Genomic DNA, 82,718 nt, shown 5'->3' with positions numbered 1-82,718 from the left:
GTCTCTCGACCGGTCAAACCCTTTTTAAAAAAATTAGCCGAATTTTAGAGGTTTTTCTAAAAAAAGGATCCGGACAATGACCGCGTGGCTGAGATTTTTAAAAAGCCCCGTTTTATGGGGAATTGAGCGGTTTTTGCGGTTTGAGATGGGCCTTCTATATATAAGAAAAGTATGATTCTCTAATGGATGAATTGTCAGATAGTTGGATGGGATGTAAAGAGGATGTTTGAAAAAGAGCCGACGGCGGATTTTTTATTTTGCTTCCGCCGAAGAATTTGAATTTGATTGGAGGAATTATTCTTATGCGTTAATTCTAAAATAAATCACATCTCCATCCTGAACGATGTATTCTTTTCCTTCGATTCGAAGTTTGCCCTCTTCTTTTACCTTTGCCTGGTTTCCGGCTCGATCCAAGTCCTCGTAACTCATCACTTCCGCTCGAATAAAACCTTTTTCAAAATCGGAATGAATCACTGCGGCTGCCTTGGGCCCTGTACTGTTTACAGCTGTGGTCCAAGCCCTGACTTCCACTTCTCCGGCGGTGAAAAACGTGATTAAACCCAGAAGTTTGTATGCGGTTTTGATCATACGATCGAGGCCGCTTTCCGTCTCCCCGATTTCTTGGAGGAAATCCAATTGTTCATTCCTATCAAGACCGGAGATCTCCTCTTCAAAGCGACCACAGAGAATCACAAGTGCCGCGTTTTCTTCCTTTGCCATTTGTCGAATTTGCTGCAGGAGCGGAGTATCTTTTTTCGCGGCGTCTTTGTCGGCTATGTTTGCGACGTACATCACGGGTTTTAACGTAATCAGTTGAAACGTTTTTGCGAGTTTTTTTTCTTCTTCTTTCATTTCCGGAAGTGCGAGCCGAGCCGGTTTTCCCGCTTTTAAAAGGTCTAAGATTTTTTCCAGAACCGATGCTATTTCTTGGGCTTCTTTGTTTCCGTTCTTCGCATTTTTTGCCGCTCTTTGGTATTGTTTGTCGGCGCTGTCCAAATCCGCGAAGATCAACTCGAGATTTACAACGGCCGCGTCGTCGACTGGATTTACTCTTCCGTGAACGTGAGTTACGTTATCGTCCTCGAAAGCGCGCACAACGTGACAGATCGCGTCCACTTCTCGGATATGCGAAAGAAATTTATTTCCAAGACCTTCTCCCTGGCTTGCGCCCTTGACAAGACCAGCAATGTCTACGAATTCTATGATGGCGGGAACGATCTTCTGAGGTTTGACGATTTCGGCGAGACGATCCAGTCTGGAATCCGGAACTTCCACGATTCCTTTGTTCGGTTCGATGGTGCAGAATGGATAGTTTTCCATCTGCGCGCCCGCTTTTGTGAGGGCGTTAAAAATAGTGGATTTACCTACGTTGGGAAGGCCTACGATGCCGCAATTCAGACTCATGGAGTCCAGATTTTCCGGACAGGGCTCAACCGAAAAGTAAAATCGCGGTTATTCCAGATCCCAGGATTTTCCAGAGCCGTCGCTGTTGAGGGAAAAACTTTCCTGTTTGAAACGAATCAATCGATTTCCTCGAAAGAAAAAGTTCAATACTGAGATTCCGTTTGGAATCGAAGGAGAAGCACAACCGATGGAATAGATTCCTTCCTTGAATTTTAGGTCTTGCGATCGAGGCAATAAACGAATCCAGGTAGAATTTTCAGTCTTTCCTTCCAAAAGAGAAGCCCATTCTTCTTCGCTTTTTTCTCCCACTAAAAAAGAAACTCGATTCGATTCGAAAGAAATTCCCTGTGGGTCGGTGTTCGTAGAAAACCAAAATTTTAAAGAATCCAAACTCAGTTCCCAAGAAGCGTTTCCAAAAGAAATCGTCGTTGTTTCCTCTTTTGGTGGCTGGTCTTGCGTTTTTGATTCTGGAATCTTAGAATTCTTTACTTCCTTGGAGGTTTTGTCTTTCGGGGAGTTTGAGTTTGAAGTTTTTCCGATTCCCTTTTTTTTCTTTTGAGAATGGGAAGATTTGGAATTGTTTTTTAAAGAATTCTTCGGAGACGATTTTTTTTGTTTTTTAGGGGCCGCTACTTTTTTTTCTACGACAAAAGAAATCCAAGGCACATTTCCATTTTCCGCGCCAGGGGTGGCAGGAAGATTTTCTTTTGCTTCTTTGGAAAAAATATATAGATCATATCCGCTTTGAGTCGCGTGTGCGATTTGATCGCTCGGAGCTTCGGAGGCAAATGCGCCGTAACCGATAAAGAATGCGGTCCCATTCTCCTGAGATCGTTTTGTTTTGAGTCTTTTGAAAAATAAGGAAGTTGATTTGTAATACCGGATTTTGTCTGTTTTGAAAGAAGGTTCGCAGACGAGCGCGATACTCACGGGACGATCCTGAAGCCCTCCCGTTTCCGAAAGAATGCGGGAAACGTCAAAGACAAAAAGAAGCAGAACGGCGAGAACGACCCGTTTGAAAACCGAAATTCTCATAGATTAAGGAGTAATCCCAACGGATTTTAAAAGTGAACTTTGAAATTTCAGAAAATTCTTCTTTTCCTTTTCCTGAAAAAGCGCATAACGTGTTTCATAGTTCGGATCTTCGGAAGTTAATGCGGCTTTCATCTCCGAGAGATGCGATTCTTCTTCTTTAATGATCGCTTTGAGGCTGACCTGAATTCCGTTTTCTTCTAAGATTTGATCGTATTCTTGATAGAGAAAATCGGCTCTTTCTTCTATGAGATGGGTCACGTAGAGATAAGAAAGAAAGGATTGTTTTTTTCCTCGAATTCCCGCGGCGTTTAAGTCTTTCAGGACAAAAGCGTCCAGCCTTTGAAAATACGAAAACGCGGGAAAACCACAATGAAGATTTTCGGGTTTGTAATCCGGGCAAGAACCCGGAGAAACTCGTTCGCTCATTCGTTTGAAAAAATGTGCGTGTCTTGCTTCTTCGGAAGCGTGCCTCAGGATCATTTCTCCCATCCCGAAGTCGCTCTGGGTCGCGAGAATTTTACGAGATCCCATATGTTCCAAAAACGAAATCGTATTCAACCAACGAGAATGATTCTTCGGATTTTCTATGATTTTTTTTAAAAAAATACGAATCGACTCCGTGGAAACCGGAGCTGCGGTGATAGCTTGGGTCATAAGCGTATCCTTTTGGGAGCGGAGAAAAAATCATCGATTTTTAAACTTTCTCTTTGATTTTGTGTAGGAAAAGAATTTTGAGAATCGTTTCGATTTAAACCAAGGCAGATCCGACCCAAAGTATGAATTTTAATCTAACATCCCTGAAGCTGTATGGAAGTCTTATCAAGTTTTCTCACACCCTCTTTGCCCTACCCTTTGCCGGAATTGCATTCGTTCTTGCGTTTTTTAAAACCCGCGATAAGTCTACGATGGAATGGATTGTTCTTTCCGTTCTCATTTTGATTTCCATGGTTTTGGCGAGATCGGCGGCGATGGGGTTCAATCGGATCGTGGACGCCGACATCGACGGTAAAAATCAAAGAACGGTCGATCGGGAAATTCCTGCGGGAAAAATTTCGACTCGGTCGGCGATTCTTTTTGTCTTCTTGTCTTCGATCGGATTTTGTTTTGTGAGTTGGTGGATCAATTCGATGGCGTTTGCGCTCTCGTTTCCGACACTTTTGATTCTTCTGGGTTACTCTCTCGCAAAACGTTTTACTTGGTTCTGCCATTGGATTCTGGGTTTTTCGATTGGTTTGGCTCCACTTGCGACTTGGGTTGCGATCCGTCAGGAAATCGTCTTAGAGCCCTTGCTCTGGACCTTCGGACTTGCGTTCAACTTAGCCGGTTTTGACATTTTATACGCTCTTCAAGACCAAGAATTTGATAAAAAGGCAGGATTGTTTTCGGTTCCGGCAAAGTTCGGAAAGAAGAGTTCTCTCCGGATCGCCGCGATGAATCACATTCTTTGTATTGTTTTATTATTTGCGGCGGGAATCGTTTCCGGTCTGGGGCCGATCTTTTTGCTCTTTCTTTTGTTGACTGCGTATTTCCTTTTCCAAGAGCACAAGATTGCGAGAGGTGCGGGTGAGAATTTTTTTCCTCCGAAGTTTTATCAGATTCATTCTTACATTTCTCTGATCCTTTTCGGGGGATTGCTCGTGGACCGTTTTTTTTATCGCGTGATTTTGGGAAGTTAGGGTAAGAATCGGATTCCGATTGGACCTAAAGTCGAGTCGAAGTAAAAAAAGGGAATTCTAAGAATTCTTGATACGAATCGAGAGATTATTTTTGAAACTTGGAAGCGCTCTTTGCATTCGTCGTTCGTTCAACGACGGAATTTGTAGGAGCTCTAACGTTTTTTGCTAAAGATGACTTCTATTTTGAAAATTTGCAAAGAGCAAAATAGATTCGATTTGTATTTTTTTTTCGATAAAAATCGTAACGAAGATTTCTCAATTTTATTTAGGAGCTCCGATGAAACTTGTTTTAGGAATGGCCGGTGCGAGCGGATCCATCTACGCGGAACGTTTTATCCGCGCGCTTTCCACGATCGAAGGTTCTACCTTTTTGATTTGTAGCCCGGCTTCTCTACGAGTCTTTCGGGAAGAAATGAATTGTAAGGTTTCTTCCGCGAAAGAACTTCTGGAATTTATTTTTACCAAATACAAAATTGGAAATTCTCCCCATCAATTTTTGATTCGCAATTTTTTGGATATCGGAGCCGATATCGCGTCCGGATCCAATCCTTGGAAAGCGATGGTTGTTCTTCCTTGTTCCATGAAAACAATCGCTTCGATTAACGCAGGTTTGACGGAAAATCTGATCGAAAGGGCCGCTGACGTAACTTTGAAAGAAAGAAGAACTCTCGTCCTTGTTCCCAGAGAAGCGCCTTACAACCGGATTCATCTCAGGAATATGTTGGAACTCCACGACGCCGGAGGAACGATTCTTCCCGCTTCTCCCGGTTTTTATCAAATGCCGAAGACACTGGATGATCTAGGGGATTTTATCAGCGAAAGAATTTTCAGACTCTTGGGAATAGAATTGGATCTTTACCCAAGATGGAGCCCAAAAAACCAAGAAGAATAGTTTTTGTTAAGCGTAGTATTCTATGTCGTGAATTTTTTTCTTCAAAGTCGAAGCGTCTTCGTAGTTTTCCTTTGAGATCGCGTTGAATTTTTGAAGATAAAGACCGATCAGTTCTTCCCCAGTCTGTCCAGGTAAAGAAAGTGCTTTTTTGAAATTTTCCAAATCGAATTCTGGATGTTTGGTGGAAAAGTTTTCGACCAACTGATCCATCTTGATCAGAGATGCCTCCCTGGCGATTCCGGTTGATCTTCTGATTTTAAGAGAAAGATTGGCAAGTGCGTCCAGATATTCTCTGACTCCGCTTTCCTCTTCCGGAAAGTGAACCTGTCCACTTCCGACTTCGCGATTCTTACAGATTTCCACGTATTTGATTACGACACTATTGAACTGATCCATTCTTTCTTGGATATAATCGTTCGATGCTTCTTTGGAGGCGGGCATTTCGAAATCTCTAATCTTAATGACGTCGTATTTCTCTATGTTTTCGGATATGACTCTCTTCAACTCGTCATAACTGTCCAAAGAAACAGGGGGGAAAGTTACTACGGGGAAGTTTTCTCCGATTTTCAGAAAGCTCACCACAACGTTAGACGCGATGATCTTACCTCCGGGGCTGAGAGGGTTTTCACCAAATACGTTGCAATAAACGATTAAATTGCCCGTTGGGTTTTTATCGGATCCCTTTTCAAACTTCAAGGTTCACCTCCCTTCTCATAATGTACAACAGACTCAAATCCTTGTATTATTCCCACTTTTTTATTTCTTCATTGAGATGATCGAATATACTTTTGTAGGCTTGATAGATTGGACCGTTTTTGTCTTTTAAAATTGCAGGTTTTCCGTCTTCTCCGGCGTTCATAATCTCCATTGTCAAAGGAATGCCACCTAAGAAACGTGCGTCCGAAGATTCTGCCAATGTCTGGCCTCCACCTTTGCTAAATATGGCAGAAGCGTGTCCGCATTTTGGGCAAATGAATTCACTCATATTTTCAACAATTCCCAAGATCGGAACCTTCACTTGAGTGAACATCGCCGATGCACGGTTGGCGTCTAACAAAGCAACGGACTGCGGAGTTGTTACGATCACCGCTCCGTTCAAATCAATGAGTTGAGCCAAGGAAAGTTGGACATCTCCTGTTCCCGGAGGAAGATCGATAAAAAGATAATCCAAATCATCCCAGACGATATCGTATAAGAATTGTTCGATGGCCTTTCCGAGCATCGGTCCTCTCCAGACGACGGGTTGTTTTTCATCGATCAAAAAGGAAAAAGAGATGATCTTAAGTCCGTCTTTTTCGAGGGGATAAATCTTATCTTCTTCGGCTTTTAAGGCAACGCGGCCGTTAACTCCAAACATCTTTCCGACCGAAGGACCGTAGATATCCGCATCCAATACTCCCACTTTGTATCCTAGAGAAGCTGCCATTGCGGCCAGGTTCACTGTGACCGTTGATTTTCCGACCCCGCCTTTTCCGGATCCGACCGCGATCACATTTTTAACACCGGGAATCTTATTAGAATCATCTAATACGAGCTTCGGATCGACTTCGAACTTTATCTTTACCTTCCCTACACCTTCCAATTTCGTGAGTGATTGTCGGATTTGGGCTTCCAGTCCGATCTGAATCCTTCTATCCTGACTCGGGGTTTTGAGAAGAATATTGGTCTCTCCTTCTTGAATCTCGAGCGCCCCTACCATTCCAAGGGAAACGATGTCTTTCTTAAGTTCCGGATGTTTGATTTTAGCGAGTTCTCTTTGGATTTTTACTGCTTCTATGGCGGCCATTTTATTCCTTTTCTGAATACGAAACTAAGGGAGCTTCCGTAAATTTAGACTGTTCCTGGTTGTAAGTATATCTTTGAATTTTAAGGTTTCGATTTTGAATTTCCAAAAGATGAAATCCGCACTGATGTCTCGTATCATCCAAACGAGTGCTGGAAGCCGAGTTGATTACATAATAGGGCATAAGAGGACCGGGAAATTTTACCCAATTCGTATGAACGTGACCGTGCAAAAAAGCGAGAGGGGGTTGTTTTTTGAGAAGAACCGCTATTTCTTCCCGGTTACGCAGACGGTGATGAATCGTTTCCTGTCTTTCTTCGGGATTCCAGATCGGATGATGACAGACCAAAACATAATCTTCGATTTTTTTTTCCCGAAGAATTTTTTGAGTCGTCTCGACAACTTGCGGTTGTATCGTTCCATACGCGTTTAGGATGGAAAGAGGAAGACTGGAATCCCAGCCTACGAAGTGGAGATCCCCGATTTTTTTAATACGAATGTATTCTGCGTTATGAGAAATAGAATCGCCGGAAAGTTTCGAAAAATACTTTTCGAAAAACGGGTTCCCGCCTACTGCATGTTTTGTATAGCGATCGTGATTTCCAGGGATGTAAAAAATCTTATCCTGCGGAAGTTCGCTTAATATTTTCCCTGCAGCCTGAAATTCCAGTTCGTGAGAAACGTTCGTGATGTCTCCGGATACAACGATCGCTTCCGGGTTTAAGGTTTCGACACTCTTTAGGATGGAACTCCACACATAAGAGGGATATTTTTTTCTTCTTCGAAGCGTATAGTTGAGATAACCTACGATCATCTTTCCTCTTAGCTGAAGAAAGGGAATTCTTGTAGGAAAGTGAAGATCAGATAGGTGAAGAATTTTCATTCGGATTCAAAAAGTTCCAGAATTCCCAAAACGTCGCCCTTACGAACGATGGATCCCTGCTCTTTTATAATTTGCGTTAGCTTACCTTTCACCGGCGACTCCATCGGGAAGCAAGCCTTGTCGGTAACGAGCTCTAAAATTTCTTGACCGGGAGTTATGGAGTCACCAAGCTTCGAATTCCAGTGAACGAGTTCGATCTTGTCCGTATCGCCGAGGTCCGGAGTGATCAGTTCAAAAATGCCGGATTTTGGTTTCATGATTTAAAACAAACTTGCGTAAAAGACTTTGCGCGTCAATGATACCTAAAAAACTCGGTGGGGATATATGGCAAACCAGAAAACAGCGCTCAGAGGTAGCGAGATCCTGAAAAATATCGAGGATCTCAAAAAAAGAAAATTCTTTCACCTTGAGCTCAAAGGTCTGACAAAACCTACACGAGACATTCTTTCCGAGCTTGTAAACGGAATTTTAGAGGAAATCGGAGCAAACCCGTTAGCCGGTTTTCATCTTTTTAGCGGTTTGATGGAAGCGTTGTTAAACGCAATCAAAGCGAACATACGGCATATTATTTTCAGAGACGAACTCTTAAAAAAATTAGAACAAGGAGAAACGAGTCGTCAAGACGCGGAAGAGCTTCTTGAGATCATTATGGAGACCTCGCTTCTGCGGGATGCGATGCATCGTTATATCGTTCCTGATAAAGTAAAAAAACAAGTGCAGACGGTCCTTTCTTTGGAAGATAAGATCAGAACAAAAAAGAAGGTATTGACCGAAAGCGAGAAAGTCTTCTTATCCGATGTTCGCAGCAAAATCGAAAAATACAATATGAACATTTCCTTGAAGATTCGTATTACCAAGGAAGAATTGAGTTTTAGAATCCGGAACGATTCGCCGATCCATCATCTGGATTTTGAAAGAATCCAAGAATCCAGACAAAAACACAAAGAACTATTCGATCAAGGAAATTCTGCTGACTTCTTCCGTCCCGAATTCTTAAATGAAAAAGAAAGCGCCGGTTTCGGAATCGCTATGATCGACGAAGGCTTTTATAGCATCGGTCTCAATCCTCTCGATCTTCTTACGATCACATCCGGAGCGAGAACGACGACGGTATACATGAAATATCCGATTTCCGGATTGAAGATGGATTTCTAATTTATTTCGAGTGCATTCAAAATTTTTTTGAACACAAGAAATTCTTCTGATTTCGAAAACAAAATTTCGAAACAAATTGAAAACGCGAAAGTTTGGATCGTTTTTGATTTTTTCCGATCCAGAAAACCTTTCAAAGATCGAATTTTGATTTTTTGAATATACTCTTTAAAATTCCTCCAAAGCACAAACGAAGGATCCGTAAGAAAAAATCTTTTCACGGTTCCTTTTTCCTCCGTGTTCTTTGAAAAGTTCGGGCTTCTCAATTAAAAACTTGCATCAAACTTTTGTGAGAGTCGAAATGCGCAGACTTGTATCTTGCATTTTATGGAAATGGAATCCACAGGAAGGATTTGTTCGAACGGAATTTGAAGGCTCGTGTCCTATTCTTTTCGAGTCGTATGCCAGTAAACAATCCGTTTGAATGAAGAATGGAAAGGTTTCTCTAAGAATGAAAGTAATTCCGTTTGGAAGTTGTCTTCGAAACAAAACCTGAGGCTTGAGGAAAAAACGATCTTCCGAGGAACTACATTCAAGAAAGCAATGAATATAAAATAACTTCTCACACAAGAGTTGTACGAGAAGTTCTTTGTTCTAAAAAAATTCGTATCGATTTCTCATTTCGGATCGAGTCGATAGACTTTCCCGCTCCCAAAATCGGTAAGATATACTTTTCCGGAAGTGTCTCTTCCGAAAGATGAAATCAAAACGGGCCATTTTCCCAAGGTATAAACTTTTGTCGCGGGTTGTCCGGAGGTTTCCGGAAGATCCAAGGCCCAAATTCGTCCGGAAACAAAGTCTGCAAAAATATATTTACCGTTTAGCTGCGAGATTGCTTGATTCGAATAAACGTAACCGCCCGTAATCGATTGTCCTTCTTCCCTTCCATATTCGTAGATTGGATCGGTAAGACCTTTTCCATCGCAGTTTTGTTTTGGATCAAAGCAGTGGGTCGCCTCCTTTGTATTCCAGCCGTAGTTTTTTCCCTTTTCGATGAGATCCACTTCTTCCCAGAGATCCTGACCTACGTCCGCGAGAATCAATCTTCCTTGCGGATCAAAACTGTATCTCCATGGATTTCGAAATCCGTACGCGAATGTTTCCGGCGCACAACACGCGTCGTTTACAAAAGGATTGTCAGCGGGAATTTTATAGTTTTTTCCGTTTTCCGTTGCGTTTACGTCGACACGCAACATACTTCCTAAGAGCGTTTTCGGATTTTGTCCGTTCTCTTTTGGATCGTCTTTCCATCCCCCATCTCCCCAACCAATGTATAAGAATCCATCGGGACCGAAGGCAAGTTGACCCGCGTTGTGATTCGGATACGGTTGAACAACTTCCAAAATAATTCTTTCGGAAGTAATTTTAGAATTTGGTAAATCTTTCGGAGAAGAAGCGATCCACTCCGAGACTCGACTCGTATCCTTGCCGCCTACTTTCGAAACATAGTTAAGATAAAGTTTACCATTCTTCGAGAAATCCGGATGAAACGCCAGACCAAGAAGCCCTTGTTCCGCTTCGGACAATACATTCAAAGTCAATAATATTCCAGTTTCATTCTTTCGGACCTTGCCCCAACGAAGTGTGCCCTTTTGTTCCGTGACCAGAAACGTTTCCGATTCTCCGGGAGGAAATTGAAGATCGGTTGGTTGGGAGAATCCGGCCGAAACTTCTTTGAGCGAAATCAGGATCCTTTCTTTTTGTTCGTCCTTTCCGGAAAAGTTCGGTTGAATCAGGTTCGGATTTCCTTCGGCCTTATAGGAATCCGGCGCGCCTAATACTTCAACTAAGGTTTTTTGAATCCATTCGCAGCCGTTTGAAAAAACGAGTACGATCGCAAGGAGGGAATGGATTAGAATTTTTTGAACGGAGGTTGGAATACGAAGCATGACGCAAAGCATCCCTTTTTTTGAGAGTTCGTCAAATAGAATCTCCGATTTTACGTTCAAAAATCATTTCTTAAAAGCGGAGGATTAAAAAATTCTAATCTTGCTTAAAGGATATACTGACTGAGATCCTTATCCTGAATCACACCCTGGAGTCGATCCAGAACATACTTTCCGTCGATTTTTACGTTTCGTTTCTCTTCGGGCAGGTCCGGGCCTTCGAAACTCAATTCTTCCAATAGACGCTCTAGGATCGTATTCAATCTTCGAGCTCCGATGTTTTCGTGTTTCTCGTTCATGTCGTAGGCGATTCTTGCGATCTCTTGAATCCCTTCCGTAGTAAACTCGACTCGAATGGAATCGGTTGCCAGAAGAGCTTCGTATTGTCTCGTTAACGAAGACCGAGGCGCGGTGAGAATTTTTTCAAAGTCGTCTCTGGATAATTTTTCGAGTTCTACACGGATCGGAAATCTTCCCTGCAACTCCGGAATCAAATCCGAAGGTTTGGTCATGTGAAACGCGCCTGCCGCGATAAAAAGAATATGATCCGTCTTTACCGGGCCGATTTTTGTATTCACGGTTGCGCCTTCCACGATCGGAAGAAGGTCTCTTTGAACACCTTCTCTGGATACGTCGGCTCCGGTCTTTCCTTCCCTTCCCGCGATCTTGTCGATCTCGTCCAAAAAGATGATTCCCATTTCTTCCACTCTTCGAAGGGCTTCTCTTTGCACCTTGTCCGGATCGAGTAACTTCTCCGCCTCGAATTCTTCCAAAGCCTTGAGCGCCTCGGGAATTTTAAGTTTTCTTTTTTTATTTTTTTTGGGAAGCATGTCTCCCAAAACGTTCTGCAATTGATTGTCCAAGTCGTCTAAGTTTCCCGCCCCGAAAACCTGCAACATCGGAATCTGAGAAGCGCTCGGGTTCGGCAGATCGAGTTCCACTTCTTGTTCGTCTAACTTTCCGGTTTTTAGTTTTTTTCTCATAAACTCTCTGGTTTCGAGAAAATGCGTTTTTCTTTCCTCTTCATCGGCGATCGGAGTATTCGAAAAACCTGATATTTGCGTGGAGGTCGGTTTGGGTTCTCCCGGGAAAGGAAGTAAAATATCGAGTAAGGCCTCTTCCGCTTTTTGTTTCGCAGTTTCTTCCACTCGTGTTCTGTATTCCTGTTTTACGAGATTCATCGAAATGACGGCGAGATCTCGAATCATAGATTCCACGTCTCTTCCGACGTAACCGACTTCCGTGTATTTGGTTGCTTCCACTTTGAGAAAAGGAGCTCCGCAGAGTTTGGAAAGTCTTCTTGCGATTTCCGTTTTTCCAACTCCGGTCGGACCGATCATGATGATGTTCTTAGGATAGATTTCTTCCTGCATTTCAGGATCGAGTTTTTTACGACGGGTTCGATTTCGGAGAGCGACCGCAACCGCCTTCTTGGCGTTTTTTTGTCCGATGATATGTTCATCGAGTTTGGTTACGATCTGCCGAGGTGTGAGTTCTTCTTCGGTGGAGAATGTAAGTTCCTGATTTTTATGAGAATCTGTCATAGATTTGTTTATAGAATTTCTTCGATGGTAATATGATCGTTTGTGTAGATACAAATGTCTGCGGCGATTTTCATGGAAGATTCTACGATCTCCCTCGCGGAAAGTTCGGTGTGATCGTAAAGCGCTCGCGCGGCGGCTAACGCGTAATTTCCTCCGGATCCGATCGCGATCACACCTTCATCGGGAGAGATCACGTCGCCTGTTCCCGAAATCAAAAACGATTCGTCTTTGTCCGCGACGATCAAAAGGGCTTCGAGTCTTCGAAGCATACGGTCCATTCTCCATTCTCTCGCGAGTTCCACCGCGCTTCTCGAAAGACTGCCTCCGAATTCCTGCACTTTCTTTTCAAAAAGTTCAAAAAGCGTGAATGCGTCCGCGGCGGATCCGGCAAAACCGGAAAGGATTTTTCCGTCATAGAGTCTTCTCACTTTTTTTGCGGATTGTTTCATGACGGTGTTTCCCATAGAAACCTGACCGTCGCCTCCGATGGCGACTTTTCCGTTTTTACGAACACAAAGAATGGTGGTGGAACGAATTTTATTTTCTGGCATGGGGATGAGCTTTTCTATAAACCTCTTTGATTTTTTCCTTACTTACACTCAGATAAATCTGAGTCGTGGAAAGCGAAGAATGCCCGAGTAATTCCTGCACCGCTCGAATGTCCGCGCCCGCGTCTAAAAGATCGGTCGCAAACGTGTGTCTGAATTTGTGGGGAGTGATGGTCTTTTCCCATCCCATTTTTTTTCTTCTTTCATTCAAAATATAACGTACGCCTCGGGTCGTCAGTTTCTTTCCTTTTTGATTTAGAAAAATTTCCTCGGTCTCGGGAAAAAAATGAGTCCGGTATTCTAAATACTTTTCAAGGGAATGAATCGCTTCTTTTCCGAAGTATACAAATCTTTCTTTTTGACCTTTCCCGAGGACCTTGAGAATGGTTAGATCTTTGGAAAGAGCGGAAAGTTTCGCGTTTACCAACTCGAATACGCGAAGTCCGGAAGAATACAAAACTTCGATCATCGCCCGGTCCCGAATATCCAAGATTTCCGACGTTCGCTCCGCGGCGAAGCTTAAGATTTCTTCCGTTTCTCCGATTCGGAAGTTTTTTGGAATGTCTCTTCGAACTCTTGGAAAACTGATTTGAACTGCAGGATTGGAAGAAACGAGATCGTCCCTCAAAAGAACCTTGTAGAAAGTACGAAGGGAAGATAACTTTCTACTCTGGGATCTCCGATCCAAACCGTGATTCTTTGCAAGATAGGCAAAATAAGAACGAATGTCCACGGGTTCGATTTGTAAGATGTCCAACTGTTCCTTTTCGCAAAAATCAAAAAAGAATTTCAGATCAATGCTGTAAGCGTTGAGCGTGTTTTGAGAATAATTTTTTTCGATTCTAAGATACGTGATGAATTTTTCCGCCGCTAAGTTTTGAGAAGCGGATGAAAATTGCGGAAGTCGGAATGGATAATCGCCCAATGGAATGCTCCGTTTTAAATTGAGTTCGTTCGATTTGAATCGGATCCTCGGGGTTCTTCTTTTCCGAGAGTTCCAACTTTAAACGAACGAAAAGACGAATGATCCACTCTTTCACTTTCGATGGAAATAATTTGGACTTCGCCCGTCCTACTTAGTATCGGAGACTTTCTGAAATCCGTTTTTCCTTTCTCGGATCCAATCGGAGATTTTTTGCAAAGAAGCCTTTACGAGCTCTGGAATTTTTTCCCTTTCTTCCGGTTTAAAGTTGGAAAGAACGTAGTTGGGAACCTCCGAACTTTCCGAGGGCTTTCCCACTCCAAACCGAAGCCGGAAGAATGCATTGGAACCCAGCTTTTCCACGATATCCCGGAGTCCGTTGTGACCGGCGTGACCGCCCCCGCCTTTGAGTTTCAGTTTTCCGAACTCGAAATCGATTTCGTCGTGAATTACGAGAATATTTTCAGGAGGAATTCCATTCTTCTTTGCGATCTCCGCAACCGCCTTTCCGGAAAGATTCATAAATTCCAGGGGTTTGAGGTAGAAAAGCGTGATTCCGTCTTCGTCGGTTCGAGCGAGGGAATATTTGGAGTTTTCTTGATAACTTCCGGAAGAAGAATTCAAAAAAGAATCCAGAATCACAAAACCGATGTTATGCCTGTGGTTGGCGTATTTTTGACCGGGATTTCCGATTCCAACGAGTAACAGTTTCAGGTTTGCCATGGTTGTAGGATCTGGTTGAGCATTTTTTCCGTCGCGTGAACGGCGGCAATCGTTTGATCCGGATGAACTCCCATCGTTTTGAACGTAAGGTCTTCTTCTAAATCCTGGGATTTATTCCAGGTGATCATCGTTTCGACTAACGCATCTGTTTTTCCGCCGGGAGGAATTCTTACTTCGTAGTCGATGAGTTTTGGAATGGTGATTCCGAGTCGATTTGTGATTTTAGTAAGCGCGTTCATAAAAGCGTCGTAACCTCCGTCGCCTTCGGAAATTTCCTTGTGCACCTTCCCTTGGTATTCGATCTCGATCTGTGCGTGAGGACGAATCCCGATTCCGGAATGTATATTACAAGATTTGATAGCGATTACTTTTTCTCCGGTTCTTCCGGAAACGTCCGCAATGATAAACGGAAGGTCTTCGGGAGTTACGAGTTTGTTTTGATCTCCGAGTTCGATCACCCGTTCCAAAACTTTTTGGAGGATCACGTCGCTTAATACCATACCCAATTGTTTTACGTTTTCGGAGATACTCGCTTTTCCTGCAAGTTTGCCTAACGCGTAACTTCTCTTTCTTCCGAATCGTTCAGGTAGAATCGGATTTGCGTAGAGGTTTCCTTTTTTGTCCCCGTCGGCGTGAACTCCAGCGGTTTGTGTGAAGACATCTTCACCTACGATCGGTCTGTTTGCGGCAATTCGTTTACCGCTAAAAACTTCGACGAGTCGACTTGCCTCCGTGATCGCAAGTTCGTTGACCTGGGTTTTTGACTCTGACTTATCGTGGATCGCCGTGATCAAGGCTTCCAGCGGAGTATTCCCTGCTCTTTCTCCGAGTCCGTTGATCGATGCGTGTAGGCCTTTGGCGCCGGCGCGAATCGCTTCCAAACTGTTTGCGACGGAAAGGTCATAGTCGTTGTGACCGTGAAATTCAAAATGAAGATTCGGATATTTTTGAACGAGAGTGTCCACGCCTCGGAAGGTTTCTGCAGGAGAAAGAACACCTAACGTGTCAGGAAGAAAGATTCTTTCGATGTTTTCCTTGCTCAAATGTTCCACAAGCGATAAAACGTATTCGGGACTGTTTCGAAATCCATTGGACCAATCCTCGAGATAGACGTTGACTCGAAGACCGTTTTTTCTTGCGTATTCGATGACAAAGGAAATGTCCGTGAAAAATTCTTTCGGAGTTTTGTTTAACTGTTTTTCTAAGTGATGGAGAGAACCCTTTGTCAAAAGGTTCAACACTTTGGCCCCGCTGTCCCGGATCCAATCCACGGTTTTGTTTCCGTCCACGAATCCGAGGAGTTCGATTCGATCGGTGAGTTTTTCGGTCTCGGCCCATTCTATGATTTTTTGAACCGTCTCGAATTCTCCCTTAGAAACCCGGGCTGAGGCGATCTCGACTCGATTTACATTTAATTTTTGTAATAAGAATTTCGCGATATTCAGTTTTTCTGAAGTCGAAAAGCTGACTCCTCTGGTTTGCTCTCCGTCTCTCAACGTTACGTCCAAAATCTCCAGCGTGTTTTTTGTCATTTGAGATACCTTTTGAGAGTGTCCTTATCGGGTCCTAATACTTCGACCAGTGTGGAACCCGGATTGGAAATTCCATAGAGAGAATAGTCGACTTCTTTCAAAAAATCATGGGAGCGAATCGTATCGACCGTTAATTTTTTGAGAACCCCTTCTCCGATTCCGTGAATGATTTCCACGAACGTTTCTCCCGCTAAGAAGGCTTCTTGGATCTCCCGTTCGAGTTTTTCCTGGGCTTCTTCAAACCGCAACTTTCGGATATAGATCGTTTTTGCTCCGGAATAGCCGGATTTTACGGAATTTTTTTTCATACGATCCGGACTCACTTCTTCCGTACCAGTGTTTTTTTGATCGGGAGTACAGAAAACAAAGAATTTCATTTTTTATGCTTTCACTCTCTGAGCGATTCGGTACAATTTTCCATCCATCCCATCTATCAAATCAGAGGCGGACGCAAGAACAGTGAGCGAAGAACCAGATTCCAAAGCGGAAACGGCAAAGTTAGTCGATAAAAAAAGGATCGCGATCTGCGGGGGAACCTTAGGGCGCGAGAATCGGTATTACATTCGGGGTCAGGTTGTAGACGCTGGGATCACGGAAGAAATGAGGGACGATTCTCGCTGGGACCTTTTGACCGGTTTGTTCGAGGAGCAGGACAAAGACATCACTCCTTTTTTGGATTACGGATTGGAGCCGGTTCGAAAACCGATTTTAGTCGCGGAGATTTGGGATGAATCGGAGAATCTGGTGCACCAATCTCCCGAGATCAAAGGAGACGACGGAGGGTTTTTCTTTCACGAATTTACAAAACCTCTTCCTCCTGGAAAATATTCCTTTCGGATTCTTTTTAAAAAATTGGATTCCTACCGGCAGTTTACGAAGGACATCGCCTATCTCAACCAAAAGGGTAAAAGTGAAATTTCCGGAAGTTCACTGATCGGAAAGGGAAAGCTAAGAATTCTTCCCGAAAACTTCACCGGTTACGTGACAACTTCCGATATCGACCAGACGTATCTTGCGACGGACATCCATTCCAACAAAGGGAAACTTTCCACGTTATTCGAAACACCGCAGCAAAAATTGCCTCTTCCGGGAATGCCGACTCTCTATCGAGAAATCCGTCTTGCGACCGAAGATTCTCCGCTTTGTTTTATTTCGGCCAGTCCTCATTTTTTTAGAAGAACCCTTTTGTCCACGATCCGAAGTCATTCGATCGAGACGGAATCTTTGCATCTCAAGTATTTGGAAGGAACGATCAAAGGGATCGTCGAAAAGTTTTGGGATTCCGTTACACATCCTACAAAGTTTATCACCGACGGAATTTTGGGATCGATGGAAAGAATTCGAAAGTTTGCCGGCGCTTCCTTTCAGAGTTTGTTCGATCAGATGAGTTATAAGCTCACGATTCTTCTTCGAGATCGTTTATATCTTCCAACTCATTCCAAAGAAATTCTAATTGGAGACAATACGGAAAGCGACTATCTGATCTTTCTTTTGTATCAGTACATTCTTTCCGGAAAGATGTCCGGAAAAGAATTGGAAGACTATCTGTATCGTTTGAACTTTTTAGGAAGAGACGCGATCACAAGAGACGCCGCCAAAACCATCGCGGAACTCGGAGAGGAAAATCGTAAGATTCACGGAGATCTCAATTCCGTTGCCCTCGTTCTTATCAACAAGACGACACATGGACCCGACGAAGAGGAAATGCACTGGAACGTACAAAGCGCTCTCCCTGCAGGAATCGATCCGTTCAAACAAAAAGAAATTCATCCATACATTCTTACGGAAGGCGCACCGGGGTTCGCAGTCGTACTGCACGACAACGGAATCTTAGATACCTCTGCCGTATTTCGGGTCGTCGCCGATATGGCGGGAGAATGGATGGAAGGAAAAGTAATCGATCCACCCGCTTTGATGGAATGGATCCAGACACTAACTCTTCCTGGAGATTATCAGGATGAAAAGGATCTGATCATCGAAGGTCTGAAGAAAGCCTTGGATCGGGAAGAAATCACCTAAGAGTAATTTTACAGATGCGTTTTGGATTCCAAAAAGTAAGAAATGGGTGCATCCGAAAAGTCGCTTTCTTAAAAAGAGTTGCTCAAGAAGCATTTCATTTTATAAAATTCTAATATGTCTAGGAAGTCTAACGCGATTTTGTTCAAATTTCGTGTTGTTGTCTTTCGCTCGGAAAACGTGTAGTTCCCGCACCATTAGGTTTCGGAAATAACGTTCCTGTTTGTCGCATAACCGTACTCAAAAGTTGAGAGGAGATACAACGAGAATTGTCCGGAGACAAGGGTTTGTGTGAGTTCCTACAAGAGAATTTTTTCTTGCAAAATTAGTATTTTGTGATATAGGAATGTCCGTCGTGGTTTTTTCCGCCACCCACCCCTCCACCCAAAATTTGGGCGGGGAGCGCGACTTTCACGGTAGACTGTCGGAGTTCCAACAGATTTTCGTCCGATCCAGGCAACTTGTGAGTAAGGTTATCCCTTTCGTTAAAAGGAGGAACGCTGTTCTGAAAAAACATCTTTTTGAAAGGAATGGTTCTATGAAATTTTTCGGCGGAATGAGGACGGTGGACGTTTTTTATAAATCTGCAGGGAATTTTTTTCTTCAAAAGTCATCTTTGGATCTTCGGGTAAAAACGATCTTGGTTTAAGAATTTTGATCCGCGATTTTTTTTCGTCTTCGATACCAGAGAAACAAAATCGCGAATAGGATCATCAAACCGAGAATGATCCGGTTATAAATTTCTAAAAAACCTAAAACTGCTTCCCAGTGAGAACCGAGATAGAATCCGGAAAAGATCAACATGCCACACCAGAGAAAAACGGCCAAAGAAAAACATCCGAAAAAAACGAATGGATTCATCTTTACCATTCCTGCGACGATGGAAACAAAGAATCGGATTCCCGCCGAAAACCGACTAAACAAAACCACCGCGATCGCATTTTTATGAAACCAGGCGAGGGTTTTCTCGATGGATTCTTCGTCATAGAGAGAGTCTTTGAAAGGAAATTCTTTTTTTTTCACCCAATGAAGGAAGAGCTTTCCGAATCGATACATCACCCAGGCTCCCAGAATATTTCCAAACAAAGTGCTCGAAACGAGCGCAAACCAACCAAAGGATTCCGGATTTCTTGCGACCAAAAAACCTCCGAAGACGGTGATCGTATCTCCCGGCCAAGGCGGAAAAACGTTTTCCGCAAAGTTTGAGAACGCGAAAAAGAGCCAGAGAAATACGGGATCGGTTTCCGAAAATCGGGTGAGAATTTGAATCAGTGTTTCCTGAAAAGTCATGAAGGATGAATAAAAGAATTGTCAGTGATGGCGGATAAGGTTCAAGTAAAAAAAGTGAACCCTACTCGTTTCTATTTTTTAGTTTTTTTTCTTCTCGGTGTTTTGACGACGCCCTTGTCTCTTTTTGCGTCCGATTCCAAAACGGAATTGTATCGTTATAACAAGTTGACTCTTCAGAACAACCCGGTTCGAAATCCAAGATCGCTTCCCGTCGAGTTTGTCCCGGAAGGAGCCGCTTTGATCTATTCCACGGAATTAAAATCCGAACGCGGATATTTTGATACGAAAGAATCCTTTCTTCTTTTTACCCACGCATTTAAGAAAAAACAGATGGAAGTCTATTATGCTTCCATTTTTAAATCTCTCTACTGGAAAGTTTTGCAGGAAGAGATCACGGATCAAAAGACTGTGATTATGGCGGAAAGTCAAAATAAAAAAGTGGTTACGATTCAGATCGAAGCCGTGGATGCCGGAAGTAGAATCAAACTCTTCTATAAAAAAACAGGCGGTTAAGATATGATCGAACCTGTAGTTCCACTCAATCCCGAACCGGGAAAATATACGTTTGTGATTTTTTTCTCGATTCTTTTTATCTTTGCGATCGGCGTATTTTTTCTAGTATTCCGTCCTTATCTTTATTCTTCCTTGATGGCCTTGATTCTTTATCTCGCGACGAGAAGACAATACAAACTTCTCAAAGAATATCTCGGAGAAAGATTCCAATGGCTCGTTCCTTGGATCATGATTACTCTCGTTTCTATGTTAGTGATCATTCCTTCCTATTTTGTCATTCGTACGTTGATCCAAGAAGCCCTTTCCATTTTATTCAAATTAAGAATTTCGTTAAGCGAAGATAAAATGATCGAAACCTTGATGAACTTTGCGATGCTCACTGACTTTATTACTGACAACGAATTTTTCTGGGTAAAGGTTCCGGAAATCTATGGAGAATTCGCCGAGAACTATGTGGATATTTTGAATCTCGACAGCATCTACGGAATTTTAAGCAACGCTTCCTCTTTTATCCTGGGAAACATAGAATTGCCGACGGGAATTCTGATGAATCTTTTCTTTGCACTTTTGGTTTTATTCTTTCTTTATCAAGACGGAAAAAAGGTGGAACGTTTTATTTTGGACAACCTTCCGTTTTCCAGACAGTTGGAAGAACAAGTGGGAAGAAAAGTAACGTCGGCGGTTCAAACCGTGATTCGAGGAAATCTGATCATTTCGATTCTGCAAGGAACAGCGGTTTATATTCTTCTTTTGATCGCCGGAATTTCGAGTCCTTTTTTATATGCAAGTTTGGCCGCGTTCTTTTCGATCATTCCCGTCGTAGGAACCTCCGTTGTTTGGCTTCCGATCGGACTCTATATTTTGTTTTTAGAGAACAATCCGATGATGGCGATTTTTTTTATGGGAAGCGGCCTCTTTTTCTATTTGGCTCTGGAGAATTTTGTAAAACCGAGAATGCTCGATAAGAAGCTACAAGTCCACCCTCTTCTTATCTTTTTATCTTTGATCGGCGGAATCAAGGAATTCGGAATCATGGGACTCGTCGTCGGACCGGTAGCGGTTACGTTAGTCGTCATTCTTTGGGATTTTTGGAGATTGTATCGAAGAGAATTGATTCTGAACAAGGGGCATCGGTGATCTGATTGGAAGATTCCAAACCTCTTTCCGTTACGGAAGTCACGAGGATTCTCAAAAATCTCATCACCGGATCCAAAGATCTCAAAAACATCTGGGTCAGAGGGGAAATTTCCAATTATAGTAAGGCCAACTCGGGACATATTTATTTTTCACTAAAAGACGCGACTTCTTTGGTTCGTTGTACTTTTTTCAACTATTCCAATAAGAATTACGGCGGCAAACCTCTCAGCGACGGAAAAGAAATCCAAGTTTATGGAACGATCACGCTCTATGAAGCCGGCGGTTCTTACAATCTCAACGTAACTCGTGTGGAAGAGCTGGGACAGGGGGACATTTTACTCCAAATTGAAAGGCTCAAACAAAAACTTTCTGCGGAAGGAATTTTTGATCCGGAGAAAAAAAGAAGAATTCCCGCCTTTCCAAAAACGCTCGGAATCGCGACCTCGCCCTCTGGCGCGGCGATCGAAGACATCATCAAAGTAGCCCGTTCCCGATTTCCGGGAATCAACATTCTCATCGCGCCTTGTGTTGTTCAGGGAGAAGAGGCTCCTAATTCGATCGTGGGTGCGATCGAAGAATTGAATCGCCCGGAATGGAACGTAGACGTGATCATCGCGGGACGAGGTGGTGGAAGTTTCGAGGATCTAATGGCGTTTAACGACGAAAAGGTGGTCCGCGCCTACGCGAATTCCAGGGTTCCTATCATTTCGGCGGTAGGACATCAGACAGACGTTTTGTTAAGCGATTTTGCGGCCGACTTCGCGACCCCGACTCCTACTGCTGCGGCCGAACACGCGGTTCCAAAGGAAGAAGACATTCTTCAATTTATTTCGCAATTAGAAGGAAGGCTCAAAACCTCTCTGAACGTTAGGGTCTCCTCGAGTAAGGATCGTTTGCGGTTATTGTCCGGGAAGTTTATCTTCAAGGAGCCGATGCAACTCTTAAATGCAAGAAGTCAAAGAGTGGATGAAATCGGGATCCGATTGCAAAAGGCGGTTCAAAACAAACTGGATCTTGCAAAGGTTCGAATCGAACGTTATACGAATCTTACACCGAGGATCCAAGGTATTCTTTTTCATAAAAAACAAAGGGCGGAATTTTTGACCTCCAAGGTGGAGGATCTTTCCCCCGTTTCCACGATGAAACGAGGTTATTCCATCGTAAGAAACACAAAAGGTAAAATTATCAGTTCTCCGGAACAAACAAAACCGGAAGAAGAATTACACGTATTACTTGCCGGTGGAACGATGCAAGTGATACGAAAAGGAAAATAAAATGGCAGAATCAAAATCTAAAATTTCATTCGAAGAAGCGCTTTTAGAACTCGAGCAAATCGCGGAAAAACTGGAACGTCAGGATTTCAGCTTGGAAGAATCTCTCAAAGCCTATGAACGCGGAATGGAGCTCAAAAAAATTTGTCAGGGAATTTTGGATACTGCGGAAGGAAAAATCGAAGCGCTCACCAAAGATGAATCAAAAAAAACGAATAAAACCGGATTTCGGGGGGATACAAAAACTCCTACTGAAAGCAAAACTTCGGATCCGGAAGATCTATTCTAAGATTTATCGTTTTTTTAGTTTTGTCGTTTGGGAAAACGGTAAAACCGTTTTGATTGGAAGCCCGCAAACGATATCGAAGTCCCGATCTATATAAAATATTATAAGAATGGAATATCTTATTTAGAAACCAAAGATCTTCTCACTCCCGGCTGATTCGCTTTTTTTTGTAAAACTCAAAGATTTCCTAAGGATTTTGAAGGATTCAAATAATTTTATTCTTTGGATTGCGAAAATCTGGATTTAAAAAATCGGAAACCAAAAGCCAAAAGACAAACGAACAACATTCCGTATCCTATAAAAACGAACATCAATTTGATGGCGGTGATTCTACCTGCAAAAAGGGCTAAAGATTCCGAAACCGAAGGCCATGAATATAAAAAGTAAAACATGAGAGAGTTTTCGATCCAATCAAATACCAAAAACCCAAAAGGAAGAAGATTCAAGGATATCGGAAGTTTCCAGTACACAGCCGTTCTCGAATAAAAGGAACCGATCATCAGACCGACCGCGACGGGTAAAAACATATCCAAAACGTCTTGCCAGAAATACAAAAGACGTCCCGTTTCTCTGTAGAATTGAAAAACTTCGTTTAGATCCTTCGCCGAAGAAAATGGCCGGAAGTCCATTTTGAGAGGAAGACTTTGACCAGCAGGAACCGGAGTCATCTGTTCCAGAAACTGCATCGCTCCGGATATCAGAATGGAGGCTGCGGTAAAAAAGAATATGTGTTTCGCGGAAGAACGTTTTGCGATCCACTCGCTAAACGAGGATAAAAGTCTTATTTTCATGCTATGCCCTTTTTTTGTAAAATCATCGTATTCGAATCTATTCTAAAAGGGAAATCAATTTCCAATAGTGATTCAGATGTATATTCTAAAACTTCAAAAAAGAATATTCAAATTTTTGCATGAGATAGACGTGAAAACCGTTGGCGAATTTTATTTCGGTAATCTAATTATAGATCGGAGTTCCGGGATTCCCTAAAACTGCCGAAAACATCCAAAAGAATGCAAACTTAATTCTGATTTTGTCTTATTAACTTAGAAATCGGATTTGGTCGAAACAAGAAACGAAATTGTATTCTAAACTCCGATTGAAAATTCAAAAAGAGAGTAAACAAATTCATGTTATTGAAAATCCTGAAGTGGACCGGAGCTGTTTTTTTATCGATCCTCTTGGTTTGTGTGATCGCGACGGCGTTGCGACAAAACTTAAAATATGAGGCGCCTTATCCGGACATAAAAGCGTCGAAGGACCCCGCCGTAATCAAACGCGGCGAACGACTTGCCTATGGCGCGGCTCATTGTGTGGATTGCCACAAAACCTTAGATGTCGATTCCTCTAAAACCGATGGACGACCGAATCTCTCGGGTGGTGTTAAGTTCGAATTGCCGGTAGGAAATTTTTATTCCCCGAATATAACTCCCGATATAGAAACCGGAATCGGTAGTTTTTCGGATGCGGAAATCGCAAGGTCCCTTCGTTACGGAGTTCGTCCCGATCAAACGGTTTTATTCGATTTTATGCCGTTTCACAATACGAGCGACGAGGATCTTTCGGCGATTATTTCCTTTTTAAGAAGCCTCAGACCCGTTCAGAATCGGGTTCCAAAACACGAACTCAATCCGATCGGAAAGTTTTTAAAAGCCTTCGTTGTAAAACCGGTCGGTCCTAAAGGTGAAGTGTTAAAATCGATAAAGGCTGAGGAAAGCATTGTTTACGGAGAATATTTGGCAAACAGCGTCGCCAATTGCAGCGGCTGTCATACGAAAAGAAATCTCATCGGAGAATACATAGGAGAACCTTTTGCCGGAGGAGCTCCGATGAAAGATCCGGATCCGAGTAAAGAAACTCTGACCCCTCCGAACCTAACTCCGCACGCGGAAGGACGGATAACAAAATGGACCGAGAAGGAATTTTTGGCGCGCTTTCGTCAGGGAAGATCGATTGCTCACAGTCATATGCCCTGGGAAGCCTATGCTTCTATGTCTGACGGAGAACTCAGAGCGATTTTTAAATTTTTAAAATCCATCAAACCGGCAAAAAATGAACCGTAAGATCCTTCTGAGATCTTTGGCCCCCGTGTCCAAGCAATGATGAGTAACGTCGGATATAGCGGTTAAGATTTGATTTTCCGGGATTCGTAGATCGTAAGGTTTCATCTCGGAAAATTTTTTCGGATCCAAATCCAAGAAGATAACGAAAATTTTAGAAGCGAAATCCAGGTCGTTACCTGAGTTCCGGGATGTTGAGCAACTGACAAAAAAAATTGCAGGTCGAAAAGAAGCCTCTAGTAAGAATTCTAAAAAATACCTCCTCAAACGAAAAGCCTAACTTTGATAATTTTCAAATTCCAGATTGGGCAAACCCAAAATTCAATTTTTGGAATATACCTTTTTTGATCCTCCTCGATTTCGGCTTTCGCAAATTTGAGAACAATCTCTCGAAAGGAAAATTCGCGGATCTTCGGGGATTCTTTTTGTAAAAACACTAAACAAAAGAGAAGTTTTTTGGGACCAAAGGTTTGGAAACTTCGTCTAAGAAGAACCAAAGAAGGGAATATTGCCGGTGTAGGCTGAGGCGATAGAAAGGTGGCTCCCCCTGCTGGGCTCGAACCAGCGACCCAGTGATTAACAGTCACTTGCTCTACCGACTGAGCTAAAGGGGAGTATCCTCGGTAGTTAGGCCTATATTTTCAAAAAGGGGTAAGCACGCAACCTTAATTTGTCGCATTGGGCCGCGTTTTTACAACTTTTTGTAGGAAAAATTTTGAAACTTCGGTGAAAGGAGAGCCAAAAAAAGCTTTGGATCATTTTTCCTTTTTCTTAGAGTGACATAATCCCTTCTTACTAGTCTTACGGAGTCTGAGAGCAAATTTATGAAGCTAAACCGTCATTTTACCGTCCCCAAAGGTGAAGAATCGTCCGAAATTCGCTGGGCGAAACGCAATTCCAGGATTTCCAATCCGGATGGATCTAAAGTTTTTGAGGCAAACGACATCAAAGTTCCCGAGGGTTGGTCCCAGGTTGCGGTTGATATTCTTGCTCAGAAATACTTCCGTCGGAAAGGAATTCCGAAGTATCTCAAAAAGGTACAAGAGGAAGGAATTCCGGAATGGCTTCAAAAATCGGTTCCCGATACAGAAAAATTGGAATCCTTAAAGCCGGAAGATCGTTTTGGCGGTGAAACCAGCGCGCTCGAAGTCTTTCATAGACTCGCGGGATGTTGGACCTATTGGGGATATAAATACAAATACTTCTCCGATGAAGAAAGTGCAAAAATTTTCTACGATGAAATCGTGTATATGCTCGCTACGCAGATGGCGGCTCCCAATTCCCCTCAATGGTTCAACACAGGTTTGAACTGGGCTTATGGAATTGATGGTAAATCTCAAGGTCATTATTATGTAGATCCTTCTACCGGAAAACTCGTTAAGTCCACTTCCGCGTATGAACATCCCCAACCGCACGCTTGTTTTATTCAAAGTGTGGACGACGATCTCGTAAACGAAGGCGGGATTATGGATCTTTGGGTTCGGGAAGCTCGTCTTTTTAAATACGGCTCCGGAACAGGAACCAACTTCTCCAATCTAAGGGGTGAAAACGAACCCCTTTCCGGCGGAGGAAAGAGTTCCGGTTTGATGAGTTTCTTAAAGATCGGAGACCGTGCCGCCGGTGCGATCAAATCCGGCGGAACCACTCGTCGTGCGGCGAAGATGGTTTGTCTCGATGTAGACCATCCGGATATCGAAAGTTTTGTAGATTGGAAAGTAACCGAAGAAAAGAAAGTCGCTTCCCTTGTAACGGGTTCGATGTTGAACAACCGTCATCTCAACGCGATCATTTCCGCTTGTTACGAGATGGAAGGTAACGATCGTTTTGATCCTAAGAAGAATTCTTCTCTTAAAAAAACCATCGTAGAAGCAAAGAAGGTTTTAATTCCCGATAATTACATCAAACGTGTGATCGATCTTGCCAAACAAGGTTACAAAGAAATTCTCTTTGAAGAACTCACAACCGATTGGCAATCCGACGCTTACAATACCGTTTCCGGTCAAAATAGCAACAACTCAGTCCGTCTTACGAATGAGTTTATGACCGCAGTAGAACAAGACCAACCATGGAATCTTTATTTCAGAACGGAAAAAGAAAGAGCGAAAGCGGAAGGACGCAAGCCGAAACCTTCCGAGACTCTCAGAGCGAGAGAGCTCTGGGAAAAAATTTCCTACGCGGCTTGGGCCAGTGCGGATCCGGGAACACAATACCATACCACCATCAACGAATGGCATACTTGTCCGGAAGACGGTCCGATCAATGCATCGAACCCCTGCTCCGAATATATGTTCTTGGATAACACGGCTTGTAATCTCGCCTCGGCGAATTTACAAAAGTTCGTAGATCTGGAAACCTTGAACTTCGACGTGGAAGGATATCGTTATCTTTGTAAACTCTGGACGATCATTCTTGAAATCTCCATTACTATGGCTCAGTTTCCGTCCAAAGAAATCGCGGAACTTTCTTATAAGTTTCGAACCGTCGGTCTTGGTTATGCAAACCTCGGTTCTGTTTTGATGATTCTTGGAATTCCTTACGATTCTCAAGAAGCGATGGCGATCACCGGTGCGATTTCCTCCATCATGCACATGACTGCCTATGCAACTTCTGCGGAAATGGCGAAAGAACAAGGCCCGTTTGCAGGATATGCGAAGAATAAAAAACATATGCTTCGTGTGATTCGCAATCATAGAAGAGCGGCTTACAATGCCCCTTCCGGAGACTACGAAGGTTTGACGATCACTCCCGTTGGAATCAACCCTGCATTCTGTCCTTCCTATATGCTGAAAGCGGCTCAAGAAGATTCGGATCTCGCTTTGGCTCTCGGTGAAAAACACGGTTATAGAAACGCACAAGTTACCGTAATCGCACCGACCGGAACGATCGGTCTTGTGATGGATTGTGATACGACCGGAATTGAGCCGGACTTCGCATTGGTGAAATTCAAAAAACTCGCAGGCGGCGGTTATTTCAAAATCATCAATCAATCCGTTCCTTATGGTTTGAAAAAATTAGGCTATTCTCCTTCTGAGATCGAAGCAATCGTAAACTATTGCAAAGGATATGCGACTTTGAATGGAGCCCCGGTCGTAAACACTCAAGCTCTGAAAGAAAAAGGTTTTACGAATGAGATTCTCGAAAAAGTGGAAGCCTCACTTCCTCTCGCTTTCGATATCAACTTTGCGTTCAACAAATTCAATCTCGGTGAAGACTTCTTAACCCGCAATCTTGGAATCCCAAAAGAAATTTTTGATGTTCCCGGTTTTTCTCTTTTGGAATACCTCGGTTTTTCCAAAGACGATATCAACAAAGCAAACGATTACGTATGTGGAACGATGACGATCGAAAATGCACCTTTCTTGAAAGAGAAAGATTATCCTGTTTTTGATTGTGCAAACAAATGTGGTAAGTATGGAAAGAGATTCCTTTCGTACGAATCCCATATTCGTACGATGGCGGCGGCTCAACCCTTTATCAGCGGAGCGATTTCTAAAACGATCAACCTTCCTGAAGACGCGGTTGTAGAAGACGTCAAGAACGCCTACTTCCTTTCCTGGAAGATGATGATCAAAGCGAACGCTCTTTACAGAGACGGATCGAAACTTTCTCAACCTCTCAATTCCGTACTCGAACTCCTCAATGGAATTGAAATCGAAGAACAAGACGAAGTCAGAGAAGCGATGATCTCCAGAGATCCGGTTCAAATCGCAGAGAAAGTAATTACGAAGTATATCTCTCACAGAAGAAAACTTCCGAGCAGAAGAGCGGGTTATACTCAGAAAGCGATCGTAGGTGGTCACAAAGTTTATCTGAGGACCGGTGAATACGAAGACGGTCAGATCGGAGAGATCTTTATCGATATGCACAAGGAAGGAGCGGCGTTTAGAAGTTTGATGAACGCGTTTGCGATTTCCGTTTCTTTAGGTCTGCAACACGGGGTTCCATTGGAAGAATATGTGGATGCATTTACATTCTTCAAATTCGAACCGAACGGAATCGTTTCCGGAAATAAACACATCAAGATGAGTACGTCCGTAATTGATTATATCTTTAGAGAGTTGGCGATCACTTATCTTGGAAGATACGACCTCGGACAAGTGGCTCCGGAAGATCTGAGAGGAGACGAAATCGGTTCCAAAAGAGCGACTGCAGAATCGAACGTACGTGAAAAAGAAACGGTTACGAACACCGCAGTTGCGGAAGCTCCTCCGAAGAAAGAAGTGGAGACGATTTCTTATTCTCAGATGATTTCGAAAGAAAGAACACCGGCTCCGACGGGAATCGCTTTGCTGGAAGAAGTCAAACTTGCAAAAATCAAAGGTTATACAGGAGATTCTTGCTCCGAATGCGGTTCTTTTGAAATGGTGAGAAACGGGTCTTGTCTGAAATGTATGTCCTGTGGGTCTACCACTGGATGTTCTTGATTCCGACCTTCTAAGTCAAGGACGCAAATAAAGAATGTTCTTTCATTTGCGTTTGTAAAATTGAATCGGCCTTGGATGTGTTTTCATTCAAGGCCATTCTTTTTTAAAAGCGAAATCGAGGTTTTACTTTTTCCGCTTGCGAAATCCGAGCGAATCAATACTGAATCGGCTTTGAGAATACAATCCGACTCCACTCTTTCGAGCAGGGCCAGTCTTTTGCCAAAAGATAAAAAGACGATTTCTTTCGTGAATGTGAGTTCGGTGTAAGAAAGAAAGTTTGGGCGAATCGCTCGCAAATTCCATAGCGAAATAAGCTCGCGACCGCGCTTTTCGTTTCAATTCCTACGGAATTTCCACTACAATCGCTTTCGCATTTGGTTATCCTGAATTTAGGGTAACTTAACTGACGACATCGATATTTTGATTCAATTGGGTCTGAATTTTGGAGATATTAGGAATTGATTACGACCTTTCTATAGGTGGAAAGGTCGTTTATTCCTCGTTAAGTTCTAAAAGAATGAATCCTACAAAAATGATCAGTTGCAAGGACTAGGAGCTAAAGAATATCCTCCAATATCGATAGTGCCGTATGGAGGCGGGGCATAGATATCGATTCCTGGTTTGTAAGTAGATCCGATAGAATACGTTGGAACATCGTGATCCCACCGATTATTTGCGGCGTAAAGTCGATTTCCTGGTTCGACTAAAAGTGTTAAGTCTATCTCTAAGCTACAGGAAATAATGTTGTTACCAACGCTTCTTCTGGCACCTCCGCCTAAATCTACTTTAGCACCAGGCCGGATAACAATCCCATATCGGTTTCGATAGATCCTATTGTTTTCAACTTTATTTTCATCTGTAGTTTCTTCAAAGAAGATACCAACTGAGTCGTTATAGTCTGGTGCTTTTTGGGACCCGATGAAATTTCCGCTGACCCAATGTCCACCGGAGGGTTTGCTACTGCTATCTGTATTAAAAATTCCGATTCCTTGAGGTAACGTATTGTTTCGAATTTTAACGTTGTAGGTTCTCAAAGCAATCGGATTTGGTAAATTAAATCCAGCGATTGTCGAATTTTTACCCGGTTGGATGGCTTCCGCAAGATCATCTCCATAAAACTGAATCGTAGTGGGCTTCGGAACGGGCATATCCTCGAATTTCTCACCATAATGTATTGAAAAACCAAGGCCTCTCCCTAATTCATCTCCGATCAAAGAGACCCCATCTGGAATTCGAATCGGGAATTTTTCACCGGTGCGATCGGAGTATTCACCGGGAGCAATGTAGATGTTATTTTGGCCGTCGGCTAAAGCTAACGCCTTCGTGATGGTTCGAAGAGGCGCAGTCTGCGATCCAGGCCAACTGTCATTTCCGGTTGTTTTGCTTACATAGATGGGAGTTCGGATAAGGATTAGTTGGGAGTTATAGCTATCAGGATTAAGAATTCTTAAATCCGTTGGGTCAATGATTCCGGATAGCAGCGTTAGGTCGGATTCTCTTCCTTCTTTTTCATTGGAGCAGTCACCTAACAGTAAGATCATGCTAAGGCAGAGTAAAAAAAATCGTTTCATTGTTTTCTCCTGATTGATGAGCGATGATAAAGAATGTCTTCTTGTCGCCGCGTTGATTCAGATAACATATTTATTGTGACAATTTTCACAAAAATAAAAAAAGTTTCCTTTTTGGAATCGAATGTTTTAAAAAATTCAAATTCTAAAAGTGTTTAATATTCAAACTAAATCAATATTAGTTTTTTAACTTGAAAGGATTATCAGTTAATTTATTTTATTAGCTCTTTATACTTATATCGTATTGAATTTGAGTGAAAGATTATTTGTGTCAACTCCAAGCGTTCATTAAGAAGTGAATTAATATTTATTAATGTTTATCAAAACGTATTTAGAATCGTTTCTATTTTTTGAATATATCAAAACTGGACTATGATTTCCAATTTTTATATAAGGGATTTCTGACTTGTTTTCCTGTCAGCTTTGGAAGAGGCAATTGTAGACTGGATTATTGACTTCTCGCGGTAGAACCGTTCGTAACGATTTAAGAAAAAGTCCAAGTTTTAACAGAGAATTGTTTTGCAAGAGAGGACTCGAGGTTTTACTTTTCCCACTTGCGAAAACCGAGCGTATCGATATGAAATCGGTTTCGAGAATACAATCCGACTCCAATCTTTCGAGCAGGGCCTTCTTTTTGCCAAAGGACTAAAAGTTTTCCTTTTAAATGAACTCTGTCGATTTCCCGGTCGGGAATCATATCTAACGCGGAAAATTGAAGATGTCGACTGGATTTGGCTCCTCCGGCCTTGTTGTTGTACTCCGCTTCTCGAAAACCGGAAACGACGGTCACAGGACCGACCTGGGGAAGAATCAAATCGCGGATCACTTTCAAGGTTGGTAAAATGTTTGGCCATAAATCTCGAGGTGGAATCGCGAAAGGTTGACTTTCCGTTTGTCTCCAATCCGTGCCTTGCCTAAGAAGTTGTTCGATCGGAACCACGTTCAAAACTTTGTGCTCTCGAAGAAATTTTTCCAAAGCGAGAATTTCCTTTTGATTTCGGGGAAGTTTTCGAAATTCGTTCCACTGTTTTTTGGAAGGAGGAGTATGCGGTTGAAAATAGCAGAAAGGAAAGAACAAAAGCGGTAAAAGAATGAGACTCTTTTTAAGAACAAATTTTTGCATCAGGTCTATAAATAAGAATTCTAAAAACGAAAGACCGTCGTTTTGTGTTCTCGGATTCGTTTTGAACCGAATTGCTAACTCTTGTATGATTTCAACTCTTAAGGAGTTGCGGGTGGCCCCGATAAACCCGGAATCTTGGCTTCCGGTTTTCCGATGGTTCCCATCAAAGGGATACACTTCCCCCCGCCCTGTTTTTCTAAAAGGGTCAGCATATCTTCAATGTCCTGTCTTTCCAAAGCAAAGTTTCGATCCAATTCTAGACAAATTCTCAGATTGAGTTGAGAGAATTGAATACTTTCGGATAAACGAATGTTTCCGGTGATATCAAAACGAGCAATCGACGTATCCAGAGTAAAATCGTTAAAGATAAGATTTCCGTCCTTCAGATTTAGTTTTGTTAAAAATTTCTTAATCGTAATGTTTTTGAGTTCGCCGAGGAGAGGAATTTCCGGGAGTTCCAGAATCATACCGGAAGAGCCGCCGGGAATTTCAATATCGAAATTTCCGGCCATTCTCGCGATTCCCAAGTCTAAATTTTCAAATTTTCCCTGACCTTCGATTCTGGGAATTTTCGCAAAAGGACCGTTCTCAGTATCGATCTTCAAAGATACAATTTTGAACTTTCCGTCGAACTTACGTTTCATAAGTCCGAAGAGCGAAGTTTTTAGAACCGTTTCTTCGGATTTAATTTTCAGATTGGAAGGAGTCGTAATCTCCAAAGTATCTAAAGTCACATTCCCTAAAATGGAAATGCTCAGATCGCGGAAGTTGATGATGGTTCCGGTCTTTGCAGAGGATGTATTCAAAGAACTGCGTATGATTTCATCCAATGGAAAAAGTAGAATCGTAAAGATGAAAAAAGAAAAAACGCCGGTTCCTATCAGATAGAGTTTTTGTTTGAGAGTAAACCGAGGTGTCGCCTCTTCTTCCTCTTCTTGAAGTTCCAGAGTTAAGAATTCTTCTTCCTCGGGTGTGAGGGCTGTTTCTTCCTGAAATTCTTCTTCTTTTTTCATCGTTTGTTGCCTTCTCGACTATAGCTCGACAATTTTAGGTTCACGTCATAAACTTCTTTTCCCTGAAACGGTTTTCTAAAGTTGAGATACTCCACTCTCGCATTGATCATTTTATTTTTTTCGATATCATAGACGAATCGAAAGATATTGTCCAGCGTGACTGATCTAAAATTGATATCGATCGTAGTTCGTTTGTATTTTTTATCTTCGATCGCATACGAATCTTTCATCGTAGAAATTTTTTCTTTTAAACCGTATCTCAGGAAAATTTCGTCGAGTTTTGCATAGATGGCGCTAACGTCGGAATCACCTCCGGAAGAATCGAGCGAACGAAAGTCGTTGAATTCCTGAATGATCTTATCGAGTTTTACGGGAGCTGTTCTCGAATCCTGAACTCTTTCCGTCAGACCTTGACGAATGTTTACGATCTTCTGAACTGCCAAAAATACGATTAGAAGTAGAATCGCGCCGATTCCACCGAGTACGATCAACCTTTCTCTGGGTTCTAATTTTTCGAGCATAATGATCTAAAAAGATTCCTCCGCGCCGACGGGCTTGTTAACAACCTTCATCGTGATCGTAAAGGAAACCTTATACGCCTTTACACCTTGCATCAATCTCTTGTTTGTCACTTCGATGTCTTTGAACATCGGAGATTTTTCCAAGGATCTCTGTACAACCCCGATCTCGCTAAACTCGTTTACCCTTCCCCCGATTTTAACCAAGTCTTGGTCGTAATCGAATTGATCTAACTGAAACGGCTGCATATCCGAAGCGGGAAAGTTCATCGAAAGTTCGAAAAGAATGTCGAGGATGCTCGGTTTACTCAAATAGAGTCTGTAAATTTCGGTCTTCTTTTTTTCGTCGTTTTTTAGTTTTGTCGCGTATTCTAAAATATCCACATCTTCGGGAGCGGATCTTCCAAAACCTCTCTGAAACTTTTCGGCGAGAAGTTTCTCGCTCGCGCTTAACTTTCGTTTGTCGACCACGATACCCACGAAAAAAACGGTGATGAGGATAAAGAGCGATACGCCGGAAAAAATCAGGTGAGGAAGAAACTGATCGAAGTTAAGAATATTCTTATTGATCCGTTTGACGTGAGGAGTGTTGATAAAATCGATTTTATCTTTTTTTGCTAAACCGAAATGATAACCCATTCCGAAACAAGTTGAAAACGTATCCCCGTCCAGAGAAAGAAAATCGTATCTTCGTGTGATGAGGCCAAGGGAATCTCCGAAGACCGAATCGATCCCTCTGATTTTACTTCCTCCGCCGGAAAGATACAATACTTCAGGCCTTTCGGTTTCGTTCATGGAAACGATACTTCTATGAATTTCGGAAGAAAGCTTTTCCGCGAACTTGGAAACGCTTTGAAAGGATTTCTTAATATCCGCGACTTTGAGTTTGAATTCTTTTGCGAAAAGATTCAAGCCGTCGTCTTCTCCGGAGAACGGTTCGAACTGAAGAGAGAGTTTGATCGCTTCCGCTTTCTCAAAAGGAATTTTTAAATCCGAAGCGATCTGTTCCGTGAGAGTGTCTCCTCCCATGGAAATATATCTCGTATGGGCCACCTTTCCTTCGGAAAGAATGTTTAGGATCGTAACTCTTCCTCCGATGTCGGCTTGCGCGCAATTTTTATAATTGATTTCTTTGTTCGTATGTTCTGCGATGATCGTGGACAAACTCACAGAATCCACGAATAAACCTCGGAAAACGATATTCGTCTCCAAAAATGGGAACGTGATAAAGTCGAGCTCGGAGTGATGGGCACAGTATGCGATCACGTCGGATTTTTCCTGATCGATTCTCCAGATACTTCCCGTTACTTCTACGGTTTCCATCGGAAACGGAATTCTGTTTTCTACTTCGAAAGGAATCACTTCTCGAATCGCTTTGACGGTTGTAAGCGGGATATGCAATTCTCGAACGAAAAGCCTATCCAGAGGAAGATTGAGGACGATACTCGTTTCTCCGGGAAAGTAAGAGTTGATAAAACGGAGAATGTTGTGGCGATATTCTTCCTCTTCTCCATGAGAGATGCTCATGATCTCGGAACGGAGAATGCTCAATTTTCCGAGAACTTTTTGGAAAAGAACCCCTTTGATCGTGCTCGTTCCGTAGTCGATTGCAAGAAATTGATCGTAAATAAACATCTTACTTTTAGTCTTCCATATAATAGAGCATTGTGCTGTTGGTCAGATCGAAGATTCCTGTGATTCTTCGAATGGTCTTCCCGACTTGGCCCACCGCTACGATTCTAAAAATTTCACCTTTGGTCTTGACCCTTCCGCCGGAGACGTCAGTTCCTTCCCCCGCGAGTTCCTTATAAAGAGTGAGACCACCCGCCGTTGGAATCTGAAATTCCTGGAATTTCTCGATGTCCTTCAGTTCTTTGATAAAACCGCCCTGCTCCAATTTGAATTTGAGAATTCGCATGGCGGCTTGTTTAGTCATAAAATCGGATAAAGACATCAAAACAAAATATGGCGCCGCGTTCAAGTTGATTCTATCGTCTGAGTTTTGACCCGATGGGATATAGGCGGTGATATTGTTTGCCAAAACGAAATCGTTATCTCCGATCAGGGCCTTTTCCTCTTCGGACTGAAACGCGTTCGAATACTTTTCAGAGTAGTCCGCCGGTTTTAAGGACCCATACACGATATCCCGATTGAAGCCCTTTATTGAAACGAGTTCGGAAACTGAATACATAAATGAGTTCTTATTTTTTCTCGGAGGTTTTAAGGAAGAATAGTATCCGTCCTCGGCGCCCCCGCCGGTTTCCTGAAGATCCGTATCCATCCAATCAAAAATCGGAAAAATCTTTTCCCTTTTGATCCCGAGTTTATCGAAAAGACGAGAAAGCATTTCCACGGCGCGCAGATTTTGTTGATTGTCGTCGTGATTGAGGAGCGAGTTGAGATTGATTTTGCCGTCTTCGGAGCTGATCTTATAGTAGATCGTTCCTCCGCCCATCGGGAGCGGAGGCGGATTGAGCGCGATCCCACTTTTGTAGAGATATTCTTCCGGAATCTTTTTAAGAGCGCCTAACGCGCCTTGAAAACCCGCTTTCGCAAGCAAAAGCGCTCGGAAGCCGTCAGCGTCCGCTTGAGCGATTCTTCGTTCGCCTAAGGCTCGTTCTCCGAACTCGGTCGCCGTGTAAAAGGAAGCGGTTCCGATCGCCATCACGAGAATGACTACCATAAAACCTTCCCTGGATTTGCGCAGAGTTTTAACTTCGTTCGAAGACCGCTTGGATTTTACGATTTTAGAAGTATTTAAGAATATTCTAAATTTTTTATTTAAAAAGAATTCCAGGAAACGCGAGCGTTTCATAACGAACCTCCTTTTTTCCGGAATTTACGATCATCTCGATACGAATGAGTCTCGGCAAAACCTTTGTCAGTTTAGAATCCCATTCGTCCTCCCATTTAGCGCCCGTTCTGGAATACTTGAGTTGGAAACTTTTTACATGACTTAACAGCCTGTATTCGGTTCCACCCGATTTCGGATAACGGTCCACCATCTCGTCTTCTCTTCGAATGAGATAATTGTAATTCGGTTCTTCGGGCATCGGTTTGAGATAGAATCCGACTTCTCTGACTTCCGGCATCGAAGTTTCTTCCGAGTTGGGATGAGTCGCCGCAAAGTCCAAACGATCTTTACGATCGACTCCCCTTCCGTCGTTTTTTCCCAGGAAGATCAATCTTCTTTGTGTTTGGTGAAAGTAAGCCATTGAAATCGTACTACGAACGTTTTCCATGGCGAGCAAAATGTCTCTTTTCGAGGCCCCCCCCGGAGAAGAGGACTCTCTGGAAATTTTCAGAGCCGTGTAATAGGTAGAAAAAATTCCGGTAAAGATCACTCCCAAAATCATTACTACGATCGAAATTTCGATCAAAGTAAATCCTTTGCGAAAGAATTTTGAACGGGTATTTTTCATTTTAATACTGAGCCGATTTGAACGTTTCCGCGGTATAAGACTCGGTGCCGCTTCCGGTGGGATAATTGATCGTGACTTTGATTCGAAAGACCCGGATGATTCCGGCTGTGGAAGAGCCCTGATTCGCTTGACCGGATCTTCGCATAATCAGCTTGTTCATCTCGGAATCTCTTCCGCCCAAAAGGTCTTCCGGTTTTTTACCTTCCTTACCCGCGAGTTTGAGAAGATCCATATCCTCTTCTCCGATCTGCGTTTTAAAACTATAACCTGGATAACCGGGAATTTCTCCGGATGTATTGTCGGATTGAAGAACCGAGACTGAATCGATCTGAGCCATCTTAATTTTTGCGAGGTGAACCGCGTTTGACAACACGGCGGCGAGTCTTTGTTGTCTGATTCCGTTAGAAATAACCATATAAGTGTATGTCATCGCAATGCCGGCTAACGCGAGTGCGATGGAAACCTCGATCAAGTTGAAACCTTTACGAAAAGAATTTCGAAACCGTTTTCGGCTGGATAAGAATTTAAGGTTGTTGCTGTTCGTTTTCATCCTGTTGTTCTTTCCAATTCTTATCGTTTGCAAGATTGGAAGAAGTGTGGAATTGTTCTCCTTCCAAGACCGAAACCTTCCCTCCGTAACGATAGATGATCAAAGTCCGATAGATAGACGGGTCGTTTCCTAAGTGAACACTGTAGTCTGCGGCGATTCCTAGATAAGTAAACGGAACCTTGACGATTCCTTTTGTATAACGAAAGCCGCGAATGTCGGTGATATCTATGATTTCGGAATTGTATGGAAGTTTTTGCGGTTTGAAGACCAATACTTCTTTGATTCCGCTTTCGTCTCGGACGAGTTTTTTTACGGTGTAAGTATCGTTTTCAATGTCCAATTCCAAAACCATGGTCGTATTTGTAAGAATCGATTTGCGATAACAAAATTCAGCCGCTTGTTTAAGAGTTTGTGCCGCGTCGGTGCCGGACGGAACGATGAAATTCGCCGCGGTAGTTGCAAGAATACTAATTAGCCCCGCGAGGATCGCGATCACCACGATCAACTCGATCAGGGTAAATCCTTTCCGGATATTTCTTGTTTTCATAACCGGAAAGGCGAAGGAATTTTATTTTCTGCGGAAGTCGGAAGGATATTCGTCTTCGTTGAGAATGTTGAAGTCAGCATTTTTGCCTTCTCCGCCTTCTTTTTTATCTTTACCTAAGGTGAATAATTGAACGTCCCCGCCTGCATCCCTCTTTAGTTTGTAAGAAGTGCCCCAAGGATCGTTGATCGCGCCTTTTTTACTCAGGATCGGTTTCCAATCTTCAGGAACTTCTCCCGTAGTCGGTTTTTCCACTAAAGCTTCGAGTCCTTGTTCATCGCTCGGATAAGAGCCGTATCGTTGTGCGTATCTTTCCAAATGAGACTGTAACTCGTAGGCGTCTTTTTTAAGTTTTAATGCCGCGGTATCGTCGCTGATTTCACCCGGACGAAAGTTGGAATAAACCAAAGCGATGAGCGCTCCTAAGATGATCACGACAACAGCGAGTTCTATCAGTGTGAGACCTTTTCTGTATTTTCTTTTTAATTTGGACAGATTCAATTGAATTCTCCTTATTCTAAATTATATATTTTGAAGTTGCTGCGTCAAGTTGTACATTGGGACCATGATCGAGGCCATAATCGTTCCAATGAGAAGACCCATTACCACAATCATGAGCGGTTCCATCGATTGTGTCATCGTTTTAATCGCGGTATCCACTTCGGTATCGTAAATATCCGCGAGTTTGTTCATCATTTCGGGAACCCGATCCGAAACCTCTCCGGCGGCGATCATACCGATCACCATCTGGGGAAGAATCACGGATCCGCTAAAAGAAGCCGATAGTTTTTCTCCCTCCTTGATTCGATCCACCGCGTTTTTGATTTCTTCCCCGAAGATGGAATGATCCACGATACGTTCCACGATGGAAAGAGTTGTGATCAAAGGAACTCGATTGCTCAAAAGAATGCCGATGTTTCTTGCAAAGCTACTGACTAAAACCTTACGAGCCAAAGAGCCCAAAATCGGGACCTTCAGAATAAATTCGTCCCAGTTTCGTTTTCCTTGTGGAGTGTTTTTATAATAGATAAAGCCAACGATTCCGCCAAAACCCAACGCAAGAAGAAGCCACCAAAATCCTATGAGAATATCGGAAACACCAATTACGATTCGAGTGATCAAAGGAAGTTTTGCGTCGAACTGCAAAAACAATTCCTGAATCTGAGGAATGACCACGGTCAATAAAAAGATCGTTACGAAGATGGAAAGAGAACCCATGATAAAGGGATAAACCATTGCGACTTGGACTTTTGCCTTGAGCTCGCTCGACTTCTCTTCCAGTTCGGCGAGTCGAGTTAAGGTGGCTTCGTAATCTCCCGTTTTTTCTCCTACCGCGACGAGAGAAGGAAACTGACTCGGAAACACGTCCGGATGTTTTTTCATCGCTTCGGATAAGGAAGAACCTTCGGTGATGCTGGCTTGCATTCCGGTCAAAACTTTTCGAAAGTTCTGGTTATCGGTTTGTTCTACGATGCTCGCGAGAGATTTGTCGAGAGGAATTCCCGCGCCAAGTAAGGTCGCGAGTTGTCTAGAAAAAAGCCCGACCTCTTTTCGAGGAATTCTATAAAAATATTTTGCTAAGAATGGAAAAAGTTCCCGGTCTTTTTTTTCGGAATCTTCGGAGATATTGCGAACGTAAAGTCCCTTGTTCTTTAACTTCGAACGAGCCGCTTGAAGGGAAGCCGCGTCGATGATTCCCTTTTCTTCTTTTCCTTTTTTGTTGAATGCAACGTAAGAATAAATTGCCATTTTATTTAAGTGACTCTGAGCACTTCGTCGATCGTTGTAACGCCGTCGATAACCTTTCGAATTCCATAATCTTTTAAAGTTTTGAAATTGTGTTCTCTTGCGATCTCGTTTAATTTTCCGGCATCACTTCCATGAAGGATAGCCGTTTTGATATGAGAATCCACCAATAAAAGTTCGTAGATTCCGGTTCTTCCTTTAAAACCGGTGCCCATACAATGAGAACAACCTTTACCTCGGTGGAGAGTTCCGTTTTTCAAAGTTTTTTTCGAGATTCCGATCGATTCCAATTCGGACGCGGTTGGTTTGTATGTTTCTTTACAATGAGCGCAGATCACTCTCACGAGTCGTTGCGCCATAAAGCCGAGAACGGTCGAAGTGATTAAATACGGTTCGATTCCCATATCCACAAGCCTTGTAGCCGCACTCGCCGCATCGTTCGTGTGGAGTGTGGAAAACACCAAGTGACCCGTGAGAGAAGCTTGGATCGCGATCCTTGCCGTCTCTTCATCCCGAATCTCCCCGACCATGATGACGTCCGGATCCTGACGAAGAATGGCTCGAAGACCCGTTGCAAACGTGAGTCCGATTTTTTCCTGCATCTGCATCTGCGAAATTCCTTCGAACTGATATTCCACTGGGTCTTCGCAGGTGATGATATTTCTTTCTTCGGTGTTCAATTCGCTGAGAGCAGAATAGAGAGTTGTGGACTTACCGGAACCAGTAGGACCTGTAACAAGTATGATTCCGTGCGGCTCGATGATCAAGGATCGAATCGTCTTCACGAGTTCCGGATAAAAACCCATCGTATCCAAAGAATACTTTTGGTCGGTCTTGTTCAAAAGTCGCATCACGATTCTTTCACCGAACTGACAGGGAATCGTGGAGACGCGGATATCGATATCTTTTCCCGTCAATCTGAGTTTGATTCTACCGTCTTGAGGAAGTCTATTTTCGGCGATGTTCAAATTCGACATGATCTTGATTCTTGAGGAAATTCCCGCGTGATAGGATTTCGGCGGACTGAGTACGTTATGCAAAATACCGTCCACACGATACCGGACGATAAGGGACTTTTCATACGGTTCAATATGGATATCCGAAGCTCGTTCATTGACTGCTTGGGAAAGAATGACGTTGACCATCTTGATGATCGGCGCGTCGTCGCTTAGATCGAGAGAATCGTTTTCAAAGGCTTCTGCGAGTTCGGAAAAACTTCCTTCCATCTCATTCAGCATTTCTTTTGCAGCGGAAGAAGTTGTATCGAAATGCGAATGAATGATCCGCATGATTTCCGGTTCGGGTGCGAGAATAAATTCTACGTTGTATCCTTTGAGAAAATTACGAGCGTCGTCCATCGGATGGAGATCGGAAGGATCGGAGACCGCAATTCGAATCGTTTTTTTCGAGAGTTGAAAGGGAACGATTCTACTTCTTTGAATGAGTTTGAGAGGAATCTGCTGAAATACCTCTTCCATTCCGGAGAATTCTAATTTTTCACGAAACTCGAGCTGATAGAGTTTGGAAAGCGCGCGGAGAATATCGGATTCTCCGGCGATTCCTTTTTTTTGAATGATATGACTGAGAGGAAGGTTATTCTTTTTCTGAACCTTCAGGGAATCTTCCAGATCTTTTTCGGATATGATCCCCTCTTCGATTAGGATATCTCCGAGAGTTTTCAACTTAGTCCCCTCTTTCTTTGATTTCTTTTTCTTTGTTGAGGATTCTTTCTCTTTCGAGTTCGTATCTTTCCTGTTGCATCTTTTTCTTCACCGTCATCTTATCCGCGTTCTCTCTGCTATCGAGAATATGCGGAGTGATAAAAACCATAAGGTTGGTTTTTTTTAATTTTTCGGTGGTCCTTTTGAAAAAATGTCCCAGATATGGGATATCGCCAAGGAAAGGGATTTTGATAATTCGTTTTTGTTTGTCCGTTGAAATCAAACCCCCGATTACGATGGACTGGGTGTTTTCGATCGTTACCGAGGTTTTGATCTCTCGACGATTGAAAGTGGGGTTTCCACCGGCGAGCGCAATCTCGGCGATATTTTTGATCTCTTGAAAGAGTTCTAAAGTGATCTTGTTGTTTTTGTTCACGTGTGGCGTGAACTTGAGTTTGATCCCGGTTGGCCGGTATTCAAAGTTGTCCACCGTGACGGCATTTGCTCCTCCCGTTCCTGCGTTTCGACTCTGGGTTCTTACGGGAACGTCCTGTCCTACGCTGATCTCCGCTTCCTGATTGTCGACGGTCAAAACTTGAGGAGCGGATAAAACATTGAAGTTTTCATTCCCTTGGTTCGCGCTTAAAATACCGATGATCTGTTCCGAACCAGCTTTTAAAAAACCTAAAGAGAAACCGCTCAAGGTGTTGATGTTCGGATTCACCTGGCCGTTTGCGTTGATGATATTTCCTTCTTTCGAAAGGCCCGTGTTGAATTGTCCGTAGGCTTCGCTTTTGTATCTCCAGTCGATACCGAAGTCGTTGAGATCGCTGGAAGTCAATTCTACGATCAACACTTCCAAAAGAACCTGTTTTCTTGCGGAATCCAAAACCTTGATGATTTTTCGGATCTCCGTCCACTCCGAGTTTGTCGCCGTTACGATCACTGAATTGGATTCCTTGTGACCCACCGCTTTGATTTTTTCAACCTTTCCCGGAACCTGGCCTTGCGCTTTTTTTTCCGGGCTCAGTTCTTCCGTCTGTACAACCGGATTGTCAAGCTTGACTAACGTGGCGGCGATTTTTTCCGCTTCACTGTGTTCCAGGGTGTAGATGTGAACGTCCCCCGCCGAAGAAATAGAACCGGGTGTCGCCTCTTCCAATTTTTGATCGAGTTCGTTGACTAAAAGTAAGAGTTTGTTGATATCCGCAGCGGAACCGGAAAGAACGATCGTGTTCGTATTCTTATAAACGATCACGTCTGTATTGGGCGAAGTCAGACGTTTGAGAATCGGCTCCAATTCTTCCGGTTTTACGTTTTCCACCGGAATGATTTGAGTGATGTTTCTAAAATCACCGACTTCCGTTTCCGGAATCAATTCCTTGCCTACACGCACGATAGGGGATCTTGCGAGTGCGTCTTTGATTTTTACGATGGAGATAAGATCCGGTTCTTCCACAACTCCAAATCCCAGAGATTCCAAAACCGACTTCATAAAAACGAATGCGTTTTTGATCGGAATTTCTTTTTGAGAAATGATTGTGATTTTTTTACCTTTTAAACTTTCATCCAGAAGAATATTCTTTCTTAGGATAGCGCTCATTCCTTTTAAAAAATCGTTGAGCTCCGTATCTCTCCAATTGGCGTAAAAAGTTTTCTCCACTGGTTCTTCCGGAGAAACGGCCGACTTGGTTTTTACGGATACTTTCTTTTTATTCTGAGGGAAAACGGGGCGATCCCACACTAAAAGTACAAGCATGAGAATAGAAAGAATTCTAAAGATTGGAAATTGATTGGTTGTTCCGGGCATTTTTTTTAGTTTCTGATAATAAATTCGTAGGTGAGAATCTGGCTACCTCTTTCCACATCTACCGTAATCTTATCGGCAGTTTTTACGGCTCCCCAGATCTCCAACATTTTTTCGGTTTCCGTCAATGGCATTCCGTTGACTCGTTTGATCGTATCTCCGTTTCTTGCTCCCAGGGCATAAAAAATATGATCCGGAGAGACGCTGTAGATCTTGTATCCGGCGATCTTACCGTTGATCAAGGCAGGACCAAATCTTGCATTCTTATACAACGCGGCGGGATCCTTGAGCTTTCGGTTTACGTCTTGTCTCGAAAGAACCTTTCTTATAGTATCCGCGGATGCGGTCTGACCTGGATCTCCTTTCGGAGCCGCGTCTTGTCCCAGTTTTGCTCTGGCTTCTCCGGGGGTTTGGCCGATTTCTACTTTTAGAGAAACTCCTCCCTTTTCTAAAACGATATAGTTGAGTGCGATCGATCGAATCTTATAACCGGCAACGGTTTCTCCGGTTGCGAATTCTTGCGCGTCCGGTTTCCCCTTTTCCACAATAGTCACCCGTGCAAAAGACCAGTGTCCGCTCAGAGTTCCGGTAACTCTCATTTCCTCACCTTCTCCCGTATCAGGAGGGGCTGTGGAAAGTTCACCTTCCGTCGCGATCTCTCCCGCTCTGGAAGTGATTCCGCGAATCAGATTTCCCTGAACCATTTCTTCATAAGAAGACAAGGCTCGGTTGGTTTCCGGACCAATCTTTCGGGTAGGATTGAGATTGGTATTTGAGGACTGTACGCTCGGGTTTAAGAATGCAAGAATGACCGCGCGTAAAAGATAGGAGAGAGAATAAGAAAAGAACAGGATAACTGGAATGAGAGTATAGAATGTGTTTTTCCTGAGTTCTAAAAAAAGCGCGTTCATTGGGATCCGATCAGTAAATTTCTTTCAGAGATTTTGAATAACATCCGATCTCGAAAGGATGTTAAAGTCTGGCAAACTTACCGGGATCTAAGGGAGTCACAATCTTCAAGGTTTTTCTTAAAGCTACTTCCGGATTGATCCGATTTCCGTTTAAGAAAACTTCAAAATGCAAGTGAGGCCCCGTCGCTGATCCGGTTCTGCCAACGGCACCTATGACCGTTCCCGCGCTCACTCTCGTTCCCTGCTCGATCGTAATTTTTGCACAATGAGCATACATGGTTTTATAACCGTTTTCGTGATCGATGATGACAGTGTTTCCATACCCGCCGTTTACTCCGGCAAAAGAAACCACCCCATCCGCAGATGAAAGAATCGGAGAACCCTGGACTCCTCCGAAATCGACGCCGCTATGATAACCGCCGGAACCGGTGTGAAAAGGATCCTTTCTTCTTCCGAAACGAGAAGTCATCTTTGCGTTTACGACTGGAGAAACAAAAACTTTGCGGAATTCGACCTTTTCGCGACTTGCATTTCGAACCTGGACTGGAATCGAGATGTTTTGTCCTACTTGAAGAGTGGAATTTTTTTTGAGCCCGTTCGTGGAACTTACTTTTTGGACCGAGGTTTTCATAATTCTCGCGATCTTAGAAAGTGTGTCTTTGGGCTTTACGACGTAATTCTTATAAACGACGCCGCTGTGACTTACGATTTTAGAGGATATGATCCGATTGACGCTGATAAAACTCGGAAGTTCCAGATTGGATTTGTCTTTATGATAATTGAGGGAATATTTCTCTTCCTGCCAGTTTTCCGGTGATTGAGAGAATAGCTGTTTTATTTTACGTTCTTCTTTGTCCGTAAAAAAGGAGGAATCCTTATTGGTGTATTCGGAAATTTCCGCGTCATAATTCTTCAGTGGATCCGCTCCCAACGAAGAAGAAAGAACCAAAGAGGAGATCAGGGGAATCAAAAAAAACTTTCCGTTCACCTTTTTAGTATCGGACATCCGTGCCGCCGATCTTGAACCGCCTCTTCGGGAGGATCTATTTTTTCTTTTTGTATTCCACGAGTTCATTAGCTATCAGTTTATCCAGATCCTCTATCGTAATCTTCTTTCCGCCGTACTCATCGTTCAATTGATAGATGATCATCCTTCCGATGGCGTATTCTCTTTTGTGATCCGCGGGATAACACTTTACCTTCACCATCGAAGGAGTAGACTCTATATAGATCTTAACGAGCATCCCTTTCTTAAAGGTCTCCGTATTGGAAACCTTCTTGTCTTGGATCAGGTAATAGGTCTTGTCGACGTAGTGTTCGTTGATTTGGGCAACTGCATCTTTGCGAATCAATCGGTTTCCACAGCCTGCAAGAAAAAGAATGATCCCTGAAAGCAGGAAAACCGTGATACGAAACATTTCAGTGCAAAATTACAGGGGGGGAAGGTATTTGAAACTAGTTTTTTTAGAATCCTCTTCAATTCCTTTTAAATTTTCCAAGAATCTGCCCTTCTACCTACTTTCTTCTCCATACTTTGGATGAGTCCTGCGGAAGTCGCGATTGCCTTGTTTTCATCCGGAGGAAAAAATTCCCTTTTTTAAGAAAAAGTTTTCGGAAACGCCGTTTTCATCCACGGGAAGGAACCGTAGAAATCGGAGGATCAGAATGAAAAACACATGGATTTGTTTGACCGGAGCAAATTTGGAAGGATTAGAAGCCTTTCCGGTTTCCGTCGAGATCAATTTAAAACGAGGCTTGCCGAGATTTATGATCACGGGTCTCGCAGCGCAGTCGATTCGGGAATCCGCCGAGAGAGTTCGAATCGCCCTCGAGAACAGCGGTTACTCTTGTCCCTTTCAAAACATTCTTGTAAACCTCGCTCCGGCCGGAAGAAAAAAGGAAGGAACCCTTTTGGATCTTTCGATCGCCTGTGGAATTTTGGCTCTTACGGGTCAGATCTTTGCCTCCGGAAAATTAAAGAGAACTTTGCTTTTGGGAGAATTGGGTTTAGACGGATGCCTCAAACCCTTAAAAGGGGTTCTCCCCATTCTTTCCGGAATTTCCTCCGAAAAATACGATACAGTGATTCTTCCGTTTCAAAATAAGGAGGAAGCCGCGCTCCTAAAAAAATTCGAAGTCTACGGCATCTCTCATTTGAAAGAATTGGAGGAGGTATTGGAAAATCGAAGGAATCCGGAGATGAAATCGACGATTCAAGTAAAGATTCCACAGATCTTAAAGACCTTAGATCTCTATCAAGACCAGATGGTCGCGTTTCGTGCCATTCAGATTGCGGCCGCAGGTTGGCACCATATTCTTCTCACAGGGCCTCCAGGAACCGGAAAAAGCCTCTTGGCAAGGATGTTGGGACTTCTTCTTCCCTCACCGGGAGAAGAAGAAGCTTTGGACATTCTAAAAATTCAATCCTCTCAAATTCCTCTCCAAGAATTGTTCGTGGAAAGGCCCTATCGGGCTCCGCATCATACGGCTTCGGATATTTCTTTAGTCGGAGGATCTAAGGATTTGAGAATGGGAGAAGTCACCCTGGCCAATCGTGGAATTCTTTTTTTAGATGAACTTTCGGAGTACAAATCCGGCGTATTGCAGGCGCTTCGGGAGCCGATGGAGGAAGGTTGGATTACCGTTTCCAGAATTAGCGGAACCGTAACCTTTCCCGCACATTTTCTTTTAGTAGCGGCCACCAATCCTTGTCCGTGTGGATTCTACGGAGTGGAAAAAAGTTCTTGCGGATGTAACGCGCAGAAGATCAAAAAATACCAAACCCCCTATTCCGGCCCGTTTCGGGACCGAATCGATCTCGAAGTACAGATGTTTCCTTCCAAGGAAAAGGAGAGAAAAAGAATTCAAATCGATCTCCAAGAAACCCGAGACCGAATCTATGAGGCTTCCGAGATTCAGAATCGAAGATATAAAGATCAAGGAATCTATTTTAATGGGCAACTTCGCGGAGAATCGGTGAATCAGTTTCTTAGATTTAATTCAGTTTGCGAAGATATACTCGAAAACCAGATTCGACTTCACAGACTGAGCATTCGAAAGTTCAATCAAATCAGAAAAGTGGCCAGGACGATCGCGGATTTGGAGGCAAGTGAGACCGTGGAGGAAAGGCACCTTCTAGAGGCCCTGAATTTCCAGAACGCCGGAAATTACGGAGAAAACAGGGCCATCGCTTAATTCCCGTTAAGCGAGAAGTTCATTTGGAAAGAAAATGGGAGATTTCCATCGCGATTTTATCGATTGCAAAGTCGATATAACCCGGATCCTCCAGTTTCTTTTTGTAATCTTCAAATTTTCGCTTTTTGACCGGCATTCCCCTTTTACGGAGAATGACCGGATCCGGTCCGAAATCATCTGATTCGGCCAGATTTCCTAAAATCGGGATGCTCTTCATAGTTACTTCCTTGTAACGATTTAAGGCTCTCTTCCTTGAGAACCCGCAGACAATTAAAGAATTCGGTGGTTGTTGGAAGTACCTTAATGCACATTTCAAAAGAGCTGAGGATAATATTCACATCCCTTTTTAGAGTTTATGAAGACAAGGTCGAATGAGACAAAATGATTCTGAAAGGAAAGGTGTAAGGATAAAAAACCTTCCGCAGCCGACCTCATCCGCATTTGTTTGGCACGGTTGAGAGAAAAACGAGGATCAAAGGTTGAAAATTCTTCCCAATTCTTAACTTCGATAAAATGAAGCTCTTCTTCTTTGCTTGAGATTATGTCGATTTCGTATCGAGAAAATCGGTAATTCCGTTTGAGAATTTGATGACCAAGGGAAATCAAAAAATCACAGGCGAGAGATTCACCTTCGATTCCTTTCTGTTTTCGAAAGTTCAGCAAAGAAAAAAATCAACCGGTGATTTCCTGGAGGTCGACTGGACGGGAAATAAAAAGATTCGTATCCCTTAAAAGATCGACCAAAATGAGATTTCGAACCATCTCACCATATTCATCTTTTATAATACGAATGCAGGGACGAATCGGTTTGTCCGGGTTGGGACCCAACACAACGCCGATTCTTTTGTCGGAAAGTTCCACACAAGAACCTACAGGATAAAGAGAAAGATGGTTCAAAAGGGAACGAACCAATTTAAGATCGAATTTACCCACGTCCATGCTGATCATCGATTTGATCGCTTCGTGCGGAAGAATTTTTTTTCTATGAGGGCGATTGGTAACGAGTGCGGAGAAGTTATCAGCAATTGCATAGATTCTTGCCTGTTCTTCGATGGCGGTAGAAGCCAATTTTTGAGGATATCCGTTTCCGTCGTATCTTTCATGGTGTTGGAGAGCGACGATCGCGAGATTGTTTTTGAGTTTCATTCTTTGGGAAAGAATCTGATAACCCAAAATTGTATGTTTCATGATAGTCTTAAATTCTTCGTCGGTCAGTTGTTCGTTTTTTTCGGAAACTGCGGACGGAACCTTGCACATTCCGATATCTGCGAGCAAACAGGAAATTCCAAGATCGATCATCTTCGGTCTGGAATATTCCAGCAACTTTCCCATGATCAAAGAATAAAAAGTCGCGTTTGCTATTTGATTATAAAGATAATATCCGCTTGGGTTGTTGGAAAGAATGAGATAAGAAATATTCTGATTGGAACGAACGAAGTCCGTGAGTTTTTCCGCGATTTCCCTTACGGGTGTCACTTCGAGGGATTTTTCTTCTAAGGTTTTTTTGAAAACTTCCTGAAGAATTTGTGTGGTCTCTCTATAAAGGTTGCTAAATGTTACTTTGATTCGATTGAGATTATCATAGATGGCTTTGAGAGGTTGGAGATCCTCGTCTACAATCGTATTAACGATGATATCGTCAATACTCGTTTCCAGTCGGTTCGAATCGGTGTTCTCCGTGGCAGAATTTCCGATTTGAAGAAGTTCTCCGGCGGTCATCACTTCTTGGATTCCGAATTTATTCAACCGATCCAAGTCGCTGTCGGTAACCGGGGTATTCGAAGTGATAAATAAATTTTCCTTATCTAAGTAGACAGGTTTGGAAAACCTCATTCCCGGTTTGAGTTCAGAAACGGCAAACTTTTTCATTTTAAACTTTCCTTTTTCCCGAACTCGGGTCCAACTCCAGGATCATAGAAAAAATGGCCCCTACGGCTCTGTATAAATTTTCCGGAATTTCCTGACCGACAGGTATTTCGGAAAGAGTTTCGGCAAGAATTGGGTTTTCTACAATCGGAACCGAGTTTTTTTTTGCGATCTTATGAATGGTATCTCCCAAGAGACCGGAAGCCGACGCGGTAATTACGGGAGCGTCGTCCTTTTGAGGTATGAATTTAAGTGCCACACTGATCATTTACGCATTCCATTCCTTCTGCATGAGAGAAGGTTTATAAGCTAAATTATATCCTTGGAAACTCACAGAAGACTCGTTCAAGATTCGCTTAAATTTTTCTTTGTTTTGGCAAGCATGCAAGTACATTTTAAAATTATCAAAAGTAGCGTTGATCTGAAGGTCTTCTGCAAAGGTTTCCTTCCACAAAAATAAGACGAGAGTCTTCCCTGTTTTTTGGGTTTGAATGCGGAAGAGAAATTTTTTCAATTTTTCTTTTCCATCCAAGGTTCCTTCGGCATTTCCTTCCGGAAGTTCCCAGCGAAAATGTGGTAAATCCAGACGCCATTCTATAAATGGATAGTATGTTTTTAAAACTCGTAGGAGTGAAGTTTCTATTGAGTGATCCGACGGATTCTGCCCTATCATTTTTTCCGATAAATCACGAACGCTCATTCCAATTCCTTGGATTTTAGAAAACTCGCCTTCCTTTCCCGACCATTCTCTTTCGACGATTTTCAGTTCGATTCCTTTTTTCCCTGACTTTACGGCTAACGTAAGAATTTCTCCGACAAACAAGGGACTTGAATCCGAACTCGTTTTGATTCGTTTTCCAGCGAAAGAAATCCAAGCGCCACCGGAAAACACTTCGAGAACCAATCCTTTGACCCTTTGATCCGGAGAGAAGTTCAAGAATCCGGATTTGCCGAGTTCCATTTCCTTCCCCAGGACGATGTGTAGATTCCCCGCCGAAAAATCCGAGGAAAGTTTCATTAGAATTCGTCCTGCACTTGAATACGAAAGAACCTAATCATGATACGGAATCTTGGAAAGTTTCAGGCCTTCTTTTCTAACCTTTTAGGAAATTAATTTCCTAAAAGGAAGGGAGTTCTAAGAATTTTCCGGTAAAACTTCTTCTATGAATATCGGAAAGACCGTGGCGAACAATCAGTTCTTCGTGAAGTTTTGTTCCATATCCCTTGTGTTGTTCAAATTGATATCGAGGATATTTTTTGGAAATGGAGATCATATATCGATCCCGGTCGACTTTCGCAAGAATCGAAGCGGCGGCAATACTGACGATTCTGAGATCTCCCTTTGTGTAAAAAACGGATCTGCTCTTTAAAAAACTCCATTCCGGATATCGGTTGAAGTTGTAGTTCCCGTCGATCAAAAGTTGGAGCGGAAGTGTGGAATTGGAAACTCGAATCGCGAGTTTTGCACACTTTCGAATTCCTTCTAAAACGGCTCGGTTGATTCCGACCCGATCGATATAATGAGGGCTTAAGAAAGTTCGATAGGAGATTTGTGCGTGTTTGAGAATCTCCGGATAAAGCGCTTCTCGTTTTTTCTCCGAAAGTTTTTTGGAATCGGTCAAACCTTGGAGAATTTTACCTTCCAGGATTTGTTCCAGCGTGTTTTTGGAAAAAGAGGCAAGTGCAACAGAAAGAGGTCCCGCATAAGGACCTCTTCCGGCTTCGTCGATTCCGCAGGGAATGGACTCTGAATAGAACCGGAGTTCTTCCGGTTCAAATTTGGTTTTTGTTTCCGGCAAACCGGACTATTCTGCCGCCGGAGCCGCAACTTTCGCAGCAGCCGCCGAATCTTCTTGAATTTGTCTCTTTCTATCTTCACTCACGAGAGTTTTACCGCCCTTGAGTTCCTTGATACGAGCCGCTTTTCCGGCAAGATTTCTGAGATAATACAGTTTCGCTCTTCTAACTTTTCCTTTGCGGATCAGTTCGATCTTCGCGATTCTTGGAGAAAAGAGAGGGAAGATTCTTTCCACGCCGATATCGTAAGAAACTCTACGAACAGTGAAAGTTTTTCCGTTTGCTTCGTTCGCTACGGAAATTACTACACCTTCGTAAACCTGAACTCTTTCCTTTCCAGACTCAACAATTTTATAATGTACTTTAACAGTATCGCCTACTGCAAAGTTTTGTTTTCTTTCTGCGTCTGGAGTTAATACTTCTCTTAAAAGTTGATTCATAATTTCCTCTCTTGATCAGGGTCGATCTTCTTTCTATTTTGTTCCCTCCACGCTAAAATAGAAGCGTGGTTGCCGCTGAGCAGGACGTCAGGAACTTTCCATCCATTGTATTCCGAGGGTTTTGTAAATTGCGGATATTCTAAAATATCGGGATGGTTGTGAGACTCATCCAGCAGGCTTTCCCCTGCTCCTAAAAAACCCGGCAGAAGTCTGGACACCGCATCCGCTATACAAATGCTGGCCAAATCCCCGGCAGATAATACATAATTTCCAAGGGACATTTCCATGTCAACTAGATGTTCCGCCACACGATGATCCACGCCTTCGTAGTATCCGGAAATAAAAGTTAGAGGTCTTCCAGCTTCTTTTAACTTCGTAGCAATGCCTTGATGAAACGGAATTCCGGAAGGAGAAGTAAGAATGACCGTTCCCTTGTCTTCTCCGAGAAATTCCAGAGCCTTGTGAATCGGTTCTACCCGAAGGAGCATTCCCGGGCCACCGCCGTAGATCGTATCATCCACGCGGTTGTGTTTGTTGCCGGCGAAGTCTCGAAGACGAACGAGGTTAACGGAGAATACTCCGGCTTCGATTGCTTTTTGTTGAAGTCCTTCTGAGAAGTAAGAACGAATCTTGTCCGGAAAAAGAGTGATGAAATTAAATTTCATTCCATACCTCCGGTTGAATGAGGACGATGGTTTTCTTTTCTAAATCCACTTCCCCGACGTAGACGTGAATGAAAGGAATTAAAATTTCTTCGCCCTCAGGCCTTGTAAAAGAAAGAATCGGATGCGCCGGATTGTCTAAAACTTCTTTCAAGACCCAATTCAATTTCTTTCCGGATTCGTCCACTGCCTGAAGTCCGATCAAATCGGAGATATAGAATTCGTCTTTGGTTTTGATCTTCGGAAGGAGATGAGCCGGTAAAAGAAGGATTCCACCCGTAAGTCGTTCAGCTTCTTCCGGTGTGTTGATTCCTTCGATACGAACGATAAACTTTCCAGTATGCGCTTGCAATTCGAGAATTGTAATATCTTTCTCCGGAAAATTGGGATCCGGTTTTCGAAGTTTGAGTTGAATGGGAAGTTTGAATTCTGTGAGAACGGTTTCTCTCACATTAAAACGAAGAAACCCTTTGATTCCAAAGGGTTTTCCGAGTTGGCCGAGTGAAATCCAGCCTTCAGTCAATGATTTCGAGCGAGAAGTTTTTTCCTGCTTTTACGGAAGCCGCAGTAAGAATCGCGCGCAGGGATTTTGCAATACGACCGTTCTTACCGATTACTTTTCCCACGTCTTTTGGGGAAACGCGAAGTTCGATGATGTTCTGTTCTTCCCCTTCTATTTCCCGAATTACGATTTCTTCGGGAAATTCAACGAGAGAAGCAACGATGTACTTCAGCAATTCTTCCATTACTTCTTCAGGGTGGTTTTGTATTCAGCCCAAATTCCGGCGCTCTTAAACAGGTTCAAAACGGTTCCTGTAGGTTGAGCTCCGTTTTTCAGCCAAGTAAGAATTTTTTCCTTATGGAAGGTAGTCTGTTCTTTGATTTGTGCTGGATGATAGTGACCAACGATATCTACGAATTTTCCGTCTCTAGGCGCTCTACTGTCAGCGGCAACAATTCTATAATGAGGGTCGTGTTTGGTTCCAGTTCTTTGTAATCTAAGCTTTACCAAGGGATCGTTTTCCTTTTATCATTTTTTCCTTACAAGAATAGTACGGAAAAAGAATGCATGATTTTTACCAATATTGGACAATATGTCCCTCTGTCAAGAAATGATCCGACAAAAATGCAGGTTCAGGATTTTGCCAGGGATTTGAGATGTTTTGCGTTCTCCACCGGGTTTCCGGTTTTATAAAGTCCGGCCCCGACTACTACGATGTCCACCCCATTCTTCTTGAGCTCTTGGATATTGGTATCGTTTACACCGCCATCCACTTCGAGTTCGATCGGTCTGGAACCGATGAGTTCCTTCGCTTTGCGGATTTTTTCCATTCCGTTCACGATAAACTTTTGTCCGTAAAATCCAGGTTCCACGGTCATCAGAAGAATCAAATCGATATAAGGAAGAACGTTTTCCAAAGAAGAAACGGTTGTTCCGGGATTCAGAGAAACTCCCACCTTGGTTCCGTGGGATTTGATTTCCTGAGCCAAACGCACCGGAAAATCGGTGGTTTCGATATGAAACGTAATACAATAGGGACTCAGTTCGTAGTATTTGGAAACGTGGTTTTCCGGTTTGGAAACCATAAGATGAACATCCAATGGAATGGAAGTGAGAGCTTTTACTTCCTTGCTCAGAGCTTCTCCGAAGCTGATCTGAGGAACGAAGTTTCCGTCCATGACGTCCATGTGCATCAAGTCTATGGCGGAAGGATCGTAATCGGGAACGGTCTTTCCGAGTTCCGTGAGTTTAGTAGCTAAGATGGATGCGGAAATTTTCAAAGTTCACTCTCGTAGGATTTGGATTTTACTTTGGAATCGGTTGCGTCTAGAAGTGTTAACTTTACGCTTCCCTTTCTATAGAATATGGTCTGAAACTTTTCTCCGTCTTTGAGACTCACCGGAAGCGTGAGGACATCGGCCACGTCTTGGTTTTCCGGTTTGACGACCGCCTTGTATTCTCCGTTGTCTCCAACCTCGTAAGAGAAAAGTTCGTATCCGCTTTCGACCGCGAGCTCGGGTTCGAAGTAGAAGACTTTGAAACGAATCTCATCCCCTTCCATTCTCGCAGATTGAATGAGTCCGTTTTCAGTGCGAACTCTTGTGCTGATGATTTCTTCTACCCTACTTTTGATTCCGGAACGAGTTAAGCTTTTTTGAACGAGAGGAAAGGAAGCACCTTGAAAAGAAGTCGGAGCAAATTCTTCTTTGGTTTTGGAAGGCGCCTTGGTCACGAGTAAAAATACTTTTTCTCGAGAAGTTGTATTCTTCCCTGGTTCCGGGATTTGATCGATGACCGTGTTTGGAAGTTGGTCGGCTTGTGGTTCGATATAAGTGATCCCACCGATTTGTAATTCTACGTAAGTTTCTCCGGCGAGAACTTTTTGAAGATTGGCTCTTGCGGAATCAATGGACTGTCCCCTGACGTCGGGAACAAGAAGTCGATCCACTCCCGTGTTGACCGCGAGAACAATTTTACTTCCGGCTTCGATTTCTCTTCCCGGACGAATGGATTGATAGAGAATGATTCCGTCCGTTTTGTCTGGATACCGTTTGTTTTCCAGACGCACCTTCAACTGAAGACGATTGAGTTCGTTGTGAACTTCGGGATAAGACTTTCCGACCAGATCGGGAACGATCACTTTCGCTGTACTTTTGGTTCTAACGAATACGACTAAGAATGCGGCGCTAAAGAATAATAAAAGACCAGCCGCTAAGAATAAGATATAACCCCCGATCGGAAGGTATTTCTCTTTGATTTGTTCCTGATTCACCCGAATGTTTCCCCTTCTTGGATTCTGAAACCGTTGAGAAAATCGGATGAGGACATCCTGTTCTTGTTTTCCGGTTGCAATTCCAGAATTTCCAAAAATCTACCATCACCACACTGTGTAAGAAGGCCTTTTTTGTCCAATCGTTTCAATTTACCAGGCTCAGGCGGAAGCTCCGCCGGAAGTTCGGAAGTCCTGGACTTTAGTATATTGAGACGTTTCTCTCGGAACTGAGTCGTTGCCACGGCGTCCGGAAAGAGAGCGCGAATTCGATTGTGAAGATCGTTCGCATTCAGAGACCAATCGAGAATTCTATCTTCCGCTTTGATCTTTCCGCAATAGGTTGCTTTGGAAGAATCTTGCGGAGTCGCTGAGAAAGGTTTGCCGTCGAATTCCCGAAGTAAACGAAGAATGGTTGTGATTCCCGCTTTCGTAATCTTATCCATCAGGGTTCCGGTGTCGTCTTCCGGAGTGATTTCCACTTCTTGATAAGCGACAACGTCTCCCTCGTCCATCTTTTCGGTGATGTATTGGATCGTGATTCCGGATTTTGTATAACCTTTCCAGAGCGCGGTTTGTACGGGAGATGCGCCGCGTAGATCCGGAAGAAGGGAGCCGTGTAAGTTGATCGAACTCAGAGGAGGATTTCTAAAAACCTCGGACGGAAGAATCGAACCGAAAGCGAAGATGATATAGAGATCCGCGGGAAAGGAACCGAAGTCTTGAAGAGCTTGTTCCTTTTCTTTTTTGATGGATTCGTATTGAAACACGGGAAGTCCGTGTTCGATAGCGATCTTTTTTACGGGTCCCTGCTCGGGAGTTCTGCTTCTTCCCTTGGCACGGTCCGGATTGGTGACCACAAAAAGAACTTCGACGATCTTCGAGTCGATCAACGCTTTTAAGAGCTCTGCGGAATGTTCCGGGGTTCCAAAGTATCCGATTTTCATATTACACCAAATCTAAGGGATCAAAATCGATTTCAAGATAAACTTTTTTGGAAAGTTTCAAAGGACGAACTTCTTTTTTGATGATCTCTCTCCAATATTGAATCGAAGACGTCTTGAGAATGATATGATTTCGAAAGTTGGAATCGATTCTATAAAAAGGGCAAGGCGCCGGGCCGAGCATAACCGTATCTTTCGAAGGAAAGAATTTTTTAAGGGCATTAAAGACGAGTTCGATCGTTTCCAGAGAAACGGTTTCGTCTTTGGATCTGGATACAATTCGAATCAAACGAGAGAACGGCGGATAGAATAATTCCTTTCGAACGGGGATTTCCCATTCATAAAATTGAATATAGTCTTGGGTCATCGCCATCCGAATGACCGGGTGGTCTGGGGCGTTGGTTTCGATCAGAACCTCGCCTTTGAGCGTCGAACGCCCCGCTCTTCCCGCAACCTGGGTCAAAAGGGAAAAAACCCTTTCGTTGGCTCTAAAATCCGGAAGACCGAGTCCGATTCCGGCGTTTAAAACACCGACTAACGTTACTTGGGAGGCATCCAGACCTTTTGCGATCATCTGGGTTCCGGTAAGAATATCGATCTCACCTCCTAAAAGACGGGAGATGACTTCGTTTAACAAACTTCGATCCTGGATCGAATCCTGATCGAGACGTTCGACGCGGGTTTGTGGAAACGCTTCGAGAAGATTTTCCTCCAGCTTTTGGGTTCCGGTTCCTTTGAGCGTTAGGGTTTCGCCCATTCGTTTTTCAAGCGAGTTTAACGTTTCTGTGTGGCCGCAGAGGTGGCAGATCGCGGTCCCTTTTTTGTGATAACAAAGATTGGTCGTACAATTCGGACAAGGAACGTAGGACGAAGTCGCAGGAGAATAGATCAGAGGGCTGTAACCTCTCCGATTCAAAAGAAGAATCACCTGCTCCTTTTTATCCAAACGTTGTTTGATCGCAAAGGAAAGTTCCGAACTGAGAACGTTGGATTCTTTTTGATTCTCCACGATACGAACCGTCGGAGGCATCACACCTTCGGGGCGTTTGGTGAGGGTATGAAGATGAATTTTCCCTTCTTTGGCTAAGTGATAGATTTCTAAAGAAGGAGTCGCCGTTCCCATGACAAGAACCGCGTTGTTTGTCTTACATCTCTGCATCGCGACTTGTCTTGCGTGGTATCTCGGACTCGAATGTTCTTTAAAGGAAGAATCATGATCCTCGTCTATGATGATCAGGCCCACGTTCGAAACAGGAGCGAACACCGCGCTTCTTGTGCCCACCGCGATTCTTTTTTTGCCGGTGAGAAGTTCGTTGTAAGCCTTGAATTTTTCGGAAACCTTTAGGGCGGAATGTAATACCGCGAGTTGCCCCGGAAAGATGAGTTCCAGTTTCCGAATGATATGAAAGGTCAAACTGATTTCGGGAACGAGAAGAATAACGGATCGATCCGAACTTTCCAAAATTTTTTGGATGAGATGAATGTAGACTTCCGTTTTTCCGGAACCTGTGATTCCGAATAAAAGATGAACCGCCGTTTGACCAAAAGTCGAAACTATATTTTGATAAGCGACATCCTGTTCTTGATTGAGTTTTACGGGTTTGCCTTCCGCGTCCGAGGGAAAGGCTTCGAGTTTGACCTGTCTTCTTCCGGCGGGAATCATCTTGTAGATACATTCTCCCAAGGAAGCGATGTATTGATCCTTCATCCAATACGCCAAGTCGATCTGTTCTTGGAGAAGAATCGGAGTTTTATCGATGATCTTTTCCAAAGGCAGAACCTTGTAGTTCGGTTCGTTTTGGTGAACGGAAACAATGATGCCCTCTTCTTCTCGGTTGCGAAGTCTTGCGTGAACACGAACCCCAACTTTTGTATCGGGAGGAACCTCGTATGTAAACGTGTCTTCCTCGATCGGAAGATCAAACGCGACCTCGGCGTAATAAATCAAAGTACGTCCTTGAGTTTGGTTTGAAAGAGCGCAAGTTGGGAAAGAATACTTTCTTTTATGGAGATCTCTTCTTTTTTGATCGTCTCGAATTCGAAGGATTCTTTCGAACCTGAAAAGTTTTTTCGTTTGGTTTCGATCGCGGAGATCGCTTCCGGAGAACGTAATACTACCATTGGAATTCCGGGAAGGAAGTCTAACGTTCTTCCCATCATCTCCAAGGCTTTTTCCTTTCCGTAGACGGCGATCGCGCTCGTTCCCAAGAGAATGATTCCTCTGATCTTTTCGGATTCGATCGTTTCCTTAACTTGGGTTTCGCACTTTTCAGTTCTGAGCTTCCAGTCTTCCGCGTTGGATTTGGAATGGGCAAAGATACAAGCCGGATATTCTTGATAGTAGAATTCCTGATGACTAAAGCCGAATTGTTTTTGGATCATTCTTCCGAAAAGTTCTTCCGCGTCCTTGGTTCTAAAGATCTGATCCGGGGAAGTTTTGGAAAAGGAAGGCCTTCCCGGAGCGATTTCTCCCGTATAATGAAGTACTAATACAGGTTTTCTTCCCTTTACGAGAAAGTTTCGAACGGCACTGATTCGATCAACGCAGAGTTTGCAGGTAAAATTCCTTTCGGCTGCGCGGGCCGGTCTTCGTACTTGAATTCCTTCGGCTTCGAGTTGAAGGTCTTTTTGTTCTTCTCCCGGATTCCAGTCTTCTTTCCAAACGAGTTCCGTTGTTTCGGGAGGTTTTTCTCCGGCAAATTGTAGAATCGGAACCTGTTTTTTTTGGATCAAAAAACGTAAGTCGCCCAAAATTCTTCCTAAGCTTGTAAGAATTTGTTTATCCATCGGTGTATTGATCCGAAGAAATGTTAAGCGACTTCATCTTTCTGTATAAATGGGAACGTTCGATTCCGAGAACTCTGGACGTTCTGGTCACGTTCCCTTCGTTTGTTTGTAATGTTTTTATAATATACTGTCTTTCAAATTCTTCTTTTGCCTTTCTGAAATCTCCGAGTTCCACCATTTCGTTCGCCGTTTTGAAACCTTTGAGCGCGTCTCTTGCGTCGTTTGCCGTGATCGTAGAACCCACGGTCATAATACAAAGTCGTTCCATGATGTTTTTGAGTTCTCTTATGTTTCCTGGCCAAAAATGGTTTTGAAGAATCGAGACCGCTTCGGATTCGATTCTTTTCGAAGGAAGATTGTTTTCTTCCAAGGTCTTTGCGATATAATAATCCACGAGTAAGGGGATATCGGAGGTTCTTTCTCTCAAAGGCGGAATCGTGATCGGAATCACGTTCAGGCGATAGTAAAGGTCTTCTCGAAATTTCCCCTCTCGGATCGCTTCTTCGACCGGAATGTTGGTAGCCGCGATGATTCGAACGTCGACGGTTATCGTTTCAGTGCTTCCTAATTTTTCGAAACGTTGTTCTTGCAAGATTCGTAATACTTTCGCCTGAGTCGAAAGAGACATGTCGCAAATTTCATCTAAAAATAAGGTTCCGCCGTTCGCGGCCTCGAATTTTCCGATTCTGGAATCGGTAGCTCCGGTGAAAGCACCTTTGGTAAAACCGAAAAGTTCGGATTCGATCAATTCTTCCGGGATGGCCGCGCAGTTCATTTCGACAAAGGGTTGATCTTTCCGTTTCGAATTCTTGAATATAGTTTTGGCGACGAGTTCTTTACCGGTTCCATTCTCCCCGTAGATAAAAACCCTTGCGTTTGTCGAGGCGGCTTGTGCGATTGCAAACTTTACTTTTTGAATCGCGGGAGAGTTTCCCAGTATTTCATCATATTCTAATTTAATTTCTGTGCTCTGATATTTCTCTTCCGGTTGGATGACGTTTTCGATCGCTTGGAGCACCTTTTCGATGGAAAGAGGTTTTTCCAAAAAGTCGACCGCCCCTTTTTTTGTGGCGGAAACCGCGATTTCAATCGTTCCGTGTCCGGAGATCATTAAGATCGGAAGGGTCGGATATATTTTTTTACATTCGTCTAAGACTAAGATTCCGTCCTCTTTTCCGAGCCAGACATCGAGAAGAATGAGGGACGGTCTTTCGCCTTTGAGTTGTTTGAGGAGTGCCTTCCCGGTCGAAAACGTTTCGACTTCAAAGCCCTCGTCTTCTAAAATTTCTTTCAGAGACTTTCTAATTTCGGGTTCGTCGTCTGCGATAAAAATTTTCATTGAGTTTTAAGAAACCGGAAGTTCGATTTGGAAACGACAACCGCCCATACTGGAAGAATCTATCGAGATATGCCCGTTGTGGTCAATCACACTTTTCTGTACGATCGCAAGGCCGATCCCCGATGTGTTGTTGTTTTTTGTGGAATAATATGGTTCGAATACTTTTTGTTTTAGTTCGGGTGAAATTCCGATTCCGTTGTCCTCGATTGCGATGATCGCAACTCTTCGCATAATCTTTCTGCTAATCGAAACGGAAATCAAAATGGAACCGGTATAATCCGGAAGTTCCTCTTTTTCTCGTTTTCTCTCGATCGCTTCGATTGAATTTTTAATCAGGTTCGTTAATACTCGAAGGATAATTTTCTGATCTAAAAAAAGCTGAGGAAAGGACTTTGCAATTCTTGTTTCAATTTTGAGTTGAGGCGTGTGTTCGAAAAGTTTCACTGCCTCAAGAATGATAGGTTCCAAATTTTGGTTGATGAGTTTGGGAGCCGGCATACGCGCGAAGTCGGAGAACTCGTTTACAAGATGTTCCAAGACTCGAACTTGTTTGATGATCGTTTTGGTTCCGCTTTCCACAACTTCGTGAAACTCTTGCCAGTTTTCTGATTTCATCTTTCTACGAATTCTTTCGGCGGAAAGTTGGATCGGAGTCAGAGGATTTTTGATCTCATGAGCCATCCTCTGTGCGACTTCCTTCCAGGCGGCGATTCTTTGGCTCTGCATCAGCTCCGCGTTTTTGGATTTGAGATCCTGAACCATCTGGTTGAAAGAATCGATCAGGGCTCCGATCTCTCCGGTTTCACGGATTTCCAAACTGATGTCCGTATCCCCCATTGAAATTTTTTGTGTGGCGTTTGCGAGTTCGATGATGGGCCTCGAAATTCTTCTCGCGAAAAGAAGAGAAAAGTAGATCGCGAGTAGAAAGATAGAAACGGTGATGATACTAAATGTTAAGCGAATTCGATACGGAAGTTTTTCTTTTGCCAAATCGGCACGATCGTAGTTTCTGCGCGTTGAAATGAGCGAATAGACGATCTTCTCTTCCCCTTTGTGGATTCTGATTCCGGTTTGAAGAATTCGTTTTCCGATCGGAAACGGAACTCGGAGATAATACATACAATAATCCGGACGATAACTCGTAAATTCTGTCCAGAGAGAAGTTTTAGAAAACGGTTTAAAGTCCTTTTCAAGGGGTTTGTATTTTAAACCACGATTTTCTAATATAGATTTTTCGTTTTCGTAGATTCCTACGTAAAACTCATCGCTCTGAATGAGGTTGAGTTTGGAAGCTCCCGCGACCAGACTTTCCAAGTTGAGAGGATGGATTCTTAAAAAACTTTCCAAGAGTCTTGTTTTTTCGATCAGGATTTTTTTCTTCGGTTCTTCCTCGTTACGAATCAGAGATTCGCCGGAGGAAAGCGCTTCATCGATATCGATTCCATAGAATCTTTCGTAGATTTTTCCTGTGATATTCGAGGAAAGAAAAAGGATCGGCACCGAAGGAAGTAAGGCCACGAAAATAAACGAAAGGGTCAATCGATAACGGATCGAACTTTTGAGTCTTCCCGTTTCGAGATTTCTTTTGTTTCGATAAAAGTAAGAAATCAAAAGAGAAAGGGAGAATAATGGAATAAAAAAGAATATATAGACTACGATTCGATCTAAAAACCCGATATCGTCGGTTTGAATATTACTTCCCGAAAACTGAATCGCTTCAGCGAGAATCACGGAAAGAAGAATGATTAATCCTAAGATGAGTAAATCTCTTAGATGGTATCTGGTTTCATCATTCATGGGAAAAAAAGAAAAATTCAGACAAAATCGTTCTTTACGAGATTTGTCAAAGCCTCCAAGGCCTCTTCTTCCTTATCGCCTCGGACCTGAATTGTAAATTCGTTTCCAGGTGCGAGGGCGAGCATCATAAGTCCCATGATACTTTTTCCGTTCACTTCCACGTCGTCTTTGACCACGGTGATTTCACAGGGAAATCTGGAAGCGCAGTTTACGAATACGGAAGCCGGTCTTGCGTGCATCCCGGTCCCATTCTCATTAATTTTGAGGAGGATTTCTTTCAATTTTACCCTGCTGTAAATATTGACCTAATTTTTGATTGAATTCTTGCGCAGCATTTTTGCCCAATTTACGCAAACGCTGATTCATCGCCGCGGTCTCGACGATGATCGGAATGTTTCTTCCCGGACGAACCGGAACTCGAATCAATGGAATCTGTACTCCAAGCAATTCTTCTGTGGGATTTTCAAGACCCGTTCGATCAAAGTCCTTGTCTTCGGCCCATTCTTCTAGATGAATAATGAGTTCGATCAGTTTATGATCTCGTACCGAACCGATACCGAAGATATCCTTAATATTCAAAATTCCTAATCCACGGATTTCCATGTGGTGACGCAAAAGATCCGAACAGGTTCCGATCAAATAACTTTCGGAGAGTCTTCGGATTTCCACCATATCGTCCGCGACAAGACGATGTCCCCTTTCGATGAGTTCGAGCGCGGTCTCGCTTTTCCCCACGCCACTTTTTCCGGAAAGAAGAATTCCGATTCCAAAAACTTCAATCAACACACCGTGCCGCATCGTTCTCGGTGCGAGGCTTCGATCCAAAATTCCGGAGATGAGAGTGATGAACTTATGAGTCGAAACGTCCGAGATCATCAAAGGAATTCCGAGACGTTCGCAGTTTTCCTGAAAGATCGGAGGCGGAGGGTTTCCGTGTGTGAAGATGATACAATTGAGATGAAAGCTAAAAAAATCGGCGGCGATTTGTTTTAAATCTTCGGGAGATCGGGACGTGATATAGGCCCATTCTCCTTTTCCGAAAATCTGAATCCGATCGTGGGCGAAACTTTCGTAAAAGCCGGTGAGGGAAAGACCGGGGCGATTGATCTCGGACATGTTGATTCGATTGGTCAGCCCCTTTTCGCCCGCCAAAAGACGAAGACCCAATTCCTCGTGTTCGTTGAGAATATTCGAAACGTTGATTCCCGGCATGGACATAGAATTATCTGGACTCCAAGGACTTGACCTTTTTTCTCTGACTTGATGGAAGAATTTTGAGAATTTTTCTGTATTTGGCGACTGTTCTTCTTGCGATCTCGATTCCTTGTTTTTGAATCGCTTCCACAATTTCTTGATCGGATAAAGGATTTTCCGATGGTTCGTCTTTCACCAGATTTCGGATCAGATCGTGGATTTTTTTGGAAGATTCGATTCCACCTTCCACAGAACGAACTCCAGAGGAAAAAAACCATTTTAGTTCTAAGATGCCTCGAGAAGTCTGAACGTATTTATTGGATGTGATCCTTGAAACCGTTGATTCGTGCATATCCAGTCTTTCGGCGATGTCTTTCAACGTTAAGGGTTTGATGAACTGAATTCCTTTCCGGAAGAATTCGGTCTGCATTTCTATGATGGCGGATGTGACTTTGAACAAGGTTTGTCTTCTCTGATTGACCGATCGGATCAACCATTCGGCGGAGCCGAGTTTTGTAGTAATATATTCCTTGTCCGAGTCTTTTGCATTTTTTAGAATATTCTTATATTCTTTATTGATCTTGAGCCTGGGAATCCACTCGTCGTTGATATAGATATCGAATTCTCCGTCTACTTCCCGAACGACAACGTCGGGGATGACGTAATCGGGTTTGTTTGCCGTGTAGAGTGTGGCCGGATATGGTTCTAATTTTTTGATTTCGGATGCAAGACTTTCGACGGCTTCGAGGGAAAGTTCCATTTTTTTTGAGATCGTTTTGTAATCGAGTTTCTCCAGATCCTTGATATGATCGGCGATCAGAGTATGAAGTTTTGTATCGTCCGGTTTGAGGATCTTTGCTTGGATGAGAAGCGTTTCCTGAACGTCCTTGGCTCCGATTCCGATCGGATCGAGTCTGTGGATCTGTCCAAGAATTTTACGAACCTTTTTTTCATTCAGTTTCATTTCCGCACAAAGGTCTTTGATGGGAACGGAAATAAAACCGTGATCATCCAGCATAGAAATGAGAATTTCTCCGATTGCGACCTCGTCCGGTTTTAAGTTGGAAAGTCGAAGTTGCCAGAGAAGGTGCTCTGAGAGGGAACTTTTTTCGGGAGAAGATTCAATGTATTTCTGATTGCGATCGCTCGCATCGGTTCCACTCGAGCCGGCACGATCGATGGAAAAATTATCCTGCCAGGTGATGTCCGAATTCTTTAGGAAATCATTTTTTTCCTTTCGTTTGAGATCGTCTCTGCTGTAGAGATCGGGAGTTCGATTTCTTTCGGAGGCGTATTCTTCCTCGAGCATCGGGTTTTCGACGAGTTCGGAGCTGATTCGGTCCGAAAGTTCGAGCGTCGACAAGGGCAAAAGTTCGATGGACTGTCTTAAGTCCTGGGTCATCACCAGTTTCTGAGTCTGTTTTTGAACTAGTGAATGACTGAGGTTCACAGAGTAAAATCCTCGCCCAAATAAATTCTTCTGGTTTCAGGATCGTTGACGAGATCGTGTGTGGAACCGGAGATCAAAATTCTTCCGCTGTACATGATATAGGCGCGATCCGTGATCTTCAATGTTTCTCTTACGTTGTGGTCGGTGATGAGAATTCCGAGTCCTCTGTCTTTTAAGGATTGAATTACCGTTTGAATGTCCTTTACCGCTATCGGATCCACGCCGGCAAAGGGTTCGTCTAACAAGATAAAGTCGGGATTGGTTACAAGGGCTCTTGCGATTTCACAACGTCTTCTTTCCCCGCCCGAAAGAGTATAACCCTTTTGATTGGCGACTCGCATGATTTGCAATTCGATCAGAAGTTCGTCCCTTCTTCTAATGACTTCGGGTCGAGGAAGATTCATCGTTTCGAGGATCGCTTCCAGGTTTTCTGCGACGGTGAGTTTACGAAAGATAGACGCTTCTTGTGCGAGATAACCAACTCCCGACCTTGCACGGATATGCATCGGAGAATCAGTTACGTCTTGTCCGTCTATATAAACTTTGCCCGAGTCAGGTCTTACGAATCCTACGGACATATAGAAAGAAGTAGTTTTTCCGGCTCCATTGGGACCGAGCAATCCGACCACTTCTCCTTTTTTGATATCGAAGCTGGCACCATCCACAACCTTTCTTTTGTTGTAGACCTTGACCAGATTTTCCATTCGGAAGGTTTTACTCATAATCGTAATTTACTTTCCGGGAACGATTCCATCCGTCAAAAGGGCTCTACCTTCTCTTGGAAAGAATATGATCCTTCCTGCATGAATGTCTCGGCCGTTTTTTTTCAACGTTGGATTTCCCTCAAGATACACTTTTTCCTCTTTTTCAAAATACGTAGCATATTCTCCCGTGGCGGAAGAATCTTTACCTTCTATCAGAACGTTTCCACGAATGACGGTTTCATTCTTATCTAAAAACCGTTCAAACTCGACCGCGGTCATCGTACTCGTTACCGCGTCCGTTTTTTTGTCGAGAAAATCGATTTTTCCCGAATCGGTCAAATGAATGTACTGTTCGTTTTTGAAGTAGTCAAGGACATTCCCGGAGAGGATCAATCGGTTTTCACGATCGAACATCGTGATCTGATTTCTGGCTTCTACTTTTGTGGAATTTTTTCCGTAGCTGATTAACTTTTCAGCGTTCATTTTCATGGTATGACGATAGATGGTGGCGTTTCCATAAAGACCGACTCTGTTTTCTCCGGTTTCGTCTTTATCACTGATTAAACGATCCCCTTTAAAAATCGCGATTCGCCTAACTTCTTTTTTTGTTTTTTCTTCGGTCGGTTGTTGTTTCTCTTTTGAATCCTTATTTTCAACCTTTTCGGTATCCATATAATTCTGAAAAAGAATACTTTCTCCCGTAAGCTCGACTCGATTTTCATTCGTATAAAACGTGAGTTGATTTCCGGTGAGATAACGATCCTTTGCGATTAAGATCGGATTGGGGTCCGTCGTGATCTTGTCTTCATCTTCTTCGAAGACGGCTTCTTTACAAAGGATCGTAATTTGCGGATGAGCGATGACGACGTTTTCTTTTAAGAGAGTGGTTTTTTTGGCGAGGTTTCTTTCGATAAAGGTCGCGGAGATGACGGTCTTGGTTCCACTTTTGTCCGTGTGGAAGAGTCTGGGACGATCTTTGATATAGATCTTTTCTTCGAGCTTATCGTATTCTCCCGTACCCGCGCGTAAGGTGACTCCGTTGTCTCCGTCTTGTATAAAAACTCCGCCCTTTAAAAATCCTTTGAACGCGTCCTTTCCATAGACTTCGATTTGATTCGCGGAGAGTTTGACTTTCTTGTGTTGGATCCAAGCCCCACCTTCTAAAATGAATGCTGTGATCTTGAGACCGGATATGACCTTGTCTTCTTGGGTCAACGCCGAACCGCCCCAGAGGGTGGGAAAACTTGGAGCCGTGTTTTTCTTTTCCACGTTTTCGGGAATGCTCACAAACTTTCTGTCTGCGGTTTCACTGCCGACGAGAAGAGGAGGTTTTACGTTTCCATGATTTTGCACAAACGCAAAACAAAATAGAATCAAAAGCAAAACCTTTCGAATCACTTGGAACCGGCCGCTTTCAGTGGGTTTGTTCCGCCCTGAGTAATCGCAGAAGGTCTTAAGATCGTAAATTTGTTTAAGTCCTTATCAGCGCGTAATCCGATTCCATGAATCGTAGTTCCGTCGGAGCTTACGGTCACTTCCGAATTGGATTCCAACTTCTTCGTGTCCATATTGTATTCGATTTGTTTTGCGGTAAGAATTTTGTTGTCGTCCGTTCTCAGAAAAATTTTGCCTTCCAGTTTCATCAATCGGGTCTTGTGATTGATTTCCCCTTTTTCACCCAAGAGTTTGGATTTGAATTTTCCGTTTTCGAATTGGTCGAAATCGATATTGTAAAAAATCGTTTTGTTCTCGTTTACGTAGACGTAGGATTCTTCCGCTTTGAGTTCCCACTGAAGTTTTCCGTCTTGGTCGTAGGCTTCTCGTTTGAAGTTTCGAATGGAAATGGAAGCACCACTTTCTCTTTCCTTTTCCACTCTTTCGTAATTTGTTTTTTTACAATTTTCAAAAGAGTTCGCAAAGAATCCAAAGAGAATCAGAAAGAATAGCGATCGATTCCCACGTAGATCTTTGCGTTTCATAAGAAGTCCGATTACGAATGCAATGCAGAAGATAGAATTTCTTTCTTAACGTAACGATCCAACGCGATCATTTCCTTCAAAAGATGTTTGATCTGGGAAAGAGGATATTGAGTCGTTGCGTCCGAAAGAGCCTTGTCCGGATCCGGATGTACTTCCATAAAGATTCCTTCGATTCCTAAGGAAACAGCGGAACGAAGAATGCTCGGAATAAATTCTCTCTGACCGCCGGTGCTATTTCCCGCCGCACCCGGAAGTTGTGCGGAATGAGTTGCGTCAAAAATTACGGGGATATCGAATCCGTGAATGATAGGAACGGCTCTTCCGTCGAAGACAAGATTTCCGTAACCAAAGCTAGTTCCTCTTTCCGTCACGAGAACTTTATCGTTTCCGGATTCTTTCATCTTCACCGCGATATGACGCGTGTCGGCGGGAGCTAAGAATTGTCCTTTTTTGACGTTTACCCATTTGCCGGTTTTCGCCGATTCCGCGATGAGATCGGTTTGCCTACAGAGAAACGCGGGAATTTGGTAGATGTCTAAGACGTCTTTGAGCGGTCCGATTTGGTGCGTTTCGTGGATGTCGGTAAGGACCGGAACGTTGTATTTATTTTTAATATATTCTAAATTCTTAATGCCTTCCGAAAGTCCAGGACCTCTGTAAGAATTTACGGAAGAACGGTTTGCCTTGTCAAAACTGCTTTTGAAAACATAAGGAATCTTTAATTCTCCGCAGATTTCGATCATCTCCGCGCAGACCCGATCGAGAAGATCGCGGTTTTCCATCACACAAGGGCCCGAGATCAGAAAGAAAGGCTGGTCTCCACCGATCTTGGCTCCGTTTAAGAATTCTCTTTGCGTGCAGGTATTGTCTTTCATGATTATCCTTTCTTTGAGTATTTCACGGCGGCGCCGATAAATCCAGCGAATAAAGGATGAGGCGCCGTCGGTTTAGACTGGAATTCCGGATGGAACTGAACTCCGATAAACCATTTGTGTTTCGGAATTTCCACGATCTCCACGAGATTTTCGTCCGGTGAAGAGCCGGAAAGAACCATTCCGTTTTCCTCATATTGTTGTTTGTAGCGGTTGGTAAATTCAAACCTGTGTCTATGACGTTCGTGTATGAGTTCCGACTTGTATTCCGCGAAAGCAAGGGTTCCTTTTTTAATTTTGCAAGGATAAGAACCGAGTCTCATCGTTCCGCCCATCTGTTCGATGTCGTTTTGTTCTTCTAAGAGTGAGATCACGGGATTTTCGGTGTCCGGTCTGATTTCGGTAGAATTCGCATCCTTCAGACCGAGGACGTTTCTTCCAAACTCTACGACCGCGCATTGCATTCCCAGACAGATTCCAAAGAATGGAATTCCCTGTGTTCTTGCGTATTGGATCGCGAGAATTTTTCCTTCGATTCCGCGATCTCCAAAGCCGCCGGGAACCAAAATTCCGTGTACGTTTTTGAGGGCTTCGATTACATTTTCTTTATCCAGATTTTCGGGATCGATTTTGACAAATTCCACTTTTGTTTCGTGGGCGATTCCGCCGTGAGAAAGGCTTTCGTAGATGGAACGATACGCGTCTTGTAAGGAAATGTATTTTCCGACTACGGCCACTTGGACGGTTTGTTTCGTGGTGAGAAGACCTTTCACCATCGTATCCCATCCTTCGAATTTGGAAGTTCCCAGCTCAAGACCCATCGTTTTTAAAACGACTTCGTCTAACTTTTCCTCCTTATACATTTTAGGAATTTCATATATAGAAGTGGAGATATCGCTCGCCGAAATTACGTTCTCTTCCTTTACGTTGCAAAAAAGAGAAAGTTTATTTTTCATCTCTTTTGTCATCGGTTGTGATACGCGACAAACCAAAATGTCCGGTTGAATTCCGAGACCGAGTAATTCTTTGACGGAGTGTTGTGTCGGTTTTGTCTTCGCCTCTCCGGCGGCAGTGATCGTTGGAACTAATGTGAGGTGAACAAAAAGGACGTTGGAACTTCCGTGTTCGTATCGCATCTGACGGATGGCTTCTAAGAATGGAATGGATTCGATGTCTCCGACGGTGCCGCCGATTTCTACGATGATAAAATCCGGATTCTCTTCCCGAGCGACGATATACATTCGGTTTCGGATTTCGTTTGTGATATGAGGAACTACCTGAACGGTCCGACCGAGGTAGTCTCCTTTTCTTTCTCTTTGAATTACAGTATTATAAATCTGTCCGGTAGAAACCGAATTCTTTCGTGTGAGTTTGGAATGGGTAAAACGTTCGTAGTAACCAAGATCCAAATCGGTCTCGGCTCCGTCCGCGGTAACGTAAACTTCCCCGTGCTGATAGGGACTCATAGTTCCCGGATCGATGTTGATATATGGATCCATCTTTTGGAGGGAAACCGTATATCCTCTACTTTCCAAAAGACATCCGAGAGCCGCTACGGTGACCCCTTTTCCAAGTGAGGAACTCACCCCTCCGGTTACAAAGATAAACTTAGTTCTCGACAACTTCCATTCCCGCCTTTCAGAACAGAGTTTTGGGAGTTTCCAGAAATTCAAACAGGAATTTCTCGGAATTCTGTCTCCAAAAAAATGAGAAGACGAAGTTTTAGAGTTTCAGGATTTTCTCTATCAAAAGTGAAGTGGATTTTCCGGGCACAAAAGGCAAGATCTTGACTTCACCTCCGAATTCTCGAACCACAGGGGTTTCAGGTAAATCTTCGATTTTGTAATCTCCACCCTTTACGTGAATCGCAGGTCGGACCAAACGTAGGAGCTCTAACGGTGTGTCTTGGTTGAAAATTGTGACGGCGTCCACAAATCGGAGGTTTCCAAGAAGAATGGCTCGATCTTCTTCGGAAACGACGGGGCGGTGATCCCCTTTGAGCCTTTTTACAGACGAGTCCCCGTTCAGTCCGATCCAGAGAAAATCGCCCAGTTCTCTCGCTTGAGAAAGATAGGTGAGATGTCCTCGATGAACGAGATCAAAACATCCATTTGTAAAAACGATTTTTTTTGAATTTCGAATCTGATCGGAAAAGGAAGCAACTTCTTCCCAAGGAACGATATGATTTTTCAAATCCATATTCTAACTCTGAAAGGTTCCCATTGCTTGAAGAGAAGTTTTTAATTCTTCCGGAGTTACGGTTTCGGCACCGAGTTTTCCGACGACGACTCCCGCGGCGGCATTGGAGACGACACTTGCGTCTAACTCGCTGAGTCCCGCCGCGTGATAGGCGGTGTAAGCGCTGATCACGGTGTCCCCCGCTCCTGTGACGTCGAAGACTTCTCTTGCGACCGTAGGAATATGAAAGATTTCTTTTTTAGAAGTCAGATACAGACTCATTCCCTTTTCTCCCCTTGTGATCATAAGAGAAGGAGAAGAAAGTTTTTCGGTGATTTCTTGCGCGGCTTGAAGAATTTCGGAATCCGTCTCGAGTTTTTTTCCGATCGCCTTTCCCGCTTCGTGATGATTCGGAGTGAGAATGCTCACGCCCTTGTAGAGAAAAAAATGACTCACCTGCGGATCGACCGTAACGATCTTTTTTTTATCCAAGCAGATTTTGGAAATTTCTTGAATGAGTCTCGGAGTCAAGGTTCCCTTATCGTAATCGGAAAGGATGACCGCGTCGGAAGAATCGATTCTATCTAAGAATACTTCGATGAGAAGATCTTCTTCTTTTTTTGTGATCGGCTTTAATTCTTCTTTATCGATTCTGCAAACTTGTTGGTGCCCCGCTATCACTCTTGTTTTGAGAATCGTCGGAACCTCTTCGGATTGAAGAAGAAAGTTTTTTTCTCGGTCCGTGTTTTCATTCGTAAGAAGTTCTAAAAGACTTTTCGCTTTTTCGTCTTTTCCAGCTCTTCCGAGGACGACGGATTTCACTCCCAAACTCGATAAATTTTTGACTACGTTTCCTGCCCCCCCTAAAGTAATCTTTTCCTTTCTCACCCAGACAACGGGAACGGGGGCTTCCGGAGAAATCCGATTTACTTCACCAATCAGATATTCATCCAAAATAAAATCACCGATTACGATGATTCTTAAGTCTTTTAGTTTTTCAGTGGAAGTTTGAAAACGATTTCGATCCAGATAATACAAATTCTGCCAAGCCTTTGGATTTTGATTTACGGTTTCTCTCTAAGCCGCTATAGTATCCTTCCCGTGTCAACTACTACTGTCCCTATCTTTCCTTTGCCGGAAATCATTCTATTCCCTGGGACTTACCTACCTCTCCATATCTTTGAACCCCGTTACAGATTGATGTTGGATTATTGTATGGAATCCGGAGAAGAATTGGCCGTCGCTCCCATTCTTCCCGCGAAATCCAGAGCCCCTTCGAAACATCCGGAAATCGAAACCGTTTTTGGTTGGGGAAAGATCATTCGAAGAGATCCACTTCCCGATGGAAGATCCAATATTCTCTTAGAAGGCAAAGGAATCGCAAAACTCATAGACTATGAAACCGTAGAACCTTTTCGGGTAGCGAGGATCGAAAAGATCGAACCCGATTTTGAATATTTAAAAGACGAAGGCTTTAAGAAAAGTTTTGAAAAGCTTCTTTTTATGACGAAAAGAATTCTTCTTTCCGAAGGCGCGGGAGAGGATCTTATTTTAAGAATGAACGAACTCATGACTCATCCGTTTCCAATCGACTTCATTGCCTCCATTCTCAATTTTGAATTCTCCAAAAAGCAGGAAATTTTAGTCGATCCGAATCCGATGGAAAAAACTAAAATTCTTTTAGAGATCGTCGAAGAACTCAATTTAAAAGAATAAGTGCCTGTCCTAATACCTCGAAGAAAATCGTTGAAGTGAGGCTTGAAAAAACTCACAATCAAAACGCGGGGTTAGGAGTTCTCACAATTTTTTTCCCTTATTCCCTGAAAAAACGGTCCTTGAACATTCTTAAAACAGATCCTGATTGTTCTATTGGAGCACCGAGGTTCGAATTTTGGAATAATCTCTCCATTTTCTTTTTGTAAGATCGATCCTTCGGGATGCTCTGGCGCTTGTTTCTTATGGAATCAATTCTTACGATTGTGCTTTGCGGATTCCGATTCTTTTGTTTTATATGATTTCTTTTTTATAAGGAAAATTTTTTCGAAAAAATTTAGATTTTCAGAGGTAGTCGATACATTTTGAAGTTTTTTTTTAGGCGTTTGTTTTTTTTGAAAAATTAAGTTCCGAAGGTTTCTTTACAGGAACCGTTTGATGTATGGCCACATTACTTTTAAATTCCGAGAAAGAGATTCGTTCCATTCTCAATGAAAACAAAACGGAAGTCGTGACTTTGCTCATACCGAATTCCACTTTGTCTCGTTATGAGGAAAGAGAAAGAAGAATGCTTCCGAAGAGAATTCCCATTCTTCTGAGAAGGTATGGGAAATACCTGACTTCCATTCAACATTTGGGGAAGAAGGCCGGGAAGACGTTGTATCAACCCAGTTTGGGAAGAACGGAAATGAGACGAATGAATGTTCGAGTAGGAACAGCCACCTGGTCTTTTCTCGGAGTTTTGGCGCAAGCGCATGGTGTGTCTCGTTGCTATCTTTTCAATTACCTTCTTTGGTTGGATGAGATTGGAGTCGGAAGTTCTATCGTACGAACTATGAATGAGGGAGCTCCCACATTTCATAGAAACTACAGATACATCCTCCACCTCGATTTCCCCGAAAATCGAATCAGTCGAAAATTAGAATGCGATCCATCTCATCTTTTCTCTGTCTTAGATTACCGCGACTGGTATGATTCTTAAAAAACAAATAAGTTTCTCCTAAAAACTAAACCTCTATTTCTCTAAAAATAAAAGACAGCTCTTTATAAAGAAGTATTTGCTTTGTAAAAAAAGCACGAAAACCTTTTGATTAAAAGGGAAACAGAAAGATGAGTCTTTCTCTCGAATTAAGTAATTCAAACATATCTCCACTTTTCGATTTTTTATTTCAAACCAAAGGTTGACTCAATGTATTTAAGGACTTACCTTCTTAAAAACTCTCCTTGAAGTTACGTAACGATCGATCCACCATTTCATAGAAATTTTATCAATCACCACACCTCTTGTGGAAGACGCATGAGAAAATTCTTTTTCCGAAATCACGAGTCCAACATGCGTAATTTTACTCTGGTTTGGAGAGGCCGAAAAGAAAATGAGATCCCCGACTCGAAGGTCTTTATGTGCAACAGGACTTCCCGACTTTGCCTGATCCCTCCCTAAACGTGGGACGATTTTTGCTGGAACCCCGACCCGAAAATCCGTGAGAGAACTAAATGTAAACCCGGAACAATCGACTCCTTTTTTGGAAGTTCCGCCCCAATAATAAGGAGTTCCCTGCCACTCTTTAATCACGGAAAGTAAATTCGAAGAACGTAATACTTCCCAATCGGACTTTCCTGGAGCTACAGGCGTATCGGGTTCTACTTCCGGGACTAGTGGTGGCTCCGGGATATTCTCTTCAAAACCGAATTTCGGCCTATCACCGATCACAATTTCTCCGGCCGAATTCAGTCCGTTATCCAATGCGCGTGCGGTCGCGATCGATGCAGTCCACGAATCCAGAGATTTACTCTTTGTTCCCGAATGTAAAACTTTCAGTTGGGCAAGAAGATCAGATGCAAGAGTGTAACGGTCATTTGTCGGATTAAAAAATATAGCTTGTCGAAACGCGGAGTCCGTTTTTTCAAACGGAGAAGAACCTCCTTTCGAAGGAAACATACCTAAGATCCGAGAAGCCAATCTGTTTTCAGGAATTCCCACATTCTTTCCCGCGATCAAAGCCCTTCCCCCAGCCAAAACGGAAAAACCGTCCCAACGAGATTTGAGAGCCGTCGATAAAAATACGTTTCTAATCTCTTCTCGAATTCCAGCTTGATCCGTCTCTTTTACGAACAGAGAGACAAATACAAAGTCCTTTTCGGAGAGTTTTTGTTTTGCAAGTGCAGGAATGGCGTCTTCCGATTCCGTAAAACGTAATCCCGCGAGTGAAACGTAGTATTGGTTAACAATTAATTCTGCTACCGCTTCCGGAGCCAAACCTTCCATGATCGCCCAAGGAATCGTATTTTTCGTAATTTCGATCACCTTTGGGTCTTTTGATTTTCCACCCAGTTTTTGAAAAACTGAATTTTTGATCAGAAGAGTCTGACCGGTTTCAAAATCGTCCTTAAGAAGATCGGAAAAAGGATCCGCAGAAATTTCGTTCTGAAATAAAAAAAGAATCCAAATCGTAGTAAATAGAATTTTAAACATAAGAACCTCCTAATGTTTTTTCAAGAACAGGGAAGGGTCGACATCTAAAGATCGCCGCCATGCATCCAAGCCTGAAACCTTTTTCTTGCCAAATAAAGAATGAAACTTCCCGCAAGCGCTAGCCCTGCAAACATTCCAAAAAAGGCGGGAAAACTCTCCGTACTCATAAGCCCGCCCAACTTTCCTGTAAGAATTCCTCCAAAAAAACTGGAGATAAACCAAACACCCATCAAGAAACCGCCGAGGTGATTCGGTGCTAACTTGGTAACGAGAGATAAACCAACGGGGGAAGTAAACAATTCTCCGATCGTAATCAGAGTGACCATTAGAAGAAGCCAAAGCGGCGAAATTTTACTTCCAAGCTTGAAGTCATAAGTGGCTCCGATTAAGGTGATATAACCGAAACTTAATATAACAAAGCCGTAAGCAAATCTCGTGGAAGTATCCGGTTTTAAATTTCTCTTTGAAAGAAAGGTCCAAAACGAAGCGACTAACGGCGCGAACAAAAGAATTAAAAGCGGATTTAAGGATTGAAACAAAGGAGTTGGAATTTCATATCCGAAAAGGTTTCGATCCACATGGCGATCGATAAAAAGATTCATCGAAGACCCGATCTGCTCGAAGACTCCCCAGAAGATAATCATAAAGGTTGCAAAGATAAAAATCACCGCAACTCTTTCCCTTTCTTCTTTAGTCAGAGGGGGTGGTGTTTTGGATTGATTCAAATGATTCTTTTTGCCGGGTTCGAACACACTTTTTGGAAAAATTTTCTGTCCAAAAAGAAAAATGAGAATTCCAAAAAAGACTCCGAAGGCCGCGACTCCAAAACCGTATCCCCAACCGAAGGTAGCGCTAAAGTATCCGCAAAAAATCGGACCTAAAAAACCTCCGAGATTGATTCCCATATAGAAAATCGTAAAACCCGAATCTTTCATGTGATTCTTGTTTTCTTCTTCGTAGATTCTTCCCATGACCGTCGATATATTCGGTTTAAAAAAACCGACTCCGATAATGAGTAACGCGAGTCCTAAAAAGAAAAACGGTTTTGTTTCAAAGGCGAGGCTCAGATGTCCGAACATCATAAGGGTTGTCCCGAGATAGATCGATACCTTAAAGCCGAGATATCGATCCGCGAGATAACCTCCGATCAAAGGAGTAAGATACACAAGTCCGATATAATAGCCGTAGATACTTTGAGCTGTCGAATCGGAATAATGAAATACCTTCGTTAAAAATAAAACAAGCAGTGCTCGCATTCCGTAAAAACTAAAGCGCTCCCACGTTTCCGTTAGAAAAAGAATCGAAAGGGATTTCGGATGAGAACTTAAACTTTTGCTCTGGAGGTCCATGTCGGTTCCTGAATGTTTTCCTCTAAGTTCGCATAACGTGCGGCGACAAAAAAATAATCGGAGAGACGATTCATAAAAATCATCGGAGGAGAAAGAATTTCCAGTCCCTCTTCCTTATAACGAACCATTTCTCTTTCCAGTCTTCTCGAAACCGTTCTTGAAATATGTAAGAAGGAAGAAGCCTTAGTTCCACCCGGTAGAATAAACTTTTTTAGCGGAGTTAATTTTTCCTGCATCTGATCGATCTGCTTTTCGAGGAACAAAATGTCCTCTTCTAAAATACAGGATTCTTCTTTGGGACGAAAGCCGGCCAGTTCCGATCCGAGCTCGAAAAGCAAGTTCTGAATCGTTTCCAAGGGAGAATGGAGAGCGCTTCCATCGGACAAAAAAGATTTTACGACCCCAATTGTAGAATTGAGTTCATCGGCTGTTCCATACAATTCCACTCTTCGATCGGATTTGGTAACCTTTGCTCCCGTCGCCAGGGACGTCTGACCGAAGTCCCCTTTCTTTGTATAAATTTTCATTATTCTTAAACTCGTTTCCGAAATCCTCAATTCGAGGATGAGACAAAATACGATCAAAACATTCGGAAAAGGCAATGGAAAGGAAAGGATTTTTTTAGATGAGGGAGGAAAAGAGTTGCTTTCAAGAAGTGGTGCGGATAGTATTTTGGCAAAACTTCTCTAAACTTAAGTTCGGCTCCCTCCGAATAAGACTTTAGGAAAAAAATAAAAAAACTTTCACCTCCGTTCCAAACAGAGTGGAAGTTCGCAGTGGATCAACAAAGGCAATTTTTGCCCCAAAACTTCGGCCCGGACGGATCCGGGCAACACGATACAGGGAGGTTGTGACAATGATCATCAATCACAACATAAGTGCGCTCCGTACAAACAATGTACTCAAGAGCGTGAATAAAGAATTGGATAAGACCATGGAGAAACTCTCCACCGGGCAACGAATCAATCGTGCCGGAGACGACGCCTTGGGCTTTGCCATGTCAGAAAAGATGCGGACTCAGATCCGCGGCCTCGCGCAAGCGGAACGAAACGTGATGGACGGGGTTTCCTTTATTCAGGTTACGGAAGGAACTCTGGAACAAGTGAACAACATTCTACAGAGGCTTAGAGAACTTTCCATCCAAACTTCAAATGGAATCTATTCCAACGAAGACCGTAAATTGGTTCAACTGGAAGTCGATCAATTGATCGAGGAAGTCGATCGAATCGGAAAATCCGCCGAGTTCAATCGAATCAAACCTCTTTCTGGCGACCATTCGAAACAATCGAATAAGCCGATTCAACTTCAGGTTGGTCCTAACCAGAATGAAAAACTGGACATCTTTATCGATTCGATGAACGCTACCGGTTTGCAATTGATGACGAATGGAAAAAAACAGGCCCTTTCCTCTCCATCCAGTGCGAATGCGATGATCGGAATTTTGGACACGGCGATTTCCAAAGTAAATCAACAAAGAGCCGATCTGGGTGCCTACTACAATCGTCTGGAAATCACTTCTCAAGGATTACAATCCAGTTATGTGAATATGGTCGCTGCTGAAAGCCGTGTAAGGGACGCGGATATGGCGGAGCAGATCGTAGATTATACAAGAAACCAAATTCTTACCAAGAGTGGTTCTGCTATGTTGGCTCAGGCGAACATGAGACCAGATCAGGTAGTAAAATTGTTAAGCGACAGATTCGGCTAAACGATTTTGATTTGAATTTACGTTTCAAAGCCGCCCTTCGGGCGGCTTTTTTATTTTCAAAACTTCTTTTTAAGAAACCTTCTGCTTTCGCAGGTCGCTTTCTACTTCTTTCCTTTCGATTCTTTCATCTTAGAATGATCGTGTTCCTTTCCGGAATGTTTCTCTTTTCCTTTCCCGGATTCCTTGTGTTTGGAATGATCCCCGTCTTTTCCGTGTTCATGGTGTTTATCCATGGAATCTTTGTGGTCCTTGTGATCGCCTTCGTGCTCGTGTGCAGACAATGCAGCCGCGGACAAGAATCCGATTAGGATAAGAATTTGAATTGTCTTTTGAATCATGGTTTTTCCTTCTTTGTATGTTTTTTCTTTCGATTTTTATTTTCGCTTACAAGATTTTCAGTTTTCGAATCCGAGGTCTCTTCCTCATTCTGAATAAACTTTTCCGTCTCCGGGAAGTATGATTCCGTTCGGAGTCCGCTTTGTTCCATCGGATTTCCGAATTTAAGAAGAGAGGAAAGTGTTCCTTGTTTCCAGAGCAGATAGATTGGAGGATAGACCAGCAATTCTAAGATAAAACTCGTCACAAGACCGCCGACCATCGGAGCCGCGATTCGTTTCATCACATCCGAACCAGTACTCTGGGACCAAAGGATCGGCATCAAACCCATCATGGCGGCGAGCACCGTCATGATCTTAGGACGTACCCGATGGACGGCTCCGTGTAATACTGCGTCTATCCATTCTTCTTGGTTGCGCAGCCTTCCCTTTTTCTTTGCGTCTTCATAAGAAAGATCCAAATAAAGGAGCATAAAAACTCCCGTTTCCGCATCCAATCCCATGAGTGCGATCATCCCCACCCAAACCGCTACCGAGATGTGATAGTCAAGAATATACAAGAGACCGATCGCCCCGATCAAAGAAAATGGAACCGCAAGAAGAATGATCAATGTTTTTGCATACGACTTTGTATTTGCATACAATAAAAGGAATATAATAAAAATCGTAAGTGGGAGGACGTATTTCATTCTTTCCCGAACTCGGATCATGTTCTCATACTGACCGCTCCATTCTATGGAATAACCGCTCGGAAGCCGAACTTTTTCCGATACTATTATTTTGGCTCGATCCACGTATCCTCCGATATCCGTCGTGGATGGATCCACATAGACGTAGCCGGCGAGAAATCCGTTTTCATCTCGGATCATGGACGGCCCCGTTTTTACTCGAATGTCAGCAATTTCATTGAGAGGTATATGACCAAAGGTCGCAGTTGGGACGAGTATCGATTTCATTTTCTCAACGGAATCCCTGAGTTCTCTCGGATAACGCAGGTTCACCGAAAATCTTTCCCTGCCTTCTACGGTTTGAGTGATCGATTCTCCTCCGATGGCGGATACTACGATCTGTTGGGCCGCGTCCACGGATATATTATATCTTGCTAAACTAGTTCGTTTTAATTCGACGTCGAGATAATAACCTCCCGCGGTTCTTTCGGCAAACACGCTCCTCGTTTCGGGAATCGTTTTGAGAATCGATTCGATGTTGACTCCGATCTTTTCGATCTCCTCCAATGAAGAGCCTAAAACTTTGATTCCGATCGGAGTCCGCATCCCCGTACTGAGCATGTCGATTCTGGCTTTGATGGGCATGGTCCAAGCGTTGGTGGCTCCGGGAAATTGCATCTCTTGGTTGAGAATTTTTACCAACTCTTCTTTGGTGATTCTTTCCGATGTGAACGGAAGAAAAGGCCATTGAAAAATCCGAGGCCAGGAAGAGTAGAAACGATCTGCCTTTCTCCATTCTTCTTTTGGATGTAGAAGAATTACGGTTTCCATCATGGAAAACGGAGCGGAATCGGTCGCGGTTTCCGATCTACCCGATTTTCCGAAAACCGATTTTACTTCGGGAATTGATTTTAGTTTTTGATCCATCGCGGTCATCAGTTTCTGGGCTTCCGCAACTCCGATTCCGGGTAACGTAGTCGGCATATACAAAAGGGATTCTTCATCCAGAGGAGGCATGAACTCTGATCCTAAACTCAGATATACAGGTATCGTTAGGACCACCAAGATAAGTCCGGTGAAGATCGTTTTTTTGGGATTGTGCAAAACCCAGCGGCAGGCCGGTCCGTAAAAGTGAAACAGAATTTTACTGACAGGATGTTTTTCTTCCGGATAGTATTTTCCGACCAACAGACTCGTCGCCATCTTAGAAATAAATGCATTCTTAAAAACAAAAGGATCCATCCTAGTAAAAAGCATTCGAAAGGCTGGATCCAAAGTGATGGCAAGCAAGGCCGCGACCGCCATCGCAATGTTTTTTGAATATGCCAAAGGTTTAAATAACCTTCCCTCTTGATCCACAAGGGCGAAAACGGGAAAGAACGCTACCGCGATGACGAGTAAGGAAAAGAAAACGGACGGACCGACTTCTAAGAGAGCTTCCAGACGGACTTGGTGATAGTCGCCGATTCTTCCTGAAGTTTCCCATTCTTCCAATTTTTTATACGCATTTTCGACTTCCACAATAGCTCCGTCTACAAGAACGCCGATTGAAATCGCCATTCCGGAAAGAGACATGAGGTTTGCGTTTATATCCAATAGATACATCGGAATAAACGTGATTAAAACGCTGATCGGGATCGTAAGAATCGGAATGATCGCCGAAGGAAAATGCCAGAGAAACAAAAGGATCACGGCGGAAACGATCAGCATCTCTTCGATCAATTTCCATCGAAGTGTCGAAATTGCGTTTTGAATCAACTCCGAACGATCGTATGCGGCCATCAATTCAGTTCCGACGGGTAGATTTTTTTGAATCGATTCTATTTTTGTTTTGAGTCGTTCGATGACGTTTAACGCGTTTTCCCCATGCCGCATAACAATCGTTCCACCGACCACGTCTCCTTCTCCGTTCCAGTCGGCGATTCCTCGTCTTATATCCGGGCCGAAAGTGACGGCGGCTACGTTTTTTAAAAGGATCGGTGTTCCGTTCAGGTCAGTTCCTAGGGAAATATTTTCGATGTCTTCCAAAGAAGAAAGATAACCCCTTCCCCGGACCATAAATTCAGCACCTGAAAGTTCGACGAGCCTACCTCCGGTTTCCTGGTTGCTTTCCCGGATTTTCCGTACCAACGTTTCGAAATCTATATTATAGGAACGTAAAGCATTCGGTTGGACGGTGATCTGGTATTGTTTTTTAAATCCCCCGATGGATGCGACTTCGGAAATCCCCGAAACCGAGTTGAGTAAATATTTGAGCTTAAAGTCCTGAAAGGTTCTTAGATCGGAAAGGGAAGAATTTCCGGTCGTGTCCGTCAGAACATACTGATAAACCCAGCCTACCGAACTTGCGTCTGGACCCAATTCAACCTTCACTCCCTCCGGGAGATTGGATTGAATTCGAGTGAGATATTCGAGCACACGGGATCTGGCCCAGTAGATATCGGTTCCATCCTGAAAGATGACGTAGACATACGAATAACCGAAATCCGAAAAGCCGCGAACTGCTTTGATCTTAGGAGCTCCTAAAAGTGAGGTGATGATCGGATACGTGACTTGATCTTCTAAGATGTCAGGGCTTCGATCCCAACGAGAATAAACGATCACCTGCGTATCCGAAAGATCCGGAATCGCATCCAAAGGAATGTTTTTTAAGGATACGACCGATCCTAAAAGTAAGCCGATCGTCACTAAAAGAATTAGGAATTTATGATTTACTGAAAAACGAATGATGTTCTGAATCATGACGACCTCAATGATTGTGTAACGTGGAGCCGAAGCGGATTCTTGCTTCGGAATCGATTAGGAAAGTGGATTCCGAGACAACCCTTTCCCCTTCCTTCAATCCTTCTTTGATTTCAGTCCAAGCTCCGATACTCAATCCGGTCTTCACCTGAGTCGCCAAAAAACGATCCGGTCCCGTTTGAACATAAACGACTTTATCAGTTCCCGTATCTAAAATCGCAGAAGTCGGCACGCTCAGTGTTTGTTTTAGAGGAATCTGAATTTCCAGATCTCCAAACATTTGCGGTTTGAGTTTTTGTTGTCTATCTTCCACTTCGCTTCGAAGGCGAAGGGTTCTACTGTTCTTATCCAGGATCGTATCGATACTACGAATCGTTCCGCGGAAAGTTGTCTCAGGATAAACGTTTGTTTTGAACAAAATTTTTAAACCGACATGAGCTGAAGAAAAATCGGATTCATAAATTTGCGAATAGATATGAGCTCTTCCGGACTTTCCTCCCAAGATGAGTTCTGAAGGATCTCTTTTTCCTGAAGTCCAAAGACGAATTTGATCCGTGGAAAGTCCTAATTGTCTCAAACGGATCTGAAGATTCTGACCGCTCAGAGACGATCCCGTATCGGGAAAAAATTCCCGGGATCGAAGCATTTCTTTGTATTCCGTCAGCGCTGTATACAACTCGGGATCATAGGCTACAGTAGAATAAGCGGAGATTTTTTTTGTCAGATCCCTTCGTAGGACAAGCTCCGTTTTGATTCCGATTGACTGTTGTTTTTCCGAGGAAAGAAAGAGTTCTCGGTTGGAGAAAGAATCTTCTAAAACATTCTTTACTTCCGGGGAATTGGGTTTTTGCGATGCAGAAGATACTTTTGCTGAATCCGGAAAATCCGTCGTATTCGATCCTGGAGTGGAACTTGAATTGTGTTCTTCGTGGTCTCCGTGATCCTTTTTTACTAGATCCATGTTGCAGATCGGACAGGTCCCGGGACGATCGGAAGTATACGTCGGGTGCATCGGGCAATAATAAATTTCCTTTTGTTTGGTACAGTTCCAAACTAAAACCAAAATCAGAAGGACTGACATTGTTAAACGAAATGAGAATTTCATAGACGAGCTCCTTCTTTTTCATGACCGGAATGGGTTCCATCGTTTGGTTCGGAATAAATTTGACTTAGGATTCGAAGCACGTTTAAGATCGATTCGTTTTTTCTTTCGATCAAATCCTCTTTACGGATCTGTGCGTTGATCACTTCCACCTGAGTTATAAGAATATCCTGTGGGCTCGCTTTTCCCGGAACATAGAGGGAAGCATTGGCTCGTACCACCCTCTCCAATTCCGGAATCAATTTTTTTTGAAGAATTTCAATTTGTTTCTCGTAACCGCGGATGAGTTCTACGTTCCGATGCAACTCCGAGATCACCTGCATCTTGACCTTTTCAGCGGATTCTTTTCCGGCATCCGCTTCTCTTTCATACTGGCCTGTGATACTTTCCCATTTGAGCGCGGACCAAACGGGAATCCTTACGTTGACTCCGAAACTAAAAAGATCTCCTCTGTATTCGGTGGTATCCGTCACGCGGTAGTCCAGAGGACCACGATCGATCGCGAAATTTTGATTTCTTCGATTCATATAGGAAACAAAAACTTCGGTCTCAGGGAGGAGAGAAAGTTTGCTTAACTTTGCAGATTCTTTGAGTCTTTTTTCACTCGTAAGAAAAGATTTGTATTCCGGATTTTCCGTTGCAAAGGATTCTAAAGAACCCTTCAAACCAAGAATTCTAAATTCGTTTTCCAGAAAGTATTTTTCGATATTCAGAGAGGACAGATCGGAAAAGGAAAGTTTCTCTTCGATTTGGAAGTAGCTCAACTGAGAAGAAAGGTCTTTTAGATTTGTATCATATTCAATTTCTTTTTCAAAG

Annotated in this window: 82 protein-coding genes and 1 tRNA gene (1 of these 83 only partly in view); 14 read left to right on the top strand and 69 right to left on the bottom strand. The window is 43.2% G+C overall.

Features of this window, described 5'->3' with window-relative positions; all coding sequences use genetic code 11:
• Positions 1-300: 300 nt before the first annotated feature.
• The 3 genes from ychF to JWG45_RS00650 are packed head-to-tail and all read right to left on the bottom strand — an operon-like array spanning position 301 to position 3,093.
• A complete protein-coding gene (gene ychF / locus JWG45_RS00660; RefSeq protein ID WP_205277860.1) occupies positions 301-1,404 on the bottom strand; it encodes a redox-regulated ATPase YchF in 1,104 nt (367 codons plus the stop codon).
• A gap of 48 nt (positions 1,405-1,452) precedes the next feature.
• Entirely contained in the window at positions 1,453-2,439 is a 987-nt protein-coding gene (locus JWG45_RS00655) for an LIC11612 family fibronectin-binding protein (protein WP_205277859.1), read from the bottom strand.
• Between the two features lie 3 nt (positions 2,440-2,442).
• Entirely contained in the window at positions 2,443-3,093 is a 651-nt protein-coding gene (locus JWG45_RS00650; protein ID WP_205277858.1) for a hypothetical protein, read from the bottom strand.
• Between the two features lie 122 nt (positions 3,094-3,215).
• On the opposite strand from JWG45_RS00650, the gene JWG45_RS00645 reads away from it, so the two are divergent.
• Positions 3,216-4,115, top strand: a complete 900-nt coding sequence (locus JWG45_RS00645) for a UbiA-like polyprenyltransferase (protein ID WP_205277857.1) — start codon at positions 3,216-3,218, stop codon at positions 4,113-4,115.
• Positions 4,116-4,392: 277 nt separating this feature from the next.
• Complete coding sequence (locus tag JWG45_RS00640) at positions 4,393-5,007, top strand: UbiX family flavin prenyltransferase (RefSeq protein ID WP_205277856.1); 615 nt, start codon at positions 4,393-4,395, stop codon at positions 5,005-5,007.
• A gap of 6 nt (positions 5,008-5,013) precedes the next feature.
• On the opposite strand, the gene JWG45_RS00635 is transcribed toward JWG45_RS00640, so the two are convergent.
• From JWG45_RS00635 to JWG45_RS00620, 4 genes are read right to left on the bottom strand one after another with little or no spacing between them, the layout of a single operon-like run.
• Positions 5,014-5,703: a hypothetical protein gene (locus JWG45_RS00635; protein ID WP_205277855.1), complete on the bottom strand. Its 690-nt coding sequence runs from the start codon at positions 5,701-5,703 to the stop codon at positions 5,014-5,016.
• A gap of 46 nt (positions 5,704-5,749) precedes the next feature.
• A complete protein-coding gene (locus JWG45_RS00630) occupies positions 5,750-6,793 on the bottom strand; it encodes an Mrp/NBP35 family ATP-binding protein (RefSeq protein WP_205277854.1) in 1,044 nt (347 codons plus the stop codon).
• 1 nt (position 6,794) lies between these two features.
• Positions 6,795-7,673, bottom strand: coding sequence for a metallophosphoesterase family protein (locus JWG45_RS00625; RefSeq protein WP_205277853.1), 879 nt, complete (start codon positions 7,671-7,673; stop codon positions 6,795-6,797).
• Positions 7,670-7,930 (bottom strand): lipoyl domain-containing protein, encoded by a 261-nt coding sequence (locus JWG45_RS00620; RefSeq protein WP_205273136.1) that lies wholly within the window; start codon positions 7,928-7,930, stop codon positions 7,670-7,672. The genes JWG45_RS00625 and JWG45_RS00620 overlap by 4 nt, the downstream gene beginning before the upstream one ends.
• A 67-nt stretch (positions 7,931-7,997) precedes the next feature.
• Here JWG45_RS00620 and JWG45_RS00615 point away from each other — a divergent pair, with 67 nt between their 5' ends.
• Positions 7,998-8,828 carry a hypothetical protein gene (locus JWG45_RS00615; RefSeq protein ID WP_205277852.1) on the top strand — a complete coding sequence of 277 codons (831 nt, stop codon included), beginning with the start codon at positions 7,998-8,000 and terminating at the stop codon, positions 8,826-8,828.
• A gap of 614 nt (positions 8,829-9,442) precedes the next feature.
• Here the strand turns inward: JWG45_RS00615 and JWG45_RS00610 are convergent.
• The 7 genes from JWG45_RS00610 to JWG45_RS00580 form a co-directional block, all read right to left on the bottom strand.
• On the bottom strand, positions 9,443-10,714 hold the full coding sequence (locus JWG45_RS00610) for a PQQ-dependent sugar dehydrogenase (protein ID WP_408611583.1): 1,272 nt from the start codon (positions 10,712-10,714) through the stop codon (positions 9,443-9,445).
• 104 nt (positions 10,715-10,818) lie between these two features.
• Entirely contained in the window at positions 10,819-12,255 is a 1,437-nt protein-coding gene (gene hslU / locus JWG45_RS00605; RefSeq protein WP_205277851.1) for an ATP-dependent protease ATPase subunit HslU, read from the bottom strand.
• An 8-nt stretch (positions 12,256-12,263) separates the two neighbouring features.
• Positions 12,264-12,806 (bottom strand): ATP-dependent protease subunit HslV, encoded by a 543-nt coding sequence (hslV, locus tag JWG45_RS00600; RefSeq protein ID WP_118982323.1) that lies wholly within the window; start codon positions 12,804-12,806, stop codon positions 12,264-12,266.
• Positions 12,793-13,728 (bottom strand): tyrosine recombinase XerC, encoded by a 936-nt coding sequence (gene xerC, locus JWG45_RS00595; protein ID WP_205277850.1) that lies wholly within the window; start codon positions 13,726-13,728, stop codon positions 12,793-12,795. The genes hslV and xerC overlap by 14 nt, the downstream gene beginning before the upstream one ends.
• 147 nt (positions 13,729-13,875) lie before the next feature.
• Positions 13,876-14,448, bottom strand: a complete 573-nt coding sequence (gene pth / locus JWG45_RS00590) for an aminoacyl-tRNA hydrolase (protein WP_205277849.1) — start codon at positions 14,446-14,448, stop codon at positions 13,876-13,878.
• On the bottom strand, positions 14,436-15,980 hold the full coding sequence (cimA, locus tag JWG45_RS00585; RefSeq protein WP_205277848.1) for a (R)-citramalate synthase CimA: 1,545 nt from the start codon (positions 15,978-15,980) through the stop codon (positions 14,436-14,438). The genes pth and cimA overlap by 13 nt, the downstream gene beginning before the upstream one ends.
• Complete coding sequence (locus JWG45_RS00580) at positions 15,977-16,288, bottom strand: Smr/MutS family protein (RefSeq protein WP_205277847.1); 312 nt, start codon at positions 16,286-16,288, stop codon at positions 15,977-15,979. The genes cimA and JWG45_RS00580 overlap by 4 nt, the downstream gene beginning before the upstream one ends.
• Positions 16,289-16,439: 151 nt before the next feature.
• Here JWG45_RS00580 and JWG45_RS00575 point away from each other — a divergent pair, with 151 nt between their 5' ends.
• Complete coding sequence (locus JWG45_RS00575) at positions 16,440-17,999, top strand: phosphatase domain-containing protein (RefSeq protein ID WP_205277846.1); 1,560 nt, start codon at positions 16,440-16,442, stop codon at positions 17,997-17,999.
• Positions 18,000-18,321: 322 nt separating this feature from the next.
• Here the strand turns inward: JWG45_RS00575 and JWG45_RS00570 are convergent, their stop codons facing one another.
• Positions 18,322-18,603, bottom strand: a complete 282-nt coding sequence (locus tag JWG45_RS00570) for a hypothetical protein (RefSeq protein ID WP_205277845.1) — start codon at positions 18,601-18,603, stop codon at positions 18,322-18,324.
• 38 nt (positions 18,604-18,641) lie between these two features.
• Positions 18,642-19,286 carry a DedA family protein gene (locus JWG45_RS00565; protein ID WP_205277844.1) on the bottom strand — a complete coding sequence of 215 codons (645 nt, stop codon included), beginning with the start codon at positions 19,284-19,286 and terminating at the stop codon, positions 18,642-18,644.
• An 18-nt stretch (positions 19,287-19,304) separates the two neighbouring features.
• On the opposite strand from JWG45_RS00565, the gene JWG45_RS00560 reads away from it, so the two are divergent.
• Genes JWG45_RS00560 through JWG45_RS00545 form a run of 4 tightly spaced genes read left to right on the top strand, consistent with a single transcriptional unit; the run spans position 19,305 to position 22,496 of the window.
• Complete coding sequence (locus JWG45_RS00560; RefSeq protein ID WP_332476219.1) at positions 19,305-19,799, top strand: hypothetical protein; 495 nt, start codon at positions 19,305-19,307, stop codon at positions 19,797-19,799.
• A 3-nt stretch (positions 19,800-19,802) separates the two neighbouring features.
• Positions 19,803-20,936, top strand: a complete 1,134-nt coding sequence (locus JWG45_RS00555) for an AI-2E family transporter (RefSeq protein ID WP_205277843.1) — start codon at positions 19,803-19,805, stop codon at positions 20,934-20,936.
• A gap of 5 nt (positions 20,937-20,941) precedes the next feature.
• Complete coding sequence (xseA, locus tag JWG45_RS00550) at positions 20,942-22,210, top strand: exodeoxyribonuclease VII large subunit (protein WP_205277842.1); 1,269 nt, start codon at positions 20,942-20,944, stop codon at positions 22,208-22,210.
• Position 22,211: 1 nt separating this feature from the next.
• Complete coding sequence (locus tag JWG45_RS00545) at positions 22,212-22,496, top strand: exodeoxyribonuclease VII small subunit (protein ID WP_205277841.1); 285 nt, start codon at positions 22,212-22,214, stop codon at positions 22,494-22,496.
• A gap of 212 nt (positions 22,497-22,708) precedes the next feature.
• On the opposite strand, the gene JWG45_RS00540 is transcribed toward JWG45_RS00545, so the two are convergent.
• Complete coding sequence (locus JWG45_RS00540) at positions 22,709-23,284, bottom strand: hypothetical protein (RefSeq protein WP_205277840.1); 576 nt, start codon at positions 23,282-23,284, stop codon at positions 22,709-22,711.
• Positions 23,285-23,620: 336 nt separating this feature from the next.
• Here JWG45_RS00540 and JWG45_RS00535 point away from each other — a divergent pair, with 336 nt between their 5' ends.
• The gene (locus JWG45_RS00535) at positions 23,621-24,553 is read left to right on the top strand and encodes a c-type cytochrome (protein WP_205277839.1); all 933 of its coding nucleotides are present in this window, start codon (positions 23,621-23,623) and stop codon (positions 24,551-24,553) included.
• Positions 24,554-25,088: 535 nt separating this feature from the next.
• Here the strand turns inward: JWG45_RS00535 and JWG45_RS00530 are convergent.
• A tRNA-Asn gene (locus JWG45_RS00530) sits at positions 25,089-25,164 on the bottom strand.
• Positions 25,165-25,374: 210 nt separating this feature from the next.
• On the opposite strand from JWG45_RS00530, the gene JWG45_RS00525 reads away from it, so the two are divergent.
• The gene (locus JWG45_RS00525; protein WP_205277838.1) at positions 25,375-28,974 is read left to right on the top strand and encodes a vitamin B12-dependent ribonucleotide reductase; all 3,600 of its coding nucleotides are present in this window, start codon (positions 25,375-25,377) and stop codon (positions 28,972-28,974) included.
• A gap of 536 nt (positions 28,975-29,510) precedes the next feature.
• Here the strand turns inward: JWG45_RS00525 and JWG45_RS00520 are convergent.
• From JWG45_RS00520 to JWG45_RS00445, 16 genes are all read right to left on the bottom strand, one after another.
• Positions 29,511-30,545: an LIC10774 family surface protein gene (locus tag JWG45_RS00520; RefSeq protein WP_205277837.1), complete on the bottom strand. Its 1,035-nt coding sequence runs from the start codon at positions 30,543-30,545 to the stop codon at positions 29,511-29,513.
• 538 nt (positions 30,546-31,083) lie between these two features.
• On the bottom strand, positions 31,084-31,518 hold the full coding sequence (locus JWG45_RS00515) for a D-Ala-D-Ala carboxypeptidase family metallohydrolase (protein ID WP_232380439.1): 435 nt from the start codon (positions 31,516-31,518) through the stop codon (positions 31,084-31,086).
• A 245-nt stretch (positions 31,519-31,763) separates the two neighbouring features.
• Complete coding sequence (gene gspN, locus JWG45_RS00510; RefSeq protein ID WP_205277835.1) at positions 31,764-32,678, bottom strand: type II secretion system protein GspN; 915 nt, start codon at positions 32,676-32,678, stop codon at positions 31,764-31,766.
• Positions 32,675-33,199: a hypothetical protein gene (locus tag JWG45_RS00505; RefSeq protein ID WP_205277834.1), complete on the bottom strand. Its 525-nt coding sequence runs from the start codon at positions 33,197-33,199 to the stop codon at positions 32,675-32,677. Before JWG45_RS00505 ends, gspN begins: the two co-directional genes overlap by 4 nt.
• A gap of 6 nt (positions 33,200-33,205) precedes the next feature.
• Positions 33,206-34,831: a pilus assembly protein PilM gene (gene pilM / locus JWG45_RS00500; protein ID WP_205277833.1), complete on the bottom strand. Its 1,626-nt coding sequence runs from the start codon at positions 34,829-34,831 to the stop codon at positions 33,206-33,208.
• 7 nt (positions 34,832-34,838) lie between these two features.
• Positions 34,839-36,011, bottom strand: coding sequence for a type II secretion system minor pseudopilin (locus tag JWG45_RS00495; protein ID WP_205277832.1), 1,173 nt, complete (start codon positions 36,009-36,011; stop codon positions 34,839-34,841).
• Positions 35,974-36,618, bottom strand: a complete 645-nt coding sequence (locus JWG45_RS00490; RefSeq protein ID WP_232380438.1) for a type II secretion system protein GspJ — start codon at positions 36,616-36,618, stop codon at positions 35,974-35,976. Before JWG45_RS00490 ends, JWG45_RS00495 begins: the two co-directional genes overlap by 38 nt.
• A 1-nt stretch (position 36,619) precedes the next feature.
• Positions 36,620-37,168 (bottom strand): type II secretion system protein, encoded by a 549-nt coding sequence (locus JWG45_RS00485; RefSeq protein ID WP_205277831.1) that lies wholly within the window; start codon positions 37,166-37,168, stop codon positions 36,620-36,622.
• Positions 37,143-37,715, bottom strand: a complete 573-nt coding sequence (locus JWG45_RS00480) for a pilus assembly FimT family protein (protein WP_205277830.1) — start codon at positions 37,713-37,715, stop codon at positions 37,143-37,145. The genes JWG45_RS00485 and JWG45_RS00480 overlap by 26 nt, the downstream gene beginning before the upstream one ends.
• 21 nt (positions 37,716-37,736) lie before the next feature.
• Positions 37,737-38,213, bottom strand: coding sequence for a type II secretion system major pseudopilin GspG (gspG, locus tag JWG45_RS00475; protein WP_205273160.1), 477 nt, complete (start codon positions 38,211-38,213; stop codon positions 37,737-37,739).
• A gap of 21 nt (positions 38,214-38,234) precedes the next feature.
• A complete protein-coding gene (locus tag JWG45_RS00470) occupies positions 38,235-39,461 on the bottom strand; it encodes a type II secretion system F family protein (protein WP_205273161.1) in 1,227 nt (408 codons plus the stop codon).
• Between the two features lie 5 nt (positions 39,462-39,466).
• On the bottom strand, positions 39,467-41,140 hold the full coding sequence (gene gspE, locus JWG45_RS00465) for a type II secretion system ATPase GspE (RefSeq protein WP_205277829.1): 1,674 nt from the start codon (positions 41,138-41,140) through the stop codon (positions 39,467-39,469).
• Between the two features lies 1 nt (position 41,141).
• Complete coding sequence (gspD, locus tag JWG45_RS00460) at positions 41,142-42,929, bottom strand: type II secretion system secretin GspD (RefSeq protein ID WP_205277828.1); 1,788 nt, start codon at positions 42,927-42,929, stop codon at positions 41,142-41,144.
• 5 nt (positions 42,930-42,934) lie between these two features.
• Positions 42,935-43,837, bottom strand: a complete 903-nt coding sequence (locus JWG45_RS00455; RefSeq protein WP_205277827.1) for a general secretion pathway protein GspC — start codon at positions 43,835-43,837, stop codon at positions 42,935-42,937.
• 61 nt (positions 43,838-43,898) lie between these two features.
• Positions 43,899-44,912 carry a M23 family metallopeptidase gene (locus JWG45_RS00450; protein ID WP_205277826.1) on the bottom strand — a complete coding sequence of 338 codons (1,014 nt, stop codon included), beginning with the start codon at positions 44,910-44,912 and terminating at the stop codon, positions 43,899-43,901.
• On the bottom strand, positions 44,881-45,255 hold the full coding sequence (locus tag JWG45_RS00445) for a type II secretion system-associated lipoprotein (protein WP_205277825.1): 375 nt from the start codon (positions 45,253-45,255) through the stop codon (positions 44,881-44,883). Before JWG45_RS00445 ends, JWG45_RS00450 begins: the two co-directional genes overlap by 32 nt.
• Before the next feature lie 247 nt (positions 45,256-45,502).
• On the opposite strand from JWG45_RS00445, the gene JWG45_RS00440 reads away from it, so the two are divergent.
• On the top strand, positions 45,503-47,032 hold the full coding sequence (locus JWG45_RS00440; RefSeq protein WP_205277824.1) for a YifB family Mg chelatase-like AAA ATPase: 1,530 nt from the start codon (positions 45,503-45,505) through the stop codon (positions 47,030-47,032).
• A gap of 19 nt (positions 47,033-47,051) precedes the next feature.
• Here JWG45_RS00440 and JWG45_RS00435 read toward each other — a convergent pair whose 3' ends face one another.
• From JWG45_RS00435 to rfaE1, 28 genes are all read right to left on the bottom strand, one after another.
• Complete coding sequence (locus JWG45_RS00435) at positions 47,052-47,249, bottom strand: hypothetical protein (RefSeq protein WP_205277823.1); 198 nt, start codon at positions 47,247-47,249, stop codon at positions 47,052-47,054.
• Positions 47,250-47,344: 95 nt separating this feature from the next.
• Positions 47,345-47,695: a YraN family protein gene (locus tag JWG45_RS00430; protein WP_205277822.1), complete on the bottom strand. Its 351-nt coding sequence runs from the start codon at positions 47,693-47,695 to the stop codon at positions 47,345-47,347.
• A 9-nt stretch (positions 47,696-47,704) separates the two neighbouring features.
• Positions 47,705-48,901: an HD-GYP domain-containing protein gene (locus JWG45_RS00425; protein ID WP_205277821.1), complete on the bottom strand. Its 1,197-nt coding sequence runs from the start codon at positions 48,899-48,901 to the stop codon at positions 47,705-47,707.
• A 1-nt stretch (position 48,902) separates the two neighbouring features.
• Positions 48,903-49,166 carry an EscU/YscU/HrcU family type III secretion system export apparatus switch protein gene (locus JWG45_RS00420; protein ID WP_205277820.1) on the bottom strand — a complete coding sequence of 88 codons (264 nt, stop codon included), beginning with the start codon at positions 49,164-49,166 and terminating at the stop codon, positions 48,903-48,905.
• The gene (locus tag JWG45_RS00415) at positions 49,167-49,916 is read right to left on the bottom strand and encodes a hypothetical protein (protein WP_205277819.1); all 750 of its coding nucleotides are present in this window, start codon (positions 49,914-49,916) and stop codon (positions 49,167-49,169) included.
• A gap of 100 nt (positions 49,917-50,016) precedes the next feature.
• Positions 50,017-50,697, bottom strand: a complete 681-nt coding sequence (locus tag JWG45_RS00410; protein WP_205277818.1) for a ribonuclease HII — start codon at positions 50,695-50,697, stop codon at positions 50,017-50,019.
• A gap of 6 nt (positions 50,698-50,703) precedes the next feature.
• A complete protein-coding gene (gene rplS, locus JWG45_RS00405; RefSeq protein WP_069607362.1) occupies positions 50,704-51,135 on the bottom strand; it encodes a 50S ribosomal protein L19 in 432 nt (143 codons plus the stop codon).
• Positions 51,132-51,800, bottom strand: a complete 669-nt coding sequence (trmD, locus tag JWG45_RS00400) for a tRNA (guanosine(37)-N1)-methyltransferase TrmD (protein ID WP_205277817.1) — start codon at positions 51,798-51,800, stop codon at positions 51,132-51,134. The genes rplS and trmD overlap by 4 nt, the downstream gene beginning before the upstream one ends.
• On the bottom strand, positions 51,790-52,320 hold the full coding sequence (rimM, locus tag JWG45_RS00395; protein ID WP_205277816.1) for a ribosome maturation factor RimM: 531 nt from the start codon (positions 52,318-52,320) through the stop codon (positions 51,790-51,792). The genes trmD and rimM overlap by 11 nt, the downstream gene beginning before the upstream one ends.
• Entirely contained in the window at positions 52,313-52,543 is a 231-nt protein-coding gene (locus JWG45_RS00390) for a KH domain-containing protein (RefSeq protein WP_000391865.1), read from the bottom strand. The genes rimM and JWG45_RS00390 overlap by 8 nt, the downstream gene beginning before the upstream one ends.
• Entirely contained in the window at positions 52,543-52,809 is a 267-nt protein-coding gene (gene rpsP / locus JWG45_RS00385) for a 30S ribosomal protein S16 (protein WP_118968090.1), read from the bottom strand. The genes JWG45_RS00390 and rpsP overlap by 1 nt, the downstream gene beginning before the upstream one ends.
• 122 nt (positions 52,810-52,931) lie before the next feature.
• A complete protein-coding gene (gene rpe, locus JWG45_RS00380) occupies positions 52,932-53,579 on the bottom strand; it encodes a ribulose-phosphate 3-epimerase (RefSeq protein WP_118982290.1) in 648 nt (215 codons plus the stop codon).
• Positions 53,576-54,571, bottom strand: a complete 996-nt coding sequence (locus JWG45_RS00375) for a PASTA domain-containing protein (RefSeq protein ID WP_205277815.1) — start codon at positions 54,569-54,571, stop codon at positions 53,576-53,578. Before JWG45_RS00375 ends, rpe begins: the two co-directional genes overlap by 4 nt.
• Positions 54,568-55,515, bottom strand: coding sequence for a methionyl-tRNA formyltransferase (gene fmt, locus JWG45_RS00370; RefSeq protein WP_205277814.1), 948 nt, complete (start codon positions 55,513-55,515; stop codon positions 54,568-54,570). The genes JWG45_RS00375 and fmt overlap by 4 nt, the downstream gene beginning before the upstream one ends.
• A 1-nt stretch (position 55,516) precedes the next feature.
• Positions 55,517-57,460, bottom strand: a complete 1,944-nt coding sequence (priA, locus tag JWG45_RS00365) for a replication restart helicase PriA (protein WP_205277813.1) — start codon at positions 57,458-57,460, stop codon at positions 55,517-55,519.
• Positions 57,457-58,299: a hypothetical protein gene (locus JWG45_RS00360; RefSeq protein WP_205277812.1), complete on the bottom strand. Its 843-nt coding sequence runs from the start codon at positions 58,297-58,299 to the stop codon at positions 57,457-57,459. Before JWG45_RS00360 ends, priA begins: the two co-directional genes overlap by 4 nt.
• Positions 58,292-59,638: a sigma-54-dependent transcriptional regulator gene (locus JWG45_RS00355; protein WP_205277811.1), complete on the bottom strand. Its 1,347-nt coding sequence runs from the start codon at positions 59,636-59,638 to the stop codon at positions 58,292-58,294. Before JWG45_RS00355 ends, JWG45_RS00360 begins: the two co-directional genes overlap by 8 nt.
• Before the next feature lie 6 nt (positions 59,639-59,644).
• Complete coding sequence (locus tag JWG45_RS00350; RefSeq protein WP_205277810.1) at positions 59,645-61,435, bottom strand: LIC_11548 family sensor histidine kinase; 1,791 nt, start codon at positions 61,433-61,435, stop codon at positions 59,645-59,647.
• Positions 61,436-61,452: 17 nt separating this feature from the next.
• A complete protein-coding gene (locus tag JWG45_RS00345) occupies positions 61,453-61,716 on the bottom strand; it encodes an HPr family phosphocarrier protein (protein ID WP_156781812.1) in 264 nt (87 codons plus the stop codon).
• Positions 61,691-62,653 (bottom strand): HPr(Ser) kinase/phosphatase, encoded by a 963-nt coding sequence (gene hprK / locus JWG45_RS00340; protein WP_069607350.1) that lies wholly within the window; start codon positions 62,651-62,653, stop codon positions 61,691-61,693. The genes JWG45_RS00345 and hprK overlap by 26 nt, the downstream gene beginning before the upstream one ends.
• Positions 62,654-62,657: 4 nt before the next feature.
• Positions 62,658-64,079 carry an RNA polymerase factor sigma-54 gene (rpoN, locus tag JWG45_RS00335; RefSeq protein ID WP_205277809.1) on the bottom strand — a complete coding sequence of 474 codons (1,422 nt, stop codon included), beginning with the start codon at positions 64,077-64,079 and terminating at the stop codon, positions 62,658-62,660.
• A complete protein-coding gene (gene lptB / locus JWG45_RS00330) occupies positions 64,076-64,801 on the bottom strand; it encodes an LPS export ABC transporter ATP-binding protein (RefSeq protein ID WP_205277808.1) in 726 nt (241 codons plus the stop codon). Before lptB ends, rpoN begins: the two co-directional genes overlap by 4 nt.
• 9 nt (positions 64,802-64,810) lie before the next feature.
• Positions 64,811-66,181, bottom strand: a complete 1,371-nt coding sequence (locus JWG45_RS00325; protein ID WP_205277807.1) for an LptA/OstA family protein — start codon at positions 66,179-66,181, stop codon at positions 64,811-64,813.
• A complete protein-coding gene (lptC, locus tag JWG45_RS00320) occupies positions 66,178-66,762 on the bottom strand; it encodes an LPS export ABC transporter periplasmic protein LptC (RefSeq protein ID WP_205277806.1) in 585 nt (194 codons plus the stop codon). Before lptC ends, JWG45_RS00325 begins: the two co-directional genes overlap by 4 nt.
• 11 nt (positions 66,763-66,773) lie before the next feature.
• The gene (kdsA, locus tag JWG45_RS00315; RefSeq protein WP_205277805.1) at positions 66,774-67,637 is read right to left on the bottom strand and encodes a 3-deoxy-8-phosphooctulonate synthase; all 864 of its coding nucleotides are present in this window, start codon (positions 67,635-67,637) and stop codon (positions 66,774-66,776) included.
• 2 nt (positions 67,638-67,639) lie between these two features.
• Positions 67,640-69,256 carry a CTP synthase gene (locus tag JWG45_RS00310; RefSeq protein WP_205277804.1) on the bottom strand — a complete coding sequence of 539 codons (1,617 nt, stop codon included), beginning with the start codon at positions 69,254-69,256 and terminating at the stop codon, positions 67,640-67,642.
• A gap of 100 nt (positions 69,257-69,356) precedes the next feature.
• Positions 69,357-69,833, bottom strand: coding sequence for a D-glycero-beta-D-manno-heptose 1-phosphate adenylyltransferase (rfaE2, locus tag JWG45_RS00305; protein WP_205277803.1), 477 nt, complete (start codon positions 69,831-69,833; stop codon positions 69,357-69,359).
• Positions 69,834-69,836: 3 nt separating this feature from the next.
• Positions 69,837-70,850 carry a D-glycero-beta-D-manno-heptose-7-phosphate kinase gene (gene rfaE1 / locus JWG45_RS00300; protein ID WP_205277802.1) on the bottom strand — a complete coding sequence of 338 codons (1,014 nt, stop codon included), beginning with the start codon at positions 70,848-70,850 and terminating at the stop codon, positions 69,837-69,839.
• 54 nt (positions 70,851-70,904) lie between these two features.
• On the opposite strand from rfaE1, the gene JWG45_RS00295 reads away from it, so the two are divergent.
• Positions 70,905-71,528 (top strand): LON peptidase substrate-binding domain-containing protein, encoded by a 624-nt coding sequence (locus JWG45_RS00295; RefSeq protein WP_205277863.1) that lies wholly within the window; start codon positions 70,905-70,907, stop codon positions 71,526-71,528.
• Positions 71,529-71,967: 439 nt separating this feature from the next.
• Positions 71,968-72,507, top strand: coding sequence for a DUF1564 domain-containing protein (locus JWG45_RS00290; protein WP_205277801.1), 540 nt, complete (start codon positions 71,968-71,970; stop codon positions 72,505-72,507).
• 213 nt (positions 72,508-72,720) lie between these two features.
• On the opposite strand, the gene JWG45_RS00285 is transcribed toward JWG45_RS00290, so the two are convergent.
• Genes JWG45_RS00285 through JWG45_RS00275 form a run of 3 tightly spaced genes read right to left on the bottom strand, consistent with a single transcriptional unit; the run spans position 72,721 to position 75,874 of the window.
• A complete protein-coding gene (locus JWG45_RS00285) occupies positions 72,721-73,998 on the bottom strand; it encodes a C40 family peptidase (RefSeq protein ID WP_205277800.1) in 1,278 nt (425 codons plus the stop codon).
• A 44-nt stretch (positions 73,999-74,042) separates the two neighbouring features.
• Entirely contained in the window at positions 74,043-75,347 is a 1,305-nt protein-coding gene (locus JWG45_RS00280; RefSeq protein ID WP_205277799.1) for a peptide MFS transporter, read from the bottom strand.
• Complete coding sequence (locus tag JWG45_RS00275) at positions 75,323-75,874, bottom strand: cob(I)yrinic acid a,c-diamide adenosyltransferase (protein WP_205277798.1); 552 nt, start codon at positions 75,872-75,874, stop codon at positions 75,323-75,325. The genes JWG45_RS00280 and JWG45_RS00275 overlap by 25 nt, the downstream gene beginning before the upstream one ends.
• Before the next feature lie 329 nt (positions 75,875-76,203).
• On the opposite strand from JWG45_RS00275, the gene JWG45_RS00270 reads away from it, so the two are divergent.
• Complete coding sequence (locus JWG45_RS00270) at positions 76,204-77,055, top strand: flagellin N-terminal helical domain-containing protein (protein ID WP_205273196.1); 852 nt, start codon at positions 76,204-76,206, stop codon at positions 77,053-77,055.
• 101 nt (positions 77,056-77,156) lie between these two features.
• On the opposite strand, the gene JWG45_RS00265 is transcribed toward JWG45_RS00270, so the two are convergent.
• The 4 genes in view from JWG45_RS00265 to JWG45_RS00250 are tightly spaced (at most 7 nt apart) and all read right to left on the bottom strand, a layout consistent with a single transcriptional unit that may run on beyond the window.
• On the bottom strand, positions 77,157-77,393 hold the full coding sequence (locus tag JWG45_RS00265) for a hypothetical protein (RefSeq protein ID WP_069607336.1): 237 nt from the start codon (positions 77,391-77,393) through the stop codon (positions 77,157-77,159).
• Positions 77,390-80,800, bottom strand: coding sequence for an efflux RND transporter permease subunit (locus JWG45_RS00260; protein ID WP_205277797.1), 3,411 nt, complete (start codon positions 80,798-80,800; stop codon positions 77,390-77,392). The genes JWG45_RS00265 and JWG45_RS00260 overlap by 4 nt, the downstream gene beginning before the upstream one ends.
• A gap of 7 nt (positions 80,801-80,807) precedes the next feature.
• Positions 80,808-81,905, bottom strand: a complete 1,098-nt coding sequence (locus JWG45_RS00255) for an efflux RND transporter periplasmic adaptor subunit (protein WP_205277796.1) — start codon at positions 81,903-81,905, stop codon at positions 80,808-80,810.
• On the bottom strand, positions 81,902-82,718 hold the 3' portion of the coding sequence (locus JWG45_RS00250; RefSeq protein WP_205277795.1) for a TolC family protein. 572 nt of this gene lie beyond the right edge of the window; the window shows 817 of its 1,389 coding nt (coding positions 573-1,389); its start codon lies beyond the right edge, outside the window; it ends in the stop codon at positions 81,902-81,904. Before JWG45_RS00250 ends, JWG45_RS00255 begins: the two co-directional genes overlap by 4 nt.

The organism is Leptospira ainlahdjerensis (assembly GCF_016919175.1).
GTDB classification, from domain to species: Bacteria; Spirochaetota; Leptospiria; order Leptospirales; family Leptospiraceae; genus Leptospira; species Leptospira ainlahdjerensis.
This window is presented reverse-complemented; position numbering and strand designations above follow the sequence as displayed.

Coding starts and splice junctions, on each gene's coding strand:
- JWG45_RS00615 (WP_205277852.1), top strand. CDS start 7,998: ATGGCAAACCAGAAAACAGCGCTCAGAGGTAGCGAGATCCTGAAAAAT.
- JWG45_RS00625 (WP_205277853.1), bottom strand. CDS start 7,673: ATGAAAATTCTTCACCTATCTGATCTTCACTTTCCTACAAGAATTCCC.
- JWG45_RS00540 (WP_205277840.1), bottom strand. CDS start 23,284: ATGAAAATAAGACTTTTATCCTCGTTTAGCGAGTGGATCGCAAAACGT.
- JWG45_RS00350 (WP_205277810.1), bottom strand. CDS start 61,435: ATGAATGATGAAACCAGATACCATCTAAGAGATTTACTCATCTTAGGA.
- JWG45_RS00525 (WP_205277838.1), top strand. CDS start 25,375: ATGAAGCTAAACCGTCATTTTACCGTCCCCAAAGGTGAAGAATCGTCC.
- JWG45_RS00580 (WP_205277847.1), bottom strand. CDS start 16,288: ATGAAAAAAAATTCCGTAAAATCCGGCTATTCCGGAGCAAAAACGATC.
- hprK (WP_069607350.1), bottom strand. CDS start 62,653: ATGTCCATGCCGGGAATCAACGTTTCGAATATTCTCAACGAACACGAG.
- JWG45_RS00555 (WP_205277843.1), top strand. CDS start 19,803: ATGATCGAACCTGTAGTTCCACTCAATCCCGAACCGGGAAAATATACG.
- JWG45_RS00420 (WP_205277820.1), bottom strand. CDS start 49,166: ATGATCAGTGTGGCACTTAAATTCATACCTCAAAAGGACGACGCTCCC.
- JWG45_RS00260 (WP_205277797.1), bottom strand. CDS start 80,800: ATGATTCAGAACATCATTCGTTTTTCAGTAAATCATAAATTCCTAATT.
- JWG45_RS00390 (WP_000391865.1), bottom strand. CDS start 52,543: ATGGAAGAATTGCTGAAGTACATCGTTGCTTCTCTCGTTGAATTTCCC.
- JWG45_RS00520 (WP_205277837.1), bottom strand. CDS start 30,545: ATGAAACGATTTTTTTTACTCTGCCTTAGCATGATCTTACTGTTAGGT.
- hslV (WP_118982323.1), bottom strand. CDS start 12,806: ATGCCAGAAAATAAAATTCGTTCCACCACCATTCTTTGTGTTCGTAAA.
- JWG45_RS00620 (WP_205273136.1), bottom strand. CDS start 7,930: ATGAAACCAAAATCCGGCATTTTTGAACTGATCACTCCGGACCTCGGC.
- JWG45_RS00485 (WP_205277831.1), bottom strand. CDS start 37,168: ATGAAAACGAACAGCAACAACCTTAAATTCTTATCCAGCCGAAAACGG.
- rplS (WP_069607362.1), bottom strand. CDS start 51,135: ATGAATCAACTTTTAAGAGAAGTATTAACTCCAGACGCAGAAAGAAAA.
- gspD (WP_205277828.1), bottom strand. CDS start 42,929: ATGCCCGGAACAACCAATCAATTTCCAATCTTTAGAATTCTTTCTATT.
- JWG45_RS00280 (WP_205277799.1), bottom strand. CDS start 75,347: ATGGACCTCCAGAGCAAAAGTTTAAGTTCTCATCCGAAATCCCTTTCG.
- JWG45_RS00270 (WP_205273196.1), top strand. CDS start 76,204: ATGATCATCAATCACAACATAAGTGCGCTCCGTACAAACAATGTACTC.
- JWG45_RS00505 (WP_205277834.1), bottom strand. CDS start 33,199: ATGCTCGAAAAATTAGAACCCAGAGAAAGGTTGATCGTACTCGGTGGA.
- fmt (WP_205277814.1), bottom strand. CDS start 55,515: ATGAAAATCGGATACTTTGGAACCCCGGAACATTCCGCAGAGCTCTTA.
- JWG45_RS00645 (WP_205277857.1), top strand. CDS start 3,216: ATGAATTTTAATCTAACATCCCTGAAGCTGTATGGAAGTCTTATCAAG.
- JWG45_RS00355 (WP_205277811.1), bottom strand. CDS start 59,638: ATGAAAATTTTTATCGCAGACGACGAACCCGAAATTAGAAAGTCTCTG.
- JWG45_RS00490 (WP_232380438.1), bottom strand. CDS start 36,618: ATGAAAAATACCCGTTCAAAATTCTTTCGCAAAGGATTTACTTTGATC.
- JWG45_RS00255 (WP_205277796.1), bottom strand. CDS start 81,905: ATGAAATTCTCATTTCGTTTAACAATGTCAGTCCTTCTGATTTTGGTT.
- JWG45_RS00415 (WP_205277819.1), bottom strand. CDS start 49,916: ATGAAACTTTCCTCGGATTTTTCGGCGGGGAATCTACACATCGTCCTG.
- JWG45_RS00470 (WP_205273161.1), bottom strand. CDS start 39,461: ATGGCAATTTATTCTTACGTTGCATTCAACAAAAAAGGAAAAGAAGAA.
- JWG45_RS00655 (WP_205277859.1), bottom strand. CDS start 2,439: ATGAGAATTTCGGTTTTCAAACGGGTCGTTCTCGCCGTTCTGCTTCTT.
- JWG45_RS00630 (WP_205277854.1), bottom strand. CDS start 6,793: ATGGCCGCCATAGAAGCAGTAAAAATCCAAAGAGAACTCGCTAAAATC.
- pth (WP_205277849.1), bottom strand. CDS start 14,448: ATGGCAAACCTGAAACTGTTACTCGTTGGAATCGGAAATCCCGGTCAA.
- JWG45_RS00495 (WP_205277832.1), bottom strand. CDS start 36,011: ATGAAACGCTCGCGTTTCCTGGAATTCTTTTTAAATAAAAAATTTAGA.
- cimA (WP_205277848.1), bottom strand. CDS start 15,980: ATGACAAAAAACACGCTGGAGATTTTGGACGTAACGTTGAGAGACGGA.
- JWG45_RS00440 (WP_205277824.1), top strand. CDS start 45,503: ATGAAAAACACATGGATTTGTTTGACCGGAGCAAATTTGGAAGGATTA.
- JWG45_RS00285 (WP_205277800.1), bottom strand. CDS start 73,998: ATGTTTAAAATTCTATTTACTACGATTTGGATTCTTTTTTTATTTCAG.
- rfaE2 (WP_205277803.1), bottom strand. CDS start 69,833: ATGGATTTGAAAAATCATATCGTTCCTTGGGAAGAAGTTGCTTCCTTT.
- JWG45_RS00535 (WP_205277839.1), top strand. CDS start 23,621: ATGTTATTGAAAATCCTGAAGTGGACCGGAGCTGTTTTTTTATCGATC.
- JWG45_RS00650 (WP_205277858.1), bottom strand. CDS start 3,093: ATGACCCAAGCTATCACCGCAGCTCCGGTTTCCACGGAGTCGATTCGT.
- JWG45_RS00480 (WP_205277830.1), bottom strand. CDS start 37,715: ATGAAAACAAGAAATATCCGGAAAGGATTTACCCTGATCGAGTTGATC.
- JWG45_RS00360 (WP_205277812.1), bottom strand. CDS start 58,299: ATGGATAAACAAATTCTTACAAGCTTAGGAAGAATTTTGGGCGACTTA.
- JWG45_RS00565 (WP_205277844.1), bottom strand. CDS start 19,286: ATGACTTTTCAGGAAACACTGATTCAAATTCTCACCCGATTTTCGGAA.
- JWG45_RS00545 (WP_205277841.1), top strand. CDS start 22,212: ATGGCAGAATCAAAATCTAAAATTTCATTCGAAGAAGCGCTTTTAGAA.
- pilM (WP_205277833.1), bottom strand. CDS start 34,831: ATGTTTATTTACGATCAATTTCTTGCAATCGACTACGGAACGAGCACG.
- lptB (WP_205277808.1), bottom strand. CDS start 64,801: ATGAGTAAAACCTTCCGAATGGAAAATCTGGTCAAGGTCTACAACAAA.
- kdsA (WP_205277805.1), bottom strand. CDS start 67,637: ATGAAAGACAATACCTGCACGCAAAGAGAATTCTTAAACGGAGCCAAG.
- JWG45_RS00435 (WP_205277823.1), bottom strand. CDS start 47,249: ATGAAGAGCATCCCGATTTTAGGAAATCTGGCCGAATCAGATGATTTC.
- JWG45_RS00290 (WP_205277801.1), top strand. CDS start 71,968: ATGGCCACATTACTTTTAAATTCCGAGAAAGAGATTCGTTCCATTCTC.
- lptC (WP_205277806.1), bottom strand. CDS start 66,762: ATGAAACGCAAAGATCTACGTGGGAATCGATCGCTATTCTTTCTGATT.
- JWG45_RS00455 (WP_205277827.1), bottom strand. CDS start 43,837: ATGAACGCGCTTTTTTTAGAACTCAGGAAAAACACATTCTATACTCTC.
- JWG45_RS00610 (WP_408611583.1), bottom strand. CDS start 10,714: ATGCTTCGTATTCCAACCTCCGTTCAAAAAATTCTAATCCATTCCCTC.
- JWG45_RS00640 (WP_205277856.1), top strand. CDS start 4,393: ATGAAACTTGTTTTAGGAATGGCCGGTGCGAGCGGATCCATCTACGCG.
- trmD (WP_205277817.1), bottom strand. CDS start 51,800: ATGAAATTTAATTTCATCACTCTTTTTCCGGACAAGATTCGTTCTTAC.
- ychF (WP_205277860.1), bottom strand. CDS start 1,404: ATGAGTCTGAATTGCGGCATCGTAGGCCTTCCCAACGTAGGTAAATCC.
- JWG45_RS00450 (WP_205277826.1), bottom strand. CDS start 44,912: ATGAACTCGTGGAATACAAAAAGAAAAAATAGATCCTCCCGAAGAGGC.
- JWG45_RS00265 (WP_069607336.1), bottom strand. CDS start 77,393: ATGATTCAAAAGACAATTCAAATTCTTATCCTAATCGGATTCTTGTCC.
- JWG45_RS00445 (WP_205277825.1), bottom strand. CDS start 45,255: ATGTTTCGTATCACGGTTTTCCTGCTTTCAGGGATCATTCTTTTTCTT.
- hslU (WP_205277851.1), bottom strand. CDS start 12,255: ATGACAGATTCTCATAAAAATCAGGAACTTACATTCTCCACCGAAGAA.
- JWG45_RS00425 (WP_205277821.1), bottom strand. CDS start 48,901: ATGAAAAAGTTTGCCGTTTCTGAACTCAAACCGGGAATGAGGTTTTCC.
- gspN (WP_205277835.1), bottom strand. CDS start 32,678: ATGAAAAAAGAAGAAGAATTTCAGGAAGAAACAGCCCTCACACCCGAG.
- JWG45_RS00275 (WP_205277798.1), bottom strand. CDS start 75,874: ATGAAAATTTATACAAAGAAAGGGGACTTCGGTCAGACGTCCCTGGCG.